Here is a 112,856-nt window from a genome sequence, read left to right on the forward strand (position 1 = left end):
GAGCGGCGATGGAGCGAACGAACCCGGAGCGAAGCGCAGGGCCGGATGGCGGGGCAAGACCTTTTGGTTCCTTTTGGGGCGACTGCCAAAAGGAACCCGCCCAGCAGGGCGGAACCTCTGCCAAAGCCAACCCGAAAACCAGCAGCGGCAAGAATCTCTAACGACATCAGCTGCAACGGGCAGACGCTGGAACATCAGAGGCTGCATTCCCACGCAGAGCGTGGGAACGATCAGGAAAGACAGCAGCGGCACGAAATCGCCAAACAACAGAGCAAGAGCAGAAGCGCCCTCTCCCTAACCCTCTCCCGTAAACGGGAGAGGGAACTAAAGCACCGCGTCCGACTGGGCCTCGGGTGCAGCTGCCTTGAACGCATCGAGGGTCAGACAGCGCCCCTCCATCTCCAACAGGCGCGGAAAAGCCTCCAGAGAACAGGCAAAGCGCCGCGCGTTATACAGCTGCGGAATCACGCAAGCCTCCAGATACCCCGGTCGATTGCCCAGCGACAGGCCGCCGCCAAACACCGCCAGCCCCTGCTCCACTGCCGCCAACCCATTCTCCACCCAATGCCGATACCAGACATTCTTCGCCTCGTCCGACGCGCCCAGTTCGGCGCTGAGGTACTGCAATACGCGCAGATTGTTCAGCGGATGGATATCGCAGGCGATATGCAGCGCCAAGGCACGCACCTGGGCACGCTGAGCGGGGTCGGCCGGCAGCAGCGCCGGCACAGGGAAGACTTCGTCGAGGTATTCGAGGATGGCCAGCGACTGGGCGATACGCACCCCGCCGTTGCCTTCGTCCACCAGCAGCGGCACCAGCTCCTGCGGGTTTAGCGCCTGGTACTCGGCAGCGTGCTGCTGGCCGCCGTCCTTGACCAGGTGCACCGGCACCTGGTGGTAAACCAGGCCCTTGAGGCCCAGGGCGATGCGCACCCGGTAGGCGGCGCTAGAGCGCCAGTAACCATATAGATTCAACATCTCGGACTCCTCTCGAAATGCAACCCTGTGGGAGCGGCTTCAGCCGCGACGCTTTTTTCAGCGCTCGCAAGGTCAATCGCGGCTGAAGCCGCTCCCACAGGTCACCGGGCGTCGTACTTTTCCACCGTCTGGTCGATGGCGCCGAAGATGCTTTGCCCTGCGGCGTCGAACATCTCGATGCGCACCCGGTCACCGAACTTGAGGAACGGCGTTTTCGCCTCGCCCTGTTCGACGATTTCCAGCATGCGTTTCTCGGCCAGACAGCTCGAACCCGCGCTGCGGTCGTAGTTGGACACGGTGCCCGAGCCGATGATGGTACCGGCGCCCAGCGGGCGGGTCTTGGCGGCGTGGGCCACCAGGGTCGGGAAGTTGAAGGTCATGTCCACACCGGCGTTGGGCTGGCCGAACAGCGCGCCGTTGATGTGCGATACCAGCGGCCGGTGCACCTTGCCGTCCTTCCAGGCCTCGCCCAGCTCGTCCGGGGTCACCGCCACCGGCGAGAAGCTCGATGACGGCTTGCTCTGGTAGAAACCAAAGCCCTTGGCCAGTTCGCCGGGGATCAGGTTGCGCAGCGACACGTCGTTGACCAGCAGTAGCAGGCGGATGTGTTCACCGGCCTCGGCGGCCGTAGCGCCCATCGGTACGTCGTCGGTGATCACCGCCAACTCGGCCTCCAGGTCGATGCCCCAGGCCTCGTCGGCCATCTGGATCGGTGCGTGCGGCGGAATGAAGCTGTCCGCCCCGCCCTGGTACATCAGCGGGTCGTGCCAGAAGGATTCCGGCATCTCCGCGCCACGCGCCTTGCGCACCAGCTCGACATGGTTGACGTAGGCGCTGCCGTCGGCCCAGTGGAAGGCACGTGGCAACGGGCTGTGGCAATCGGCCTGGTCGAAGACGAAGGCCTCGTCGATCAGGCCGTCGTTGAGACGCTGGTACACCGACTCCAGCAGCGGGCGCTTGCTGGCCCAATCGTCCAGCGCGGCCTGCAGGGTGGCGGCGATCTGCGGCACCTTCACGGCGCGGGTCAGGTCGCGGGAGACGACGATCAGTTCGCCGTCGCGGCCTTGGTTGAGTGATGCGAGTTTCATGGGTTGTACCTGTTCATTGAGCTGTCCTCCCCTCTACCACTTGGGGGAGAGGGGCCGGGGCGGGCCGCGTAGGCAGAGGGTGTGTTGCCTGCCCCCTCTCCCTGGCCCTCTCCCCGAGGGGAGAGGGAATAGTCCGTGCAGTTCTCAGCCTGGTTTCCCTGGCGCACGCCAGGAGTTCACGTATTCGGGCACGTCCACCGCGGCGGCGGCCTCGGCCACTTCCAGGGCGCGGCGGGTGTCGATCATCACCGCCACTTCCTCGGCGAAGGTGGCCGGGTCTTCCTGGGCCTTTTTCAGCGCCTTGGGGTGCGGGCCGTGGGGGAAGCCACATGGGTGCAGGGTGACCATCCCAGCCTCGATGTTGTCGCGGCTGAAGAAGTTGCCGCGGTGGTAGAACAGCACCTCGTCGTAGTCGTCGTTGTTGTGGAAGAACGGCACCTTGAGCGCGCCGGGGTCGCTCTCGACCGGGCGCGGGGTGAAGGTGCAGACCACGAAGCCATTGGCGACGAAGGTGGTGTGCGCCGACGGCGGCAGGTGGTAGCGGTGGCTCATCAGCGGGCGGATGTCGCGCCAGTTCAGGCGCACCACGGTGTTGTCGCCATGCCAGCCCACCGCATCCAGCGGGTTGAACGGATAGGTGACGGTGCTGATCTGGTTGCGCCGCTTGATGCGGATCTGCCAGGTCTGCTCGTCCTGCTGGGCCTTGAAGGCGGCGTCGATGCGCGGGTGGTCGAGCACCGCCGGGTCGAAGATCGCCTGCGGGCCGAGCAAGCCCTTGTCCGGCAGCTGGTAGGCGCCGTCGCTGTTTTCGATCAGCAGGAAGTGGCTGGGTGCGGTCGGCTCGATGCGCCAAGCGGTGCCACGCGGGATCACCAGATAGTCGCCGTCGCGGTACTCCAGGTGGCCGAAGTCGCAGTAGAAGTGCCCGGCACCGTCATGCACGAACAGCAGCTCATCACCATCGGCGTTGCGCGCCAGATGGCGCATGGCCCCAACGGTCTTCCACACGCGCAGCTTCACGTCGGCGTTATACAGGCACAGCGGCGCCTCCAGCGGGCAGTCGCGCTCGCTGGCGATGCGGTTGAAGTTGAAGGCGTGCGGGCGCAGCGGGCCTTCCCAATCGACCCAGCCGGTCGGTGGGTGCTGGTGGTGCAGGTGGGTCACCGGCCCGAAGAAGCCCTCGCGGCCCATCTCCCGCTCGTAGGTGCCTTCGGGAAAGTCGCAGTGCGCCTGGCGCGAGTGTTCACCCTCGCGCAGGGGGAAGCTGATCCATTGGCGGCTCATCGCATCACTCCTGAGTGATCACGCCACGACGCAACTGGTCTTCCTCGATGGATTCGAACAACGCCTTGAAGTTGCCTTCGCCGAAGCCCTGGTTGCCCTTGCGCTGGATGATCTCGAAGAAGATCGGGCCAATCACGGTATTGGTGAAGATCTGTAGCAGGATGCCGTCATCACCGGGCGCGCCATCGATCAGGATATTCAGCTCGCGCAGCAGGTCGGTCGGTTCGCCATGGCCGGCGACGCGGCTGTCGACCTTCTCGTAGTAGGTGTCCGGGGTGGTCATGAAGTCCACGCCGTTGGCGCGCAGCTGACGCACCGTTTCGTAGATATCGTCGGTGCTCAGGGCGATGTGCTGGATGCCTTCGCCGTGGTACTCGCGGATGAATTCCTCGATCTGCGACTTGTCATCGGCCGACTCGTTGATCGGGATGCGGATCTTGCCGCAGGGCGCGGTCATAGCGCGGGAGAACAGGCCGGTGAGCTTGCCCTCGATGTCGAAGTAGCGGATCTCGCGGAAGCCCGCGATGCGCTCGTAGAAGCCGGACCAGACGTCCATCTGCCCGCGCTTGACGTTGTGGGTCAGGTGGTCGATGCACTGCAGGCCGACGGCGTTGTCGCCCGCCGAGCGGCCCTCGATGTATTCGAAGTCGACGTCGTAGATGCTCTTGTCGCCGTAGCGGTCCACCAGATACAGCAGCGAACCGCCAATACCTTCCACACAAGGGATATTCAACTCGCCGAAGTTGGCGTGGCTGCCGACCAGCTTGGCGCCCTGCTGCTCGACGTAGGCGGCGGCCTGGGCCGCGTTCTTCACCCGGAAGGCCATGGCGCAGGCGCTCGGCCCGTGCTTCTCGCCGAATGCACGCACGTGCCCGGTGGGGCTGCCGTTGAGGACGATATTGATGTCGTTCTGCTGGAACAGCCACACCTCTTTCGAGCGGTGCTTGGCCGTTTCGGTGAAGCCCATGGCGCGGAACAGCTGGCGCAGCTGCTCGATGCCCTCGGGCGTCGGCGCGGTGAATTCGACGAACTCGAAACCGTCGGTTCCGATGGGGTTGTGCTGCTCGATCTTGGCCACGGCGTTCATCCGGCCTCCCTGATTGTTGTTGTGGGCATGCGCCCGCCTGGCTGGCGGTGCGCTTGGACTGCCCTCATCACACCCCCTGGCCGGCGAGCGGACAAGCCGGCGAAACGGGCCTGGCGCATGGCTTGCCCGCGACACCCGGCAAGTTTTCCTTACAGCAGCAGCCAAGGCACGCCGAGAACCGGCCAAGCGTAAGGTTTTCTTGCCAGGGTGGTTCAGTCAGCTGCCAGTCCCGTCGCAAACAGCGGTTCGGGAATCGCCAGCAAACCGGCCAGTGGCTGCGGCTTGCCGAGGTGATAACCCTGGGCGAAGTCCACGCCGATCTCGCCAAGGGCTGCCAGTACCTCGGCCGTTTCGACGAACTCGGCGATGGTGCGCTTGCCCATGACGTGGCCGATCTGGTTGATCATCTCGACCATGGCGCGGTCGATGGGGTCGCCAAGCAGCTCGCGGACGAAACTGCCGTCGATCTTCAGGTAGTCCACCGGCAGGTGCTTGAGGTACATGAACGACGACATGCCGGCGCAGAAGTCGTCCAGCGAGAAGCGGCAGCCCAGGGCCTTTAGCTCGTTGATGAAGTGCGTGGCGTCGGCCAGGTTGGCAATGGCCGCGGTCTCGGTGATCTCGAAGCAGATCGCCTGCGGCGCCAGCGCCTGCCCGGCCAGTTGCTCGCGCAGGAAGGCGAGGAAGTCACGGTCGCCGATGCTGGTACCGGACAGGTTGATCGCGCAGTGCAGCAGCGGCGCGTGCGGGTGCTCGACGTGGAAGCGCGCCAGCGCCTGCAGGGTGTGGCGCACCACCCAGCGGTCGATCTGCGGCATCAGGCCGTAGCGTTCGGCGGCGGGAATGAAGCTGCCGGGCGCGATCAGCGTGCCGTCCTCGTCCTGCAGGCGCAGGAGAATCTCCACATGGCCGCCCTCCTCGCCGCTGCGCAGCGGCACGATGGGCTGGGCGTAGAGACGGAAACGGTTCTCCTCCAGCGCCCGCTGGATGCGCTGCACCCAGCTCATCTCGCCGACCCGCTCGGACAGCTCGGTGTCGCCGGGCTGGTAGGCGTGCACCCGGTTGCGTCCGCGCTCCTTGGCCGAATAGCAGGCCAGGTCGGCGGTGCGCAGCAGGTCCGCCAGGCTGACCTGCCCGGGCGGCACCTGCACCACCCCGATGCTGGCGCTGATCGAGAACAGTCGCTCGCCCCAGGCGAAACGCAGGTCCTGCACGGCCACGCGCAGAGCCTCGGCGACACGCAGGGCGGCGTCGCTCGGGCAGTTCTCCAGAATCACACCGAACTCGTCGCCGCCCAGGCGCGCCAGGGTATCGCCCTCGCGCAGATGCGCCTGCAACGCTTCGCACACCTGGCGCAGCAACTCATCGCCGGCCGCGTGACCGCAGGTGTCGTTGACCAGCTTGAACTGGTCCAGGTCGATGAACATCAGCGCGTGCCGGCCCGGCTGGCGCAGCATGCGCGCCAACAGCTGGGCCAGGCGGTATTCGAACTCGCGGCGATTGGCCAGGCCGGTCAGGGCGTCGTGGCTGGCCTGCCAGGACAGGCTGGCGACGAACTGGCGCTCGCGGGTCATGTCGTGCAGCACCATGACCACGCCACTGACCAGGCCGCGCTCCTGCACCGGCGTGCCGACCAGGTTGACCGCCACCGAGCTACCGTCGGGGCGCACGATCAGCTTGGCGTAGTCACCCGCCGCCCCGCTACCGAGAATCTGCTCCAGCAGCGGCTGCTCAGTGGCGCTCGATTGCTCGTCAACGATGGAAAACAGCCGCTCGAAGGGCTGGCCCTGAGCCTGCTGCAGCGTGCTGCCGGTAAGCTGCTCGGCGGCGGCATTCATATAGGCGATGCGCCCGTCGCTGGTCAGGCTGATCACCGCATCGCCAATCGACGCCAGAATGGCCTGCGCCCGCTGCTTGACCAGTTCCAGCGCCTGATCAGCCGCCTCGCGCTCGGCCAGCAGCTTGCGCGTGCGCCAAAGCGCCAGGCTGATCAGCAGCGTGGCGCTGAGCAGGTTGGTGACGATCAGCACACGTACCACCACGCGCGAGGCCTCGCCGAGTATCTGCGAGAAGGACTCGGCGGCCAGCGTCGCGCCACGATTGATGGTGTCGATGCGCGCACGCCAGGTCGGCACGATGTCCTCGGCATCCGCCCGCCACTGCCGCCCCTGCAGAATCTCGTCGGCGAGCGCCTCCAGTTGCAGCACGTAGTGATCACCCTGCGCCCATTGCTCGATCGCCCGCTCGAGGTAACTGAGCTGGCGGAAGTGGCGATACAGCCAGATCATCGAATCCACGTCGTCCGGGTGGTTCTTGCCACGCAGGATGCCCTGGCGGGCCACGGCCAGGTCCGGCACGGGCTGATCGAGGGCCTGGCGAAAGACATGGTCGCCCAGCGGCACCGCGATGGCCTGCTGGTACTCCGCCAGATGTTCCGGCTCGCCGGTCTGGGCATACAGGTCGAGGTAATGAATGGCGTCCTTCAGGCCCTTGGACCAGAGGCTCTCACCCGCCACATAGGCGCGCACGGCAGAATGCAGATACAGACTGCCGCTGGCCAGCAGCGACTGCAGCAATACAACCAGCACAAAGGGCCAGACCAGCCGAAGCAATTGCGAGCGCGCATGCGTTCCGGTGGCATTGGCTTCCTGGCTCATGAGTGCCTGCTCTTTGGCTGTGCGAGATAACCAAAAGGTATAGATGGCTTTCTGCCAACGGGCAGCAATGAACGCCACTCTGCGGGTGCCTTACAACCCGTGCCAGCGCTTGATGACGTCTTCCGCTGAAGCCACCTTCCGCTCATCTGATACGGTTTTTATCGATAAACCTGAGTCTGTTATGCAAACAGCTCGGAGTGCACAGTGCGCGCAGCCTGATTACTGCCCGAAGAGGCCTACCATGAGCGAGCGCATACCGGCGCAGATCATCGACACCATCGATCCGCGCCAGCCAGTTCGCCTGACCCCGGCGCAGGCCGGCGGCCCGATCCACACCCGCAGCTTTACCGGCCTGTACCGTAACCTGCGCCTGTATGGCGCGGGGCTGCTGATGCTGATCTTCTTCGGCACCGCCTGGCTGGACTGGGACGGCCGCCAGGCGGTGCTGTGGAACCTGGCCGAGCACCGTTACTACATCTTCGGCGCCACTTTCTGGCCGCAGGACTTCATCCTGCTCTCGGCGCTGTTGATCATCTGCGCTTTCGGCCTGTTCACCATCACCGTGTTCGCAGGCCGCGTGTGGTGCGGCTACAGCTGCCCGCAGAGCGTATGGACCTGGCTGTTCATGTGGGTGGAGAAAGTCACCGAGGGCGAGCGCCATCAGCGCATCAAGCTCGACGCCGCGCCCTGGAGCGCGGCCAAGCTGCTGCGCCGCGGCGCCAAGCACGGCCTGTGGCTGGCGCTGAGCCTGCTCACCGCGCTGACCTTCGTCGGCTACTTCACGCCGATCCGCGAACTGGCCCTGGAGCTGCTGCGCGGCGAGCTGGAAGGCGCCGCACTGTTCTGGATCCTGTTCTTCACCGCCGCCACCTACCTCAACGCCGGCTGGCTGCGCGAGAAAGTCTGCGTGTACATGTGCCCCTACGCGCGCTTCCAGGGGGTGATGTTCGACCGCGACACCCTGCTGGTAGCGTACGACGCCACCCGTGGCGAACACCGCGGCCCGCGCAAGAAGGAAGTCGAGCACAAGGCCGCCGGCCTTGGCGACTGCATCGACTGCACCCTGTGCGTGCAGGTCTGTCCCACCGGCATCGACATCCGCGACGGCCTGCAGGTGGAGTGCATCGGCTGCGCCGCCTGCATCGACGCCTGCGACAGCATCATGGACAAGATGGGCTATGCCCGCGGGCTGATCCGCTATGGCTCCGAGCGCGAGATACAGGGCGGCCGCCGCCACCTGCTGCGGCCGCGGTTGGTCGGCTACGCGGCGGCGCTGCTGCTGATGCTCGGCGCCTTTGCCTGGGCGCTGCAGGCCCGCTCGCTGGTGTCGCTCGACGTGGCCAAGGACCGCGGCATGTTCCGCGAGAACGCCGCCGGGCAGATCGAGAACGTCTACCGCCTCAAGGTGATCAACAAGACCCAGCAGCCGCAGCGCTACCACCTGGGCCTGGTGGCCGGCCAGCCGTTCCGTCTGAACGGGCCCGGTGAGCTGCGCCTGGCCGCCGGCGAAATCCTCGAAGTGCCGGTCAGCGTGGTGCTGGAGCGCGAGCCGCTGGGCCGCAGCCCGGCGCCGGTGTCCTTCGAAGTGATCAACCGGCGCGACGACCGCGAGCGCCTGGAGGCCGCCAGCACCTTTATCGCCCCCAGCGGGCGCTGATGGCCGGCCAGCCGCCCCTGCCCTTAGACTGTGGCCCGACATGGACCGCAGTCAGGGGCGAGATGAAACGCTACGAACAGTTGGCCGAACAGATCGCCGAGCTGATCCGCAGCGGCGTGCTCGCCCCCGGCGAGCGCGTACCTTCGGTGCGCCAGGCGCGGCGCAGCTATGGCGTCAGCCCCTCGACCATCTTCCAGGCCTACTACCTGCTGGAGGATCGCGGCCTGATCCAGGCCCGCGCCCGCTCCGGCTACTTCGTTCGCGAGCTGGCGCGCCTGCCGCTGGCCGAACCCGGCAGCAGCGTACCGACCGCCACCAGCACCGCGGTGGATGTCAGCGAACTGGTGTTCTCCGTGCTCGGCTCGCTGAAGGACCCGAGCACCGTGCCCTTCGGCTCGGCCTTCCCCAGCCCAGAGCTGTTCCCCCTGCCGCGCCTGGCGCGCTCGATGAACCAGGCGCTGCGCGACATGCCGGCGCATGCGGTGATCGCCGACATGACCGCCGGCAACCCCGACCTGCGCCGACAGATCGCCCTGCGCTACAGGGTTGCCGGCGTAAGCCTGGCGCAGGAGGAGCTTGTCATTACCAATGGAGCCATGGAGGCGCTGAACCTGTGCCTGCAGACGGTGACCCAGCCGGGCGACCTGGTAGCCATCGAGTCGCCGGCCTTCTATGCCACCCTGCAGGTGCTGGAGCGGCTCAAGCTCAAGGCGGTGGAGATTCCCGTGCACCCACGCGAGGGTATCGACCTCGGCGTGCTGGCCGAGCGCCTGGCCAACCTGCCGATCAAGGCCTGCTGGTTCATGAGCAGCCTGCAGAACCCCATGGGCGCCAGCCTCTCCGAGGCCAAGAAGGCCGACCTCTATGAACTGCTGTACCAGCATCAGGTGCCACTGATCGAGGACGACGTGTACGCCGAGCTGTACTACGGCGCCCACCCGCCGCAGCCGATGAAGAGCTTCGACCGCGACGGCCTGGTGATGCACTGCGGCTCCTTCTCCAAGAGCCTGGCGCCGGGCTACCGGGTCGGCTGGGTGGCCGGCGGGCGCTATGCCGAGCAGATCAGCCGGCTCAAGCTGATGACCACCATCTCGCCCTCGGTGCCGGCCCAGGCGGCCATCGCCGACTACCTGCAGCACGGCGGCTATGACCGCCACCTGCGCAAGCTGCGCATCGCCCTGGAGACCCAGCAGGCCGCCATGCTCGCCTCCGCCGCGCGGCATTTTCCGGCCGAGACGCGAGTCACCCGTCCGGCCGGTGGGTACTTCCTGTGGTTCGAGTTTCCCGAGCGGGTCGACTCGCTGCAGCTGTTCCAGCTCGCGCTGGCCCAAGGCATCAGCCTGGCGCCGGGACCGATCTTCTCCGCCACCCGCGGCTTCCGGCATTGCGCGCGGTTGAACCATGGCCACCCCTGGGATGCCCAAAGCGAGCGGGCGATGGAAGTACTGGGGCGCATCCTCGCTTCGTTCTAGCCGGCACACCCTGTCTATGCTGCGGGTAGGCAATGCGCGGGCGGCGAACAATAATGGCACCGTGCCACACCAGAACAAGGACAGAAGACCATGAACGATGACAGCCAATCCCCTGCCAGCATCGAAGTACTGACCGAACAGGAGCGGATCGAGCAGCTGGAGAAGGCCGGCAAACTCAACCGCCTGCTGATCTTCGGCCTGGCCGGCGCGCTGGTGCTGAACCTCATCGCCTGGGTGCTGGTGGCGATTCTCGGTGGCTCGGACGCCCCCGAAGAGGAGCAGAACGCCCTGGCCAGCCTGGCCAGCGTCGAGGCACTGCAGAAGGAACTCGGTGCGCTGCAATTGCTCATCGCTCCGCTGCAACAGCAGATCAAGGACCAGCAGAAGCTGATCCTCCTGCAGGCTCAGCAGAAGACCGCTCCGCCCAGCGAGGCCCAGGCACCGGAAGCCGCCGCCGTACCGCGCGAGCAGGACCGGGAGAACGTGCGCATGGTGGCGCGCACCCTGATCGGCCAGGAATACAACTATCAGCAGACCCTCAATGCCCTCAAGGACGGCATGCGCGAACTGGCCAACATGACGCCGGGCTCGCGCAGCTGGCTGGACTTCTACACCGAATCACTGGCCAAGCCGATGGCCGACAGCCAGGCACGGGTCAAGGCGCTGGAGAAGTGGGCGGCGGAACAGGGCAAGTAAGACCCACCCACGCAACAGCCGATCAGCATGTAGCCCGGACTTCAGTCCGGGTACACGCCAGCCCCGGACTGAAGTTCGGGCTACGCTCTCGGCAAACAGCCAGGCCTCGAAAAAACGCCGCGATCCCATTGGAATCGCGGCGTTTTCTTAGGTGAACAGCATTACGCCCATGGGGCGGCTGTTTCGTTCAGTGCTGCAGGTGGCCGTAGAGCTTGGCGTACAGCCCGCCTTCGGCGATCAGCTGCTGGTGGTCGCCATCCTCGGCGATGCGCCCACCGTCGAACACCAGCACGCGGTCGGCCTGCTTCACCGCGCTCAGGCGGTGGGCAATGATCAGCGTGGTGCGGCCATTGAGGAAGCGCCCCAGGGCCTCGTGCAGGGCGTATTCGGTGGCGGCATCCAGCGCCGAGGTGGCTTCGTCGAGAATCACCACCTGCGGTTCGGCCAGCACCATGCGGGCAATCGCCAGGCGCTGGCGCTGACCGCCGGACAGACGCACGCCGGAGCGCCCGACCATGCTCTCCAGGCCCAGCGGCAAGGCGCGGATGGTCGGTGCCAGCTGGGCGATCTCCAGCGCCTGCCAGCAGGCTTCGTCGCTGCGCTCGCGACCCATGCACAGGTTGGCGCGCACCGTGTCGTTGAACAGCGCCGGGTGCTGCAGCACCACGGCCACATGTTCGCGCACCGTCTCCAGGCCGATCTCTTCCAGGCTGGCACCGCCGAAGCGGATGCTGCCGGCCTGCGGGCTGTAGAGCCCGAGCAGCAGCTGCACCAGGGTGCTCTTGCCGCCCCCAGAGGCACCGACGATGGCCACCTTCTCGCCGGGCGCGATGTTCAGGTCGAGGTCCTGCAGCACCGGCTCGTCGTTGTAGGCGAAGGTCAGGCCCTGTACTTCGATGCCGACGGTTTCGCGACCCTTGAAGGGATCGACCTGCGCCGGATATTGCGGCTCGTCGGCCCGCGCCAGCAGCTCATTGATTCGCGCCAGTGCACCGCCGGCGGCGTAGTAGGCGTACTGCAAGCTCAGCAGCTGTTCGACCGGACCGATCATGAACCACAGGTAGCTGAACACCGCGAGCATCTGGCCGATGGACAGGTCGGAAAGCAGTACGGTGATCATCGCGGCGGCGCGGAACAGGTCGATGCCGAACTGGAACAGCAGGCCGCTGGTGCGTGCGGCAGCATCGCTCTTCCACTGCGAGGCTACCGCATAGTCGCGCACCTCGCGGGCCTTGAAACCGAGGCGGCCGAGGAAGAAGCCCTGGCGGTTGCCGGCACGCACTTCCTGGATGGCTTCCAGGGTTTCGGTCAGCGCCTGGGTAAAGCGCGAAGTACTGTCGTTCTCCAGCTTTTTCAGGTGCTTGACCTGCTTGCCCAGGCGCACGGTGGCGAAGATCACCAACGGATTGAACAACAGGATCAGCAGCGCCAGTTGCCAGTGCATCCAGATCAGGATGGCGGCGGTGCCGGTCAGGGTCAGCACTGCCACCAGCACCCTTGAGAGGGTTTCGCCGATGAACTTGTCGAGGGTGTCCAGATCGGTGACCAGGTGCGCGCTGACCGTGCCGCCGCCGAGGCTTTCGTACTCGCTGAGGGAAATACGCTTGAGCCGCTCGATCAGGCGCATGCGCAGGCGGTAGATGACGTCCTTGGACAGCCGGGCGAACAGCCGCGCCTGCAGGACGTTGCTGACCAGCGCGCCCAGGCGCAGGGTCAACGTCAGCAGCAGCATCAGGCCGATGTAACCGGCGGCGGTTTCCCAGCCGGCCGGCAGGAAACGGTCCATCACCTTGAGCGCGGCGTCGCCCTGCCCCAGCAGCACTTCGTCCACCAGCAGCGGCAGCAGCAGTGGAATCGGCACGCTGCACAGGGTGGCAACCACCGCAATCAGGTTGGCCAGGATAAGGCCCTTGCGATGCCGCAAGGCCAGGCGGCGGATTTCCGCCCAGCTCAGACGATCAGGCATGTACGCGCTCCAGCCAGCGTCCGAGCAGCGGTTGCAGGGCCTCCAGCGGCTGGTAGCCATTGGTCAGCAGGGCCAGCTGGCCATCGCGCTCGGCCAGCAGGGTCGGGAAACCGCTGATGCCCAAGTCCTGTACCCAGGTGAAGTCAGCAACGGTGGCCTGGTGCATGGCAGCGCTGTCGAACGCCTCGGCGAACTCGATGCGCGCAATGCCGGCCAGCTCGGCCAGCTCCGCCAGCACCTGCGGCCGGGTCACATCACGCGCGCCGACGTAGAACGCCTGCTGGATCAGCTGAGCCAGCGGCCAGACACTCTGCTCGTCGAGCTGGCGCGCGGTGACCAGAGCGCGGCAGGCCGGCGTGGTGTCGTAGGCAAAGCCTTCAGGCAGCGCCTCGGCAAAGTTGAACAGCTGCCCGGTGGCGGCATTCACCGCTTGCCAGTGACCGAGGATGCGGACCCGCGCCGCCGGCTCCAGCGCCGCACGTTCGCTACGCAGGCCACCCGCCACCAGGTGCAGGGCTATCCCCGCCTCTGCTGCCTGCTCGGCCAGCGCCTGCACCACCGGGGCGAAACCCCAGCACCACGAACACATGGGGTCCATCACATAGATCAGACGAGTCGGGCGCAAGCGGGGCTCCTTGGTTGTCATGTCTGGGTACGCCAAGCGCTGGGTGATGCCGCAAGCGGCTAACCCAGCCTACGGCGGTGCATCAGTCGTTTTGCAGCGCCTTGTAGTTGTAGCCAATGGGGTGCGGCAGATTGCGCGCCTGGGCGATCTCGATCTGCTTCTGGCGCTCGCGGGCGGCCTGGCGGGTCTTCTCCGGCAGCGAGTCCCAGCAATGCGGGCAGCTGACGCCAGGGCTGTAGAACTCGGTCTGACGATCTTCCGCAGAGATCGGGTTGCGGCAGGCGTGACACTGGTCGTAGTCGCCCTCGGAGAGGTCGTGGCGCACGGTCACCCGGTTGTCGAAGACGAAGCAGTCGCCCTGCCACTTGGTCTCGTCCTGCGGCACCTCTTCCAGGTACTTGAGGATGCCGCCCTTGAGGTGAAACACCTCCTCGAAGCCGGCGCCGAGCATGTAGCTGGAGGCCTTCTCGCAGCGGATGCCACCTGTGCAGAACATGGCGACCTTCTTGTGCTTGCTCGGGTCGAAGTGAGCCTGGATGTAATCGGGGAACTCGCGGAACGACTTGGTCTTCGGGTCGATGGCGCCCTCGAAGGTACCGATGGCCACTTCGTAGTCGTTGCGGGTGTCGATCAGCAGCACTTCCGGGTCGCTGATCAGGGCGTTCCAGTCCTTGGGCTCGACGTAGGTGCCGACGCGCTGGTTGGGGTCCACGCCCGGCACGCCGAGGGTGACGATTTCCTTCTTCAGCTTGACCTTGGTGCGGTAGAACGGCTGCTCGTCGCAGTAGGATTCCTTGTGGTCGACATCGGCCAGGCGGGCATCGCGCTTGAGCCAGGCGAGCAGGCCGTCGATGCCGGCGCGGGAAGCGGACACGGTACCGTTGATGCCTTCCTCGGCGAGCAACAGGGTGCCTTTCACGCCGTGTTCAAGCATGGTGTTCAGCAGGGGTTCACGCAGCGCCTGGTAGTCCGGCAGGGAGACGAACTTGTACAGGGCCGCGACGACGATCTTGTCGGTCATGCGGACGCTCTCCAGTGGTCGCCCTCGCAAAGGGCGGACCGGGGATGTAAATGAAAGCGCCGGCACGGGGCCGGCGCGGGGGCAATTCTAACCCAGGCGGACAGGATTCTGCAGCCGGGGCGGGATCAGCGGCACACGCCACGCTCCCGTAGTGCTCAGTGATCGTGCTTGCTGCCGCCACGGCAGGTCGGCGAATCCGGAGCGAAACCCTGCTGCGCCCACTCCTCGGGGGTGTAGGTGTGCAGCGCCAGGGCGTGGAACTGGCCCATCAGCTCGCCCAGGGTGGCGTAGACCTTCTGGTGGCGTTTGACCGCGTTCAAGCCGTGAAAGGCCAGGCTGACAATCACCGCCTTGTAATGGGTTTCCTGACCACGACTATGCATGTGACTCTCGTCCACCACGTCCAGATGTTCGGGTTGCAGGGCAGTCAGGGTCTGCAGCAATTTTTCGCGCATCGTCATTTCAGGCATTTCCTCACTGTTTGCCGGGTTTCAATTCGGCACTCATCTGCCCCAGCAGGCGATCCACCTCCGGCGCGGCCGTGCGCAGGCGCTCCTGGGTACGCTGGGCGGAGATCGCCATCAGCTGCGGCATTTGTTGCAACAGCTTGCTGCCCAGCGGCGTTTGATAGAAGGCGATCAACTGCTTGAGCTCAGCTTCAGTAAACGCATCACTGTACAGCGCCACCAGATCGGGGCCGAGCTTGTCCCAACCGACCACACGATCCAGCGCGGCGTTGGCCTGCGCCTGGTAACGCTCCAGTACCGGCTTCTGCTCGGCTTTGCCGCCAGCCTGGGCAAAGCGCTGGGCGAACATCTGCTGCACCTGGCTGTAGGCCGGTACGGCCATGCGGTCGACCCGGGTCAATTCGAGAAAGCGCTCGGCCTCGGCGGCATGGCTGGCCTGTGGCTCGGCCAGCACCGGAGCGCTGAGCAGTAACAGAGCGGAACAGATGAGGCGCAAGCGGATCATGGACACATCCTTTCGGGGGTATTCGGCGGGCGGCCATTCTGCGCGCAGCGCGATTTGCACTCAAGCAAACGCCTGACGAGTGGAGTTAGCAAAAAGCCAGCACTTGCCCTCTACTGACACAACTGTGCATGCTTTGCGCCCCCGAGGCGTCGGCAAGGATTTCGCACACAAGCCGCCGCACACACACGGATGTGTCTGATGAACACTTTTACTCGCCCGCTCACTGCTCATATCGCGCAACCGCTGTGCGATGAGCGTGGCCGCCTGCTGGAAGCTGCCGTGGGCTGGTCAGCACGCCCGCGCGTGCACTGCGCCATACCGGGCCACCAGGGTCGCCGCAAGCGCTGGAACCATTGGTGCATCACCACCCCGGACTGGATGCTCTCGCTGACCTTCGCCAACCTCGACTACCTGGGCTATGGCGCTGCCTATTTTCTTGACCTGCATAGCGGAAAATCGGCCGCCCACACGCAATTACGCCCCTTCGGTGTGGGCTGCAAGCTGCCCGACACCCCCATAGAGAGTCACGCGTTCGACCACCCTCGCCTGCAAATGAAAGCCGACGAGCGTGGCAATGCCGTGCGCCTAACCGTGGTGGCCCCGGACATTGGCGGCCAGCCCCTGCACGTGGCGCTGGATATCCAGCGTCCACCGCATCTGGACTCGGTCAATCTGGTCTGCCCCATGGGTGGCAAGACCTTCCATGCCACCAGCCGCCAGCTCGGTCTGCCCGTCAGCGGCAGCCTGCAACTGGGCCGCCGCCAGTACCTGTGCAGCACGGGGCAAAGCTTCGCCTCCCTCGATTTCGCCCGTGGCGTCTGGCCACTGCACAGCCACTGGACACGTGCAGCCTTCGCCGGGCCAGGTGGTATCGCTGGCAATTTTGGCACCGGCTGGTGCGACTACAGCGGCCTGTCGGAAAACGCCCTGTGGTTTGGTGGCGAACTGCTGCGCCTGGAAGACCGGGTGGAGATCGAACAGAACCCACATGGCCCCCTGGCCCCCTGGCGTCTGTCCAACCCTGGCGGCCAGGTCGAGCTGTGCTTCACTCCCTGCCAATTGCACCAGGCCACCCCCAAACTCGGCCCCTTTCATGCCGATACCCGTCAGTGGTTCGGCCGCTATGACGGCGTGTTGCGAGGTCCGCAAGGCGAGAAAGTGCCAGTCAGCAGCGCTTACGGCTGGCTCGGCGCCACCCACGCCCGCTGGTAGTGCCGCACAGGGAACCCCGCTGCGCACGCGCGGCCTAAACTGCCGGAAACTACCCGGAGAGTTGCCATGAGCCGTACCGAAACCGACAGCATTGGCGCCATCGAAGTCCCCACAGAAGCGTATTGGGGCGCACAGACCCAGCGCTCGCTGATCCATTTCGCCATTGGCGAGCAACGCATGCCCCTGACCGTGGTGCACGCCCTGGCGCTGATCAAGAAGGCTGCGGCACGGGTCAACTCACGCATCGGCGACCTGCCGCCGGACATCGCTCGCCTGATCGAACAGGCCGCCGACGAAATACTCGCAGGACAGCACGACGAGCAGTTCCCCCTGGTGGTCTGGCAGACCGGCAGCGGCACGCAAAGCAACATGAACGTCAACGAAGTGATCGCCGGGCGCGCCAACGAGCTGGCCGGCCAGGGCCGCGGTGGCAAGAGCCCGGTGCACCCCAATGACCATGTCAACCGGGCACAGAGCTCCAACGACAGCTTCCCCACGGCCATGCACATCGCCACGGCACAGGCCGTGCAACAACAGCTGCTACCGGCGATCAGCCAGCTTTCCAGCGCCCTGAGCGAACAGGCCAAGCGTTACATGGGCCTGGTCAAAACCGGACGCACCCACCTGATGGACGCCACTCCCATCACCTTTGGCCAGGAACTGTCGGCCTTTGTCGCCCAGCTGGGCTATGCCGACCAGGCCATCCGTGCCGCCCTGCCGGCCGTCTACGAACTGGCTCAGGGGGGCACCGCCGTCGGCACCGGCCTCAACGCTCCCAAGGGATTCGCCGAAGCCATGGCCGCGGAACTGGCGGCGCAGGCCGGCCTGCCCTTCGTTTCCGCGCCCAACAAGTTCGCTGCCCTGGCCGGCCATGAGCCGCTGACTGCACTGTCCGGCGCGCTGAAGACCCTGGCCGTGGCGCTGATGAAGATCGCCAACGACCTGCGCCTGCTGGGCTCCGGCCCGCGCGCCGGTTTTGCCGAAGTGAAGCTGCCGGCCAACGAGCCAGGCAGCTCGATCATGCCCGGCAAGGTCAACCCGACCCAGTGCGAAGCGCTGTCCATGCTCGCCTGCCAGGTGCTGGGCAACGACGCCACCATCGCCTTCGCCGCCAGCCAGGGCCACCTGCAGCTCAACGTGTTCAAGCCGGTCATCATCCACAACCTGCTGCAGTCGATCCGCCTGCTGGCCGATGGCTGCCGTAACTTTGCCGAACACTGCATCGAAGGCATGCAAGCGGATGAACAGCAGATGGCCGCGCATCTGGAGCGCGGCCTGATGCTGGTAACGGCGCTCAATCCACATATCGGTTACGACAAGGCTGCCAGAATCGCCAAGAAGGCCTACGCCGAGAACCTCAGCCTACGCGAGGCGGCGCTAGAGCTGGGCTACCTGAGCAACGATGAATTCGACGCCTGGGTTCGCCCAGAAAACATGCTGGAGTCCGGACAACATGGTTGAAACGATTAAGAGCGGTGCCACACCTCTGGAAGGCGACGGCAAGCGCATCCTGATGATTCTCGGCACCCCCAAGAGCGACAGCTTCTGCCACGCCATCGCCGAGGCCTATACCCAAGGTGCGCGCGGCAAGGGTCACGTGGTGCGCCAGCTCAGGCTGGCCGACCTGCAGTTCGATCCCATCCTGCGCGAGGGCTTTGGCCAGAACCAGGCACTGGAGGCCGATCTTCTGGAAGCCCAACGCTATATCCACTGGGCCGAGCACCTGGTGTTCGTCTACCCGGTCTGGTGGGGCGGTGTGCCGGCATTGCTCAAAGGCTTTTTCGACCGCACCTTCCTGCCCGGCTTCGCCTTCAAATACCGCAATCGCTCACAGCTGTGGGACAAACTGCTGGTCGGGCGTACCGCCGACCTGCTGGTGACCCTGGATACGCCGCCCTGGTATTTCCGCTGGATCTACGGCGCGCCGGCTCACCGGCAGATGGTGCGCACCACACTTGGCTTTTGCGGGATCAAGACCCGCCGCCTGGTCGAATTCGCCCCGGTGCGCCCCTCCTCCGAGGAGCAACGCCAGAGCTGGCTGCGCCGTGCCGAGAATCTGGGCGTTAAGGCTTAGAGCAGTGCCAGGCGGCGCGCTCTGCGTGCGCGGATGCTGGCCATGATCGAAGGCCCCAGGGCAACGAGCGCGGATCCCAGCACCACCAGCAAGGCGCCGCCATAGCCCAATGCATTGATCTGCTCGGGCAGCACATGCTCAGGCCAGAGGGAAGCCGCCAGGGCCACGGCGGAAAAGGTCACCAAAGGCGTCACCGCCAGGGTCGCACTGACACGCGAAGCTTCCCAATGCGCCAGGGCCTCGGCAAAGGCGCCATATGCGACCAGCGTATTCAAGCAGCAGGCCAGCAACAGCCAGCCCTGCAGCGGCGACAGCTGCAGAGCCTGCAACGGATGCGCCCAGGGCGTGAGGATCAGGGCGCAAGCCAGGTAGATCACCAGCATGATCTGCGGCGAACTCCACTGAGTCAGCAACTGCTTCTGCGCCAGGCCGTAGAACACCCAGACAAAGGCCGCCGCCAGCACGATCAGCACGCCGGTGGTGTAGGTGGTCAGCGAGGTCAGCAGCTCATCCAGGCGCTGATTGAAGAACAAACCGAAGCCCAGCAACAGCACACACATGCCGATGCCCTGGCCCAGGCTGAACGACTCACGAAACACCAGCAGGCTGGCGAGCAGAAAAAGAATGGGAGCCATCTGGATCACCAGCTGCGTGGTGCCAGGGCTAAGCAGATTGAGGCCGATCAGGTAGAGCACGTAGTTGGCCACCAGGCCGCCGATGGCCAGCGCCAGCAAACCCAGGCCACGCCGGCCCAAAGGCGCGAAGCGCGGCAAACGGCGACGGGCACCCAGCCAGACGAACAGGATCGAGCCGGCCACCAGCAGGCGGTACCAGGTGACGGTAATCGGGTCCATCACCTGCAGCACTTCTTTGAGCTTGATCGGCAGGATGCCCCAGAGCAGCGCGGTGGTCAGGGCTAGCAGCAGGCCAAAGAGCCAGCGGCCGGAGGAGATGTGCATGATGGCCTCGAAACAGGCAGGGCGGGCAAAAACGGCATTGTAGGGTTGCGACGGCAGGCCTCACAGCCACAGTTGACCACTCGGACAGGCAGAAACTGTGCTGCCGACACGCCAGCAATCGATCAAAAAACAACCACCCGTCGCCCACTCCCAGTCTGCTCTGGACCGAGCACTACACTCCAACCAAGTACATCCTGCGGCAGGAGGTCTTGCCATGTTTGGTCAACGCACAGTGGATGCCGCGCCCGGCACCCACTATCGGAGCGAGCGGGTCAGCGCAGTTAACGGTCAGTATTTCTTTTCCACACGCGAGGGCACTCTGGAAGGCCCTTACTTCACCCGCGTCGATGCCGAGCGGGAAATCGCCTTCTATATACGTCGCATGAAGCAGGCCAACGACATCATCGAGAGCCGCGCCTTCTAGCACGAGGCCTTCAATCCTCGGCGAAGGCTTTTTCCAGCGCATCATTGATGGTGCGCAGTACCTTCACGCGGGCAAAACGCTTGTCGTTGGCCTCGACCAGCGTCCAGGGCGCGATCGACGTGCTGGTGCGGTTGACCATGTCCCCCACTGCTGCTCGGTAGTCATCCCACTTGTCACGGTTGCGCCAGTCCTCTTCGGTGATCTTGAAACGCTTGAAGGGAATGGCCTCGCGCTCCTTGAAGCGCTTGAACTGCTCATCCTGGTCGATGGCCAGCCAGAACTTCACCAGCACCACGCCAGCACCAACCAGCTGCTCTTCAAAATCGTTGATTTCGCCGTAGGCACGTAGCCAATCGGCGGGCTCGCAGAAGCCCTCCACCCGCTCCACCAAGACCCGCCCGTACCAGGAACGGTCGAACACGGTGAACTTGCCACGCGCGGGAATGTGCCGCCAGAAACGCCACAGGTAGGGCTGATCGCGCTCTTCCTCGGTTGGCGCCGCAACCGGCACGATGCGGTATTGCCGCGGATCCAGCGCCGCGGCCACCCGACGGATCGCTCCGCCCTTGCCAGCCGCGTCATTGCCTTCGAACACGGCCACCAGGGCATGCCGGCGCATGCGCTTGTCACGCATCAGCGTGGCCAGCCGCGCCTGTTCCACGGCCAGCATGTCCTTGTACTCATCCTTTTCCAGCGCCTGGCTGAGGTCGAGGCTGTCCAGCAGGCCACGGTTGTCCAGGCTGGCGATCATCGGCGCCACATGCGGCTGCGGAATACGCCGGGTCTTGGCCTTGAGCGCAGCCTGCAGGCCATCGAGCAGAATGCGCCCGACCATCAGGCTGCGATAGTTCTCGTCACTGCCCTCGACCACATACCAGGGCGCAAAGTCGCGGCTGGTACGGCGCAGCACCCGTTCGCCGTGGCGCACGAACTTGTCGTAAGTCTTCGACTGCAGCCAGTCCAGCGGACTGATGCGCCAGGCATGCTGCGGGTCGTCCTGCAGCGTCTTCAGGCGCACCTTCATCTGCTTCTTGGACAGGTGGAACCAGAATTTGAAGATCAGCGCGCCCTCGTCGCAGAGCATCTGCTCCAGCGCCAGGGCGTTGTCGATGGCCTGATCCAGTACGGCATCCTTGAAATGCCCGTGCACCCTTCCCTGCAGCATCTGGCTGTACCAGTTACCGAAGAAGATGCCGATCCGCCCCTTGGGCGGCAGCTGCCGCCAGTAGCGCCAGGCCGGCGGCCGGGCCAGTTCTTCGTCGGTCTGCACATCGAAGGTGTTGACCTGAATCAGGCGCGGATCCATCCACTCATTGAGCAGCTTGACCGTCTCGCCCTTGCCCGCGCCCTCGATGCCGTTGATCAGGATGATCACCGGAAAGCGCCCCTGCTGCTTCAGCTCGTACTGCGCCTCCAGCAAGCCCTCACGCAACGCCGGCACTTCGCGCGCGTAGGTTTCCTCGTCAATTGCATGCCCCAACTCGGCGGACTCGAACATAGTGGTCTCCCTGTCTCGATCCGCTCAGCCTAGCGGATTGGCGGGTGCTTAGGGTCTGTTGCCGTTTCGTCGCGACCGCGACGAAGCTCGTTTTTGCCCGGAGCTAGGCGCGAGACGCGAAGTTTGGTCGTCCAAATGAGCCGTCGAGTAACGACGTTCCGCGCCAAAACGGGCTCGTCCCTCCGGGCTGCGCGAAAAACCTCGCCATGCGGTGTTGTGGGATTTGCCAAGGGAATGACCATTGCCAGCATCCCACGCCTAGCTTGGCGAGTTTTTCACAGCAGCGCGGCTTGCGCCGAAACGGCAACAGACCCTAGGTATGTCGCTACAATGCGCGCCTGCCTGCAAGGTGCCCCGATGTCCGACTCCCATACCGCCCAGCTCGACTGGGATGAACAAGGCATACCGCTGTCACGCCAGTTCGGCGATGTGTACTTCTCCCGCGAAGACGGACTGGGCGAGACTCGCCACGTTTTTCTCGATGGCAACGACCTCGCACCGCGTTTTGCCGCCCTGCCGGCCGGCGGGCGCCTGATCATCGGCGAAACCGGCTTCGGCACCGGCACCAATTTTCTCTGCGCCTGGCAGCTATTCGAGCAATTGGCGCCTGCCGACGCGCAGCTGCACTTCGTCAGTGTCGAGAAGTACCCCCTGAGCAATCACGACCTGCGCCGTGCCCTGGCGCTGTGGCCGGAACTGGCGCCCTGGAGCGAACCGCTGCTGGAGCAGTACGTGGCCATCCACCCTGGCTTCCAGCGACTGCTGCTGGCCGGCGGCCGGGTGGTGCTGACCCTGTTGATCGGTGACGCCCACGACCTGCTGCCGCAGCTTGATGCCCAGGTCGACGCCTGGTTCCTCGACGGCTTCGCCCCGGCGAAGAATCCGCAGATGTGGACGGCCGACATCTTCGCCCAACTGGCCCGGCTCTCGGCGCCTGGCGCCAGCCTGGCCACCTTCACCAGCATGGGTGATGTACGCCGCGGCCTGATCGCCGCCGGTTTCACCATGCGCAAGCGACCCGGCCACGGCAAGAAATGGGAGTTCCTCTGCGGTCATTACACAGGTGCCGCACCTACGTCTGAAAAGCCCTGGCATGCCCGCCCCCACCAGGCAGACAAGCGCGAGGCGCTGGTGATTGGCGCCGGCCTGGCCGGGTGTGCCACCGCGGCGAGCCTGGCTGCACGTGGTTGGCAGGTGACGTTGATCGAGCGTCATGCCGATATCGCCCAGGAGGCCTCAGGCAACCCGCAAGGCGTGCTCTACCTCAAGCTGTCGGCCCACGGTACTGCGCTGTCGCAACTGGTGCTGGCTGGCTTCGGTCATACCCGCCGCCTGTTGCAGCGTTTGCAGCCAGATGCCTGGTCGGCCTGTGGTGTGCTGCAACTGGCCTTCGATGCCAAAGAACTCGAGCGTCAGAACAAACTGGCCGAGGCGTTTCCGCCCGCCCTGCTGCAGATGCTGGAACAGGACCAGGCCGAGGCGATCGCCGGGATCGAACTGCCGGCCGGCGGGCTGTTCTACCCCGAAGCCGGCTGGGTACATCCGCCGGCCTTGTGCCACCTACTGGCCGAGCATCCGGGGGTGCGCCTGCTGACGCATAGTGAAGCGCTTGAGCTGCGCCGAGTCGCTGACCGTTGGCAGGCATTGGAAGGTGAGCGCCTGCTGGCCGAGGCGCCGGTAGCGGTGCTGGCCGGGGCCGCCGAGGTGCAACGCTTCGCCGCCGAACTGCCACTCAAGCGGATTCGCGGGCAGATCACGCGCCTGCCGCAGACCACAGCCAGCGCCGCGCTGAACTGCGTGGTGTGCGCCGAAGGCTATGTGGCACCGGCACGCCAGGGCGAGCACACCCTGGGCGCCAGCTTCGACTTTCACAGCCAGGACTGCACACCAACCGCTGCCGAACACGCCGGCAATCTCGACTTGCTGCGGGAAATCTCCACGGATCTCAGCGGCCGTCTGCACGCCGACTCGCTCGAGCCAGCCCAACTGCAAGGCCGGGCGGCCTTTCGCTGTACCAGCCCGGACTACCTGCCCATCGTCGGCCCGCTGGCCGACCCCGACGCATTCGCCAGCGCCTACGCCGTGCTCGGCAAGGACGCCCGCCAGGTGCCGGATACCCCCTGCCCCTGGCGGGAGGGCCTGTACGTCAACAGCGGCCACGGCTCACGTGGGCTGATCAGCGCACCACTCAGCGCCGAACTGCTGGCGGCCTGGCTGAATAATGAACCCCTACCCGTCTCGCGCGCGGTAGCCGAGGCCTGCCATCCCAATCGTTTCCTGCTGCGCAAACTGATCCGCGGCCAATGACCGCAGGCTGACACGACGAGTGACGGTTGTCTTTTTTACCATCGAACATATACTCCCCCCTGTATATAAATAGGGAGTATGTCGATGCGCCTGTTCACCCTCCTGCTCTGCTGGGCCCCACTGCTCGCCCAGGCCACCGATCTGGCACAACTGCGCAGCGAGGCCGAAGCCCTCATACCGCCGTTCCAGCAACAGCTGCTGGCCAGCGTGCAGACCGCAGTCACCGCAGGCGGTCCGACCCAGGCCGTCGAAGCCTGCCGCCAGCTGGCGCCCGGCATCGCCCAGCAGCACAGCGTCGCGCCCTGGACAGTGGGGCGTACCGCGCTGCGCCTGCGCAATCCGGATAACCGCCCGGATGCCTGGGAGCAGGCCGTGCTGGAGGACTTCCAGCGCCGCAGCCAGGCCGGCGAGGCTGTCGCCCGCCTGAACCGTGCCGAAGTGGTGGGTGGCGAGTTCCGCTACATGCGCGCCATCGCCACCGGCGAGCCCTGCCTGGCCTGTCACGGCAGTGCGATCAAGCCCGAGCTGGTGCAGCTGCTCGACCGCCATTACCCGCAGGATCAGGCCCGCGGCTTCACCGCCGGCGAACTGCGCGGCGCCTTCACCCTGCGCCGTCCTCTGGAGCCCTGAGATGACCACCCCCAACACCCAGCAACAGGACGCCATGCTCAAGCGCCTGGCCCGTGTCGAGGGCCAGATCCGCGGCATCCAGGCCATGATCCGCCGCGGCGAAGAGTGCGAGGCCATCGCCCAGCAGTTCGCTGCTGCGCGCAAGGCACTGGATAAGGCTTACCAGGAAATGCTCGCGTGCCTGCTCGAGGAAACCGTGCTCGACCCCACGCGTGACGACGCCGAAACACTGGCACGCGTACGTGCCATCTTCACCAAATACACCTGAACCCTATACCCCCAGGGAGTACCCTGAAATGACCGACACCATCTGCCTGATCGACGCCCCGCGCTTCGCCAGCGCCCGCCAGCAGGGGCATGTGCGCTTTCTTATCGACGTGCGCAGCCCGGCCGAATTCCGCGCCCAGCACGTGGCCGGCGCGCGCAATGTGCCGCTAGACCAGATGCAGCCGGCCGAACTGGTCCGGCAACTGCGTCAGGAAGGCCTGCAAAACGGCGACGAGCTGTACCTGATCTGCCAGAGCGGCCAGCGCGCACGACGCGCCGCCGAGCAATTGCAGAGCCTGCTGCCCGGCGTACAGGTGATCGAAGGCGGCACCGAGGCCTGCGTAGGTTGTGGCCTGCCCATCGAGCAGGCGGCCAGCAACGTCATCAGCATCCAGCGCCAGGTACAGATCACCGCCGGCAGCCTGGTGTTGCTCGGCGTGATCCTCGGCACCTGGCTGCATCCCGGCTGGTACGGGCTGGCCGGGTTTGTCGGCGCCGGGCTGACTTTCGCCGGCCTCAGCAACACGTGCGCCATGGCCCTGCTGCTCGCCCGCATGCCCTGGAATCGCTGATGGACCTTCTGCTGCTGGAGGCCCTGGGCATCGGCGCCATACTGGGCCTGCTGCTCGGCCTGACCGGCTCCGGCGGCTCGCTGGTGGCTCTGCCCCTGTTGCTCAGCCTGCACCTGCCACTGCGCGACGCCATCGGTGTCAGCCTGGGCGCCGTGGCGCTGACCGCACTGATCGGTGCCGTACCGCGCGCCCGCCTCGGCCAGGTAGCCTGGCGGCCAGCGCTGCTGCTGGCCGTCGCTGGCCTGCCCGGCAATGCCGTGGGTCAATGGCTAGGTCGACAGATACCCGAGCTGCTGTTGATTCTCGGCTTCTGCGCACTGGTCTTGTGGAGTGCCTGGCGCATGTGGCGCAGCTCATGCCAGGTGCGCAGCGGCAGCGGTCCGCTGCGCAGCATCCCACTCGTACTGATCGGCCTGGCGGTCGGAGTGTTCTCCGGGCTGATGGGGGTCGGCGGCGGCTTCATGGTGGTGCCCGCACTGCTCGCCTTCACCCCCCTGAGCATGCTGGCCGCCAGCGCCACGTCACTGGCGGTGATTGCCCTGGTCTCGGGTGGCGGCTTCGCCCTCTACCTCAGCGGTGCGAATCCATCCCTGGCGCTGCTGGCCGGGCTAACCCTGGGCGGCGCCGGTGGCGTGCTGGGCGGTAATGCCCTGGCCCAACGCCTGGGCGGGCAAACCCTGCAGCGCCTGTTTGCCCTGATGCTGGTGGCAGTCAGTCTGTCTCTGGCCGTGCAGAAAATTTCCGCAGGAGTCTGATCATGCTTTTCCGCCAACTGTTCGATAGCAACAGCTCGACCTACACCTACCTGCTGGCCGATGCCGGCGAGGCTGTGCTGATCGACCCGGTGAAGGAACATCTCGACAATTACCTGCGCCTGCTGCGCGAACTGGAACTGCGCCTGGTGCTGGCTATCGATACCCACACCCATGCCGACCACATCACCGCACTCGGCGGGCTGCGTGACGCAACCGGCTGCCGCAGCGGTTTCGGCGCCCAGAGCGGCAGTGCCTGTGCCAGTTTCACCTTCGCCGAGGGCGAACGCCTGGTGTTCGGCGGTAAGGCACTGATCGCCTGGCACACACCGGGCCATACCGATGATTCGTATTGCTTCCTGCTGCCCGCCACAGCGCAGCAGCCAGGCAAACTGTTCACCGGCGACACCCTGCTGATCCGCGGCAGCGGCCGCACCGATTTCCAGAATGGCAGTGCCCGCGCCCAGTGGGCCAGCCTGCAGCGCCTGCTGGCCCTGCCGGGTGACACCGAGGTCTGGCCTGGCCACGACTATCGCGGCTGGACCCGTTCCAGCATCGCTGAAGAGGCTGCGCACAATCCCCGCCTACAGGTGGCCGATGTCGAGGCCTATGTCGAGTTGATGGGCAATCTCAAGCTGCCCAATCCCAAACTGATGGACGTCGCCGTGCCGGCCAATCGCGGCTGCGGCTTGGGCTAGTCGCTCTCTCCACACATTTCTGCCACGCGCAGCAAGGCGGCGGTCAGGCTGTGCCGCTCCCACTCCGGCAGTGCACCGAAGGCCGTGCGCAAGGCTGGCGGCAGCAAGGGCGGCGCCTCGGCCAGCAGGCTGCGGCCAACTTCGCTGGTCGACAGCCACTGCCGGCGGCGATCCTGATCATCACGCTGACGTTGTAGCAGGCCGCGCTCTTCGAGACGCTCGAGCATGCCGGAGAGCGTCGCCGCGCTCAGGCTGACGCGCCCGCTCAGTGCACTGGCGGTCAAGCGCCCTTCGGCATCGAGCACGCGCAGAATCATCAGTTGCATGGGGGTCAGCCCGCCGAAGCGTCCCAGGCGCTTGGCATGTACCTCACCCGCCTGCTGCAAACGGCGCATGGCACGAAACAGGGCTGGCTCGAAGGCTGACAAATCGCATTCAGTAGGAATTATTTTTTCTGTCACATAGCCATCCTTATCGGAAATAAAACTTTGACATCAAAGCATTATTTTGTTTTGGTGTAAAAGGATTCGTCATCGGACGGACACCTCCCCAACGGCAAAACCGGTAAGGATATATGTGCGGAATCGCTGGAGAAATACGCTTCGACCAACGCCCGGCCGACCTGGCCGCTATCGAGAAAATCACTCATCACCTGGCCCCTCGCGGCCCTGACGCCTGTGGCTTCCACAGCAGCGGGCAGATGGCCTTCGGCCACCGCCGCCTGAAGATCATGGATCTGGAGCCTGCCTCCGGCCAGCCCATGATTGATCACCAGCTGGGCTTGACCCTGGTGTTCAACGGCGCCATCTACAACTACCCCGAGCTGCGCGCCGAACTGCAGGCCCTGGGCTATCAGTTCCACTCAAATGGCGATACCGAGGTGCTGCTCAAGGGCTACCACGCCTGGGGCGAGAACCTGCTGCCGAAACTCAACGGCATGTTCGCCTTCGCCATCTGGGAGCGCGACCGCGAGCGCCTGTTCATGGCCCGTGACCGCCTCGGCATCAAGCCGCTGTACATGAACCAGGATGGCAACCGCCTGCGCTTCGCCTCGACCCTGCCGGCCCTGCTGCAGGGCGGCGGCATCGACACCAGCCTGGACCCCGTGGCGCTCAACCACTACCTGAACTTCCATGCCGTGGTGCCTGCACCGCGCACCCTGCTCAGTGGCGTGGAAAAACTGCCGCCAGCCACCTGGCTGCGCGTCGAGGCCGACGGCCGCCGCGAACAGCATTGCTGGTGGCAACTGCAGTTCGGTCCGCAGCGTGACGAAGTGCCGTACGAGCTGAACGACTGGCGCGACCTGGTGCTCGACGGACTGCGCCAAGCGGTAAGCATCCGCCAGCGCGCCGCCGTGGATGTTGGCGTGCTGCTCTCCGGCGGGGTGGACTCCAGCCTGCTGGTCGGTCTGCTGCGCGAGGCCGGGGTCGACAACCTCTCGACCTTCTCCATCGGCTTCGAGGATGCCGGCGGCGAGCGCGGCGACGAGTTCCACTACTCCGACCTGATCGCCAACCACTATGGCACCCGCCACCATCAGCTGCGCATCGGCGAGCACGAGATCATCGAACGCCTGCCCGAGGCCTTCCGCGCCATGAGCGAGCCGATGGTCAGCCACGACTGCATCGCCTTCTATCTGCTGTCGCGGGAAGTGTCCAAGCACTGCAAGGTGGTGCAGAGCGGCCAGGGCGCGGATGAGCTGTTCGCCGGCTATCACTGGTATCCGCAGGTGGACGGTGCCCAGGATGCCTTCGCCGCCTACCGCAAGGCGTTCTTCGACCGCGACCACGCCGAGCTGCTGGAAACCCTGCAGCGCAAGTGGCAGGGCGAGGACTGGGCCGGCGAGTTCGTCCGCGAGCACTTCGCCATGCCGGGCGCCGCCGCGCCGGTGGACAAGGCTCTGCGTCTGGACAGCACCATCATGCTGGTCGACGACCCGGTCAAGCGGGTCGACAACATGACCATGGCCTGGGGCCTGGAGGCCCGCGTGCCGTTCCTCGACTACCGCCTGGTCGAGCTGTCGGCACGCATCCCGGCCCGCTTCAAGCTGCCCGACGGCGGCAAGCAGGTACTCAAGGAAGCGGCGCGCCAGGTCATCCCCCATGAGGTGATCGACCGTCCCAAAGGCTATTTCCCGGTGCCCGGCCTCAAGCACCTGGAAGGCGCCACCCTGGGCTGGGTACGTGACCTGCTGCTCGACCCCAGCCAGGATCGCGGCTTGTTCGAGCCGGCCATGCTCGACCGCCTGCTCAGCGATCCACGTGGTCAGCTCACTCCCCTGCGTGGCTCCAAGTTGTGGCAGTTGGCCGCGCTCAATCTCTGGCTCAGCGAACACGGACTCTAGGGCTGTCTCAGCCCTGGACCGCAAGACAACGACCAAGGAGCTTCACCATGCGCGCCACTGCCTACAACCAACGCCTGCTGCGCGGCCAACCGCCGTCTTATCAGCGTCTGCAGGCTCACCTGGCCAAGGACGGAACCGAACAGGGCCAGCCGCAGCATATCCACTGCGGCTGGGGCCGCCTGCTGATCGGCCAGACCTACCCGGATGCCGCCGCCCTGGCCGCCGAACTGCTCAACGAGCGCCCCGGTGAGCGCGACATCGCGCTGTACGTGGCCGCGCCGCAACAGGTGCTGGCCCAGGCGCCGCAGCAGCTGTTCCTCGACCCGTCCGATACCCTGCGCCTGTGGTTCACCGACTACCGCCCGGCACACCGAAGCTTCCGCGGCTTCCAGATCCGCCGGGTGCAGAACGAAGCCGACTGGGAGGCGGTCAACCGCCTGTACCTGCAGCGCGGCATGCTGCCGGTCGACGTCGAGCACCTCACTCCGCGCGAGGAAGGCGGCCCCAGCTACTGGCTGGCCGAGGACGAGAGCAGCGGCCAGATCATCGGTACGGTGATGGGCCTCAACCACCTCAAGGCCTTTGCCGACCCGGAAGGCGGCAGCAGCCTGTGGTGCCTGGCCGTGGCACCGGACTGCCAGCGCCCGGGCGTGGGCGAGGCGCTGGTGCGCCACCTGATCGAGCACTGCATGAGCCGCGGCCTGAGCTATCTCGACCTGTCGGTGCTGCACGACAACCTGCAGGCCAAGGCGCTGTACGCCAAGCTGGGCTTTCGCGACCTGCAGACCTTCGCCATCAAGCGCCGCAACGGTATCAACCAGGCACTGTTCCTCGGCCCAGGCCCGGAGGCGGAGCTCAACCCCTACGCGAAAATCATCGTTGACGAGGCCCAGCGCCGCGGCATCGACGTGCAAGTGACCGACGCCGAAGCCGGCCTGTTCACCCTCAGCCAGGGCGGACGGCGCATTCGCTGCCGCGAGTCGCTGTCGGACCTGACCAGCGCCGTCAGCATGACCCTGTGCCAGGACAAGCGCCTGACTCACCGCGCCTTTGCCCGCGCCGGCCTAAGCCAGCCAGCCCAGCGCCTGGCGGGTAATACCGAGAGCAATGCCGCCTTTCTCGCCGAACACGGCAGCGTGGTGGTCAAGCCGGTGGATGGCGAACAGGGCCAGGGCGTTGCGGTCGACCTGCGCGGCCACGAGGAACTGGAAGAAGCCATCGCCCGTGCCCGCCAGTTCGACAGCCGTGTACTGCTGGAAAGCTATCACCCAGGCTTCGACCTGCGCATCGTGGTGATCGGCTATGAAGTGGTTGCCGCGGCCATTCGCCATCCGGCCACCGTGGTCGGCGATGGTGTGCACAGCATCGGCGCGCTGATCGAAACCCAGAGCCGCCGTCGTCAGGCGGCCACGGGCGGCGAGAGCCGCATCCCGCTGGACGCCGAAACCCAGCGCACCCTGCATGATGCCGGCTACGACTACTCCAGCGTGCTGGAGGCCGGGCAGCGCCTGGCCGTGCGCAAGACGGCCAACCTGCACACTGGCGGCACCCTGGAAGATGTCACGGCCATTCTCCACCCAACACTGGCCGATGCCGCGGTGAAAGCGGCACGCGCCCTGGAAATCCCGGTAGTCGGCCTGGACCTGCTGGTGCCGGCAGCCGACCAGCCCGAGTACGTGCTGATCGAGGCCAACGAACGGGTCGGCCTGGCCAACCACGAGCCGCAGCCAACCGCCGAACGCTTCGTCGATCTGCTGTTCCCGCTCAGCCGCCTGCACCCCTGAATACTCCCCCGCTCCCGGCCGGGAGCGGGACTGCATCCTTGAGGAGCTGCCATGTCGCAACTGCCCGAACCCGATCTTGCCTACCTGCGCCAGGTGCTGCTGGAAATGCTGGCCATACCCAGCCCTACCGGTTTTACCGACACCATCGTGCGCTATGTTGCCGAACGCCTGAACGAGCTGGGCATCCCCTATGAACTGACCCGCCGCGGCACCATCCGCGCGACGCTCAAGGGCAAGCGCTACAGCCCGGACCGTGCCGTGTCGGCGCACCTCGACACCATCGGCGCCAGCGTGCGCGGCATCCAGGACAATGGTCGCCTGAGTCTGGCGCCAGTCGGCTGCTGGTCGAGCCGCTTCGCCGAGGGCAGCCGGGTCAGCCTGTTCACCGACAAGGGCGTGCTGCGTGGCAGCGTGCTGCCGCTGCTGGCCTCCGGGCATGCCTTCAATACCGCAGTGGATCAGCTGCCAGTCAGCTGGGACCATATCGAATTGCGCCTCGACGCCGTCACCGAAAGCCGTGCACAGACCATCGAACTGGGCGTCGAGGTCGGTGACTTCATCGCCTTCGACCCGCTGCCGGAGTTCACCGAAAGCGGTTACATCAGCTCGCGCCATCTGGACGACAAGGCTGGCGCGGCCGCCCTGCTCACCGCGCTCAAGGGCGTGGTGGAAAGTGGCCTGGAGCCGGCCATCGACTGCCACCCGCTGTTCACCATCACCGAGGAAGTCGGTTCCGGCGCCGCCGCCGCCCTGCCCTGGGATGTCAGCGAGTTCGTCGGCATCGACATCGCCCCGGCCGCGCCTGGCCAGCAATCCAGCGAGCATGCGGTGAGCGTGGCCATGCAGGACTCCGGCGGGCCCTACGACTACCACCTGTCGCGCCACTTGCTGAAACTGGCCGCCGAGCAGGACATCCCGGTACGTCGCGATCTGTTCCGCTACTACCACAGCGATGCGCAATCGGCGGTGACCGCCGGCCATGACATCCGTACCGCGCTGCTGGCTTTCGGCTGCGACGCCACCCATGGCTACGAGCGCACCCATATCGACAGTCTGGCTGCCTTGAGCCGCCTGCTCGGGGCCTATCTGCTCAGCCCGCCGGTGTTCGCCAGCGACGCGCAACCGGCCAAGGAACAGTCACTGGAGCGCTTCAGCCACCAGATCGAGCACGATACGCAACTGGGCAGCGATACCCAGGTGCCGAGCATCGAGAGCGTACTGGGTACCCGACCACCGGCTGGCGACTGAATCGGCAGGCTGACCGGCAAGCCCCTTGATGGCAACTCGACATCTGCGTAATAGTGCGGGCAATAATTATTAGAAGCCCTGAAGGTCGGCCAATGCCTCGTTTGTTTCTGGCTATGCTGCTGCTCTGCTTGGGCGGGCCGCTGTGGGGAATGTCCCCGGCCCCGCTGGATAGTGATGATATTCGCCTGTCGCTGGCGCCCTATCTGGGTTATTACGAGGATCGCGACGGCAACCTGGAGGTTGCCGACGTGCAGCGTCTGCCCGACAACGCCTTCAGAGCCATCACCAGCGTCAACCTCAACCTGGGCAAGAATGCATCCACCTGGTGGATCAAGGTGCCCCTGCGCAACAGTCGACAACACGCCCTGGGCGGCTACCTGGAAGCCAACTACGCCCTGCTCGACCGCCTCGATATCTATCTGCTGCCCTCTGCAGGCCCGCTGCAACATCAGCAAGGCGGCGATAACTATGCCTTCGACCAGCGCCCGGTCAAGGTGCGCCACCTCTGGTTCCCCCTCGAAGTCCCGCCCGGCGACAGCACATTGCTGTTGAGAGTACAGACCAGCAGCACCGTATTTGTCCCTCTGTTTTTCAGCACCTACGCCGCCAGTGCAGCCGAGCAGGAAACCCTGATGGGCCTCAACGGCGCCTATTACGGCGTGCTGTTCGCCATGTTCGTGTACAACCTGTTCCTGTTCATGGCCCTGCGCGAGCGCGCCTACTTCTGGTACCTGGTGTACATCGTCAACATTGGCCTGCTAGGGCTCAGCATCGACGGTCTGCTGTTCAAGATGCTGCCCGACCAGGTCGCTCTGCAGGCCGTGAGCATCTACATCATCATGTTCCTGCATGGCCTCACCTCCGTGCAGTTCAGTCGCCACTTCCTCAACCTGCCCCAGCACTTCCCCCGCCTGGACCTGGGCATGCGCCTGTTGATGCTGGGCATCCTCGGCAGTCTGCTGTCGGCGCCGCTGATCGGTATGGCGGCGTGGAGCATCATCTCCAGCCTGGCGATACTGGTGGTGTCACTCATCCTCCTGCTGGCCGGCATCTACACCTGGAGCCAGGGCCTGCGCCACGGCTCCTACTACGTGTTGGCCTGGAGTGTTCTTCTGGTCGCCTTCGTCATGATCACCAGTGCCTCTCTGGGTATGGAAGTCTTCGGCGTCTACAGTTCGGCGGTGGTCAAGGTGGGCGTGGCCATCGAGCTGCTGACCCTGTCCCTGGGCCTGGCCGACCGCATCAACCAACTCAAGGAAGAAGGCTTTCACTCGCGCGAAGCGGCCACCCGCGCCGAGATGGAAAACAAGGCCAAAAGCCGCTTCCTGGCCAAGATGAGCCACGAGATCCGCACGCCACTCAATGGTGTACTCGGCATGCTGCAACTGCTGCGCAGTACACCGCTGGACAACCACCAACGGGTCTATCTGGACACCATCAACAGCTCCGGGCACACCCTGATGGCGGTGATCAACGACATCCTTGATTACGCCCGCATCGAGTCCGGCAAGCTGAGCCTGGAAAACATCGAGTTCGACCTGGAGCAACTGCTGTCAGACACCCTGATGCTGTTCACCGCCCAGGCCTTAGACAAGCGCCTGCGCCTCTACATCAGCCTGGAAGGCGGCGTACCACAGCGCATCAGTGGCGACCCGACCCGCCTCAAGCAGGTTCTGATGAACCTGCTGGGCAACGCCGTGAAATTCACCGAGCAGGGCAGCGTCACCCTGACAGTGAGCCGGCGCAGCAACAGCACGGGGCAATACCACCTGGTCTTCGCGGTCACCGACACGGGCATCGGCATCAGCGAAAGCACCCGCGGTCAGCTGTTCAAATCCTTCTCCCAAGGCGACTCCAGCACCACCCGACGCTTTGGCGGCAGCGGCCTGGGGCTGGCCATCTGCAAGGAGCTGGTGGAAATGATGGGCGGTGGCATCGAACTGCAGAGCACCTCGGGTCAGGGCACGCGCTTTGCTTTCGACATTCCGCTACACCCGGTGAACCCTGGGGACGAGGAGTTGGCCACGCTGCTCGCCAACCGTACCGCCCTCCTCTGCTCCATGGACAGCCAGGGCCTGGATTGCCTCGACCCTCTACTCAGACGCTGGGGCATGCGCACTCAGCGCTGCCGCGACCCCGAACGCCTGCGCGCCGATCTGGAAGAGTTCACTTCACCCCCCCTGCTGGTGTTGATGGAGCCCTGGCCAGGTATTGGCAGCCACTGGCTGGACAACCTGAGGCCCTACCTGCAACAAGGCCAGCGCGTGCTTCTGCTTAGCTCGGCAGGCGAACGCCAGGCACATCCGGACCACCATCAGCTCAAACTGCTCGGCCTGCCGCTGCCGCTGTCCCTGGTAGCCCTGCGGGAAACGCTGCTGAAGCTGTATCGCGAGCAGCCCAGCGCAACCCTGTGCCGCCTGGAGCCGGCACCTCAGCGGGCGGGCAAGGTGCCCTGCATCCTGGTGGCCGAGGACAATCGGGTAAACCAGCAAGTGGTACAGGGCCTGCTCAAGAGCCGCGGCTACCAGGTCCGCCTGGTTGGCGACGGCCAGTCGGTGGTCGACGAGTACCGGCGCAACCCGAGCGCCATCCAGCTGATCCTGATGGATTACGAGATGCCCGAACTGGACGGTCTGGAGGCCACCCGGCAGATCCGTCGCCTGGAGTACAACAAGCAGCTGCCGGCGGTGCCGATCATCGCCCTGACCGCACATATCCTCGATGAACACCGACAGCAGAGCCTGCAAGCCGGCATGAACGATTTCCTCGGCAAACCCCTGGATAGCCAGCAGCTGTTCGCCCTGCTCGACCACTACCTGCTCGCCGAAGCCCATGCAACCGATTAGCATGCCCAGCCGCCAACAGGAGCCACCATGCTGATCCCCCACCAGATGCTCGAAGCCGAAACCCTGACCCGCCTGCTGGAAGACTTCGTCACCCGGGAAGGCACCGACAACGGCGACGACACGCCACTGGCCACCCGCGTGGAGCGGGCGCGCCAGGCGCTGGAAAAAGGCCAGGCCGTGATCGTCTTCGACCCGGACAGCCAGCAATGCCAGCTGGCGCTACGCGAGGAAGTGCCGCGGGAGTGGCTGGAGGACTAGTGACTGGTGAAGCGCGGGCCAAACAGAATGATTGAGGCGCCGACCAGGCACAGCGTCGCGCCCAACCAGTCCGACAGCAGCGGTCGGGTACGCTCTATCAGCCCCAGCCAGAGCAGCGAAGCCACGATGTAAACCCCGCCGTAGGCGGCATAGGCGCGCCCGGCATAGGTCGCCTCGATGCGGGTCAGCAGCAGGGCGAATACGGTCAGGCTGAGCAGAGCCGGCGCAATCCACCAGGCACTCTTGCCCAGACGCAGCCACATCCAGAAGGCATAGCAGCCGGCGATCTCGAACAGCGCAGCGAGAAAGAACCACAGGTAGTTGAGCATTACTCTCCCCACTCAGCCACGCAGGCTGCCCTCGCGCTCCCACACGCAACGCACCCGCAGATCGCTTTCCTGCGGGGTGTGAAAACCGCTCTCGGACTCCCAGCGGAAGGTGTGCATGCCGTTCAGCTCGGTTTCCAGGTGCACCACCGCGTTGGCCCAGTACAGGCGCTTGAGCAGTGTCTCGAACGCCTTCACCCACAGGCTCCACTCGTATTCGATGGCCTGGTAGCTGGCGCCGAAGTGGATGACCTGGGTCTGGTACAGGCCCTCGCCCTCACCATTGCAAAAGGAAAACATCTCGCGCCCGAGAAAGGGCCAGGCCTCTCCCTGAGGTAGCTGCGCCAGGACGCGCTGGTTGCTGGCACGGCGCAACAGGCACTGCTCGCGGTCGGCAGACGGCCAGTCGCGGATGCAGCCATAGACGATGGATTCGGACTCCACGCGGGTACTCCAGAAAGTGCAGGCTGCCTTCTAACACAGGGGTAGCCCGCTGCAAAGGAACCAGTCCCTAAGAACCTGTTCACGATCTGCTGCGCGTCGGCTAAACGGCGTTGAAAACAGCCTCGGGCTGCTCATTTACCACTCGTAAACTCCGCGCCCTCGGCCGGTTTTCGCCGCCGTTTATCTCTAGCTCGCGAGATCGTGAACAGGTTCTAAGTCGGCTGTTTCGGCGGGCGCAGCGCCCAGGCCAGCACGCTCATCAGCACGCCCATGCCGGTCAGCGCCATGAAAGGTACCTGGTAGTTACCTGCAAGATCACGCCCCAATCCCGTCAGGATCGGCGCCAGGCAGCCCAGGCTGTAGCCAGCAAACAGCATCATTGCCGTCCAGCGGCTGACCGCCAGCGGCGACTGTACCTCGTACAGCGGCAAGACCAGGGACAAGGCAAACGAACCACTCAGGGCGAAGCCCATCAGCACGGCCCATACCTCGGGCAGCCAGCTGGGGACGAAGGTGATCATGCACAGGCTCAGCGTCAGGCTGAGGCTGCACGCCACCAGCAAGGGTTGGCGGATAGCGAAGCGCTGCGCCAGCCAGGGTAGCAGCCAGGCGCTGGGCAGGCCTACCAGCATGAACAGGCTGAACAGTGCATTGCTGTGCAGCACGCTAAGCCCGGCCTCGTGGTAACGGGCCACCAGCCAGGTGGCCAGGGTGTAGAAAAAGCCAGCCTGGATGGCGAAGAAGCCGGTGACCAGCCAGGCACGCGGCACGCGCCAGGGTAAGCCCTGCTGCTCCCCGGCATTGGCGCTCTCCGGCTGGCTCGGCACCCGCAGCCAGAGCACGAACGCCAGCAGGGCCGGTACGCACCAGGCGGCCAGGCCAAGGCTCCAGTCACCGCCCACGCCGTGGGTTAGCGGCGCGGTCAGCACCGCGCCACTGGCGCCACCAATGGCCATGCTGAAGGAATACCAGCCCACCACCTTGCCCACCCGCTCGCGAAAATGACGTTTGATAAAGCCGGACAACAACGGGCCGGCAATGGCAATACCCGCGCCCAACAGCACGGCACTGCCGATCAACACCACGGAAACATGCCCACCCAGACGGGCCAGCAGGGACAGCGCAATCAGCGCCAGGCAGGCGGCAATGGTCCGCTCCAGGCCGAAGCGCAGCGCCAGGCGCGGCGCCAGCGGTGCGAGCAGCCCCATGCACAGCACCGGCAGGGCAGTGGTCAGGCTGACCAGGCTGCGGCTGAGGGACAGTTCATTGGCGATGCGCTCGATCAGCGGCGCAAAGGAGGTGATGCCAGGGCGCAGATTGATGGCAGCCAGCACCAGCGCCAGCATCAACAGAGCGGGAGAAAAGGGCTTCACGAAGACTCCGCGGTCACAACGGGCAGTCACCCTACCCCTCTCACCACGAACCGCACAAGATTTCAGCCGAAAAATCTAACTCATCGGACAGGTTTCAGAGGCCGCCCACAGCCATCTGGATGGCCGCCCCCTAAAGCCAAGGCAAAAAAATGGGCGACCGAAGTCGCCCAAAATGCCTTGCGTGCACGGGTGTGGAAAAACTCACTTGGCCTTGATGGCGGCCTTCTTGTGTGAGTCTTTCCAGATGAACAGTCCAACGCCGCCGAAGAAAGCGAGCATCAGTACTACGGTGCCGATACCGGCGATGACTACTGTGTCGAGAAACATGGCGGCCTCCTGTATGAGCCTTGTCTTGCATGGCTACAGACTATCGGAGGTGCCGAGGCGGGAATTGATCCGGATCAATATCCGGTGAGGTCGGCGCCGCGACAGGGCGCCGCAGGCAGGTCAGCGCTTTTTCTTGGGTTTGGACTTCTTCTTGCTTTTACCCAGCGGCATGGCCTGCTCGAAGGCCTGACGCATCTCGTCCAGTTTCTTGTCATGCAGGTCGTGGATGCGCTTGCCACGCTCGGCGGCGAAATCGATCAGTTTGTCGTCGCTCATGCTCAGTTCCGGATCAGGCGAAAAGTGAGATTGATGCGCGGCGCCACCGGCGCGCGGGTCTTGGCCACTTGATGCTGCCAATGATGCTGCGTAGCGCCGGCCATGACCAGTAGTGATCCATGCTCCAGCGTCATGGAGTGCTCGATACGGGTCGCGCCCTTGCGGCGCAGATCGAAACGCCGCGCGCCGCCGAGGTTGAGTGAGGCCACCAGCGGATTGCGCCCCAGTTCGACCTCATCATCACTGTGCCAGCCCATCGAGTCCTGGCCGTCGCGGTAATAATTGAGCAACACGCCATTGAGGCGCTGACCGACGGCCTGCTCCACCTGCCGGCGGATCTCGCTCAGCAGTGGCGTCCAGGGCAAGGGGTGATGGGTCAGACCGGAATAGCGATAGCGGGCTTGCGCGTCGCCATACCAGGCCAGCAGACGCGGTACCCGCACATCGCGGCCATGGATATGCAGCAGCGGCTGCTCCCAGGCGATCTCGTCACGCAGCTGATTGAACCAGGCGTCGGCGCAGGCGGCCGACAACCATTGCGCTCGGTAGCTCAGCTCGGCATCCGCCAGGTTCAGCGGTTGATCATCGAAAAGGCTCATGGCAATCGGTGCCGCTCAGACTTCCACATCCACCCACAGTCCCTGGCGCGGTATTTCTTCCAGCAGTTTTTCTGCCTCGGCAGCGCCGCCCTCCAGCTCGGCCAGCTCCTCCGGGGTATAGCCGCGGCGCTGCCGGCGACGCTGCTCTTCGCGCAACAATTCCTCGGCCTCCTGGGGATGGCGCTTATCCAGTCCTACCGCGCTCTCGTTGGCACTCTCGCTGGCCGGTGTCACCGGAGGAATGTCCGGGCGCGGCTTGACCACGTCCTGCTGGGCGGTCACCGGGGCCAAGCTGTGAGGAATAGGCGGTAGCATTGATTTTCTCCCTGATACCCAACTGTCGGCTGGACGGCCTCCTACTTAAGCCGGCACTCGCTACACTTTCGACTCGGGACGCATGCATTGATTCAGTGCAAACGTCGCTCTCGGCGCAGCGTTCCGCTAACATACGCGGCTTTTTTCGCAGCTGGGGCTTTCCATGGCAAGTAGTGGCATTGTGCAGTATCAACCGGGACAACGCTGGATCAGCGACAGCGAGGCGGAACTCGGGCTCGGCACCATCCTCACTTCTGACGGCCGTCTGCTCACTGTGCTCTATCCGGCCACCGGCGAAACCCGCCAGTACTCCCTGCGTAACGCTCCGCTGACCCGCGTACGCTTCGCCCCGGGCGACGAGATCACCCATTTCGAAGGCTGGAAGCTCACCGTGCAGGAAGTCGAGGACATCGACGGTCTGCTGGTGTATCACGGCTTCGATGCCGAGCACCGCCCGGTCAGCCTGCCGGAAACCCAACTGTCCAACTTCATCCAGTTCCGCCTGGCCAGCGACCGCCTGTTCGCCGGACAGATCGACCCGCTGAGCTGGTTCGCCCTGCGCTATCACACCCTGGAGCACCAGAGCCGGCTGCTGCAGTCGAGCCTGTGGGGCCTGGGCGGCGCCCGCGCCCAGCCGATCGCCCACCAACTGCACATCGCCCGCGAAGTGGCCGACCGCATGGCGCCGCGCGTCCTGCTGGCCGACGAAGTGGGCCTGGGCAAGACCATCGAGGCCGGCCTGGTGATCCACCGCCAGCTGCTTTCCGGGCGCGCCAGCCGCGTGCTGATCCTGGTGCCGGAAAACCTGCAGCACCAGTGGCTGGTGGAGATGCGTCGCCGCTTCAACCTGGAAGTGGCGCTGTTCGACGCCGAACGCTTCGCCGAGAGCGATGCCGACAATCCCTTCGAGGACACCCAGCTGGCGCTGGTCGCCCTGGAGTGGCTGAAGGACAGCGAGAAGGCCCAGGACGCCGCCTTCGCCGCCGGCTGGGACCTGCTGGTGGTCGACGAAGCCCACCACCTGGTCTGGCACCCGGAAAAGGCCAGCGATGAATACCGCCTGGTCGAACAGCTGGCCGAGGTCATTCCCGGCGTACTGCTGCTCACCGCTACTCCAGAGCAGCTGGGCCTGGAAAGCCACTTCGCCCGCCTGCGCCTGCTCGACCCGAACCGCTTCCACGACCTGGACGCCTTCCGTGCCGAGAGTGCCAACTACAAGCCAGTGGCCGAAGCCGTGCAGGAGCTGCTGGATCAGGGCCGCCTATCGGAACAGGGCCACGCCACCATCTCGCGCTTCCTGGGTGCCGAAGGCGAAGCCCTGCTCGGCGCCGTGGCAGACGGCGACAGCGAAGCCAGCGCGCGCCTGATTCGCGAACTGCTGGATCGCCATGGCACCGGTCGCGTGCTGCTGCGCAATACCCGCGCCGCCGTGCAAGGCTTCCCCGAGCGCCAGCTGCATCCCTATCCGCTGCCCAATCCGGTGGAATACATGGAGCTGCCGCTGGGCGAGCATGCCGAGCTGTACCCGGAAGTCAGCTACCAGTCGCAGCAGGACGGCGACGAGGAAGACCGCTGGTGGAAGTTCGACCCGCGCGTCGAGTGGCTGATCGATACGCTGAAGATGCTCAAGAAATTCAAGGTGCTGGTGATCTGCGCCCATGCCGAGACCGCACTGGACCTGTCCGACGCCCTGCGCGTGCGCTCCGGCATCCCGGCCACGGTATTCCACGAGGGCATGAGCATCCTCGAACGCGACCGCGCCGCCGCCTACTTCGCCGACGAGGAGTTTGGCGCCCAGGTACTGATCTGCTCCGAGATCGGCTCGGAAGGTCGCAACTTCCAGTTCAGCCATCACCTGGTGCTGTTCGACCTGCCGGCCCACCCGGACCTGCTGGAGCAGCGCATCGGCCGTCTCGACCGGATCGGTCAGAAGCACACCATCCAGCTGCACGTTCCCTATCTGGAGAACAGCCCGCAGGAACACCTGTTCCAATGGTATCACCAGGCGCTGAACGCCTTCCTCAACACCTGCCCCACCGGCAACGCCCTGCAACATCAATACGGCCCACGCCTGCTGGCCCTGCTGGAAAGCAACGGCGACGACGCCTGGCTGCAGCTGCTGGCCGAGGCCAAGGCCGAGCGCGAGCGTCTGGAAGGCGAGCTGCACAGCGGTCGCGACCGCCTGCTGGAGCTCAACTCCGGCGGTGCCGGCGAGGGTGAGCGCCTGGTCGAGGAAATCCATGAGCAGGACGACCAGTTCGCCCTGCCGATCTATATGGAAGAACTGTTCAACGCCTTCGGCATCGACAGCGAGGATCACTCGGAAAACGCCCTGATCCTGCGTCCCAGCGAGAAGATGCTGGATGCCAGCTTCCCCCTGGGCGACGACGAGGCGGTGACCGTCACCTACGACCGCAACCAGGCACTGGCCCGCGAGGACATGCAGTTCCTCACCTGGGAACACCCCATGGTGCAGGGCGGCATGGACCTGGTGCTGGCCGGCTCGATGGGCAACACCTCGGTGGCATTGATCAAGAACAAGGCGCTCAAGCCAGGCACCATACTGCTGGAGCTGCTCTACGTCAGCGAAGTGGTGGCGCCCAAGGCCCTGCAACTGGCGCGCTACCTGCCGCCGGTGGCGCTGCGCTGCCTGCTCGACGGCAACGGCAACGACCTGGCCAGCAAGGTCGCCTTCGACACCCTCAACGACCAGCTGGAAAGCGTGCCGCGCGCCAGCGCCAACAAGTTCGTGCAGGCCCAGCGCGACGTACTGGCCAAGCAAATCGGTGCCGCCGAGGCGAAAATGGCTCCACGTCATACCCAGCGGGTCGAGGACGCGCGCCACCGCTTCACGGCCAGCCTGGATGAGGAACTGGCGCGCATGGTTGCCCTGCAGGCGGTCAACCCGACGGTGCGCGACAGCGAGATCGAGGCCCTGCGCAAGCAGCGCGAGAGCGGCCTGGCCTTCCTCGACAAGGCGGCGCTGCGCCTGGAGGCGATCCGCGTGCTGGTGGCCGGTTAATCCAGCCAGCAGAACGAAAAAGGGCAGCCTCGGCTGCCCTTTTCTATTTCCGCCGACAGTTACTGCGCCGCTTTGGCGCGCATCTTGTCGCTCATCACCGCCATTTCGTCGTAGATCGCCTGCGGGTGCTTGCGCTTGATCTCCCAGGCCATGCGGCCCTGCTCGTGCGGCAGGATCAGGAACTCGCCCTTGGCCACTTCATCGTGGATATAGCCGGCGATGTCGGCGGCAGTGATCGGGCTGTTCTCCAACAGTTTGCCGACCTGCTGCTTGACGTTCGGGTTGGGGCCACGGAACGAATCCAGCAGGTTGGTCTGGAAGAACGACGGGCAAACCACGTGCACGCCGACATTCTCCGACTTCAGCTCGATCAGCAGGCTTTCCGACAACGCCAGCACGCCGGCCTTGGCCACGTTGTAGTTGCTCATCGCCGGGCCCTGCATGATGGCCGCCATGGAAGCGATGTTGATGATCTTGCCCTGGCTGGCACGCAGCAGTGGCAGGAAAGCCTTGCAGCCCTTGATCACGCCCATCAGGTTGATCGACAGCTGCCAGTCCCAGTCTTCCAGGCTGAGGTCGGCGAAGAAGCCACCCGCCGCCACACCGGCGTTGTTGACCAGTACATCGAGACCACCGAAGCGCTCCTCGCAGGCCTGGGCCACGGCCGTCAGCTGGCTGTAGTCACGCACGTCGCAGCGCATGGTGAAACCGTCGCCACCCGCCTCGCGTACCAGCTTTAAGGTTTCCGCCAGACCGGGTTCATTGACGTCACACAGCGCCAGGCGCCAGCCATCGCGGGCCCAGCGCAGGGCGATTTCGCGTCCCAGGCCGGAGCCTGCCCCAGTGATCATCATGCGGTTCTGCATTCTGTTCTGCCTTGTTCGGTGGTGAAGTTGCAACGAGTGTATCCAAGGCAGGTCTCGCTGCAGCCCAGCATCAGGCCGATGAATGTCGTGGCCCAAGCCACTTGTCATGCCGCCGTCATCTGCGCTTCCAGCGCCAGATCAGCCACAGATAGACCGGCACATTGATCAGCAGTACCACGGCACCAAGCCACAGCTGGACCTGCGGCGTGAGTCCGGCCGGATAGATAACGGGAATCAGGTAGTGCTCGACAAAACCACCGGTATAGCCGGCTTGTCCCGCCGCCTCACGCAAACGATTTTCCAGAGGCGTCAGCGGGCAATACAGGTGCAGCAACTCCACCGCAGCGCCCCAGGTGACTGCCGGCACATGCAGCCAGGCCAGGCGCGACCAGCACAACACGGCCAAGGCACCGAACAGGACAAAGAGGATAAAAGCCAGATGCAGCCACACCACTGCATCTGCAGCCAAACGCCAGAACATGTGTTCCACCTACCTTTTATCTACTCGTTACTTCCGGCTTACCGCGAAGACAGAATCTTTTCCGAAAATTTTCAATAAGTTAGCGCCAAGATGCGCAAGCTAAACATTCTTATTTATATTTAATTTTATATATAATTCAATAGCTTACATTTGACGAAGGTCAGTATCGGGCGCAAACTTCCGTGATACCTGCCCCCACCAACTTGAGGTTCATCATGAAAGGCGACAAGAAAGTCATCCAGCACCTGAACAAGATCCTCGGCAATGAATTGGTGGCGATCAACCAGTACTTCCTGCATGCCCGTATGTATGAGGACTGGGGCCTGGAAAAGCTCGGCAAGCATGAATACGACGAATCCATCGACGAGATGAAGCATGCCGACAAACTGATCAAGCGCATCCTCTTCCTCGAAGGTCTGCCCAACCTACAGGACCTGGGCAAGCTGATGATCGGCGAGAACACCAAGGAAATGCTGGCCAGCGACCTCAAGCTGGAACAATCCGCCATCGTTGACCTGAAAGCCGCCATCGCCTACTGCGAAAGCGTTGGCGACTACGGCAGCCGCGAACTGCTGGAAGATATCCTCGAAGCCGAGGAAGAGCATATCGACTGGCTGGAAACCCAGCTCGGCCTGATCGAGAAAGTCAGCCTGGAAAACTACCTGCAATCGCAGATGGACGAATAAAAACAGCCTCTGTGCCCAAAGAGCCCCGCTACTGCGGGGCTCTTGCTTTCACGAGCGACTGGGACTGCCGGCCTGACGTGGCGAGCATGCCCACAACCTGGTCACCATAGCCGCTACCCCGCACAAGCAGCATAAAAAAGGGCAGCCCAGGGCTGCCCAAATCACACGGAGCAATGGACTGTGTCAGTGCGCGACGGCGCCACTGGCACCCAAGCCGGTTTGCGAACGAACAAACTGCGGGAAGAAGCGCGCGCGCTCTTCGCCAGCTTCCTGGGACTTGTCGGTGACCGAGAAGAACCAGATGCCGACAAACGCTACCAGCATGGAGAACAGCGCCGGGTACTCGTACGGATACACCGGCGTGGCGTTGCCGAGAATCTGCACCCACACGGTCGGGCCGAGTACGGTCAGCGCCACGGCAGTCGCCAGGCCCAGCCAGCCGCCGAGCATGGCACCGCGGGTGGTCAGCTTCTTCCAGTACATGCTGAGGAACAGCACCGGGAAGTTGCAGCTGGCGGCGATGGAGAAGGCCAGGCCGACCATGAAGGCGATGTTCTGCTTCTCGAACAGGATGCCCAGACCGATGGCCAGCACGCCGAGCGCCACGGTGGTGATCTTCGATACGCGCAACTCATCCTTCTCGTTGGCCTTGCCCTTCTTGATCACGCTGGCGTACAGATCATGGGACACCGCCGAAGCACCGGCCAGGGTCAGACCGGCAACTACCGCCAGGATGGTGGCAAAGGCCACGGCGGAGATGAAGCCGAGGAACAGGCTGCCGCCCACTGCGTTGGCCAGGTGCACCGCCGCCATGTTGTTGCCACCGATCAGGCCGCCGGCGGCATCACGGAAGTCCGGGTTGGTGCCCACCAGCAGGATCGCGCCGAAACCTATGATGAAGGTCAGGATATAGAAGTAGCCGATGAACCCCGTGGCATAGAACACGCTCTTGCGGGCTTCCTTGGCGTCAGACACGGTGAAGAAACGCATCAGTATATGTGGCAGGCCGGCAGTACCGAACATCAGCGCCAGGCCCAGGGAGATCGCCGAGATCGGGTCTTTTACCAGGCCACCGGGGCTCATGATCGCCTCTCCTTTCGGGTGCACGGCAATGGCCTCGGAGAACAACTGACCGAAGTCGAAGTTGACGTGCTTCATCACCATCAGCGCCATGAAGGAGGCGCCGGAGAGCAGCAAGACCGCCTTGATGATCTGCACCCAGGTAGTCGCCAACATGCCGCCGAACAGTACGTAGCAGACCATCAGTATGCCAACCAGCACGACGGCGACGTGGTAGTTGAGGCCGAACAGCAACTCGATCAGCTTGCCGGCACCGACCATCTGCGCGATCAGGTAGAAGGCCACGACCACCAGCGAGCCGCTGGCCGACAGGGTACGGATCTGCTTCTGTCCGAGACGGTACGAAGCCACGTCGGCGAATGTGTACTTGCCCAGGTTGCGCAGGCGCTCGGCAATCAGGAACAGGATCACCGGCCAGCCGACTAGGAAGCCGATGGAGTAGATCAGCCCGTCATAACCCGAAGCGAACACCAGCGCGGAAATCCCCAGAAAGGACGCCGCCGACATGTAGTCGCCGGCAATCGCCAGGCCGTTCTGGAAACCGGTGATGCTGCCGCCTGCGGTGTAGAAGTCGGAGGTCGACTTGCTGCGCTTGGACGCCCAATAGGTGATGCCCATGGTGAAGGCGACGAAGGCCACGAACATGATGATGGCCGAGAGGTTCAGCGGTTGGCGCTGTACTTCGCCCTCGATGGCACCGGCCGCCCACAGCGTGGGCGTCACGGCCAGCAGGCCGCAGGCGCCGAAAATACGCGAAGTCATGGCTGCACCTCTTCGAGCACGGCCTGGTTGAGGCGATCAAACTCGCCATTGGCGCGCTTGACGTAGATGCCGGTCAGTACGAAGGCCGAAAGAATCAGCCCAACGCCCAGCGGGATACCCCAGGTCATCGAAGAGCCGGCACTCAGCGGCGTACCGAGCAGGTGCGGCTCGAAAGCGATCAGCAGGATAAAGGCCAGGTACAGGCCAAGCATGATGGCGGAGAGTATCCAGGCGAAGCGGTCGCGCTTGGCAACCAATTCCTGGAAGCGCGGATTCTCTTCAATCCGCTTGTAGATGCTGTCATTCATTTGTCGTGGTCCTCATCGGCAGGGTGCCGGTGAGGCCACTCTGAAAGGGCTGGAAGGCCCGAGGCAGACGACCTTAGTCGAATCACAGTGGATTTCACGACCAAAGTAGTAGGCGCTGCCACCTTGAAGCACAGGGGCCGCTGAAGCGTCATCAAGAGCAAAAATAAATCGATTAATTCAAATCAATATTCAATAACTATTGAAGCCATCGGCAAGGCCAATTTCTTCTCCGCTCAAGGCGGGACTAACTTGAGCACCTAAAGATAACCATTCGCATTGTCGAGGTGCATCATGCTCAAGACCTTTACCTTCACCCTCATGCACTTCTGCATCGCTTTCAGCGTGGCCTACGCCCTCACCGGCAGTATCGCCGTGGGCGGCCTGGTCGCGGCGGTCGAACCCCTGTGCAACTCGGTCGGTTTCTACTTTCACGAAAAGATCTGGCAGCGCTTCGAAAAACCGGGCAAGGCCGACAAGATCCCCAAACACGCCTGGTTGCACCACCACGCCTGAGCGGTGCGCCGGCGGGCGCTCTTGGTTAAGATGCGCGGCTTTGCCACCACGTATCCGCAGCCACCATGACCTCCAGCCCGCGCTCGCCCGTCCTGCCCTATTCATTTGCCCTGCTGCTGGCTCTTCTGGCACTCGGCGCCGTCTGGTACAGCGTCGGCAAACCCGAAGAACTGGCCGACGTCGCCAGCGCGACACACAAGCTGCAGTGCGCCTCCTACACCCCGTTCGGCAAGGATCAGTCGCCTTTCGACCAACCGCTGCAGATTCGTCGTGAACAAATAGAAATCGACTTCGTTCAGCTCGCCAAGCGCTTCGAGTGCGTGCGCACCTATTCGCAGATCGGCCTGGAAGAGGTGCCTGAACTGGCACGCAAGCATGGTCTCAAGCTGCTGGCGGGCGCCTGGGTCAGCAGCAACCCGGTGGACACCGAACGGGAAATTGCAGCACTGATTGCCAACGCCAAGGCCAACCCGGACGTGATCGATGCCGTGATCGTCGGCAACGAGGCCCTGCTGCGCAAAGAGGTCACCGGCAGCCAACTGGTCAAGCTGATCGAGCGGGTCAAGGCCGAGGTCACGCAACCGGTGACCTACGCCGATGTCTGGGAGTTCTGGCTGCAATACCCGGAAGTGGCGCCAGCGGTGGACTTCATCACCATCCACCTGCTGCCGTACTGGGAAGACGATCCCACCGGCATCGATGCCGCGCTAAATCAGGTGGCCAACGTGCGTCGCACCTTTGGCAATGCCTACGCCCCCAAGGACATTCTGATCGGCGAAACCGGCTGGCCCAGCGAGGGTCGCCAGCGCGAGACAGCGCTGCCGAGCCGGGTCAATCAGGCACTGTTTATCCGCGGTTTCATCAAACTGGCCGAGGACAACGGCTGGAAGTACAACCTGATCGAGGCCTTCGATCAGCCCTGGAAGCGTGACAGCGAGGGTGCCGTCGGTGGTTATTGGGGCCTGTTCGACGCCGACCGCCAGGATAAGGGCATCCTCACCGGCCCGGTGTCCAACCTGCCGAACTGGCCAAACTGGCTGGGCGCCAGCGCCCTGCTGATGCTCGCCGCCCTGGGCATCGCCGGCCGCCCGGCGTCGAACCGCGCCGCCTGGCTGCTGCCATTGACGGCCGCCCTCGGCGCCGCCTGCATACTGGGCTGGAGTGAACTGGCGCTGATCACCAGCCGCTACTGGGGCGAATGGCTGTGGGCCGTCGCCCTGCTCGGCCTCAACCTGCTGGTACTGGCCCACACCATGTTGGCCCTGTCGGCCCGCGCCGGCTGGCGCGAGCGCGCCTTCGCCTGGCTGGAAGCCCGTGGCGGCTGGTGGCTGGCTGCTGCCGGCTTCGCCGGCGCGGTGCTGATGCTTGGCCTGGTGTTCGACTCACGCTACCGCAGCTTCCCCAGCATGGCCCTGCTGCTACCGGCACTGGTCTACCTGTGTCGTCCGGTACAGGCGCCGCGCCGCGAGCTCGCCCTGCTCACCCTGATCATCGCTGCCGGCATCGCGCCCCAGCTGTACCAGGAAGGCCTGCACAACCTGCAGGCCATCGGCTGGGCGCTGACCAGCACGCTGCTGGCGGCTGCTCTGTGGCGCGGCCTGCGTCACTCGCCTCGCTGAATCGACCTGGTCAGGCCTGCGCCCGCACCAGGCGCAGGCCTGCCAGCACCAGTGCGAAAACCGCCAGGCTGGCGCTGTACAGCACCAGCGCCGGCAGACCCAGCAACAGGGCCAGCACCGCCAGGGCTCGCCCCGAGTAGCCTGGAATGAAGAAGGCGATCACGGCAGCAACCAATGCCGCCCAGGCAATCAGCCGGAAATGGATGAGATACCCCAACCCCGCTCGCGCCTGGCACTCCCAGCGCGCCGCATCCTCCAGGCACAGCCCTACCCAGCGCGTATCCTCCATCAAGGCGAAACGCACACCGTAGCTGGCTGCCAACCAGGACGACAGCAGCACGAACAACAGCACAACGGGTACATGGCGGGACATTCACGGACTCCAGCGTGGAAAGCCGCCCAGCTTAATCGGCCCAGCGACAGGCACAAGATCGCGCGCTAAATTTCGCGCTCAACTGTCAAAGCCCTAACTGCTTTACCTGCACGCTTGCACTTGTCACTCGAGCAGTATTCACTCCCCTTACCCCCATGCCACAGGGAAACGGCCATGCCCCGCTCGCTTCTGCGCCCCTTGCTGTTCAGCAGTCTGCTCTGCTGCGCAGCCCCCGCAATGGCTGTCGACATCGACGCCAGCAGCTACGGTTACCCACTGAGCAACCCGTTCGAAGCCACCATCGCCACTACCCCCCCGGATCTGCGCCCACAGGTGCCCAGCGACGAGGACATCGACCAGGCCGACTACGACATCAAGCTGCGCCCCGAGCGCGAATTCGAGCTGCCTGAAAACTTCTGGCCAGTAACCAAGCTGCGCTATCGCCTGGCTCGCCAGGACGGCAAGGCGCCGCTGATTTTCATCATCGCCGGCACTGGCGCCAGCTTCGCCAGCGGCAAGACCGACGAGCTCAAGCGGCTGTTTTACGGCGCCGGCTACCACGTGATCCAGTTGTCGTCGCCAACCAGTTACGACTTCATGAGTGCCGCCTCGCGTACCGCCACGCCAGGCATTTCCAGCGACGATGCCGAAGACCTGTACCGGGTGATGATGGCCATCAGTGCCCAGCATCCGGACATCGAAGTCAGCGACTACAACCTGACCGGCTATAGCCTCGGCGGCCTGCATGCTGCTTTCGTCAGCAAGCTGGACGAGCAGCAGCGCCATTTCAACTTCAAGCGCGTCCTGCTGCTCAATCCGCCGGTCAACCTGTACACCTCGGTCAACAACCTGGATCGCCTGGTGCAAACCCGAGTGAAAGGCATCGATGACCACACCAACTACTTCGAGCTGGTCCTGGCCAAACTGGCCCGCTACTTCGAAGAGCAGGGCAAGGTCGACCTCAACGAAGCGATGCTCTACGACTTCCAGCGCTCGGGGCAGAAGCTCAGCAACGAAGAACTGGCCATGCTGATCGGCAGCTCCTTCCGCTTTTCGGTATCGGACATGGCCTTCACCGCGGACCTGATCAACCGTCGCGGCCTGATCACCCCGCCGAACTATCCAATCAGCGAAGGCACCAGTCTCACGCCGTTTTTCAAGCGCGCCCTGCAATGCGACTTCGACTGCTACATCGTCGAGCAGTTGGTGCCCCACTGGCGCAAGAAATACAGCGGCGGCAGCCTGTTGCAGCTGATCGACCAGGTCAGCCTGTACGGCCTGGAGGATTACCTGAAAACCAGCCCGAAGATCGCCGTGATGCACAACGCCGACGACCTGATCCTCGGCCCTGGTGATATCGGTTTCCTGCGCCGCACCTTTGGCGAGCGCCTGACCCTGTACCCGCATGGCGGGCACTGCGGCAACCTCAATTACCGCGTCAACAGCGACGCCATGCTGGAGTTCTTCCGTGGCTAGAAAATGGATTCTTTCGCTCGCCCTGTCCCTCGCCGCCGGCCTGGCTCAGGCCGACACCACCGCAGCGGAGAACGACGGTTTCACCCGCCCGCTGGATCAGTTGCAGTTCAACCCGTACCTGGACCAGCGCGAATTCGAACGTTCCACCCTCGACGCGCTGCAGGTCTACGATCCCTGGGAATCGTGGAATCGCCGGGTCTACCACTTCAACTACCGCTTCGATGAATGGGTCTTTCTGCCGGTGGTGCGCGGCTATCGCTACGTCACGCCAGGCTTCGTGCGCAGCGGCGTGAACAACTTTTTCAGCAACCTGGGTGACATCCCCAACCTGCTCAACAGCCTGCTGCAGTTCAAGGGGCAACGTTCGCTGGAAACGACCGGACGCCTGCTGATCAACACCACCATCGGCATCGCCGGCCTGTGGGACCCGGCCACCCGCATGGGCCTGCCCAAGCACAGCGAGGATTTCGGCCAGACCCTGGGCGTGTATGGCGTGCCGGATGGCCCCTACGTGGTACTGCCGTTTCTCGGCCCCTCCAACCTGCGTGACACCGGGGGCAAGGTGTTCGACTTCGCCGCCGAAAGCCAGGTCAATTACCTGAACGTCGCCGAGGTCAGCAGCGATCACCCGGAGATCACCGCCCTACGCGTCGTGGACATCCGCGACAGCACCAACTTCCGCTACGGCCAGACCAACAGTCCGTTCGAGTACGAGAAGGTGCGTTTCGTCTATCGCGAGGCGCGCAAGATCCAGGTCGCCGAGTGATCGATTAAGTCGATTGATTTCGTGGAAAATTTGCAAACATCCATTCAATAAAGCTGGCTAGCATGGGCACATTCCACCTGAGGAGGTGCCCATGACTCAGTTCCGTAAAGTACTCGCCCAGCATATCGGCCAGCCCACTTCGGACGGCGCAGGCGTGCGTCTGACCCGTGTATTCGGCGGCGCTGGTATCGAACGCTTCGATCCGTTTCTGATGCTCGACGAATTCGGCTCGGAGAACCCGGATGACTACATCGCCGGCTTCCCGCCCCATCCTCATCGCGGCTTCGAAACCATCACTTACATGCTCGAAGGGCGTATGCGCCATGAGGATCACCTGGGCAACGTCGGCCTGCTGGAAAGTGGCGGCGTGCAGTGGATGACGGCAGCCCGCGGCATCATTCACAGTGAAATGCCCGAGCAGGAACAAGGCGTGATGCGCGGCTTCCAGCTGTGGCTCAACCTGCCGGCCAAGGACAAGCTCGGCGATGCCGGCTACCGCGACTATGCACCCAGCGAGATTCCGCAACTGACCACGGCCGATGGCGTGGCGGTGAAGGTTATCGCCGGCCGCTTTGACGACGGCGAGATGCAGCACGATGGTGCCGTACAGCGTCCGCATACCATGCCGCAGCTATTCGACCTGCACCTGCCGGCCGGCAGCCGCGTGACACCACGGCTGGCCGAGGGGCAGCGGGTTCTGCTCTACGTGTATGAAGGCGAACTGGCGGTCAATGGCCATGTCGTGAGCCGCAGTCGCCTGGCGCGTCTTTCCGACAGTGGTGCCATCGAACTGAGCAGCGCCGAGGGCGCGCGGGTATTGCTGATCGCCGGCACACCTATGAACGAACCCATCGTGCAGTACGGCCCATTCGTGATGAACAGCCGCGAGGAGATCGAACAGGCCCTGCGCGACCTGCGTGACGACCGCCTGACCGCGTGAGTTTTCAGCGCGTGGACGGAACGAATGCCGCAGCCAGGTCGTCTGGCGCCGGTTCCGCACTGAGAAAACGCAACAGGAACTCTTTCTGCGCCATGGCGTCCTGGAACCCCAGTTCGATCAGCTCGTTGCAATAGCCCGGCTCGAACAGCAGGTAGCTGAGCACGCCGGCACCGCTGGCACGGGTCGCCCCCGGTCCACGCAGGAAAAAGCGCATGGCCTTGGGCAACTCGTGGCGATGGCGGGCGGCGATCTGATCCAGCGGCTGACTGGGGGCGATTACCAGCACCTCCACCGGTTTCAGCCCCAGGCCACGCGGATGCAGGCCGGATGGCACCAGGCGGCTCATATGATTGAGCCGTTCGAGCAGTTCGATATCGCTTTCCAGGCTATCGATAAAGGTGCTGTTGAGCATGTGCCCGCTGATCTGTGCCAGGGTCGGCGGCAGACCGCTACGCGGGCGCACCACTTCCTGATGGACACCCTTGCCCAGCGGATTGCCACTTACCCCTACCACCAGCACCCGGCTGGCGCCCAGGTGCAGCGCTGGGCTGATCGGCGCCGGCTGGCGTACCGCACCATCACCGAAATATTCGCGATTGATTTTCACCGGTGGGAACACCAGCGGGATGGCCGCGCTGGCCTGCAGGTGATTGAGGTCCAGGCGGGTCGGTACGCCCACGCGACGATGGCGAAACCAGGGGTCGATGGTCGCGCGCCCCTGGTAGAACGTCACCGCCTGGCCGCTCTCGTAACCAAAGGCCGTGACCGCCACCGCCCGCAACTGACGCGCCCGCACAGCCGCGGCGATCCCCGAAAAATCCAGCTCACGGGCCAGCAGCTCGCCCAGCGGCGCACTGTCGAGCAGTGCCACCGGTTGCTGCTTGCCAAGGCCCAGCAGGCTGTGACCGAGGAAACGACTGGCCTGGTGCAAGACGCCGGGCCAGTCGCTGCGATACACATCACCACAGTGAAAGCCCTGCCAAACCTGCGTCAGCCGCTGTACCGCAGTGCTGAAATGCAGTGCGCCACAGGCCAGGCCAACGGCATTGATGGCGCCGGCCGAAGTACCGACGATGACCGGAAAAGGATTATCCGCCGTTTCGCCGAGCAGATCGGCGATAGCCGCGAGCACCCCCACCTGATAGGCCGCCCGTGCGCCACCGCCGGAAAGAATCAGCCCGGTGATGGGCCTGGCACGGTCTTCGGCTGGTGTCATGGGCACTGTTCCTTGGCTTTCTGACGAGTATAGAACCGGCTATTTGCGGTACAGCTTGGCCTCGCCCTCAGGCCGCGTCTTGAAACGGCGATGTGCCCAGAGGTACTGCTCGGGACACTGACTGACCGCCTGCTCGATCCACTGATTGATGCGCAGACAATCGGCCTCCTCGCTTTCACCCGGGAAGTCCAGCAGCGGCGGATGGATGACCAGGCGATACCCCGAACCGTCGGCCAGGCGCTCCTGGGTGAAGGGCACCACCCGCGCCTTGCCCAGGCGGGCGAACTTGGTGGTGGCGGTGACAGTCGCCGCGGTGATGCCGAACAGCGGCACGAAGATACTCTGCTTGGGACCGTAATCCTGATCCGGCGCGTACCAGATCGCACGACCGGCGCGCAGCACCTTGAGCATGGCGCGAATGTCCTCGCGCTCAATGGCCGTGGCATCCCGGTTGTGGCGTTCGCGGCCGCGACGCTGAACGAAGTCAAACAGCGGGTTCTTGTGCTCGCGGTACATGCCATCGATGGTCTGCCGCTGACCGAGCAGCGCCGCGCCGATTTCCAGGGTAGTGAAGTGCAGCGCCATGAGGATCACGCCCTGCCCCTCTTGCTGAGCCTGCTGCAGATGCTCCAGCCCCTCAATGTGCGCCAGCTTGGCCAGCCGCTCCTTAGGCCACCACCAGCTCATGGCCATCTCAAAGAAGGCGATGCCAGTGGAGGCGAAGTTCTCCTTCAGCAGCCGCTCTCGCTCGGCCACGGACAACTGTGGAAAACACAGCTCCAGATTGCGTGCGGCGATGCGCCGCCGCGAGCCGGCCACCCGATACATCAGCGCGCCCAGGCCACGGCCCAGCACCAGTAGTGCCCGATACGGCAGCTGCACCACCAGCCACAGCAGCCCGAGGCCCAACCAGAGCGGCCAGAAGCGTGGGTGGAGGAAAGAGCGGCGAAATTGCGGGCGATCCATGGTGATTCCAGGCTGTCGAGGAAGCCCGGCATTCTACAGAACTCCGCCCGGCTTGCGGCGCTGCCCCCATATCGCTATAAGTCGTGCCCATTCATTGCAGTGGGCAGACCATGAGCCAAGCCGACCTCCTCGACCAAGACCCCGTGTTCCAGCTCAAAGGCAGCATGCTCGCCATCACTATCCTGGAACTGGCGCACAACGACCTGGAGCGCCTGGATCGGCAGCTGGCGGATAAAGTCGCCCAGGCCCCCAACTTCTTCCAGAACATTCCCCTGGTACTGGCCCTGGACAAGCTGCCGGAAGGCGAAGGCGAACTCGACCTGGGCAAGCTGATGGAAGTCTGCCGCCAGCACGGCCTGCGCACCCTGGCCATCCGCGCCACCCGTGACGATGACATCGCTGCCGCCGAAGCGCTGGACATTCCCGTGCTGCCGCCTTCGGGCGCGCGCGAGAAACTGATCGAGCCGGCGGAGAGCCGCAAGAAGCCGGAAAAGCCTGCCGAACCCATGGTCAAACCGACCAAGGTGATCACCAGCCCGGTGCGCGGCGGCCAGCAGATCTATGCCCAGGGAGGCGATCTGGTGGTCATGGCGGCGGTCAGCCCCGGCGCGGAACTTCTCGCCGACGGCAATATCCATGTGTACGGCCCGCTGCGCGGACGTGCCCTGGCTGGCGTCAAGGGCGACGCCAAGGCACGAATTTTCTGTCAGCAAATGGGCGCCGAAATGCTGTCAGTGGCGGGTCAGTACAAGACCGCCGAAGACCTGCGCCGCGATCCGCTCTGGGGCCAGTCGGTGCTGGTCAGTCTGTCGGGTGACGTGTTGAACATCACCCGCCTTTAACGGATACTGCGGCCAATTTTCAGGGACCAAAAGGGCATCCGGAAGCCAGTCTTTTCGGCTCGGTAATGCCCTCTTTTCATACACTTGGGGTAAAACACCTTGGCCAAGATCCTCGTAGTCACTTCCGGCAAAGGCGGCGTGGGCAAAACCACCACGAGCGCCGCCATCGGCACCGGCCTGGCCCTGCGCGGCCACAAGACCGTGATCGTCGACTTCGACGTCGGTCTGCGTAACCTCGACCTGATCATGGGCTGCGAACGCCGCGTGGTGTACGACTTCGTCAACGTCATCAATGGCGAAGCGACACTGACCCAGGCCCTGATCAAGGACAAACGCCTGGAAAACCTCTACGTCCTGGCCGCTAGCCAGACCCGCGACAAAGACGCCCTGACCAAGGAAGGCGTCGGCAAGGTCATCGACGAGCTGGCGCAGAACTTCGAATACGTGATCTGCGACTCGCCGGCCGGCATCGAGACCGGTGCTCACCTGGCCATGTACTTCGCCGACGAAGCCATCGTCGTGACCAACCCGGAAGTGTCCTCGGTACGTGACTCCGACCGCATGCTCGGCCTGCTGGCCAGCAAGTCGCGCCGCGCCGAGCAGGGCCTGGAGCCGATCAAGGAGCGCCTGCTGCTGACCCGCTACAACCCGGAGCGCGTCACCAAGGGCGAAATGCTCGGTGTGGAAGACGTCGAGGAGATCCTCGCCATCAACCTGCTGGGCGTCATCCCGGAATCCCAGGCCGTTCTGAAAGCGTCCAACCAGGGCGTGCCGGTCATCCTCGATGACCAGAGCGACGCCGGCCAGGCCTACGGCGATGCCGTCGACCGCCTGCTGGGCAAGGAAGTGCCGCATCGCTTCCTCGACGTACAGAAGAAAGGACTCATGCAACGCCTGTTTGGAGCGCGCTAATGAATATTTTCGACTTCTTTCGCGAACGTAAAAAGGAAACTCCTGCTTCGATCGCGAAAGAGCGTCTGTCGATCATCGTTGCCCACGAGCGCGGCCAGCGCAGTCAGCCGGACTATCTGCCGGCCCTGCAGAAGGAGCTGGTCGAGGTGATCCGCAAGTACGTGAATATCGAGCAGGATCAGGTGCAGGTCGCGCTGGAAAACCAGGGCAGCTGCTCGATTCTGGAACTCAACATCACCCTGCCGGATCGTTGATTCGCCAGGCGTAAGCAACGGCGGCCACGGCCGCCGTTGTCATTTGTGGAATCGCCATGCCGCTTTCGAATGTGCAAATCATCCACCAGGACGCCGCCCTGCTGGTGATCAACAAGCCCACCCTGCTGCTTTCCGTACCCGGCCGCGCCGAAGACAACCGCGACTGCCTGGTGACCCGCCTGCAGGAAAACGGCTACCCGGAAGCGCGCATCGTCCACCGCCTGGACTGGGAAACCAGCGGCATCATCGTCCTCGCCCGCGATGCCGACAGCCATCGCGAGCTGTCGCGCCAGTTCCACGACCGCGAAACCGAAAAAGCCTACACCGCCCTGTGCTGGGGCCAGCCCGAACTGGACAGCGGCAGCATCGACCTGCCCCTGCGCTACGACCCGCCGACCAAACCACGCCATGTGGTCGACCATGAACTGGGCAAGCACGCCCTGACCTTCTGGCGCGTGCTGGAACGTTGCGGCGACTACTGCCGGGTCGAGCTCACGCCGATCACCGGCCGCTCACACCAGTTGCGCGTGCACATGCTGTCCATCGGCCACCCGCTGCTCGGCGACGGCCTGTACGCCCACGAGCAGGCGCTGGCCGCCTGGCCGCGCCTGTGCCTGCACGCCAGCATGCTCAGCCTGACCCACCCGCAAACCGGTGAGCGCCTGCGCTTCGAAAGCCCGGCACCGTTCTGAAGCCAGTCCCGGGCTGAACGACTCCCTGCACTAAACGGTAGGTCGCAGTCTGGTGCGGTACATACCGTGCACGCACCACGGCAATGCACAGCCCACAAAACGAAACCCTGGAGCGAGCCATTTCAGGACTATTGTTGTGCATCATGCACAACACACACTGATCGTCCTGTCAGATCAGCAAGTGCCCTGTGCTTGGCACGCCCCCTGCTATCGCAAGGTCATCCCAGACCAACCGGAGCACCGCCATGAGCCTGACCACTCCCGATAGCGATTACCCCTTGAGCGAGGTGCCCAGCGGCGCGCGCAAGGGCCTGCTGTCCACCTCCATCCTGCTGTTCGGTTTTACCTTCTTCACCGCCACCATGTTCGCCGGCGGCAAGATTGGCATGGCCTTCGACTTCACCACCCTGCTCTGGGCTGCGGTGATCGGCAACCTGCTGCTCGGCCTGTACGCCGCCGTGCTCGGTCTGATCGCCAGCCGCAGCGGTCTGAACTCGGTACTGATGGGGCGTTTCTGCTTCGGCGAAGTGGGCAGCAAGCTGTCCGACATCCTCCTCGGTTTCACCCAGATCGGCTGGTACGCCTGGGGCACGGCGACCATCGCCATCGTCCTGGTCAAGCTGCTCGGCCTGTCTGAGAACCTGACCCTACCCCTGATGGTGCTGTTCGGTTTCGGCTTCTGCATCACCGCCTTCATCGGCTACAAGGGCCTCGACCTGCTGTCGCGCGTGGCGGTGCCGGCCATGCTGGTGCTGCTGGTCATCTCGCTGTGGCTCGCCACCCGCGACGCCGGCGGCCTGGCCGGCCTGCTGGCCGTGCAGCCCAAGGAAAGCATGAGCCTGAGCGTGGCCATCACCCTGGTGTTCGGCACCTTCGTCAGCGGCGCCACCCAGGCCACCAACTGGACACGCTTCGCCAGGAGCGGTCGCGTCGCCGTGCTGTCCAGCCTGTTCGGCTTCTTCATCGGCAACGGTCTGATGATCATTGCCGGTGCCTACGGCGCCATCGTCTACCAGCAACCGGATGTGGTCGAAGTGCTGGTACTGCAGGGTCTGTCGATGGCCGCGGTGGTGATGCTGTTCCTCAACCTGTGGACCACCCAGGACAACACCATCTACAACTTCGCCGCCGCCGGCTGCAACCTGCTGCGCACCGACAAACGCAAGACCGTGACCCTGGCCGGCGCCGCCATCGGCACCCTGCTCGCCCTGGGCGGCATGTACGAGATGCTGATCCCCTTCCTGATCCTGCTCGGCTCGATCATCCCGCCGATTGGCGGCGTGATCATGGCCGACTACTTCTACGGCCATCGCGCACGCTACCCGCGTCTGGCGGACACCTCCCTGCCGGCCTTCAACTGGTGCGGACTGCTCGCCTATGCCGCAGGCGCCCTCTGCGCCTACTTCTCGCCCTGGGTCGCGCCGCTGGTCGGCATCGCCGTGGCCGCGCTGGTCTATATCGTGCTGTTCGAACTACGCAAAGCCGTGGCCGCGCGTTCGCCGGCGCGCGCATGAGCCTCAGCGTGGCCGATGTCCTGGCGTTGCCAGGACTGGAAAGCATGACCCTGCGCGCCGGCGCGCGGGGCCTGCAGAGTGACGTGCGCTGGCCCTACGTGGCCGAGAACGAAGATATCGCCGACTGGGTGATGGGCGGCGAGCTGGTGTTCGTCACCGGCATCAACCACCCGCGCCCTGAAACCAACCTGCTGCTGTTGCTGCGCCAGGCTCACGAGCGCGGCAGCGCCGGCCTGGTGATCCTCACCGGCCCCGAGTTCATCCGCGCCATCCCGGACAGCGTGATCAGCGAAGCCGAGCGTCTGGGCGTACCGCTGATCGAGCAACCCTACGCGCTGAAAATGGTGGTCGTGACCCAGGCCATCGGCACCGCGCTGGTCCAGGCCCAGCAGATAGGCCGCTCGCGCCAGCAGTTGCTGGAGCAATTGCTGGAAGGTGACAGCCAGTCTGTCGAGGTGCTGCGCCAGCGTGCCGAGCGCCTCGGTCTGCGCCTGGACATGCCACGTCAGGTGGCTGTCCTCAGCCTGGAGGGCAGTGAACAGCTGTTTGTCAGCCATGAGGCACCAAGCGCGGAGCAACTGCTGCTGCTGCACCAGCAACAGCTGCAGGAGTGCCTGAATGCCGAGCTGGCCCAATTGGGCGATGCCCTGCCCCTGATCCGCCAGGGCCGCCACTGGATTGCGCTGCTACCGGCCGCCAGTAGCACTGATGAAGCTCGCAACCGCGAACGCATGGCCCGCCTGCTCGGCACCCTGCGCCCCTCCCTGCAACCGCTGCGTCCGTTCCTCGGCTTGGGCGGTGCTGGTTATCTACCGCCTCATTTTGCCCAGGGGCTGGGCGAAGCGCGCCAGGCCCTGGAGGTGGCCCAGCGTTTTCCCGAACGCCTGGGGCTGTGCGCCTTCGCCGAACTGGGCGTACTCGAACTGCTCGGCGCGATTCGTGACCGCAGCCTGCTCGACCGCTTCGTCGAGCGTGTGCTCGGCCCACTGATCGGCGACGATTCTCGGCATACACCGGTGCTGATGCCTACGCTGGAAGCCTGGTTCCAGGAAAACGGCAACCTGGTGCTGGCTGCCCAGCGCCTGCAGGTGCACCGCAATACCCTGAGTTACCGGATGCAGCGCATCGAGGCGCTGACCGGCTGCTCGTTCGATACCCCGCATGACCGCCTGAACATCAGTATCGCCCTGCTGATCCGGCGCCTGTCGGCCCCAGCCTGATAAGGAGAGTTTCCATGATCATTCGCAACGCCCGCCTGCGTGGCCGCGACGGCCTTCACAGCATCCGCCTGGAGGGCGCGCTGATCGCCGCCATAGACGCCCAGCCCACGCTGCAAGCCAGTGCCGCAGGCGAGCTCGACGCCGCCGGCAACCTGGTAATCCCACCCTTTATCGAGCCGCATATTCATCTCGACGCCACCCTGACCGCCGGCGAGCCGGCCTGGAACATGAGCGGCACGCTGTTTGAAGGCATCGAGCGCTGGGGCGAGCGCAAGGCAATGGTGACCCACGAGGACACCAAGACCCGCGCCAAAAAAACCATCGACATGCTGGTCGACCACGGCATCCAGCATGTGCGTACCCATGTCGACGTCACTGACCCGACTCTGGCAGCGCTCAAGGCCATGGTCGAAGTACGCGAGGAAACCCGCCACCTGATCGACATGCAGATCGTCGCCTTTCCCCAGGAAGGCATCGAATCCTTCACCAACGGCCGTGCCCTGATGGAGCAGGCGGTTGAGCTGGGCGCGGACGTGGTCGGCGGCATACCGCACTTCGAGAACACCCGCGACCAGGGCGTGTCGTCGATCAAGTTCCTCATGGACCTGGCCGAACGCACGGGCTGCCTGGTCGACGTGCACTGCGACGAAACCGACGACCCGCAGTCGCGCTTTCTCGAAGTGCTGGCCGAAGAAGCCCGCGTGCGCGGCATGGGCGCGCGCGTCACCGCCAGCCACACCACGGCCATGGGTTCCTACGACAACGCCTACTGCTCCAAGCTGTTCCGCCTGCTGAAGATGAGTGGCATCAACTTCATCTCCTGCCCGACCGAGAGCATCCACCTGCAGGGCCGCTTCGACACCTACCCCAAGCGCCGCGGCCTGACCCGCGTCGCCGAACTGGACCGCGCCGGCCTCAACGTCTGCTTCGCCCAGGACTCGATCGTCGACCCCTGGTACCCACTGGGCAACGGCAACATCATGCGCATCCTCGAAGCCGGCTTGCACATCTGCCACATGCTCGGTTACGAGGACCTGCAACGCTGCCTGGACCTGATCACCGACAACAGCGCACGCACCCTCAACCTGGGCGCGCGTTACGGGCTGGAAGTCGGCCGCCCGGCCAACCTGCTGATCCTGTCGGCGCCGGACGACTACGAGATGGTCCGTAGTCAAGGCCACGCGCTGGTCTCGATCCGCGCTGGCGAGGTGCTGATGCGGCGAACTCCCGCGCAGATCGAGCGAGCCTGATCGCCAACGCGAAGATCGGCCATCTCGGCCCGGCCGGTGGCCCAATAAAAAACCCCGGCTTGTGGCCGGGGTTGTGCACGCTGAACGAGCTGCCTAATCAGGCGACTTGCATGGTGCGATGGGTATCGATGAGGTGCTGCACCACGCCGGGATCGGCCAGCGTGGAGATGTCGCCGAGGGAGTCGTACTCGGCTGTTGCGATCTTGCGCAGGATGCGGCGCATGATCTTGCCCGAACGGGTCTTCGGCAGGCCCGGCGCCCACTGGATCACATCCGGCGTGGCAATCGGGCCGATTTCCTTGCGCACCCAGTTGCGCAGCTCCTGGCGCAGCTGCTCGGAAGCCTCTTCGCCGGCATTCAGGGTCACGTAGACATAGATGCCTTGCCCCTTGAGGTCGTGCGGCACACCGACCACCGCGGCCTCGGCGACTTTCGGGTGGGCGACCATGGCGCTCTCCACCTCGGCGGTGCCCATGCGGTGACCGGAAACGTTGAGCACGTCGTCCACCCGGCCGGTGATCCACCAGTAGCCGTCTTCGTCGCGACGGGCACCGTCACCGGTGAAGTACATGCCCTTGAAGGTCTTGAAGTAGGTGTCGACAAAACGGTCATGATCGCCGTACAGGGTGCGCGCCTGGCCCGGCCAGGAATCGATGATGACCAGGTTGCCCTCGGTGGCGCCTTCCAGAATGTTGCCGAGGTTGTCGACCAGCGCCGGCTGCACGCCGAAGAACGGCCGCGCGGCGGAGCCCGGCTTCATCGGGTGCGCACCCGGCAGCGGGGTCATCAGGCAGGCACCGGTTTCGGTCTGCCACCAGGTATCGACGATCGGGCAACGGCCCTGACCGACGTTCTCGTAGTACCACTGCCAGGCTTCCGGGTTGATCGGCTCACCGACCGAACCGAGCAGGCGCAGGCTGGAGCCATCGGCCCCCTCTACCGCCGCCTTGCCCTCGGCCATCATGGCGCGAATGGCGGTCGGCGCGGTGTAGAGAATATTGACCTTGTGCTTGTCGATGATCTTGGCCACGCGGGTGACGTCCGGGTAGTTCGGCACGCCTTCGAACATGACGGTGGTGGCGCCGTTGCTCAACGGCCCGTAGACCAGATAGGTGTGGCCGGTGACCCAGCCAATATCGGCGGTGCACCAGAAGACTTCGCCGGGGCGATAGTCGAACACCCGTTCGTGGGTCAGCGAGGCGTAGGTCAGGTAGCCGCCGGTGGTGTGCAGCACGCCCTTGGGCTTGCCGGTGGAGCCGGAGGTGTAGAGGATGAACAGCGGCTCTTCGGCGCCCATCTCCTTCGGCGCACAGGTGCTGCCGGCCACCTTCATCAGATCCTCGAACCACACATCGCGGTGCTGGTTCCACTTGATCTCGGAGCCGGTGCGCTTGGCCACTATGACTTTCTGGATGCTGCGCGTGTCCGGGTTGGTCAGCGCGTCGTCGACGTTGGCCTTGAGCGGGATCTTCTTGCCGCCGCGCAGTCCTTCGTCGGCGGTGATCACCACCTTCGACTGGCAGTCGATGATGCGCCCGGCCAGGGCCTCCGGCGAGAAGCCGCCGAACACCACCGAGTGGATGGCACCGATGCGGGTACAGGCGAGCATGGCCACCACCGCTTCCGGGATCATCGGCATGTAGATGGTCACCACGTCGCCGCGGTGTACGTCCTGGCCACGCAGGGCGTTGGCGAACTTGCATACCTGCTCGTGCAGCTCGCGGTAGGTGATTTCCTTGTGCTCGGAAGGATCGTCGCCCTCCCAGATGATCGCCACCTGATCGCCACGGGTTTCCAAATGGCGATCCAGGCAGTTGGCGGACACGTTGAGCGTACCGTCGGCGAACCACTTGATGTCGACATGGTGGTCGTCGAAGGAGGTCTGCTTGACCTTGGTAAAGGGCTTGATCCAGTCCAGACGCTTGCCCTGCTCACGCCAGAAGCCATCCGGGTTGACCACCGACTGCTGATACATGGCCTTGTAGGTGGCCTCGTCGGTCAGGGTATGGGCGGCCGCCTCGGGGCGTACGGGGTAGATGGATGCAGCGGTCATCGGGATACCTCAAGGGCGTTGTTTTTGTATGGCGTCTTTTGTATCCCCCGACCCTTTGTGGGGCCATTCGACCAAGGTCTTACCGGCGTAAGACCTTGGTCGACCCCAGGAAAATCAGGCAAAAAAAAGGCGACCCTCGGGAGGTCGCCGCCAATTTCATTCCGGGGAGGAATGTCAGAAACGCAATCCGGGTATCGCAGGAGCCGGATGCCTATAGTCTGTGCCCGCAGCACTTTGCCAGCCATTCAACCTTGGTCTTAGTCCTTGAAGTAGCGCTCACGCACCTCATCCACTGCAGCCTCGCGCAGCAGGGCGATAAACAGCTGCTCCACATCCGTCAACAGCTGGTTCTCCGGCGTCACCAGGTACACCTCGTTGACCGGCAGCTCGTCGTAGGGCGGCAGCTGGAACAGCAGGTTCTGCGCCACGTAGGGCTTGGCACCCTCCACGGTCAGCGCCCCAAAACCCAGGCCGGCGAGGATCAGCCGACGCACCTCCTCCTCGTTGGGCGACACCGCCACCAGGCGCCCCCAGAACTGCTGCTCGGCGCGCACGTTACTCACCGCACTGAGGCCCTCGCCGGGCTGGTCGCTTTCGAAGGAGATGTAGGCCAGCCCGCGCAGATCGGCGCTGATTAGGTCCTTGCGGCCGAACAACGGATGCGTCGACCCGCAGTAGAAGGCCATCTGCTCGTAGCCGAGCAGGTCGAAGTGCAGCCCGGTCTGGGCGGTCTTCTTGTTGCTGATGCCGATGTGCAGGCGATCCTGCGCCACCGCATCGACGATATGCGCGCTGGGCTCGGAACTGAGGCTGATCAGCACGTTGGGGTACTGCTGGTGAAAGCGCACCAGTGCCGCGTCGAAGGGTCGGCAGCAAACGTGGCTGGCCACCTGGATATGCAACTCACCAAGCACAGCACCGGCCTCACCGGCGTACTGTTCGGCCATCTTCTCCAGAATGCTGCCGGCCGAGGAGATGTATTCGTAGACCCGCAGCCCCTGCTCGGTCAGGGCGAACATGCCCTTGCGCCGCTGGATCAGGCGCATGCCCAGGTGTTCCTCCAGGCGCTTGAGTGCGTTGCTCACGCTCGGCTGGCTGAGCGACAGACGCCGGGCCGCGCCGGTGATGCTGCTTTCCTCGACGATGACCAGGAAGGTGTACAGCAGGTTCCAGTCCAGATTGCGCAGCAGGCGCTCGCGCGGCGACAGCATGATCGGTGATTCCCCCAGACAGACCGTCATGCCGACGGCTCCGGGCAGACCTTAGCATTGCCGCCGCCCCGAAGGGCAGCGCGGGCCTGCCCTCCAGGCGACAGGTCGTTACGCTCAGTCGACATCATGCGCCAGCAGGTCGGCATACTCGGCGCGGCGGCGGATCAGCCGGCTGCCCTGCTGCCGGTCGACCATCACCGCAGCGGCGGCCTGGCGCCCACAGTACTGGTTCATCATCTCCAGCGCGTAGGCACCGACATCGAGCAGCGCAATCACATCGCCCTGCGCCGTGGCGGCCGGCAGCTCGCGCAGGTTGGGCTGGTGCACCAGCACCTGCTCCAGCACCGCGCGATGCTCGGCCAGCGCCGGTTGCTCGGCGATCAGCTCGGCCACCGCGCCCTCGCCTTCGATGTCGTAATAGGTGTCGCTGCTGTCGCACAGCGGCCCGGCCATGCGGAACAACGCGGTGTCGGTGTCATCGGCGCGCGAGGCGTTGAGCATGTGGAAGTACCAGCCGATGTACAGGTCGAACAGCACGCTGTAGCCGGCATCCAGGTAGAACACTGGAGTCTGCCGCGCCTTGTGCGCCTCGATGCGAGTGAGCAGGATCGCCGTGTCGCTGACCATGCTGCGCCCCGGCTCGACGATGATCTGGATGTCCTGGCCCAGCGCCTGGCTGACCGGGCGGATCAGCTGGCGGGCGAGCGTGGCGAAGTCGATGTCGGTGCGGTAGCTTTCGCGGTAGTGCGGCGCCACCGGGGCGAAGTTCTCCTCGGCGCTGCTGTAGTTCTTGGCGAAGCCGCCGCCCAGGTTCACATGCTCCAGCGGGTATGGCAGGCGCGCATTGACCTCACGCACGTAGTCGATGAGGAAGGCCGCCTCGGCCTGGTACACGCCGATGTCGGTGATCTGCGTGCCGATATGCGCGTGCACGCCGACCATCTTCACCGCCTGCGGGTTGGCCAGAATCAGCTCGATGGCCTCGGCCTGCTCACCGGCGGTCATGCCGAACTTCGAGGTTGAGGTGCCGGTCTGCCAGCCCGCCGCTGCGCCGCCACGGATTTCCGGGATGATGCGCAGCGCCACGCGCGCCTGCTGCCGCAGTTCGCCGGCCACCGCGATGATGCGCTGCAGCTCGGACAGCGAGTCGACATTGATCGAGCCGATACCGGCGCCAATCACCTCGCGCAGCTCCTGCACCTGCTTGGCCACGCCGTTGAACACCAGCTCCTCGGGGGCAAATCCGGCGACCCGGGCCTTGTGGAATTCGCCGCCGGAATTGACCTCCAGCGACAACCCGCAGTCCTTGAACACCCTGAGCACGGCCAGGTTGGCGCAGGCCTTGCTGGCAAAGCACACGCGGGTATTGGCGTGCTCGCGGCGGAAGTTGTCGAGGATGTCGGCGGCGTTGCGGCGCAGCCGCGCCTCGGAATACACGTACAGCGGCGAGCCATAACGCTCGACCAGTTCGACGGCATTGACGCCATCGATCAGCAATTGGTTGTCGGCACTGGTCAGGTGTTCTTCGCGTTTCCACGGGTGCAGCGAGACGACTGAAGTCATGGGCAGGAACTCTAGGCAGTAAAAAAGTATCAGTGCTGGGCCGCCAGCAGGCGCCGCAGGTTGGGGGATTGCGGGTTGTCGAACAGCTGCTCGGGCGGCCCCTGCTCCTCGATCCGGCCCTGGTGCAGGTAGACCACGCGCGACGACACCTCGCGGGCGAAGCGCATCTCGTGGGTGACCATGATCATGGTGCGGCCCTCCTCGCCCAGCTCGCGGATCACCTTGAGCACCTCGCCAACCAGCTCGGGGTCGAGCGCCGAGGTCGGCTCGTCGAACAGCATCACCTCCGGGTCCATGGCCAGGGCACGGGCAATGGCCACGCGCTGCTTCTGCCCGCCGGACAGGCACTCGGGGTAGACGTGGCATTTCTCCAGCATGCCGACCCGCGCCAACAGGCTGCGCGCCTTGGCCTCGACCTCCTCGCGCGGCCGGCCGAGCACGGTGCAGGGGCCGAGCATCACGTTCTCCAGCACGCTCATGTGCGGCCACAGGTTGAACGACTGGAAGACCATGCCCAGGTGCGTACGCACCCGCTCGATCTGCCGCTGGCAGCGCCTGGAGCGCTTGCCATGCTTGTCGGCGGTCAGCTCCAGCTCCTCGCCCTGTACGCGCAGGGTGCCGCTGTCGGGAAATTCCAGCAGGTTCATGCAGCGCAGGAAGGTGCTCTTGCCCGAGCCACTGGAGCCGATGATGCTGATCACATCGTGTTTGTGCGCAGTCAGCGAAATGCCCTTGAGCACCTCGATGCCGGCGTAGGACTTGTGCAGGTGTTCCACCTCGAGGGCGGCCTGGGGAATCTGGATGGCAGTCATCGGGCCACTCCTGTGGACAGGCGGTTGAACAGCGAGCGGCGCTTGCCGGGCTGCGCGCTGCGGTTATGCAGGTGGCGGGTCAGGCAGGCCTCCAGGCGCCGCCAGAACAGCACGAACAGCGTGGTCATCAGCAGGTAGAGCACGGCGGCCCAGAAGTACACGGACAGGTCGAAGGTCTGCGAGAAGGCGCGACGGGTCTGGCCCATCACATCGAGCACGGTGATCACGCTGACCACCGCACTGCCCTTGAGCAGCAGGATGATCTCGTTGCCCAGGGCCGGGAACGCGATGCGGTACGCGTTGGGCAGGACGATCTTGCGGTACAGGTCGAAGCGGCGCATGCCCAGGGCCACGCCCGCCTCGATCTGCCCGCTGGGCACCGCACGCAGGCCGCCGCGCAGGATCTCCACCTGGTAGGCCGTGGAGTTGAGGACGAAGGTCAGCAGCGCGCAGTAGTAGGGATCGCGGAAGAACCACCACAGTCCCGCCTCGGTCAGCGGCACGCGGAACTGCCCCGAGCCGTAATAGACCAGGAACAGCTGGGCCAGCAGCGGCGTGCCACGAAAGAACGATACGTACAGGCGCACCGGCCAGCGCCAGGCGATGCTCGGGCTACGCCGCAGCAAAGCCAGCGGCAACGACAGGCAACCGGCCAGCAGCGCGGCGATCAGGGTGAGCTGCAGGGTCAGCCCGGCGCCGGACAACAGCTGCCCGGAAAAGCGTTCGAGAATGTCGATCATGCTGCACGCCCCTCACGTTCGAAGCCGCGGTTGGCACGGCGCTCCAGGCGGGCCAGACCCCACTCGCAGAGCAGGCAGATGGCCCAGTACACCAGGCACACCACCGCGAAAAACAGGAAGGGTTTCTTGGTCACCCCCACCGCCACGTTGGCCATGCGCATCAGGTCGTTGAGCGCGATCACCGACACCAGCGCGGTGTCCTTGATCAGGCTGACCCACAGGTTGCCCAGCCCCGGCAGCGCCAGGCGCAACAGCTGCGGCAACTCGATCAGGCGGAAGATGGTCAGCCGGCGCACGCCGATGGCCTGGGCCGCCTCCAGCTGGCCACGGTCCAGCGCCTGCCAGGCGCCACGCCAGACTTCGCTGGAGTAGCCGGCAAACACCATCGCCAGGGCAATTACGCCAGCCAGGAAAGGGCTCAGCTCGACCGGTAGCGCCTCCGGGTTGTGCCACTTGAGCAGGCGGTTAATCGCCAGCCCGACGCCGTGGTAGATGATGAACAGGGTCAGCAATTCCGGCAGACCGCGGATGGTGGTACTGAAGCCAACCGCCAGGGCCCGGCACAGCCGGCCGCCGAACAGTGCCATGGCCGCGACGGCCAGACCCAGCGCCAGCCCGACCGGCAATGTCGTCGCCGCCAGGGCCAGGGTCACACCCAGGCCGTGCAGCAGTTCATCGCCCCAGCCACCACCGGTGAAGCTCAGGTAGGAGAGCCACTCCATAGAACAGGCCTCTTCTCGCTCACAGGGAAGAAATCAGCGAGCCCCTGGCCTGCAGCAGGCCAGGGACAGCTAGGCGACGGTTTACTTCTGCAAGGTCAGCAGGTTGACCGAGAAGTACTTGTCGTTGATGGCCTTGTAGGTGCCATCGGCAATGATCGCGGCCAGGGCCTCGTTCAGCTCGTCACGTAGCGCCGCGTCTTCCTTGCGCAGGGCGATGCCGACGCCCTCGCCCACGTACTTGGCCTCGCTGATCGGCGCACCGGCGAGCACGCAGCAGGCGCCGTCCTCGGTCTTGGAGGTCCATTCCAGCATCGGGATCATGTCGCCGACCTGGGCGTCGAGGCGGCCGGAAGCCAGGTCGAGGTTGACCGCATCCTGAGTCGGGTACAGGCGCACGTCGGAGTCCGGGAACATCGCCGAGAGGTAGTCACCCTGGGTGGTCGAGCCTTGCGCGCCGATGGTCTTGCCGGCCAGGCCCTGGGGCGAGAAGTCCTTGAGGTCCGAGTCCTTGGGCACCACGAAGGTCATCGCCGACTTCTGGTAGGGCGCGGTGAAGGCGACCTTCTGCTTGCGCTCCTCGGTGATGAACATGGAGGCGATGATCAGGTCGTACTTGTCGGCCAGCAGCGCCGGGATGATGCCGTCCCAGTCCTGCGCGACGAACTGACACTTGGCTTTCATCTGCGCGCACAGGGCATTGCCGATATCGATATCGAAACCGCCCAGCTGGCCGTCTGCGGTGAAGAAGTTGAAGGGTGGATAGGCACCCTCAGTGGCGATGCGCAGGGTCTGGCCTTCGCTGGCCAGCGCGGCGGTGGTTGGCAGAATGGCCGAGGCAGCCAGCAGCAGGGAGCATAGAGTCTTGTTCATGTTGTTTTCCTCTAGGGCAATGGACGGTGAGGTACAGGCCCGGCCTGCTGTTGGCGGGGTGTGCGGCCTGTCTGCGGGCTAGAATCCGTCCGCCTTTCGCATTGTTCAAATGTATCTTTGAAATCTAATACATAGCTTAGAACTATGTGAAAGACATGCCCCAGGCCATCGCAGAGTGCGCCGAAATGCAGCAGTGGCAAGGCGCCGCCAGGTCTGGCAAACACACACAGACGCCCTATGCCGGTGCAGCCGGCTGGGCGTCAGTCAGGCAGAAGTGGACGCAAAAATGATCGGGAATGTCGCCCTCCGCACAAGGTGCGCGGAGAACAAATGGGGCTGATCCGTGAACCGCGCATCCCCCAGCAGACCCTCAGTCCCGCCCCAGCCCGTACTGACGCAGCTTGTTGGCGATGGTGGTGTGCGACACCCCGAGGCGCTTGCCCAGCTGGCGGCTGCTCGGATACTCGGCGTACAGGCGCTCCAGCACCACCTTCTCGAAGCGGCCGAGGATGGCGTCCAGATCGCCTTCGGTGGAGAACTCCCCGAGTGGCTGCGGCGCGCCGTAGTCCGGCAGGCGGATGTGCTCGGCCTTGACCAGCCCGCCGTCGCACAGCGACACAGCCTGGAACAGCACGTTCTCCAGCTGGCGCACGTTGCCCGGCCAGTGGTAGTGGGCCATGCGCTCGAAGGCCTGGGTTGCCAGCTTGGGCAGCGCGCAGCCGATCTGCCGGCTGGCCGAGTCGAGGAAGTGCTCCACCAGCGGGGCCAGGCCATCCAGGCACTCGCGCAGCGGCGGAATGTGCAGGCTGAGCACGTTGAGGCGGTGATACAGGTCCTGGCGGAACTCGCCTTTGCCGCACAGCTCGGACAAGTCGACCTGGGTGGCGCAGATCACTCGCACGTCCAGATACACCTCCTCGTCGCTGCCGACACGGCGGAAGCAACCGTCCTGCAGAAAGCGCAGCAGCTTGGCCTGCAGGCGCGGGCTCATCTCGCCGACGCCATCGAGGAACAACGTCCCGCCGGCGGTCAGTTCCAGCAGGCCGAGCTTGCCCTCCGGGCGCGCACCCTCGAAGGCACCGGGGCCGTAGCCGAACAGCTCGGTCTCGGCCATGGACTCCGGCAGCCCGGCGCAATTCAACGCCATGAAAGGTGACTGCCCACGCGGGCTGGCCAGGTGGCAGGCGCGCGCCAGCAGCTCCTTGCCGGTACCGGTCTCACCCTCGATCAGCAGCGGGGCGTCTAGCGGCGCCATGCGCCGGGCCTCGCGCACCACCGCGGCCATCACTTTCGAGCTCTGGAAGATCGAATCGAAGCCGCGCAGCTCGTGCTTGCGCACGTTGTAGATGCGCTCGCCAACCCGGTCGGCGCGGTGCAGGGTGAGCACGGCGCCGGCCAGCGCCTCGCTCTCGTCGTGCTCGGCCTGCAGCGGGGCGATATCGGCGAGAAACACGTCGCCCTTGACCTTGACCCGCAGGCCGTTGACCCGCGACTTGTTGGCGCGCACCAGCTCGGGCAGGTCGAAGTCCTCGATATAGCGCGACAGCGCCATGCCCGGCACCTCGTCGACGCGCACGCCGAGCAGCTGCGCCGCGCTGCGGTTGGCCGCGACGATGGCGCCGGCCATGTCGATGGACAGCACCGGAAAATCCAAGGCACCGAGCAACGCGTTGAGCTCAAGATGGCGCCGCTCACTGGGCATCAGCCCCACACGCTTGACCCCGAACACCCCGGCAATGGCTTCCAGCTTGGGGCGCAGCGCCTGGAACTGCAGATTGATCAGGTTCGGGCAGTGCAGGTAGATGGCGTTGCCCTGCTCGCCGCCCACTTCACCACGGGCGACGTTGATGCCGTAGTCGACCAGCAATTCGAGAATATCGCGCAGGATGCCAACACGGTTCTGGCAGTGGACTTTGATGCGCACGCGGGATGCCCCTGATTCGTTGTTGTAGTGGGGATGCGGATTTGCATCCGCCATTTTCGTAAAGAATATCTGACGAAAAGCAGAGCAACTATCGAGAAAGCGTCACCCACGACGCCATTCGTAACTCTTTCATTACAGGTCTATGCCGGGCATGCAGGCTACGCTGCTAGAGCCGGCACATCGCTCACTTCGTGCAACCAGGGACGCCGCATGAGCACCTACGTCATCGACCGCCTGATCCATTTCGACAACGAAGCCTTCGTGCTGTACGCCGCCACGGCCCCGGAAGAGCCGCTGCGCATCGGCGCCATCGCCAGCCGCTGCCTGACCCAGCTGCTGGACGCCAGGGGCGAGATCGTCAGCAAGCGCGATCTGATGAACGGAGCCTGGGGCGCCTTCGGCCTGGAGGTCACCGACAACAGCCTGGCCCAGACCATTCGCCAATTGCGTGTGGCACTGGACAAACTGCAACCCGACCATGAGCTGATCGTTACCGTACCGCGTATCGGCTACAAGCTCGGTGAATCGCTGGTCGAGCAGCTCGACCAGCCAGCGCCACCGGCTCCGCTATTGCCACAGACCGAGACAGCCCCCACGCCTATCCCCGCGCCAGCCAACCAGGCTGCATCGCCACCACGATGGCGGCCGCGCGAGCTGCTGCTGGGCCTGGCCGCCCTCGCCTGCTGGATACTGCTGTTCCTGCTACCGGGCCTGCTGCGCCCCACGGCGTTGCCCGAACGCCCCTTCGCCGAACACAGTGTGGAAGACATTGATGGCGTGCGCGTCCATCAGGAAGACATGCCCGCCAGCGCGCTGCAACCAAACAACCAGCAACTGGCCAGCCGCGCCAGAGAGCTTGCCCAGGCGCTGGGCATGAACGGGCGGGACCTGCATCTCTACCGCTTCGCCGACCAGTACCGCAGCCTCGATCTGCTGTGCCAGGGCGCCCTGCTGAAGCCCGACAGCCAATGCCTGGGAGTACAGGCCCATGACTAACCGGCAGCGCCTGCAACTCTGGGTATTTCTCGCCATCAGTGCTCTGAGCCTGGCCGCCGGCCTGCTGGTGGAGCGCGACGATCCGCCGCTCGACCAATTGTGCAGTGCCCGCACGGCGCAGGAGTTGGAAACAGCGGATGGCCGCCAGTGGTTGCTGCACCAGCATGCTCTCGACCTACGCGGCGACGGGCACGGCGATACCAAATCCAGCTCGCGCCTGCTGGAGGCGAGTGCCAGACAGACCCTGGGCTACCTGCATCGCACCACCAGCTTCACCCATCGTCGCGAAGGACAGCGCCTGCTCCTGCACGTACAGCGCAGCGACAAGAGCGAGACCGATAATCTTGAGAGCCAGCAACTGGCCAGCCTCGGCCTGTTTCTGTTTACCGAAGGTGTCGATCTGACCTTCAGCGTGCGCCGCCTGGGGCCGGACCGGATGCTGATCGGCAACGGCCTGGGGGTTGCCCTGCTCTGTGAACAGAACCTGCCGCACAACTGAACCACAGCGGCCTCAGATAGCCACCTCGAACTCGACATCCAGCGCATCGAGGCGAGGCAAGGCCAGCAGCAGGCGGGTGGTGTTGCGCGCATCGTCCACCTGCAGTTCCAGGCTGCCGCCCTGGGCCAGCGCCAACTGCCGGGCCGAGTAGGTCCCCAGACCACTGCCATTCTTCTTGCCCAGGCTGCTGTACTTGTCGAAGAAGTGCGGACGAAAGTCCGGCGGCACGGCCGGCTGGTTCTCCATGAGTACGTTCAGTTGCTCGCCCGCCCGCAGTTGCACGCGCACGCGACTACCCTCGGGGGCGGCCTCGCAGGCGTTCTTCAACAAATTGTTGAGCAGCGAGTAGCACAACCGCCGCTCGCCCAGGGCGCTCAAGGATTCACTGCAGGTCGGGTCAGGCAGGTCCAGCTCGATCACCAGCGCCTTGCTCTGATAAGTCATGCGAGCGGCCTCCACCATGCCGGCGAGCAGTGCTGGCAGTGCCACTGCGCTCGGCTGCAGTTCGAAGCTGCCTGTTTCGATGCGGTGCAGCACCGCCGACAGATCGATCATGCTCAGCACCTGCTGGCTGCTGTCCTCCAGCAATCGCAGCATGTGCTCCTGTCCGGGCAGCAGGTTGCCGCCTTCGAGCAGGCTGCGGGCAAGACCGAGGATGCCGCTGAGCGGCGCCTTGAGGTCATGCCGAACGATCTGCTCGACGTCGTCGCGCAGACGCGCCAGGTCCAGCAAACCGTTGTATTCGGCCTGCACCTGGCAATGCCGTTCGACGTGGCGCAGCAGGTTGCTGACCTGCAGGCGCAGCAGAGCGGGCTCGATCGGCTTGCCAACGAACTCCACCGCGCCCAGTTCCATGGCCTTGCGCCGTGCATCGGGCTCGTCCATCGCGGTGATGAAGATCAATGGAATCCGGCTGGCCTGCGGGTGGCTGCGCAACTGGCTGGCCAGTTCGAAGCCGTCCATGTTGGGCATCATCACATCGAGCAGCAGCAAGTCTGGCGGATCGTCCGAGGTGCAGATCGCCAGGGCCTTGCTGCCGTCCTGCGCCACGCGCACCCGGTAGTCCTCGCGGAACAGGCCGGCAATCAGGCTCAGGTTGTCCGGCATATCGTCCACCACCAGCAGAGTCGGGCGGCGCTGTGCCACCTTGGGCATCACCCTCGCTGCTTCGGACTTGGCCTGGACGGCGAGCTGCGGCTGTGGACGATGGCGCATGGCCCGAGCCAGGTGCTGAGCGAGATCCTGGGGGTTGTAGGGTTTGACCAGGATACTGCTCACCCCGCTGGTGATCAGTTGCTTGACCTGCTCGCGCTCGCATTCGGCGGTAATCATGATGAACGGCAGATGCGCCAGCTTCTGGTTTGCCCGCACCCACAGCAGCAGGTCGAGCCCGGACATCACCGGCATGTTCCAGTCAGAGACAATCACGTCGACCCGGCGCGCTTCGAGGATCTTGCGCGCCTCCAGGCCGTTGTTGGCCAGCAGTATCTGGCGCGCCCCGAGGCGGCTCAGCTGATTGCTGTTGATCCTGCGCATGGAGTCGGCGTCATCGACGACGAGAAACACACTCTGCTCGGTAATCATGTTGCTGCTCTAGGTCAGGCAGTGGCAGACGCGGCCACATGGCGCTGTGCGACAGCCAGCTGCTCGACCTTGACCTGCAGGGTTTCATCGGTATCGGCATAGCGCCGGCTGATGGCCTGGAATTCGTCCTGCAGAGCCAGGAAAGCGACCACCACGTCAGGGTCGAAATGCGAGCCGCTGCCCTCGCGAATGATCGCCACGGCCTTCTCATGGGGCATTTCCGGCTTGTACACGCGGCGACTGATGATCGCGTCGTACACGTCCGCCACCGCCATCAGGCGGGCACACAGGGGGATCGCCTCGCCACGCAGGCCCTGCGGGTAGCCGCTGCCGTCCCACTTCTCGTGGTGACACAGGGCAATGTCCTTGGCGATGCGCAGGAAAGGCACTGGCATGCCCAGCAGTTCCTCGGCGTGTACCAGGGCCTGGTAGCCCAGGCGCGGGTGGTTCTTCATCACCTCGAACTCGTGCGCCTCGAAACGCCCCGGCTTGAGCAGGATATGGTCGGGAATGCCGACCTTGCCGATATCGTGCAGCGGTGCCGACTTGTACAGTAGTTCGATGCTTTTCTCGTCCAGTTGCCCAGCGAAACGCGGCTGTTCGCTGAGCTTTTCCGCCAGCGTGCGGACATAGTGCTGGGTGCGGCGCAGGTGGTTGCCGGTCTCGTTGTCGCGGGTCTCGGCCAGCGAAGCCAGGGCCAAAATGGTGACATCGTGCACCGCCTGCAGCTCACGGGTGCGCTGCGCCACTTCCTCGTCGAGATGAGCATTGCGCAGACGCAGCTGATCGGACGCGATCTTCAGGCGCAGCTGGCTACGCACCCGTGCCAGCAGCACGTTGGGCTCGAAGGGTTTGCTCAGGTAATCGACTGCGCCCAGGTCAAGGCCATGCTGCTGATCCTCGGCCTGGTCCTTGGCCGTCAAAAACAGCACCGGTACGTCGCAGGTCAGCGGGTTAGCCTGCAACTGGCGACACACCTCGTAGCCGTCCATGTCCGGCATCATCACGTCCAGCAACACCAGATCCGGCGGATTGCGCCAGGCCAGTTCCAGCGCCTTGGCGCCGCTGGAGGCCACACGCAGCTGGTAGTGCGGACGCAGCAGCTCGCTCATCAGGTGCAGGTTGGCTGCCACATCGTCGACCACCAGCAGGGTGGCCTTGTGCTCCTTGGGGTTCATCCGGGTTACCTCGCAATCGACTGCAACCATTAGCCCACAGCCACTCTTGAGCTGCTCTGAATAGGGCTGAATCGCGCTGAATTTCTCTGAAAGCCTCAGGCGGCGGGGCTTAGCCGCTCGCCCAGCGCCTCACTCAGGTAGGCCCTGGCATGGTCGAAGTCGAAGCCATCGAGCGCCTGAGCCAGATGCGCGGCATGGCTCGGAAAGGCTGCCCGCAACAGGGGCGCATGCGTGGCGAAACAGAGTTGCGCATCGGCATCGTGATCGGCCAACAACTCGCCCAGCTGGGTGCACACCTGCTGCAGCTGCCGCTCATCGACCTCACTGGCCACCTCCTGCACCTCGGCCGGCAACTGCAGCAGTTGCTCCAGCAGCGGTTCTAGGTGCGCAGCCAGGGCCGCCAGCAGCGGCTCGCATTGCGCTGCCGTGGCAGACCCGCGCAACTGCTGCTCCAGCGCCGCAGCGGCCTGGGCCACAGCCTCCGCCCCCAGGGTGGCGGCCACGCCTTTGCAGCCGTGGGCAAGGTGCCTGGCCAGGGCCAGATCACCTGTTTCCAGTGCCTGCGCCAGGCGCTCCGGCAACGCTGCCTGGCCAACCAGAAACTGCCCCAGCAGTTGCCGATACAGCGCCTCGTTGCCCAGCACCCGCCGCAGCCCGGCCGCCACATCCACCCCCACCAGCTGCAGGGCCTGGGCCGGCCGCACTGCCTGCGGCAGCTCCCGGCGCTGGCCGAGCCAGCGCTGCAGCACGGCCTGAAGGGTCTGCGGCTCGAAGGGCTTGCTGATGAAATCGTTCATCCCGGCGGCCAGGCAGGCCTCGCGGTCCTCGCGCAGGGCATTGGCGGTCATCGCCACCACCGGCAGCTCGGCCAGTTCCGGGCGCCGGCGCAACTCGCGAGTGGCGGCCAGGCCGTCGAGCACCGGCATCTGCATGTCCATCAGCACCAGCGCATAGCGCTGCCGCGTCAGGCACTCCAGGGCCTCGCGACCGTTGCCGGCGATATCCACCTGGCAGCCCATGGCACGCAACAGTTCGGCCGCCACCTGCTGGTTCAGCTCGTTGTCCTCCACCAGCAGCAAGCGCGTGCCCAGGAGAGATTCACCGTCCAAGGCGGTGCTGGCCAGGCGCTCGTCACCCAAAGCCGCCCGCGCCGGCTGCAGCCTGGCACTGAAGCTGAAGGTGCTGCCCTGCCCCGGCACGCTGCGCACTGCCACGTCGCCGCCCATCAGCGTGGCCAGCTGCTTGGCAATGGCCAGACCAAGGCCGGTGCCTCCGTAGCGCCGGGTCGTCGAGGCGTCGGCCTGCTGGAAGCTGGTGAACAACTGAGCGCACTGATCGGCACTCAGACCGATGCCGGTGTCGCTGACCGCGAACTCCAGGCACAGCTCACCCGCCCGGCTAGTCTGCAACCCCACGGCAACTTCGATACGCCCATGTTCGGTGAACTTCAGCGCATTGCTCAGGTAGTTGAGCAATATCTGGCGCAGGCGCAGGGGGTCGCCGTGCAGCTGGTCCGGCACCTGTGGCGCCACCTGCAGACTCAACTCCAGGCCCTTGGCCAGGATCTTCGGCTGCAGCAGGCCGGTGACTTCGCGCAGCAACTGGTCGAGGCTGAAGTCCTGCTGATCCAGCCTGAGCTTGCCGGCCTCGATCTTGGAGAAGTCGAGGATGTCGTCGAGGATGCCCAGCAGATGATGGCTGGAGCTCTGCACCTTGCTCAGGTAATCACGCTGGCGTTCGTCCAACTCCGTGGCCAGCACCAGGTGAGTCATGCCGATGATGGCGTTCATCGGTGTGCGAATTTCGTGGCTCATGTTGGCCAGAAACGCGGCCTTGACGCGTGCCGCCTTCTCGGCAAGCTCGCGCGCCTCGCGCATTTTTTCAGCGGCCGCCAGGCGCGGGGAGATGTCCTTGATAATCCAGATGGAGCCCTGGGTGAGATCTCCGGGGCTGACCGCGCGGGCGCTGACCGAGGCCCAGAACAGGCTGCCGTCCTTGCGTCGTACCTGCACATCACGGCGGAACGTCTGGCCATCATGCAGCTGCTGGCGAATGTCCAGCACCTCCTGCTCGGTCAGCGCCTCAGTGCCCCAGATAAAGGGTGACTGCTGCAGCAATTCGCCCTCGGCATAGCCGAACACCTCATGCAGGCTGGAGTTGGCCTGCACGATATGTTCACCGCGGATAAAGGCGATGCCGTAAGGCGCCGCCATAAGGATCGCCCGCTGCTGCTCGTGAGCCTGCTGCAGGTGGCGCTCATACTCGCGACTCTGGCTGAGGTCGCGGATCACCACGCACAGGGACTGGCGCTCATCGGTACGCCAGGGCAGCGCCGACACGCGGACCTCGACGGGGAACTCGCTGCCATCGAAGCGCCGGGCCATGCACTCGCCGACCTGAATCGTCTCGGGATTGTCGTGCAGCCCCTGAAACAGTCCGTCGAACATCTGGCTCTGCTCGGCCGACACCATCTCCTTGTAATGCTGCAGCAGCAGGTGCCCCTTGGGGTAGCCGAAGATGCGCTCACACTCGATATTGGCCAGGATGATCTGGCCATGTTCGTTGCACACCAGCATGCCGTCTGGCGCGGCTTCGACTATGCCGCGGAACCAGCTCTCGGTGGCCGCCAGCGAGTCCTGCTGACGCTCCAGCTGCTGCGTCTGCCGTTGGGCCTGGGACAGCAGGTTCTGAGTGTACTCGCGCTGCAGCAGCAGCCCCCACCAGGCACAGACCGGCTCGGGCAGGCAGTCCAGCAGCTCCAGCTGGGCCGCGTTTGGACGCTGTTCCAGATGGATATCGATGACGCCCTGCTGTTGACCGTCATGCAGCAGCGGCAGATGGAAGTGGCGGTCGGCGCTGCCGCGCGCCACTTCAGGCTCCTGCTCACTGAAGCTGATACGGATGACCGGCAGCCAGCCGGCCAGACGCTCGCTCAGACACCCCACAAAGGCTTCACGGCTGGCGCTGGACTGCAGCGCCTGGGCCAGTTCACCCAGGCGTTCCTTGGCCCAGCGCTGGTGAATCATCTGCTGATTGACCCGTCGATAGGCCTCCAGCGCCCTCGCCAGCGCACCCAGCTCGTTGCGTGCCTGGCAGCCGCTGATACGTCCGAGCGACTTGCCTGCCTGCAGGCGCTGGGTTTGCGCAGTCAGCACCCGCAGCGGCATGAGCAAGCCACGGCGCACGAACAGCAGCATCGCCAGCAGCACATAGGCTACCGCCAGCCCGAGCATGACTGCCGCCAGCAACTGAGCGGACTCGGCCTTGGCGATGGACGCTTCGACCAGGCGATTCTGGCGGGTGAAGATGCGGCTGCGTATCTCGTCCAGCAGCGCGGTGATCTGCAGCTCGCTGCGCACATAGTCGGTCTGTTCCAGACGCGCGCTGCGTCCATCAGCCAGACGCTCGGCCATGGCCCGCCCCTCGATCTCGATCTGCTCGGCGTTGAGCTTCGCGGCACGCTGCAACAGCCCCTGCTCCGTGGGCAGCAGCGCCTTGGCCTGCAACTGACCCAGCGCCTTGGCGAACAGCTCGCCCTCCCGCAGCTGGCGATACTGCTCACGGTAGGCTTCATCCCCCGAGCCGACGTACAGGCGGGCGAACTGGGTCAGGCGACGTTTGTCGCTGAACAGCTGCGCACTCAGGCTGGTCACCTCGAAGCGCTGCTGCGCCACCGCCTGGCTCTGCCGGTAATGCTGGTCGGCATACCAGACGCTGCCCAGGCACAGCGTGCCGATCAGCAGCATGCCGGCGGCCAGCCATTTACTGAGTGTGTCGAGGCTCATGGGGGGCTTCCCTCTGGTGGGTGGGCCGAGCGTCGGGCTCGGTCATCCGGGTTGAGGGAATTGACGCATGGGCGGCGTTGGCGGCGCTGTGAAAAACCCTGAATAGCCCTGAAAGGCCATGAAATGGCCGCTGCAGTGCGCTTCATGGCAGCCGGATGAGCTGCCCAGAGACGCCGATCTATTCGCGAATACGCACAATCAACCGTAAGCAATACGTTACAGCCTGCGTTTTGAAACCATCGACTGCGCTTCGTTCGCGCAGCATCGTAATCATTTATTTACACACAAGCAGACCGCCACGGACCGACATAGACCTGCAGCCGCCTGTAACCGAGCGCCGTTTGCGGTACTGCTAGAGGCCAACAACAACACTCCGCGCACCCGGCGCAGATGAGGAGGCAGGTCGATGAAAACCACGCAGTACGTGGCCCGGCAAGCGGACGAAAACGGCTTCATCCACTACTCGGACACCGAGCATCAGGTGTGGAACACCCTGATCACCCGGCAGATGAAGGTGCTGGAGGGCCGCGCCTGCCAGGAGTACTTCGACGGTATCGAGCAGCTTGCCCTGCCTGTTGACCGCATCCCCCAGCTCGGCGAGATCAACAAGGTACTCGGCGCCACCACCGGCTGGAGCGTGGCCCAGGTGCCGGCGCTGATTCCCTTCCAGACCTTCTTCGAACTGCTGGCCAGCAAGCGCTTCCCGGTCGCCACCTTTATCCGCACCCCGGAAGAGCTGGACTACCTGCAGGAGCCGGACATCTTCCACGAGATCTTCGGCCACTGCCCGCTGCTGACCAATCCCTGGTTCGCCGAATTCACCCACACCTACGGCCAGCTCGGCCTGGCCGCGAGCAAGGAACAGCGCGTGTACCTGGCGCGGCTGTACTGGATGACCATCGAATTCGGCCTGGTCGACACCCCACAGGGTCGGCGCATCTACGGCGGCGGCATCCTCTCCTCGCCCAAGGAGACGGTCTACTCGCTGTCCAACGAGCCGGAGCACCAGGCTTTCGACCCACTGGAAGCCATGCGCACGCCCTATCGCATCGACATCCTGCAGCCGCTGTACTTCGTGCTGCCGGAGCTCAGGCGCCTGTTCGATCTGGCCCACGAGGACATCATGGGTCTGGTGCAGCAGGCCATGAGCCTCGGCCTGCACGCACCGAAATTCCCGCCGAAAGCGGCGTAGAACTATCCTCCCCTCTCCCATTCATGGGAGAGGGAACACCTTGCACACCACAACCACATCAGGAGCCCGATATGACCAGCCTCGCCCAAGCCCAATGCGAAGCCTGCCGCGCCGATGCGCCCCATGTCTCTGAGGAAGAACTGGCCAGCCTGATCCGCGAAATTCCCGACTGGAATATCGAGGTGCGTGACGGCCACATGGAACTGGAGCGCCAGTACCTGTTCAAGAACTTCCGCCACGCCCTGGCCTTCACCAACGCAGTCGGCGCCATCGCCGAGGAAGTCGGCCACCACCCGGCGCTGCTCACCGAGTGGGGCAAGGTCACCGTGACCTGGTGGAGCCACGAGATGAAGGGCCTGCACCGCAACGACTTCATCATGGCCGCGCGCACCGATGTGCTGGCCAATGCCGCCGAGGGGCGCAAGTGAGCCACTTCAGCGCTATTGCCCAGGTACCGGGCGATCCGATTCTCGGCCTGCTCGACGCCTACCGCGCCGATCCCAATCCGGCCAAGCTGGATCTGGGCGTCGGCGTGTACAAGGACGCCAGCGGCCTGACACCCATCCCCCGTGCAGTGAAGCTGGCCGAGCAGCGCCTGCTGGAAACCGAACAGACCAAGACCTATATCGGTGGCCACGGCGCCGCCGAATTCGGCGAGCGCCTGCTGCAGCTGGTGCTGGGCACGGATTCGGCGCTGCTGCGCGACGGCCTGGCCGGCGCTACCCAGACTCCTGGCGGCACCGGTGCCCTGCGACTGGCCGGCGAGTTTATCGCCAGGAATCTGCCGGGACGCAGCATCTGGTTGAGCGACCCGACCTGGCCGATCCACGAAACCCTGTTCGCCGCCTGCGGCCTGCGTGTCGAGCACTATCCCTATGTCGGTGCCGACAACCGCCTGCACGTGGACGCCATGCTCGAAGCCCTGCAGCGTATTCCGGCCGGTGACGTGGTGCTGCTGCACGCCTGCTGCCACAACCCGACCGGCTTCGACCTCGGCACTGCCGACTGGCAACGCGTGCTGGACGTGGTCAAGGCCCGCGAACTGCTGCCGCTGATCGACTTCGCCTACCAGGGCTTCGGCGACAGCCTGGAGCAAGACGCCTGGGCGGTGCGCCTGTTCGCCAACGAGCTGCCGGAACTGCTGGTCACCAGCTCCTGCTCGAAGAACTTCGGCCTCTATCGCGAGCGCACCGGCGCCCTGATCGTGCGCGCCGACAGCGCCGGCAGACTGGCTGCCGTGCGCAGCCAGCTAGCCCTGCTGGCCCGTGGCTTATGGTCGACGCCGCCGGCCCACGGCGCGGCGGTGGTGGCCGAGATACTCGGCGATGCCGAGCTAAAGGCACTGTGGAGCGCAGAAGTGGAAGGCATGCGCCAGCGCGTGGCCAGCCTGCGCAGCGGCCTGGTCGAAGCCCTGCGCCCGCATGGCCTGGCCGAGCGCTTCGCACACATCGCCGAGCAGCGCGGCATGTTCTCCTACACCGGCCTCAGCGCCGAGCAGGTGGCGCGGCTGCGCACGGAGTTCAGCGTGTATCTGGTCAGTAGCGGGCGCGCCAGCGTGGCGGGCATGAGCGAGGCGCGCCTGGACTACCTGGCCGGTGCCATCGCCAGGGTGTGCCAGGCCTGAACGAAAACGCCGCCCTCGGGCGGCGTTTAGCTGGAAATGTAGCCCGGATGAAATCCGGGAAAACACGAGCCGAATAAACCCCGGATTGCATCCGGGCTAACGGCCTGCAGGCACCTTTCGCGGCTGAAGCCGCTCCCACGAAAGCCCAGGCATTCACTGTGGGAGCGGCTTCAGCCGCGATTACCCGCGAGCGGATAAAAGCATCTGGTCAAGACTCAGCGCTCAATCCAGCTGATCGTCGCGAATCAGCACATAGCTGCTGTCGGCACGATCGTAGACGTAATACATCTCTACTTTCATGCCGCGCATCACCGCCAGGTAGTCACCTGGCTCGGCAATGAAAAAGTCGTTGCTGTCGGCCTTGGCCGGGCTTTCGATACGGGCGTTGAAAAACAGCGCCGGATCGCTGCCGTCGAAGTAGTCGTCACGCTCGACTGCATCCCACTCGGCCGGCGCCTCGAAGGCGCCTTCGAACAGCACATGGCCGTCGCCCAGCTCCAGCTCCTCGGCGTCCGGATCGTTCTCGTCCGGACGGTACAGGGTGCAGTCCAGGGCGTCGGGGTGGTCTTTCAGTTTCATGCCTTGCTCCTTTCGCGCAGGTAGGCCAGCACGGCCTCCTGCTCACCGGCAAACTCGATACGCGAGGCCTTGCTCTCGCGCTGGAAGACGTACATGGGATCGTAGTATTCGCGCAGCAGACCTTCGATCCAACCACGGTGGGTATCCACCACGCCGCTGCGTTCCTGCTCCTCCAGCGCCTGCGCCAGTATCGCGCGCAGGCGCGCGTGGCGTTCACCACCCAGGCGCCGCTGGATATTATCCATACTCTGCAGCATGCGCTGGGCGAACAGGCTGAAACCGCTCTCCTCGCCATGCTCGCCGATAAACTCGGCGGCCAGGTCGATCACGTAGTCCTTGAGGATGCGCTCGACACGGCCTTCGACGCTGTCCTCCAGCCACACCAGCGGGTACTGCTGCATGCCCTGGTGCAGCGGCAACGGCAGCGAACAGGTGCCGATCAGGCGGCTCTCGTCCTCCAGCACGAACTGCTGCTGGCCGCGCGCGCGGCGCTTGAGCAGGTCGATGGCCAGGCGGTTCTCGAAGTCGATCTGCGCCGGCTGGCCGGTGGCGCGCTTGCCAAAGCTGGAGCCTCGGTGGTTGGCGTGGCCTTCCAGGTCGATGCTGTTGTCCAGCGCGGCGATCACCTCGGTCTTGCCGGTGCCGGTCATGCCGCCGACGATGACGAAGTCGCACTCGGCCACCGCGCTGTCCAGCGTCTCGATCAGGAAAGTCCGCATGGCCTTGTAGCCGCCGATCACCCGTGGGTAGTCGATGCCGGCGTCCTTGAGCCACTGCTGGACGATCTGCGAGCGCAGGCCGCCACGGAAGCAGTACAGGTAGCCGTTCGGGTTGGCCCTGGCGAAGGCCGCCCAGGCCTCGACCCGCTCGGCCTTGACCTTGCCCGACACCAGCTGGTGACCCAGTTCGATGGCCGCCTGCTGGCCCTTCTGTTTGTAGCAGGTGCCGACCTTCTGCCGTTCGATGTCGGTCATCAGCGGCAGGCTGATGGCGTTGGGGAAGGCGCCCTTGGTGAATTCCACCGGGGCGCGCATATCCATCATCGGCAGGTCGCCCAGGAAAATCTCGCGGTAGTCGGCGGTGTTGTCGCGCATCACAGCACCTCGACCGCGTAGGTCTGTCGCTCGACCAGCTGACCAATCGGGGCCAGATTCAGCCCCAGCTCGGCGGCCACCGCCAGGAACTCGGCTTCACCTTCGGGGCTGACGGCAATCAGCAGACCCCCGCTGGTCTGCGGGTCGCAGAGCAGGTCGCGCTGCGCCTCGGAAATCGGCGCGATCTTCTCGCCGTAGCTGTCGAAGTTGCGCAGGGTGCCGCCGGGCACACAGCCCTCGGCGAGGTAATAGTCGACACCGGGCAGGCGCGGCACGGCGGCGTAGTCGAGCTGAGCCGTGAGGTTGGCACCGTCGGCCATTTCGACCAGATGGCCGAGCAGACCGAAGCCGGTGACATCGGTCATCGCCCGCACACCGGCCAATTTGCCGAAACGACTGCCGGGCTTGTTCAGGGTGCACATCCAGTCGCGCGCCAGGCCCACGTCCTGCGCGCGCAGCTTGGCCTTCTTCTCGGCGGTGGTGAGGATGCCGATGCCTAGCGGCTTGCTCAGGTACAGCTTGCAGCCGGCGCTGGCGGTGTCGTTGCGCTTCATGTGCGTTTTCTGCACCACGCCGGTCACGGCCAGACCGAAGATCGGCTCCGGCGCGTCGATGGAATGGCCGCCTGCCAGCGGGATGCCGGCGGCGTCGCACACCGCGCGGCCGCCACGAATCACTTCACGCGCCACTTCCGGCGGCAGGACGTTGACCGGCCAGCCGAGGATGGCGATGGCCATCAGCGGGTCGCCACCCATGGCGTAGATGTCGCTGATCGCGTTGGTCGCGGCGATACGGCCGAAATCGTAGGGATCGTCGACGATGGGCATAAAGAAGTCGGTGGTGGAGACCACGCCGCGCTCGTCGTCGAGGGCATAAACCGCCGCGTCGTCTTTAGAAGCATTGCCGACCCAGAGTTTCGGGTCGAGGTTCTGCGCGCCGCTGCCGGCCAGGATCACCTCCAGCACCTTGGGAGAAATCTTGCAGCCGCAGCCGGCGCCGTGGCTGTACTGGGTCAAACGGATCGGCTCGCTCATTGCAGTCTCTTGGCAATTGCACAAAACAGGCGGCGGATTCTAGCAAAGCTACTCTTTATGCTCGCCCCCCGTATAATCGCCCCCTCTCACCTCCATGCGCCGGCCGCCACGCGGGTCGACGCTGAACCTTTTCCGCTATTGAACCGGAGAATCTTCATGCTCAAGCGTACCCTGGCGCTCGCCGCCGGCTTTGCCCTGTCCCTGTCCGCCACCCTGACCCAGGCCGCCGAGGTGCTGAAAGTCAGCGCCATCCCCGACGAGGCCCCCACCGAACTGCTGCGCAAGTTCAAGCCGCTGGGTGCCTACCTGGAGCAGGAACTGGGCATGAAAGTCGAGTTCGTCCCGGTCGCCGACTACCCGGCCGTGGTCGAGGCCCTGGCCACCGACCGCATCGACCTGGCCTGGCTGGGCGGTTTCACCTTCGTTCAGGTACGCCTGAAGACCGGCAATGCCATCCCGCTGGTACAGCGCGAGCAGGACGCCCAGTTCACCAGCAAGTTCATCACCGCCGACGCCAACGTGAAGTCGCTGGCCGACCTGAAAGGTAAGAGCTTCGCCTTCGGCTCGGTGTCCTCCACGTCCGGCAGCCTGATGCCGCGTTACTTCATGCTGCAGGACGGCATCAAGCCGGAAGCCTTCTTCAGCCGCGTCGGCTACTCCGGCGCGCATGACGCCACCGCTGCCTGGGTGCAGGCCGGCAAGGTCGACGGCGGCGTGCTCAACGCCAGCGTGTGGGACAAGCTGGTCGCCGCCGGCAAGGTCGACACCGCCAAGGTCAAGGTCTTCGCCACCACCCCGGCCTACTACGACTACAACTGGACCGTGCGCGGCACCCTCGATCCGGCCCTGACTGCCAAGATCAAGACCGCCTTCCTCGCCCTCGACCCGGCCAACCCGGAACACAAGGCGATCCTCGACCTGCAGGCCGCCTCGCGCTTCATCGAGACCCAACCCGAGAACTACAAGGGCATCGAGGACGCCGCCCGCGCCGCCGACCTGCTGAAATGAGCCTGCGCCTGACCCAGGCGCAGCTGCAGCACGCTAACGGAGTCCACGCCCTGCGCGGCGTGGACCTGGCCATTGCCAGCGGCGAACGGGTCGCCATCATCGGCCCGTCCGGCGCGGGTAAATCCAGCCTGCTCAACCTGCTGGCAAGCGCCCTGCCACCCAGCGCCGGCAGTGTCGAACTGCTCGATGAGCAGCCCTGGCAACTCGGCGCCCGCGCCCGCCAACGCCTGCGCACGCGCATCGGTCTGATCCACCAGGCACCGCCGCTGCCGCCACGGCAACGGGTGGTCACCGCCGTACTGGCAGGCAAACTCGGTCAGTGGGGCCTGGGCAGGAGCCTGCTCAACCTGCTGCACCCCGTCGATATCCCCGGCGCCCGCACCGTGCTCGCCCACCTGGACCTGGCCGACAAGCTGTTCGCCCAGTGCCAGCAGCTTTCCGGCGGCCAGCTGCAGCGGGTCGGCATCGCCCGTGCGCTGTACCAGAACCCCGAGCTGCTGCTGGCCGACGAGCCGGTCTCGGCGATGGACCCGGTGCTGGCCGACCACACCCTCGCCGTACTGTGCCGGCATGCCGAAGCCAACCGGGTCACCCTGGTCGCCAGCCTGCATGCGGTGGATCTGGCCCTGGCGCACTTCCCGCGCATCGTCGGCGTGCGCAACGGGCAGATCGCCTTTGATCGCCCGGCCGGCGAGGTCGACCAGGCCCTGCTCGATGCGCTGTACGCCAACGAGCAGTTGGTCTCGCCACAAGCGCCAACCGTGTCCCTGACGTTGCAGATTCCGCGATGCTGAACACAATGCTGCAGATGTCGCTTGTAGGAGGGGCTGAGCGGCACTACGTCTTGGCCGCGACGTTTTTGCGCTGCCTGGGTCGCGGCCTCGACGGAGTGCCGCCCAACCCCTCCTACTCAGGTAGAACCGAGTCTGGTGGGAGCGGCTTTAGCCGCGATTGGCGCAACGTAAGAGCATCGCGGCTAAAGCGGAGTGCCGCCCAGCCTCTCCCACGACACACCCCGAGGCAGCCGCATGCTGCAGCGTGACCGCCGCGACCCCGCCGCCCTGCCCCGCCTGCTGCTGACCCTGCTGGCCGTGGCCCTGCTGTGGCCGGGCATCCAGCTCAGCGAGCTGGACCTCGGCGTGCTGCTGGCCAGTGACAGCCAGAGCGAGATGGGCCGCTTCGTCGCCGGTTTCTGGCCCCCGGCGCACAACGCCGAGTTCCTCGACCTGCTGCTGCAGGCCACCCTGCAGACCCTGGCCATCGCCACCGCCGGCATGGCCCTGGCGCTGCTGATCGCGGTACCGGCGGCGTTGCTCGCCAGCCGCGCACTGTCGCTGACCGCCGCTTCGCGCGGTGGTCGGCCGAGCGCCCTCGGCCAGGCCCTGCGCTGGCCGGTGCGGGCCTTGCTGATTTTCCTGCGCAGCGTGCCGGAGATCGTCTGGGCCTTGCTGTTCGTGCGTGCCGTCGGCCTCGGTCCCACCGCCGGGGTGCTGGCCATCGCCATCACCTACGCCGGCATGCTCGGCAAGGTCTATGCGGAAATCTTCGAGTCGGTAGACCAGCGCCCCATGCACGCCCTGCTGCAGGGTGGCAGCGGCCGTCTGGCTGCGTTTGTCTACGGCATCCTGCCGAATGCCGCCGCCGAACTGACCTCCTACACCGTGTACCGCTGGGAATGCGCCATTCGTGCTTCGGTGGTGATGGGCTTTGTCGGCGCCGGTGGCCTTGGCCAGCAGATCGACCTGTCGCTGCGCATGTTCGCCGGCGGCGAGGTGGCCAGCATGCTGCTGACCTTCCTGATTCTGGTACTGCTGGCCGACGGCCTGAGCCGCCTGCTGCGCGGGAGGCTGGCATGAACCGGCTACTCAACCTGGCGCTGCTCGCCGCCATTCTCGTCGCGATCATCGCCTCTTTCGCCTACCTGGGCCTGGACCTGGGCGCGCTGTTCGGCCGCGACAGCCTCGGCCATATGGGCGCCTACGCCGCGCGCTTCCTGCAGCCTGACCTGAGCGCCGCACACCTGCAGGCCATCGGCCGCGGCGCCCTGGAAACCCTGGCCATGTCGGCCTTGGGCACCCTGCTGGCAGCCATCTTCGGCCTGCTGCTGGCGCTGCCGGCGGCCGGGCGCTTTGGTTGGCCGCTGCAGGGCCTGGCACGCCTGCTGCTCAATGGTTTGCGGGCGATTCCCGAACTGGTGTGGGCGGCGCTGATGGTGCTGGCCGCCGGCCTCGGCCCGAACGCCGGCACCCTGGCCCTGGCCCTGCACACGGCTGGCGTGCTCGGGCGGCTGTTCGCCGAAGCGCTGGAGAACACGCCGAAGGAGCCCGCCGAAGCCATCCGCCTGCAGGGCGGCAGTCAGGTCGCCGCCTTCTGTTACGGCACCCTGCCCAACCTGTTCCCGCAGCTGCTGGCCTACAGCCTGTACCGCTGGGAGAACAATATCCGCATGGCCAGCGTGCTCGGCTTCGTCGGCGCCGGCGGCCTTGGGCAGATGCTCTACGTTAGCCTCAGTCTGTTCCAGGAGGCCCAGGCCAGCACGGTGATCCTGGCCATGCTGGCCCTGGTGTTCGCGGTCGATGCCTTGAGTGGCTGGACGCGCCAACGCTGGGTGCGCGCCTGAGCGCATCATTCGCCGGCTCTATCGCGCTTATCGGCTGACCGGCCAGGGCTTGCGGGGTTACCATGCCCGTCCGCATGAACTAGCCGATAGCCGAGAAGCCTGATGTCCGCCTGGAGCCCCGAGAGCTGGAGAAGCAAGCCCATCCAGCAGCAACCCGAATACCCCGACGCCGCCCACCTCGCCCGCGTGGAGCAGACCCTGGCCGGCTACCCGCCACTGGTGTTCGCCGGCGAGGCCCGCGAGCTGCGCCGCCAGTTCGCCGAGGTCACCCAGGGCCGCGCCTTCCTGCTGCAGGGCGGCGACTGCGCCGAGAGCTTCGCCGAGTTCAGCGCGGCGAAAATCCGCGACACCTTCAAAGTGATGTTACAGATGGCCATTGTCATGACCTTCGCCGCCGGCTGCCCGGTGGTGAAAGTCGGGCGCATGGCCGGGCAGTTCGCCAAGCCGCGCTCCTCCGGTAGCGAAACCATCGACGGCGTGACCCTACCGGCCTACCGCGGCGATATCGTCAACGGCATCGGCTTCGACGCCGCCAGCCGCGTGCCGGACCCGAATCGTCTGCTGCAGGCCTACAACCAGGCGACCGCCAGCCTCAACCTGCTGCGCGCCTTCGCCCAGGGCGGTTTCGCCGATGTGCACCAGGTGCACCAGTGGAACCTGGACTTCATCGCCAACTCGGCCCTCTCCGAGAAGTACCACCAGCTGGCCAACCGCATCGACGAGACCCTCGCCTTCATGCGCGCAGTCGGTATGGACAGCGCACCGCAGCTGCGCGAAGTCAGCTTCTTCACCGCCCACGAGGCGCTGCTGCTGGGCTACGAGCAAGCCTTCGTGCGCCAGGACAGCCTCACCGGGCGCTGGTACGACTGCTCCGCGCACATGCTGTGGGTCGGCGACCGTACCCGCCAGCTGGACGGCGCCCACGTCGAGTTCATGCGCGGCATCGAGAACCCCATCGGGGTCAAGGTCGGCCCGAGCATGGACCCGGACGAGCTGATTCGCCTGATCGACATCCTCAACCCGGACAACGACCCTGGGCGCCTGAACCTGATCGTGCGCATGGGCGCCGACAAGGTCGAAGCGCACTTCCCGCGCCTGCTGCGCAAGGTGAAGGAGGAAGGCCGCCAGGTGCTGTGGAGCTCCGACCCCATGCACGGCAACACCATCAAGGCCAGCAGCGGCTACAAGACCCGCGACTTCGCGCAGATCCTCTCGGAGGTGAAGCAGTTCTTCCAGGTGCATCGCGCCGAGGGCACGGTGGCCGGCGGCATCCATATCGAGATGACCGGGCAGAACGTTACCGAGTGCATCGGCGGTTCGCGGCCGATCACCGAGGACGGCCTGTCGGACCGCTACCATACCCACTGCGACCCACGGATGAACGCGGACCAGTCGCTGGAGCTGGCCTTCATGATCGCCGAGACGCTGAAACAGGCGCGCGGCTGAAGCGCACACGGGGCCCAATGGCCCCGTAGTCTTATCTCCAGGCAAGGAGCAACGCGTGATTACCTGTTACCTCAAGTACGTTATCGATCCCTACAAGCTCAAGGAATTCGAGCACTACGGCAAACGGTGGATTCCGCTGGTGGAGAAGTTCGGCGGCCAGCATCACGGCTACTTCCTGCCATCGGAGGGCGCCAACAACATCGCCCTGGCCCTGTTCAGCTTCCCCAGCCTGGCCGAGTACGAACGCTACCGGCAACAGTCGATGACAGACGCCGAATGCCAGGCCGCCTTCCGCTATGCCGAAGAGACCCGCTGCATCCTCAGCTACGAACGCTCGTTCTTGCGCCCGGTCTTCGGTTAAGCCTTGCGCAGCCTCAAGGGCTAGCACCCCTCCAGCCTCTGGGTATCAGGGCCAGCACCGCGCGGGTTCCTGTCTAGACTTCCCCGATAAACCACTCGGGGGGATTCACGATGAAATACCTGTATTCGTCATGCCTTGGCCTGAGCCTGTCCCTGGCAACCGGTGTTGTACACGCAGCTGATGAGCCATCGGCCGACGAGCTGGCCAAGCAACTGGCCAACCCCATCGCCTCGCTGATCAGCGTGCCGCTGCAATACAACTACGACGAGAACATCGGCCCGGATGACAAGGGCAGCCGCCACACCACCAACCTCCAGCCAGTCGCGCCCTTCAGCCTCAATGAGGACTGGAACCTGATCTCGCGCACCATCCTGCCGCTGATCGATCAGACCGACATCGCCCCCGGCACCGGCAATCAAACGGGCACCGGCGATGTGGTGCAGAGCCTGTTCTTCTCGCCCAAGGAACCGAGCGAATCCGGCTGGATCTGGGGCGTAGGTCCGGTGTTCCTGCTGCCGACGGCCTCCGATGACCTGTTGGGCAGTGACCAATGGGGCATGGGGCCTACCGCCGTCGCCTTGAAGCAGTCCGGCGCCTGGACCTATGGCGCATTGGTCAACCACATCGAGCACGTCACCACCGACCAAGGCCATGCCGATGTCAGCGCCACCTTCCTGCAGCCCTTTTTGGTCTACGGTCTGCCCGGCGGCATCACCATCGGGCTGAACTCGGAAAGCACCTACGACTGGGAAGGCGAGGAAGCGGCCGTGCCCATCAACCTGCAGATGAACAAGGTCAGCAAGATCGGCAAACAGATGATTCAGTTCGGCGGCGGCGTGCGCTACTGGGCGGAAAGTACCGACGCCGGGCCGGAAGGCTGGGGCGCGCGGCTCAACTTCGTCCTGCTGTTCCCGAAGTGACCGCTGCAGACGCCAAGTGGATCCTCAGCCGGAAAAGGCTGATATAAATCTGCAAAACAACCTTCGCTGGGCTGCACAGAGAATTCACATGTTTATTTATTCGATAAATATCGGCAAACTCTTGTGCGAGAGGTAGAATCGCCCCACCCGCATCAGGAGTTGGCAACATGATCGAAGTCACCGAAGTCTCCATTGCTGAATTGCGCGCCGCGCTGGAATCCGGCCGCACCACGGCAGTTGAACTGGTACAGGCCTACCTCGCCCGTATCGATGCCTACGATGGCCCAGACACGCCCACCCGCCTCAATGCCGTCGTCGTGCGCAACCCCGACGCCCTCGCCGAAGCCCAGGCCTCCGATGCCCGCCGTGCCAGTGGTAAAACGCTCGGCCCACTGGACGGCATCCCCTACACCGCCAAGGACAGCTACCTGGTCAAAGGCCTGACCGCCGCCTCCGGCAGCCCGGCGTTCAAGGATCTGGTCGCCCAACGCGACGCTTTTACCGTTGAGCGCCTGCGCGCCGCCGGCGCCATTTGCCTGGGCAAGACCAACATGCCGCCCATGGCCAACGGCGGCATGCAGCGCGGCGTGTATGGCCGTGCCGAGAGCCCCTACAACGCCGCCTACCTGACCGCACCCTTCGCCTCCGGTTCGTCCAACGGCGCCGGCACCGCGACCGCCGCCAGCTTCGCCGCCTTTGGCCTGGCCGAAGAGACCTGGTCCAGCGGACGCGGCCCGGCCTCGAACAACGGCCTGTGCGCCTACACCCCGTCGCGCGGAGTGATCTCGGTGCGCGGCAACTGGCCGCTAACGCCGACCATGGACGTGGTGGTGCCCTACGCGCGCACCATGGCCGACCTTCTGGAAGTGCTGGAGGCCGTAGTCGCCGACGACCCGGATACTCGCGGCGACCTGTGGCGTCTGCAGCCATGGGTACCGATTCCCAAGGCCTCGGAAGTACGTCCGGCGTCCTATCTGGATCTCGCTGCGCAGGCGGACGCCCTCAAGGGCAAGCGCCTGGGTGTACCACGCATGTTCATCAATAAGGATGAACTGGCCGGCACCAGCGACAACCCTGGTATCGGCGGTCCCACCGGTCAGCGCATCCACACCCGCGCCGCGGTGATCGATCTCTGGGAAGCCGCACGCCAGGCCCTGGAAGCGGCCGGCGCCGAAGTGATCGAAGTGGATTTCCCGCTGGTGTCCAACTGTGAGGGCGACCGCCCCGGCGCACCGACCGTGTTCAACCGCGGCATCGTCACCCCGGAATTCCTACACGACGAGCTATGGGAACTGTCCGGCTGGGCCTTCGACGACTTCCTGCGCGCCAACGGCGATCCCAAGTTGAACCGACTGGCGGACGTCGATGGCCCGCAGATCTTCCCGCACGACCCGGGCACCCTGCCCAACCGCGAGGGCGACCTGGCCGCCGGCATGGACGAATACGTCAACATGGCCAAGCGCGGCATCAAGAGCTGGGAGCAGATCGCTACCCTGCCGGACGGCCTGCGTGGGCTGGAAAAAACCCGCAAGCTCGACCTGGAAGACTGGATGGACGCGCTCAAGCTCGACGCCGTGCTGTTCCCCACCGTCGCCGACGTCGGCCCGGCGGATGCCGATATCAATCCGGCTTCGGCCGACATTGCCTGGAGCAACGGCGTCTGGGTCGCCAACGGCAACCTGGCCATCCGTCACCTGGGCGTGCCCACCGTCACCGTGCCCATGGGCGTGATGGCCGATATAGGCATGCCGGTCGGCCTGACCTTCGCCAGCCGCGCCTACGACGACAACAACCTGCTACGCCTCGCCTCGGCCTATGAAGCGACTGGCAGCAAGCGTCTGGTCCCGCCGCGCACCCCGCCGCTGCCACGCGGCTGAGGTTCGGCACCGACGGGGCTGGCACGGATGTGTCAGCCCCGTCTTGTTTTAGGCACCTGGCAAAGCGGGATATTCAGTCTCGGCTCCCCTGCCGAGGCGCCTGGTGCCTGGGCAGGCCACTGGAAATCAGCGCGGCGGCCAGCACGAAGGCGCTGGAGACCCACAGGCAGGCCTCTAGTCCGTAGACCTGGAACACCCAGCCCGACAGCAGCGTACCGATCAGCCGGCCCAGGGCGTTGGACATGTAATAGAAGCCCACATCCAGCGACACCCCATCTTCCTTGGCGTAACTGACGATCAGATAGCTGTGCAGCGACGAATTCACCGCGAACAGCACGCCGAATAGCATCAGCCCACCGAGTAGCACCACCTGCGCCGACCAGCCGGCCCCCAGCCCCAGGGCAATCAGCGCCGGCAGGCCTGCCAGGGCCAGCGCCCAGGCGCACGCGGCGCGGCCGTCAGGCACATGGCCGCGGCGTTTGCCGGTAATGCGCGGCGCGAAGGACTGCACAATGCCGTAGCCGATGATCCAGGCGGCCAGAAAGCCGCCGACCTGCCAGAAGTCCCAGCCGAACACCGTGCTCAGGTACACCGGCAGCGCCACCACGAACCACACGTCGCGCGCGCCGAACAAAAACAAGCGGGCGGCCGACAGGATGTTGATCGCCCGGCTCTTCGACAGCAGGTCGCGGAACTTCGGCTTCGCCTTGGCTTTGCCCAGGTCCTTCTTCAGCAGCACCAGGCTGCCCAGCCAGATCAGCGCCAGCACGGCGGCCATCGCCAGCACCGCGCCGCTGAAGCCGAGCAGCGCCAGCAGCGCGCCGCCGAGGAAGAAGCCGACGCCCTTGAGCGCATTCTTCGAGCCGGTGAGGATGGCCACCCACTGGTACAGCGTGCCCTGCTGGCTGTCCGGCACCAGGAGCTTGATCGAGCTCTTGGCGCTCATCTTGTTGAGATCCTTGGCGATACCCGACAGCGCCTGGGCGCCCATCACCCAGGGCACGGTCAGCCAGGCGGCAGGCACCGTGAGCATCAGCAGGGCCAGCACCTGCAGGCCCAGGCCAATGTTCATGGTGCGGTTCAGGCCCAGGCGCGCGCCAAGGTAGCCGCCAACCAGGTTGGTGACCACGCCGAAGATCTCGTAGAACAGGAACAGCGCGGCAATCTGCAGCGGCGTGTAGCCCAGGCCGTGGAAATGCAGCACCACCAGCATGCGCAGGGCGCCGTCGGTGAGGGTGAAGGCCCAGTAGTTGCCGGTGACCAGCAGATACTGGCGGACTTGCGCAGGCAGGGCTGACAACGCCTTCATGATCGCCGATTACCCCGCCGCGCCGACCAGCCGCGCCAGCTCCACCGCGCGGTTGGCATAGCCCCACTCGTTGTCGTACCAGGCATAGACCTTCACCTGGGTGCCATTGACCACCAGGGTCGATAGCGCATCGATGATCGAGGAGCGCGGGTCGGTGCGGTAGTCGATGGACACCAGCGGGCGTTCCTCGTAGCCCAGGATGTTCTTCAGCGGGCCTTCGGCGGCCGCCTTGAGCAGCGCGTTGACCTCCTCGGCGCTAGTCGCGCGCTCGACCTCGAACACGCAGTCGGTCAGCGAGGCGTTGGCCAGCGGCACGCGCACGGCGTGGCCGTTCAGTTTGCCGCGCAGCTCGGGGAAGATTTCGGCGATGGCCGTGGCCGAGCCGGTGGTGGTCGGGATCAGGCTCATGCCCGAGGCACGGGCGCGGCGCAGGTCCTTGTGCGGCGTATCGAGGATGCTCTGGGTGTTGGTCAGGTCGTGGATGGTGGTGATCGAGCCGTGGCGGATGCCCAGCGCTTCGTGGATCACCTTGACCACCGGTGCCAGGCAGTTGGTGGTGCAGGAAGCGGCGGTGACGATGCGGTGCTGCGCCGGGTCGAACAGCTGCTGGTTGACGCCCATCACCACGTTCAGCGCGCCCGGCTCCTTGACCGGCGCACAGACCACCACGCGCTTCACGCCCTGCTCCAGGTAGGCCTGCAGCACGGCGACCGTCTTCATCTTGCCGCTGGCTTCGAGCACCAGGTCGCAGCCACTCCAGTCGGTGTCGGCGATGGCCTTGTTGGCGGTCACGCGGATGCGCTTGCCGTCGATCACCACGGCGTCGCCGTCGCTGCCCGCTTCGTGCTGCCAGCGGCCGTGCACCGAGTCGAAATTCAGCAGGTGGGCATGGGTGGCGGCGTCGCCGGCCGGGTCGTTGATCTGCACGAACTCCAGTTCCGGCCAGTTCCAGGCGGCGCGCAGGGCCAGGCGGCCGATGCGGCCGAAACCGTTGATGCCTACTTTGATGCTCATGGTGAGTCCTCGTTAATAGCGAAGCGGATGATGGGAAGCGCTCGGGTGTTCGGCGGCAGGCCTTCAGGCACAGAGGGGCTTGCGCCCCGGCCGATCGCGCATCTGCCAGAGGCGCTGTACGTCCTGACGCAACCATTCGGCGTTGTTGTCCAGGGTTTGCTTGAGTACATCGCCCACCCACTCCGGCAAGTTCGGATGCAGGCGGTAGTAGACCCACTGGCCGTTGCGCCGGTCCTCCAGCAGGCCGCAGCCGCGCAGCAGGGCCAGGTGCCGGGAAATCTTCGGCTGCGCCTCTTGCAGGGCGGAGGTCAGCTCGCAGACACACAGTTCCTGCTCCAGGGTGACCAGCAGGGCGATACGCGCGCGCGTCTCGTCGGCCAGGCATTTGAACAGCTCGGTGGGTGACGTCAGGCCTTCGTTCACCAGCGCCGGGGCTGGCTTGCTCTTGATCAGTACGAACATCTTCAGCCGTTCGTGAATTTCATGCAGGGTCTTGCGGTAAGCATCCGGCCTGGCGCTGGTCGCGGGGTCTTCGAAGCTCCAGGTGATGTATTCGCCCGCGCCGGGCAACGCCAGGCACTCCAAGGCAGACTTGTCGCACAGGGTGATCACGTAATCGAACGGCTCGCCCGTCACCTGCTCGACCGCCTTGCTGAACAGCCCTGCGGTGGAGATGCCCAGCTGCTCCAGCGCCTGCCGGGTGCGCGGGTCCACCTCGGTAGGCGCGGTGCCCGCACTAAAGGCCTCGAAATGCTCCGAATCGAGGTGGCGCAGCAGCGCTTCGGCCATCTGCGAGCGCGACGAATTGGCCACGCACAGGAACAGGACGCGTTTTTTCTGGCTCATGTTGATCTCGGACAAGAGGCTCGGCAGCGAATATAGTATTTTCCGAATATACGGTAAATCGAATATTCTTTACCTTCAGATCCGAAACGAGAGGAGCCACCATGAGCAATGCCTGTGAAGTCGCCACTAAACAGGCCGCGGGAGCCCCCCTGGGTTTCTTTGAGCGCTACCTGACCCTGTGGGTGTTCCTCTGCATCGGTGCCGGCACGCTGCTCGGCCTGCTCGTGCCAGAGGCCGCGCAGGCCGTGGGGGCCATGGAGATTGCGCAGGTGAACATCCCGGTCGGCGTGCTGATCTGGATCATGATCATCCCCATGCTGATGAAGATCGACTTCGCCTCGCTGCATGAAGTGCGCGGGCAGAAAGCCGGCATCGGCGTCACCCTGTTCGTCAACTGGGTGATCAAGCCCTTCTCCATGGCCCTGATCGGCTGGCTGTTCATCAAGATTCTGTTCGCCGACTGGCTGCCGGCCGACCAGCTCGACAGCTACATGGCCGGGCTGATCCTGCTGGGCGCCGCGCCCTGCACGGCAATGGTGTTCGTGTGGAGCAACCTGTGTAACGGCAACGCCAACTTCACCATCAGCCAGGTGGCACTCAATGACCTGGTGATGGTGTTTGCCTTCGCCCCCATTGTCGCCCTGCTGCTCGGCGTGTCGTCGATCCCGGTGCCCTGGGATACCCTGCTGCTGTCGGTGGTGATGTACATCGTCATTCCCCTGGCCATTGCCCAGCTGTTGCGCGCGCACCTGCTAAAACGCGGCAAGCCCGCCTTCGACGCGGCACTGGCGAAGATCGCCCCCTTCTCCATCCTCGCCCTGCTCGGCACCCTGGTGCTGCTGTTCTCCTTCCAGGGCCAGGCTATCGTCGAGCAGCCGCTGGTGATCGGCATGCTGGCCATTCCAATTCTGTTGCAAACCCTGTTTATCGCCGCACTCGGCTACGGGCTGAACCGCGCGCTGAAGGTGCGCCATGACGTGGCCGGCCCCTCGACCATGATCGGTGCGTCCAACTTCTTCGAGCTGGCCGTGGCGGTGGCCATCGTGCTGTATGGCTTCGACTCCGGCGCAGCGCTGGCCACCGTAGTCGGCGTACTGATCGAGGTGCCGGTGATGCTGTGGCTGGTGCGCCTGGTCAACAAGAGCCGCAACTGGTACGAAAAAACGCTCGACTAGACACCTGGCAAGCGCCATGACCTGCGGCCCGAGAGTGAAGGTTCAGTGACCGCTCATCCCCAGGCCACAGGAACGAAGCTCTTACGCCTGGCGCTATACCAGCCCTCACCTAAGCCGCTGCGATCAGGCAATCGACCAGCTCGGCGGCAAAGCCCGACAACAGCTCGCGCTTGCGCACGCACACCTTAAGGTCGCGTCGGGCCCAAGGTTCATCCAGCTCGATGACCGCCAACGGCGTGCGTGAGGTGCTGGTGGCAATGGCACTGTGCGGCACCATGCCGATGCCCACGCCGGCGCTGACCATGCGGCACACGGCCTCGAAACTGCGTACCTGGATACGCACCTCCAGGTGCCGACCGAGCGCCGCGGCAGCATTCATGGTGAAGGTATGGATGGCCGAGCCGGCGTGCAGCATCACGAAGGGATGCGCCAGCACGGCGGCAAAGGGCGCGTTGCCGAGCGCCGCCACAGGGTGCTCCGGCGGGGCGATCAGCACCAGGCGATCAGCCCGGTAGGGAATCAGCTCGACCTCCGCGCCCTCGACCAGATCCGCCACCACGCCGACCTCGACTTCACCGCGGGCCACGGCCATCACCACTTCCGGGCTGGTGTGTTCTTCCAGCGAAATGCTGACCTGCGGGTGTCGCTGCAGGAAGGCCGCGAGGCTGTCCGGCAGAAAGGTATGGGTCGCATGAGTATTCGCCCACAGGCTGACATGGCCGCGCACGCCGTGGGCGAACGGCGCCAGGTCGGCATGCATCTGTTCCAGCTGGGCGAACACCTGGCGGGCATGCCGCAACAGGGCCTCGCCGGCACGGGTCAGGCTGACGCCACGCGGCTCGCGCACCAGCAGCGGCGTGCCCATCGACGCCTCCAGCAGGCGCATGCGATGACTGGCCGAGGATGCCGCCAGGTGCACGCGCTCGGCGCCACGGGTCAGGTTGCGCGCCTCGGCAATGGCCACGAAGAGGCGTAGATCGGTCAGGTCGTAGTGCATAGAGTTCGTCTAATCCGAACGATAGCTTGCGAAAAAACCAATTCTAGACGGACATCAACCACAGGATCATTCGTCTCGATGAAATCTTCTGAGGTCCGCCGCATGCCCTGGAAAACCCTGTCCGCCGAACGCCTGGGCATCCTGCTGGCCGTCCTGGCCGCTTTCGGTTTCTCCTTTAAGGCCATCTTCGTCAAGCTGGCCTATGCCGAAGCAGCGGTGGACCCGGTCACCCTGCTGGCGCTGCGCATGAGCTTCGCCCTGCCCTTCGCCCTGTTCGCCGCACTCTGGCTGTGTCGTAACGCGCCGCCGCTGAGCCGCAAGGACTGGGGACTTCTGCTCGCCCTCGGCCTGCTCGGTTACTACGGCGCCAGCATCCTCGACTTCATCGGTCTGCAATACATTTCCGCCGCACTGGAGCGTCTGATCCTGTTCACCTACCCGACCCTCACCGTGCTGATCGGCGTGATGTTCATGGGCAAGCGCCTGGAGCGGCGCCAGATCGGTGCACTGCTGTTGTCCTACGCGGGCATCGGTCTGGCCTTCGCCCATGACCTGGAGGTGGCTGGCGATAGCAAAACCGTGCTGATCGGCGCCGCCTTCGTCTTCGCCTCCGCGCTGTCGTATGCGCTGTACAGCGCCGGAGCGGAAGTCTCCATCCGCAACCTCGGCACCCTGCGTTTCGCTGCCCTGGCCATCATCGTGTCCACCTTCGCCACGCAGTTGCACTTCGTGCTCAGCCAGCCGTTCTGGGCCCTGCAGCAGCCTGCGGCCGTCTACGGGTACAGCGCGGCGATGGCCCTGTTCTCCACGGTGCTGCCGGTGCTCTGGCAGTCCGCGGCGGTCCACCGCATCGGCGCGGCGCGCACCGTGCTGATCGGTACGCTGGGGCCAATCCTGACCATTTTCTTCGGCTGGCTGCTGCTGGCCGAGCCCCTGTCGCTGGAGCAGATGCTGGGCGCCGGCCTGGTACTGGCGGGCGTAATGCTGGTGTCGCGGCGCACGATTCGCCCCTTGCCGGCCGCAACAATGCCTGCGCGCTAAGCCTTGCCCAGCGGGCCGCCAGCTGCGACCCGCTTCACACTTTGCACCGCTCTTATCAACGACAATGCCGCGCCGGCCAGGATGCCGACGCGGCCTGGCCATTTCCGCCGATCCACCTTCAAGGACGATTTCCATGAAACTGCAGCACTCCCTTTCCGCCCTCGCCCTCGCCACCCTGCTCGCCGGCTGCCAGAACATGAGCCCCGATGCCATGCTCAACACCGGACTGCAGGCCGTGCAGGCCGCCACCCTCGGCGATGCCGAAGTGAAAGCCATGGCCGACGAAGCCTGCGCGCAGATGGACGCCCAGTCGCCCATCGCCCCGGCCGAAAGCCCGTACAGCAAGCGCCTGGAGAAGATCGCCGCCAACCTCGGCAGCCAGGCCGGCGGCACCCCGGTCAACTACAAGGTCTACCTCACCGACGAGGTCAATGCCTGGGCCATGGCCAACGGCTGCGTTCGGGTCTACAGCGGCCTGATGGATCTGATGAACGACAACGAAGTGGAAGGCGTGCTCGGTCACGAGATGGGCCACGTCGCCCTCGGCCACACCAAGAAGGCCATGCAGACCGCCTACGCCACTTCGGTGGCCCGCGGCGCCATCGCCACCTCCGGCAACAGCGCGGCCATGGCGCTGTCCAGCTCGCAACTGGGCGACCTGGGTGAAGCGCTGATCAACGCGCAGTTCTCCCAGTCCCAGGAAAGCGCCGCCGACGACTTCTCCTTCGACCTGCTGAAACAGCGCGGCATACCGCTGGAAGGGCTGGCCAGCGCCTTCGACAAACTGGCTGAACAGGGCGGCGGCGACAGCAGCATGTTCGACTCCCACCCAGGCTCGGCCGACCGCGCCGCGCACATTCGTCAGCGCATCGCCGCCGAGTAACAACGGAGCAACAACCACATGGAGGTAAACATGCAGATCAAAGCCACGCTGATAGCGGCCCTGACCCTTTTGCTAGTGGGCTGCGGCAACGATTACGACAAAGCCATCGGCCTGTACCAGTACGAGAACAAGTTCACCGGCTCAGAGAGAGTTGCCGAAATCAAGAAGGACGGCGACACCTACCTCTTTATCGAGAACGTCCTGAACAACACCGACCCCATGGCGCTGAGCGAGTCGGACGAGGGGCTGTCCTACCGAAACACGCCACTCAAACTCTCCGAAGACGGCAATACCCTGTACTTCGGCCCCATCAATGGCACCAGGATCAGTAGCGACGATCTCAAGGTCAAATTTGCCGCCATCAAGAACGACAAAAAGATCTGCAAGGAGTTGCGAGAGCAGGTGATTGCCAATAAGTCGTTAGAAAAAAATGAATGGAACGCTTATGTAAAAGACGTCAGGGGAAAAATGCCCAAGGGATGCCGCATAAGCGAAGCGAATGAGCGCTGGTTCTAATCCGCCTGCCCCATCGCGGCTGAAGCCGCTCCCACGCTAGGCTTACGGTCGCTACCTCAACAGCGGCCGTAACAGCCCGGCCACCGGCGAACGACAGTTCAACGCCACCTCCACCAGCCCCAGCCACTGCGCCAGCGCCCGCAGTTCCTCAGCCAGGGCGTGCAGCGCCTCCTCGCTCAATACCACCTCCTCCAGATGCACGGCATGCACCGCCAGGCGCCCCTGTGCCCGCTCACTGCGCAGGTCGAGCCGCGCCAGTAGGCGTTCGTGGTGCAGAAAAGGCAGCACGTAGTAGCCGTACACCCGCTTGGCCGGCGGGGTGTAGATCTCCAGGCGGTAGCGGAAGCCGAACAGGCGTTCGGTGCGTTCGCGCGCCCAGATCAGCGAGTCGAAGGGCGACAGCAGCGCACTGGCCTTTACGCGCCGCGGAATACTCGGTTCGCCATGGCAGTAGGCCGCTTGTTTCCAGCCTTCGACAGTAACCCGGCGCAGTTCGCCCGCCTCGACCAGTTCGGCGATGCGCGTTTTGGCAGTGTCGGCATCCAGGCGGTAGTAGTCGCGCAGGTCGCGCTCCGTTGCCACGCCGAGGGAGGCGGCCGATTTCAGCAACAACCGGCGCTGCGCTTCGGCCTCATCGATCTCGGAGTGCTCGAACTGAGCCGGCGGAATCACCCGTTCCGGCAGGTCGTACAGACGCTCGAAACCACGTCGCCCAGCCACTGTCACTTCGCCCGCGGCAAACAGCCATTCCAGCGCATGCTTCTCCGCGCTCCAGTCCCACCAGGGGCCGGCCTTCTCCTGGCGCGTGCTCAGGCTGCCCGCGCCCAGGGCACCCTGCTCGCGTACCGTCTGCAGCACACGCCGGATCACATCCTGTTGCTGGCGACCGAACTCGGCCAGTTGCCGATAGATGCCCTGCCCGTCTGCGGCCCGGCGCATACGCCAGCGCAGCAGCGGATACAGCTCCAGAGGCAACAGCGAAGCCTCGTGGCCCCAGTATTCGAACAGGCGGCGCTGGCGCGGCGCACCCCAGGCCAGGCGGTCGAGCAATTCAGGTTGATAGTGGCCGAGTCGGGAGAAGGCCGGCAGGTAGTGCGAGCGCACCAGGGCGTTGACCGAGTCGATCTGCAGCACGCCAAGCCGCTCGATCTGCACCTGCAACTGGCGCGGGCCAACAACTCCGCGTGACGGGCGAGTGAAGCCCTGGGCTGCCAGGGCCAGGCGGCGGGCTTCGGCTAGGGACAGTGACAGGCTCATGGAAGCTGAGCCTAGCAGGCGGCGCCTCGGGCTGGCGCCGCCTGCTGGATAGTTACTCTGCCCGTGCCGCGTTGGACGCCGGGTCGTTGAAGAAGCCCTTGTTGTCCACGCCGAGCATGAACTTGGCCACGGCCAGGCGCATTTCCGGGCTGAGGTAGTCCTGCTTGGGCATGGCCGGGTAGTCGTCGCGCTTCTTCTGCGGGTTGGCGATGTACTCGGCCAGCCCCTCGGGGTTGTCCATGTACAGCGCCTGGATCACTTCCACCGGCGGGCCGATCATGCGCATGCCGTAGGCGTGGCAGCCGGTGCAGACACCGTAGTAGGCCATCTTGCCTTTGTCGGTCTCACTGAAGGCATGCGGTTCGGCCGGTTCCGGCAGCAGGTAGGTGCGGGTTGCTACGGTGCTGCTGAAACCGCAGGTGCCATAGTCCTTGAGGCCGATGGTCGGGTAGCGCTGGCGGTCGAGGATGCAGCTTTCACGGCTCTCGCCAACGTTGATGATGTCCACCGGCTCCTGGGTGAAGGTCGCCAGCTTCAGCGCCTTGATCTCGTCGATCGGCTCGCTGCCGTTGTTGAACATCAGGTTGTCGAGGATCGCCACCTTGTCCGACTTGGGATCGGATTCCGGGTCCTTGGAGATGTTGGCGAAGCTGTCGTGGTCGGTGATGACGATGCCGACGTTCTTGTTGCCGGTGATGATGTTGTTCTCGATGGTCACCTCGTCGGCGGCCATCACGATGATCCCGGTGCCGGCCGGCACGCCGGCGACGATGGAGCCCGGCGCGGCGAAGTTGGCGTGGTTGTTATCGTTGATGAAGTTGTTGCGAATGATCACATCGACCGTGGTCTTGATCGGCAGGCCGGGGGTGATGAACGCGAGAATACCGCCGGTGTTGTCGTACACCTTGTTGTGCTCGACGATGGCGTGGCGGCTGTTCTCGATCTCAATGCCGGCGACGTTGCCGAACACCTCGTTGGTGGTCACATGGATGTTGTCGCACATGCCCACGTAGATGGCCGCGTCCTCGATGCCGGTGAGCACGTTGTGGCTGACCAGACCATTCTTGCCCAGCTGCGGGAAGATACCGTAGACCCCGGTGTCGACCACATGGTTGTTGCGGATCAGGAAGTTGTTGGCCGCCTGCCCCATGATCCCGTTGCCCTTGTAATGGGTGATGCGCAGGTTCTCCACGGTGACGTTGTTGCCCGAATAGAGCACCGCGTCGTTGAGTTTGCTCTCGCCCTCCATCGTTGGCCACTGGCCGTTCTCGATCACCCCGCTGAGCAGGATGTCGTCCTTGTCAATGTACACGGTTTCCTTGTAGGTGCCGGGAAACACGCGGATCACGTCGCCTGGTGCGGCGCGCTTGACCGCCTCCTGGATCGACTGACCGTCGCGCACCTCGTGCACCTGGCCCTTGCCGCTGGCGCCCACCGACTGTGCCAGCTCGCCCTTGAAGGCCACCTGGCTGGCGTAGCGGTCTGCGCCGCCGACCACCGTGGCACTGTTGTCGCTACCCAGCTGGGTGCCCAGCCAGGTGCCGCCGCCGAGCAGGCCGATGGCGGCGGCGAGGGTCAGCAGTTTCTTGCCCATTATTGTTCTCCTTGTTGTGCAAGTGTGGCGCGCAGCGCCTCGGGTTCACGGCCGAGCGGCGTCAGGCCGGACGGTACCTGTGCGGGAATGGCCGGTGTAAAAGTCTCGTCGGTCAGGGTCTGCATGAAGTCGACCAGGCGATCCAGCTCCTCATCGGTCAGCTTCGGCTCCCAGATGTGCCAGTGCAGGGTCAGCTTGTCCTTCTCCTCAGCCGGCAGCGCGTGGCCACGGCCAAGGGTGTAGAACTCACTGGCTTCGCGCAGGCTGGCGAAGGTGCCGGAATGCATGTAGGGCGCGGTGCGCGCGATATTGCGCAGCGACGGTACCTTGAAGCCGCCGCGCCAGGTGGGGTTGTCGAACACCGCCCCGGCGCCCGGATCGAAGGCCCGGCCCTCAGGCTCCGGCACGCCGATCACCGCCACCTGCTGGTTGGTGAAAAGCGGCGGCGTATGGCATTCGGCGCAGCGCGCGACGAACGAGCGGAACACGTTGAGGCCCTCGATCTCCTTGGCGTTCAGTGCCTCGGCATAACCGTGGGCGTACTGGTCGTAGCGGCTGTTGAGCGATACCAGCGAACTCTCGAAGGCGGCGATGGCGGCGTAGATCTGCTCCAGCCCCACGTCCTTGCCGCCCAGTTGCGGATAGGCCTGGGCAAACAGACGGCGATATTCGCCGCTGGCGTTGATGCGTTCGAGCACCTGCTGCGGCGTGCTGCCCATCTCCTTGGGCGAATACAGCGGGCCGGCCACCTGTTCCTCCAGCGTGCTGGCACGTGCATCCCAGAACAGCTTGTCCATGAACGCCATGTTCCACAGGCTGGGCGCGGCGCGGCCGGCATCTTCGCCATGAATGCCCTGGCTGCGTGCGCGGCCATCGGAGAAACCCAGCTTGGGGTGATGGCAGCTGCCGCACGACAGGCTCTGGTCGCCGGACAGCACGGGATCGAAGAACAGATGGCGGCCGAGGTCGATCTGCTGCGCCGTGAAACCGTCGCGATAGGGCGGCAGCGCGGTCTTCAGGCCGCCAACGCCGCGCTGTTCCAGTGAGCTGTACTGCTGATAGAGGCTACGCAGGTGGCAGGCATCGCCGGCATCCTGCTCGAAACCGGGTGGACAGACCTGGGACAGCTCGATAACAGCCGGTTGCGCCTGGGCGGCCGAGGCCAGCAGGGTCGCGGCCAGAAACAACGCGCGTCCCATTATTGCGCCCCCAGTTGCTCGAGGTGGACGAGGATGTCCTGCAGCTCGGCGTCGTTCACCGTGCCGGCCATCATCTTCATCTGCTTGCCGTAGCGGTCCTGGCCGTCGTAACCGCGCAGGCCCTGGCGGAAATGCTGGACCTGGCGCAGCAGATACTGGTCACCGACTTGGGTCAGACGCGGCGCGCTGAACGCCGGATTACCCTCACCCTTGCCGCCGTGACAGGCTGCACACTTGGCCTGATACAGCTTGCCGCCGTTGCCCGCATCGCCCTGCAGGCTGGCGGCCACGACCGGTTGCGCCAGGCCGCTCAGATAGTCGGCCACGGCCTGCGCATCGGTGTCTGTCAGGGTCTTGGCCAGTGGCGCCATCAACGCCCCGCCAGTGTCGCCAGGCTGCGTTCCGCGCTGACCATCGCGAAAATGCTGCAGCTGGCGCCGCAGATAGTCGGCCGGCTGTCCCGCCAGGGCCGGCGCACCGAGCGCGGCGTTACCTTCGGCGCTGGCGCCGTGGCACGCCACGCACTGGGTCTGGAACAGGGTCTGCCCGGCATCGGGGCTGGCACAATGCGCAATGCCCGGCACGCCAAGGGCCAGGCAGAGAAAAAAGGAGCGGGCTTTCACGGCGGTATCTCGATTTCTTGTTGTTATTCAGGTGCTGCTCTCTATCCCCAGCAGCCCAGAAACTATGGTGCCAAGCCTGCGCGAAAAGAAGTGCCATGAGCGCCATTTCTGCCATCCGATTCAGCCAAATCCGGCGCAGCACAGGCCTGTCGAAAGCTGAAGGCATATGCACTCGGACCCTGCTCGCGCAAATGGGCCAGGCGCTCGGCCGCCTCCCTCACATCCGGGCAATGCCCAGCCGGCACCCACCACAGCACCTGGTGCGCCTGCTCGACCTTGTCGAACCATTCGCGACGGCGCTTGAGCATTTCGGTATGTGCGCCCTTGTACACGTAGTCGCTGAGCGACTGCACATCCTGCCAAACGGACATATTGACCAGCACCTCGTCGCCGAAAGGGCGAATGGCGGTGGCATCGCCCTCCTCGTCCTGCAATCGCCAAACGAAGCCGGGCGCGGCCTCGGCCAGGGCATTGATACGCTCGAGGTTGGCGACGAAGTCGGCCAGCTGCGGCGATTCCAGCGGGGCCTTGAGCTGAGCGATATTGAGCTGGGCCAGGTGATAGTTCGCCATCAAGGTAACTCCGTTTCGATCCTTGGATTTTTCGCCCGCCGACTGAGCCAGGCGTGACTGCTGACCAGCACGATGCCCACTAGCACCAGCGCGGCCCCTGTGACGAAGTTCAGGGTCAGCGGTTCGTCCAGCACCAGCACGCCGAAGGTCACGCCATACAGCGGAGTCATGAACGAGAACACCGCCAGGTTGGAGGCCAGGTAACGGCGCAGCAGCCAGAACCAGATCAGGTAGCTGCCAAAAGCCACCACCACGCCCTGGAACACTACCGAGCCGATCGCCACGGGCGTCCAGCGCACGGGGCCGAGCTGCCCGGTGAACAGCAGATACCCCAAAAGCAGGACAGACGCTGCCGCGAGCTGATAGAACAGGGTCAGCCCGGCCGGCGCCTCGGACAGGCGAGAACCCCGCACCACCACAGTGGTCAGGCCCCACGACAGCCCGGCGAGCAGACCCAGCAGATCCCCCAGCAGCATGCGCCGATCCAGACCCGACCAGTGCGCGCCGGCGCCGAAGGCCAGCACCACGCCGGTGAAGCACAGGCCGATGCCCAGCCACTGGGCGGGCTTGAGCCGTTCACTCGGCAGCAGCACGTGCAACCCCAGTGCCGAGAAAATCGGCGCCGTGTAGAGAAACACCGCCATGTGCGAAGCCGAGGTCAGGCGCAGCCCCTCGGCAATGAAGAAGAACTCCAGGGCGAACAGCACGCCTGCCAGCAGACCGCCACGCCAGGTACAGGACAGCCAAGAGTGCCAGCCACCCTGCCAGAGCAACAGCAGGCCCACCAGCAGCGCGGCGATGGCCGAGCGCAGCAGCACTTGCAGCAGCGGCGCGATATCCGCCGCCGCCAGCTTGATCGCCACCTGCTGGAAACCCCAGATGGCGCACAACACCAGCATCAGCTGGAACAAGAACAGGTCGGCACCTTGGCGAACACCGGTTGACGACATCATCACTCCTCGAAGGGCCCAGGGCCTGTTTGCGTGAACGGATCATCCCAGAACGGCCGCTCGCTTTCCTGCAATACCTCGCCACGGCTCAGGCCGAGATCCTTGAGCGCGGCCTCATCGAGCATGGCCAGTTGCCGGCGTTCACGCGCCAGCTGCCACCAGCGCCGCAGCTGCCACCACAGCCGCCGCGGACGCGGCCAGTGAATACTGTCCAGCGAAATGGAATGTGCGATGGCAAAACCTTTTTGACCTTTCATCATCACGCCCTCCCTATGGGGTTGGCGCCAGTTTCGGTTCACGCTTAAGATCAATCCAACGAATGTTTCTTATGCCACGCATCTTGGAGATTGATGAATGGCCAATTATCCCAGCATCGATACCGAACTGCTGCGCAGCTTCGTCGCCATCGCCGACAACGGTGGCTTCACCCGCGCCGCAGAGGCGGTCAACCGCACCCAGTCGGCGGTGAGCATGCAGATGAAGCGCCTGGAGGACGACGTGGTGCAGCGCGCCCTGTTCGAGCGTGACGGCCGCCAGGTCCGCCTCACGCCCGAAGGCCAGGTACTGCTGGGCTACGCGCGGCGTATCCTCAAGCTGCACGGCGAAGTGCTCAACACCCTGCGCGAGCCGCACATGGTCGGCGCCGTGCGCATCGGCACGCCGGACGACTACGTGATGCGTTTTCTGCCGGACATCCTCTCGCGCTTCGCCCAAGCCTACCCACTGGTGCAGGTGGAAGTGCACTGCGAACCCTCGGGGCAGCTGCTGCAACGCCAGGATCTGGACCTGACCATCGTCACCCGCGAGCCGGGCAAGGAGATCGGCCAGCTGCTGCGCCAGGAGCGCTTCGTCTGGGCCGAGGCTCAGGGCTTCAGCCCGCACGAGCAGAACCCGATGCCGCTGGCCATGTTCAACGCCGACTGCTTCTGCCGCGCCTGGGCCTGCAACGCGCTGGACGCCCGGGAGCGCCCCTATCGCATCGCCTATACCAGCCCCAGCCTGTCGGCGATCTTCGCCGTGGTCGGTGCGGGCCTGGCGGTCACGGCCCAGTTGCAGAGCCTGATCACCCCGGACCTGCGCATCCTCGGCGAGGCCGAAGGCCTGCCCATCCTGCCCACGACCAGCATCGTACTGTTGCGCAATTCGCAGCGCAGCTCACAGGTCATCGACACCCTGGCCGAACACATCGTCGAAGGCTTTCGCCTGTAGCCCGGCCCAGTGGGAGCGGCTTCAGCCGCGATGAACGCCCTGCTACTTGAATGCCAGCAACACCGCGCAGAGCAGCAAAAACCCGCAGAACAACCCACGCAGGACCTTCTCCGGCAGCGCATGGGCCAACTTCACCCCCCAGCTGATGCTGAGCAGGCCACCCACCGCCAGAGGAATGCCCATGGCCCAGTCGACATGATCGTGCAGCGCATAGGTCAGCAGCGTCACGCCGGTACTGGGCAGCGCCAGGGCCAGCGATAACCCCTGAGCCATCAGTTGCCCGGCACCGAAGATATTGGTCAACACCGGCACCGCCAGCACCGCGCCGCCGACACCGAACAGCCCACCCAGCGCTCCCGCCGCACCGCCCACGACACCCAGCCAGGGCCAGGGATAGCGCAACGCCTGAGAAGCCACTGGGGTGCGCATAAACAGGCGAGTCAGGTTGTACAGCGCCAGCACCACGAGAAAGCCGACAAAGGCCAGGCGCATGCGCTCGGCCTGCAGCTCGACGGCGTACAACGACGCCAGCCAGGCACAGACGATGCCTGACCCCGCCAGCAGCAACGCATAGCGGGGTTCGATGCGGTTGCGCTGGTTGTAGCGCCACAGCGCCAGCACCACGTTGGGCACCACCATCACCAGCGCCGTGCCCTGGGCCAGCTGCTGGTCCAGGCCGAACAGTACGCCCAGCGCGGGAATCGCCACCAGGCCACCGCCGATGCCGAACAGGCCACCCACGGTCCCCATCGCCAGGCCCAACAGCAGATTCAACAGCAGATCGATCATGCTCATGCCACCTCCACAGTCTGGACGGCATGCTAGCCAACAGAAGATAGCCAGGAAACGCACAGCCACGCACAATGGCTTTGCTAATTACGCAAAGGCAGACCATGAACCCCGATCAGCTCACCGACCAGTTCGCGCTCTATCTGGATGTGCTGGAAAGCGGCAGCTTCTCTGCAGCAGCGCGCCGCCAGCAGCTCACGCCCTCAGCCGTGTCGCGGCGCATCGACGCACTGGAGCGCGCCCTTGGCTGTGCGTTGTTCGTGCGCAGCACCCATGCGGTCAAAGCCACCCCAGCGGGCCTGGCTTTCGCCGAACGCGCCCGGCGCATCCTGACCGAACTGCATCAGGCCCGCGCCGAAGCAGTGTCACTGAGCAGCGCTCCCGAGGGCCTGATCCGTATCGACGCGCCCTCGCCCTTCGGCCGCCGCCATCTGGCGCCGGCCATTGCCGAATTCCTCACCCGTTATCCCGGCCTGGACGTGCAACTACGTCTGATCGACAGCTTCATCGACCTACAGGGCGAACACCTGGGTGAGGTGGATCTGGTGCTGCGCATCGGCCCGCTGGCTGACACCCGCCTGGTTGCCACGCCTCTGGCGCCCATGGTGCGCGTCCTCTGCGCCAGTCCCGACTACATCAAGCGCCGTGGCCTGCTGCGCGATGCGCGTGAGATTCCCGAACATGACGGCCTGGACTGGGACGCCCTGGCACCGCCACATGCCTGGCGCTTCGAGGTCGACGGCCGCTTGCAACTGCTGCGCCCGGGCCGCCTGCGGATGACCGCCAACAACGCCGAAGCCCTGCTATTCAGTGCCGTGGCCGGCCTAGGCATCGCCCACCTGCCGACCTGGCTGATCAGCGAGCAGCTGCTGCGCGGCGAACTGCTACCGCTGCTCTGCGACGGCGGTCTGCCGCCCGCCGAGCCCAGCGGCATCTATGCCCTGCGCCTGGCCAGCGAGGCCAGCTCACGCACCCGCCTGTTGCTGGAATTCCTCAGGCAACGCTTCGCGCCCGTTCCCCCCTGGGATCTGGCCCTGCAGCGCGGCCTGAAGATGGACTGATCTGTTCCAAAAACGGCTCTGCCAACGAACATAAGGCACGAGCATCGCGGCTAAAGCCGCTCCCATTCAAAGCAAGACCGACAACAAAACGCAGGCAAGAAAAAGCCCGGCACATGGCCGGGCTTTTCGTGCGAGGCGTGGGCCTTAGGCCGGCGCCTGGGTACGGCTCTTGTAGGAACCGTCGCGGGTGTCGATTTCGATCCAGTCGTCGATGTTGCAGAAGTCTGCAACCTTGACTTCGGTACCGTTGCGCAGCTTGGCCGGCTTCATCACCTTGCCGGAAGTGTCGCCACGGGCAGAGTTCTCGGTGTAGGTGATCTGGCGAACGATGGTGGTCGGCAGGTCAACGGAGATCACTTTGCCTTCGAAGAACACGGCTTCGCAGATGTCGGTCATGCCTTCTTCGATGAACGGCAGAACGCTTTCCAGATCTTCGGCGCGCAGCTCGTAGGAGTTGTACTCCGGGTCCATGAAGACGTAGTCCTCACCGCTGATGTAGGACAGGGTCACTTCCTTGCGCTCAAGGATGACCGGCTCCATCTTGTCGTCGGCCTTGTAAACGGTCTCGGTCTTGGAGCCGTTGATCAGGTTCTTCAGCTTCATCTTGACGATGGCGCTGTTACGGCCGGACTTGGTGAATTCGGCTTTCTGAATCAGCCACGGGTGGCCGTCGATCAGAGCCACGCTGTTGGGCTTCATTTCTTGTGCGGTTTTCATACGAGTATCCGGATTTGGATGGAGGTACAGATTTCTAGGCCGCGCATGATAGCCAATTTCGGTAAAACTGCACCAGTGCCGAGGCGAGATCAGGACGAGAGGCTTGTTGCTGGAACCAGCTCTCAGCCCACTCAGTCAGGGCCGGAGACTGCTCCAGCCAGTCCAGCCAAGCCTGCTGCATGTCACCAGCACCATTCCAGGCTCGATACAGGTCACGCGTAGCACTCGCCTGTTCAGGCGTCTGAGCCGCGCAATAGCGATCAAGGAAGGCCTCCAGCTTATCCCAGTGCGCCCCCTCTTCCTGCTGATAGATATGCCACAGCAGCGGCCGGCCGGCCCACTGGGCGCGAACGAAGGAGTCCTCGCCGCGCACCGCGTTGAAATCGCAACTCCACAAGAGCCGGTCATAGTCAGCCTGGCTGAGAAACGGCAGCAGCTGTGCCCGCACACTGCCACGCTGCCAGACACCAGCCTGCTCCTCCCCAAACCAGCGGCGCAGGTCGCCCTCAATACGCCCCTGGGGCACCAGCAACAGCGTCGCCTGCGTATCCGCCGCCAGGGCGTCCAGCCAGCCGGCCAGCGCCGGGTTCTCATAGGCGAACAGGGAAATCAGCCGGGTACCGGCTGCCTGGGTTACACCGATCCTGGCAAGAAACGCTCGTCGCGCCTGAACATCGGCCTGGAACGCTCGACGCCGAGCGAGTAGATCCCCCTCACGCAACAGACCGCCGGTGCCTTCGCTGAATCCGGGGAAGAAGAAGAATTTCTGCAAGCCCCCCGCCTGAGGTGATGGCAGGCCGTGGCAACCGGCTACCCAGTCCTCGGCACTGAGGTACTCCAGATTCAGCCACAGCGGTTTGCGCACCCGCTCGGTCATGGCCTCAACGTAACTGGCCGGCAGCGTGCAGGCAAAGGCTTCGATCACCACATCGGCCACCTCCACCAGCGGAAAGTCCTTGGGCCAGTGACAAATCTCCACGCCATCAATCAGCTGTATAGCCAGCCGAGCATCAGCCTGTGGACAGAGGCGCACAAACGCAGCGGGCTCATCGACCCAAAGGCGTACCTGCAGCTCCTGCTCGGCAACCAGTTGCCGGGCCAGACGCCAGGTCACCCCGATATCGCCGTAGTTATCCACCACGCAGCAGAAAATGTCCCAACGCTCGCTCATTGATACCCCCGGATCACTGGGCGTGCACCTTAGTCGTTAGCATCACGGCTGCCCACCCCGAAGAGATGATCGATAGGTCAGCTTTACTGGCCAAACGCCACGCCACCATTTGTCCGAAACCCCGTAGATAGAAGCATCGAGCGATTACAACGTTTTCCTATATAGCAACTATATTTAGTCGCGGGCTGTTCGCGCCAAAGGAGATTGGCCATGTCTGATTTTTCGCCACGCTCGATGTTTCGGCCGCAGAGCCATACGCTCGCACTCGAACCCCGGATCCTGTTCGACGGCGCCGCCGCGGTTGCTGCCGACCAGCAACAAGATGCCGACCACGGCACCGATTCGGAACACACCCCCGCCACCCAGGTCGAGTCTGCGGCAAGCGTGCCGACCCAGGCAGGCGCCAAGCACCTGCTGGTGATAGACAGCCGGGTGGAGAGCCGCGAGAAGCTGATCAGCCAGCTACCTGAAGGCGTACAGGCGCTGGTCGTCAACCTGAATCAGGACGGCATCGCCGCCATCGAGCAAGCGCTGGAGGCGCTCGGGCAAGTCGACTCGATCCAGATTCTCTCCCATGGCGCGGCCGGCCAGTTCACCCTGGGCAATACCACCATTTCTGCCGACAACGTCGACCAACTCGGCGAACGCCTGCAGCAGTGGAGCAACAACCTCAATGCCGGCGCCGATATCCAGTTGTATGGCTGCCGCGTAGGAGCCGGCAATGCCGGACAAACCCTGGTGGCGCAACTTGCCTACTGGACCGGAGCGGATGTGGCCGCCTCCGACGACAATACCGGCAGCCTCTCTGCCGGAGGCGACTGGGAACTGGAGGTGCGCAGCGGCGATATCGACAAGGGCATCGCCCTGAGCCAGGCGGCCCTGAACGACTACGACGCCCTGCTCGCTACGCCCAACACCAGTCTGCCTGCATCGACGGCAAACGTGCTGCTAGGCGACGCCTTCACCTTTACCGTGAACTTCAAGAATCAGGATATTGGGCAACCCGGCTATGCGCCGTTCATGGACCTGTTCTTCCCAGCCACCGGGCGAGATGGCGAAGGTGCGGAAACCGACGACGGCATCACCTTCGTTTCTGCCAGCTACCTGGGCCAGGCGCTGACAACCCATGCGCTCACCTTCGACGCCAACGGTCAGGCCAGCCACCCACTGGCGGTAGGCAGCGACGGCCAGCCGTTGATCATCAATGCCGCCGACTTCGGCATGCGCGCCGGCGATCAGCTGGTGGTAGTGGAACTGCCCTTTGCCAGTGTCAGTGCCGGCCAGCCCACCATCGGCATCCAAGTCACCGCCACCCTGAGCAGTCTGGCCGATACCAACTTCGACCCCGCGGGCGGCAGTCCAGATCTGACCATTCGCGCTCGCAGCGGCTTTCAATATGGCAACGACTCGCTGAACAACCCCGCAACCGACCCAAGCATTCTGGAAG

Annotated in this window: 107 protein-coding genes (1 of these 107 running past the window's edge); 52 read left to right on the forward strand and 55 right to left on the reverse strand. The window is 64.8% G+C overall.

All coding sequences use genetic code 11. The features are described from left to right. Positions 1–324: 324 nt before the first annotated feature. From maiA to P7A97_RS14595, 5 genes are all read right to left on the reverse strand, one after another. Positions 325–978, reverse strand: a complete 654-nt coding sequence (maiA, locus tag P7A97_RS14575) for a maleylacetoacetate isomerase (RefSeq protein ID WP_277690671.1) — start codon at positions 976–978, stop codon at positions 325–327. Between the two features lie 101 nt (positions 979–1,079). After that, positions 1,080–2,066 carry a fumarylacetoacetate hydrolase family protein gene (locus tag P7A97_RS14580; RefSeq protein WP_277690672.1) on the reverse strand — a complete coding sequence of 329 codons (987 nt, stop codon included), beginning with the start codon at positions 2,064–2,066 and terminating at the stop codon, positions 1,080–1,082. A gap of 144 nt (positions 2,067–2,210) precedes the next feature. Next, entirely contained in the window at positions 2,211–3,350 is a 1,140-nt protein-coding gene (locus P7A97_RS14585) for a homogentisate 1,2-dioxygenase (RefSeq protein WP_277690673.1), read from the reverse strand. 4 nt (positions 3,351–3,354) lie between these two features. Then, positions 3,355–4,437, reverse strand: coding sequence for a 4-hydroxyphenylpyruvate dioxygenase (gene hppD / locus P7A97_RS14590; protein ID WP_277690674.1), 1,083 nt, complete (start codon positions 4,435–4,437; stop codon positions 3,355–3,357). A 212-nt stretch (positions 4,438–4,649) separates the two neighbouring features. Continuing rightward, positions 4,650–7,094 carry an EAL domain-containing protein gene (locus tag P7A97_RS14595; RefSeq protein ID WP_277690675.1) on the reverse strand — a complete coding sequence of 815 codons (2,445 nt, stop codon included), beginning with the start codon at positions 7,092–7,094 and terminating at the stop codon, positions 4,650–4,652. Between the two features lie 241 nt (positions 7,095–7,335). Here P7A97_RS14595 and ccoG point away from each other — a divergent pair, with 241 nt between their 5' ends. From ccoG to P7A97_RS14610, 3 genes are all read left to right on the forward strand, one after another. Beyond that, positions 7,336–8,751, forward strand: a complete 1,416-nt coding sequence (ccoG, locus tag P7A97_RS14600; protein WP_277690676.1) for a cytochrome c oxidase accessory protein CcoG — start codon at positions 7,336–7,338, stop codon at positions 8,749–8,751. A gap of 62 nt (positions 8,752–8,813) precedes the next feature. Continuing rightward, positions 8,814–10,223 (forward strand): GntR family transcriptional regulator MpaR, encoded by a 1,410-nt coding sequence (gene mapR, locus P7A97_RS14605; protein WP_277690677.1) that lies wholly within the window; start codon positions 8,814–8,816, stop codon positions 10,221–10,223. 90 nt (positions 10,224–10,313) lie between these two features. Continuing rightward, positions 10,314–10,919, forward strand: coding sequence for a hypothetical protein (locus P7A97_RS14610; protein ID WP_277690678.1), 606 nt, complete (start codon positions 10,314–10,316; stop codon positions 10,917–10,919). Positions 10,920–11,106: 187 nt separating this feature from the next. Here P7A97_RS14610 and P7A97_RS14615 read toward each other — a convergent pair whose 3' ends face one another. The 5 genes from P7A97_RS14615 to P7A97_RS14635 form a co-directional block, all read right to left on the reverse strand. After that, positions 11,107–12,885, reverse strand: a complete 1,779-nt coding sequence (locus P7A97_RS14615; RefSeq protein WP_277690679.1) for an ABC transporter ATP-binding protein — start codon at positions 12,883–12,885, stop codon at positions 11,107–11,109. After that, positions 12,878–13,483, reverse strand: a complete 606-nt coding sequence (locus tag P7A97_RS14620; protein WP_277690819.1) for a DsbA family protein — start codon at positions 13,481–13,483, stop codon at positions 12,878–12,880. The genes P7A97_RS14615 and P7A97_RS14620 overlap by 8 nt, the downstream gene beginning before the upstream one ends. Before the next feature lie 109 nt (positions 13,484–13,592). After that, complete coding sequence (locus P7A97_RS14625) at positions 13,593–14,531, reverse strand: rhodanese-related sulfurtransferase (protein WP_277690680.1); 939 nt, start codon at positions 14,529–14,531, stop codon at positions 13,593–13,595. A 155-nt stretch (positions 14,532–14,686) separates the two neighbouring features. Further along, on the reverse strand, positions 14,687–14,992 hold the full coding sequence (locus tag P7A97_RS14630; protein ID WP_277690681.1) for a BolA family protein: 306 nt from the start codon (positions 14,990–14,992) through the stop codon (positions 14,687–14,689). 13 nt (positions 14,993–15,005) lie between these two features. Then, positions 15,006–15,503 carry a DUF2059 domain-containing protein gene (locus tag P7A97_RS14635; protein ID WP_277690682.1) on the reverse strand — a complete coding sequence of 166 codons (498 nt, stop codon included), beginning with the start codon at positions 15,501–15,503 and terminating at the stop codon, positions 15,006–15,008. Positions 15,504–15,701: 198 nt separating this feature from the next. On the opposite strand from P7A97_RS14635, the gene P7A97_RS14640 reads away from it, so the two are divergent. The 3 genes from P7A97_RS14640 to P7A97_RS14650 all read left to right on the forward strand — a co-directional run bounded on the left by P7A97_RS14640 (position 15,702) and on the right by P7A97_RS14650 (position 18,789). Further along, a complete protein-coding gene (locus tag P7A97_RS14640; RefSeq protein ID WP_277690683.1) occupies positions 15,702–16,715 on the forward strand; it encodes a DUF2804 domain-containing protein in 1,014 nt (337 codons plus the stop codon). A gap of 66 nt (positions 16,716–16,781) precedes the next feature. After that, positions 16,782–18,176 carry a class II fumarate hydratase gene (locus tag P7A97_RS14645; RefSeq protein ID WP_277690684.1) on the forward strand — a complete coding sequence of 465 codons (1,395 nt, stop codon included), beginning with the start codon at positions 16,782–16,784 and terminating at the stop codon, positions 18,174–18,176. Further along, positions 18,169–18,789 carry an NAD(P)H-dependent oxidoreductase gene (locus P7A97_RS14650; RefSeq protein WP_277690685.1) on the forward strand — a complete coding sequence of 207 codons (621 nt, stop codon included), beginning with the start codon at positions 18,169–18,171 and terminating at the stop codon, positions 18,787–18,789. Before P7A97_RS14645 ends, P7A97_RS14650 begins: the two co-directional genes overlap by 8 nt. Here the strand turns inward: P7A97_RS14650 and P7A97_RS14655 are convergent. Continuing rightward, a complete protein-coding gene (locus tag P7A97_RS14655) occupies positions 18,786–19,748 on the reverse strand; it encodes a DMT family transporter (RefSeq protein ID WP_277690686.1) in 963 nt (320 codons plus the stop codon). The genes P7A97_RS14650 and P7A97_RS14655 overlap by 4 nt on opposite strands. A gap of 214 nt (positions 19,749–19,962) precedes the next feature. On the opposite strand from P7A97_RS14655, the gene P7A97_RS14660 reads away from it, so the two are divergent. Next, positions 19,963–20,172 (forward strand): DUF6316 family protein, encoded by a 210-nt coding sequence (locus P7A97_RS14660; RefSeq protein WP_277690687.1) that lies wholly within the window; start codon positions 19,963–19,965, stop codon positions 20,170–20,172. 10 nt (positions 20,173–20,182) lie between these two features. Here P7A97_RS14660 and pap read toward each other — a convergent pair whose 3' ends face one another. Further along, positions 20,183–21,670 carry a polyphosphate:AMP phosphotransferase gene (pap, locus tag P7A97_RS14665; protein ID WP_277690688.1) on the reverse strand — a complete coding sequence of 496 codons (1,488 nt, stop codon included), beginning with the start codon at positions 21,668–21,670 and terminating at the stop codon, positions 20,183–20,185. A 357-nt stretch (positions 21,671–22,027) separates the two neighbouring features. Here pap and mnmC point away from each other — a divergent pair, with 357 nt between their 5' ends. The 6 genes from mnmC (at position 22,028) to P7A97_RS14695 (ending at position 26,896) form a co-directional block, all read left to right on the forward strand. Next, a complete protein-coding gene (gene mnmC / locus P7A97_RS14670; RefSeq protein WP_277690689.1) occupies positions 22,028–23,977 on the forward strand; it encodes a bifunctional tRNA (5-methylaminomethyl-2-thiouridine)(34)-methyltransferase MnmD/FAD-dependent 5-carboxymethylaminomethyl-2-thiouridine(34) oxidoreductase MnmC in 1,950 nt (649 codons plus the stop codon). 84 nt (positions 23,978–24,061) lie between these two features. Beyond that, positions 24,062–24,607 (forward strand): DUF3365 domain-containing protein, encoded by a 546-nt coding sequence (locus tag P7A97_RS14675; RefSeq protein WP_277690690.1) that lies wholly within the window; start codon positions 24,062–24,064, stop codon positions 24,605–24,607. A gap of 1 nt (position 24,608) precedes the next feature. Continuing rightward, positions 24,609–24,875, forward strand: a complete 267-nt coding sequence (locus tag P7A97_RS14680; RefSeq protein ID WP_277690691.1) for a metal-sensing transcriptional repressor — start codon at positions 24,609–24,611, stop codon at positions 24,873–24,875. Between the two features lie 28 nt (positions 24,876–24,903). Beyond that, a complete protein-coding gene (locus tag P7A97_RS14685; RefSeq protein WP_277690693.1) occupies positions 24,904–25,446 on the forward strand; it encodes a rhodanese-like domain-containing protein in 543 nt (180 codons plus the stop codon). Next, positions 25,446–26,201 (forward strand): sulfite exporter TauE/SafE family protein, encoded by a 756-nt coding sequence (locus P7A97_RS14690; RefSeq protein WP_277690694.1) that lies wholly within the window; start codon positions 25,446–25,448, stop codon positions 26,199–26,201. Before P7A97_RS14685 ends, P7A97_RS14690 begins: the two co-directional genes overlap by 1 nt. A 2-nt stretch (positions 26,202–26,203) precedes the next feature. After that, positions 26,204–26,896, forward strand: a complete 693-nt coding sequence (locus P7A97_RS14695) for an MBL fold metallo-hydrolase (RefSeq protein WP_277690695.1) — start codon at positions 26,204–26,206, stop codon at positions 26,894–26,896. On the opposite strand, the gene P7A97_RS14700 is transcribed toward P7A97_RS14695, so the two are convergent. Continuing rightward, entirely contained in the window at positions 26,893–27,357 is a 465-nt protein-coding gene (locus P7A97_RS14700; protein ID WP_277690696.1) for a MarR family winged helix-turn-helix transcriptional regulator, read from the reverse strand. The two genes, P7A97_RS14695 and P7A97_RS14700, sit on opposite strands and share 4 nt — an antisense overlap. Positions 27,358–27,470: 113 nt before the next feature. On the opposite strand from P7A97_RS14700, the gene P7A97_RS14705 reads away from it, so the two are divergent. From P7A97_RS14705 to P7A97_RS14725, 5 genes are all read left to right on the forward strand, one after another. Beyond that, positions 27,471–29,240: an N-acetylglutaminylglutamine amidotransferase gene (locus tag P7A97_RS14705; protein WP_277690697.1), complete on the forward strand. Its 1,770-nt coding sequence runs from the start codon at positions 27,471–27,473 to the stop codon at positions 29,238–29,240. Positions 29,241–29,287: 47 nt separating this feature from the next. Next, positions 29,288–31,024 (forward strand): N-acetylglutaminylglutamine synthetase, encoded by a 1,737-nt coding sequence (ngg, locus tag P7A97_RS14710; RefSeq protein WP_277690699.1) that lies wholly within the window; start codon positions 29,288–29,290, stop codon positions 31,022–31,024. Positions 31,025–31,075: 51 nt separating this feature from the next. Next, the gene (locus P7A97_RS14715; protein WP_277690701.1) at positions 31,076–32,272 is read left to right on the forward strand and encodes an osmoprotectant NAGGN system M42 family peptidase; all 1,197 of its coding nucleotides are present in this window, start codon (positions 31,076–31,078) and stop codon (positions 32,270–32,272) included. Between the two features lie 92 nt (positions 32,273–32,364). Beyond that, positions 32,365–35,118, forward strand: a complete 2,754-nt coding sequence (locus tag P7A97_RS14720) for a hybrid sensor histidine kinase/response regulator (RefSeq protein WP_277690702.1) — start codon at positions 32,365–32,367, stop codon at positions 35,116–35,118. Between the two features lie 27 nt (positions 35,119–35,145). Further along, the gene (locus tag P7A97_RS14725; RefSeq protein WP_277690703.1) at positions 35,146–35,376 is read left to right on the forward strand and encodes a YheU family protein; all 231 of its coding nucleotides are present in this window, start codon (positions 35,146–35,148) and stop codon (positions 35,374–35,376) included. Here the strand turns inward: P7A97_RS14725 and P7A97_RS14730 are convergent. From P7A97_RS14730 to P7A97_RS14760, 7 genes are all read right to left on the reverse strand, one after another. Then, positions 35,373–35,705, reverse strand: coding sequence for a YnfA family protein (locus P7A97_RS14730; RefSeq protein WP_277690704.1), 333 nt, complete (start codon positions 35,703–35,705; stop codon positions 35,373–35,375). The genes P7A97_RS14725 and P7A97_RS14730 overlap by 4 nt on opposite strands. Before the next feature lie 12 nt (positions 35,706–35,717). Further along, entirely contained in the window at positions 35,718–36,146 is a 429-nt protein-coding gene (locus P7A97_RS14735; RefSeq protein WP_277690706.1) for a hypothetical protein, read from the reverse strand. A gap of 212 nt (positions 36,147–36,358) precedes the next feature. Beyond that, positions 36,359–37,519, reverse strand: a complete 1,161-nt coding sequence (locus P7A97_RS14740) for an MFS transporter (RefSeq protein WP_277690708.1) — start codon at positions 37,517–37,519, stop codon at positions 36,359–36,361. A 201-nt stretch (positions 37,520–37,720) separates the two neighbouring features. Then, positions 37,721–37,846, reverse strand: a complete 126-nt coding sequence (gene ccoM, locus P7A97_RS14745) for a cytochrome c oxidase subunit CcoM (RefSeq protein ID WP_277690710.1) — start codon at positions 37,844–37,846, stop codon at positions 37,721–37,723. A 120-nt stretch (positions 37,847–37,966) separates the two neighbouring features. Continuing rightward, positions 37,967–38,122, reverse strand: coding sequence for a hypothetical protein (locus P7A97_RS14750; RefSeq protein WP_277690712.1), 156 nt, complete (start codon positions 38,120–38,122; stop codon positions 37,967–37,969). A 2-nt stretch (positions 38,123–38,124) separates the two neighbouring features. Then, complete coding sequence (locus P7A97_RS14755; RefSeq protein WP_277690713.1) at positions 38,125–38,721, reverse strand: alpha-ketoglutarate-dependent dioxygenase AlkB; 597 nt, start codon at positions 38,719–38,721, stop codon at positions 38,125–38,127. Between the two features lie 15 nt (positions 38,722–38,736). Further along, positions 38,737–39,036 carry an aspartate-semialdehyde dehydrogenase gene (locus tag P7A97_RS14760; protein ID WP_277690714.1) on the reverse strand — a complete coding sequence of 100 codons (300 nt, stop codon included), beginning with the start codon at positions 39,034–39,036 and terminating at the stop codon, positions 38,737–38,739. Between the two features lie 163 nt (positions 39,037–39,199). On the opposite strand from P7A97_RS14760, the gene rapA reads away from it, so the two are divergent. After that, positions 39,200–42,058 carry an RNA polymerase-associated protein RapA gene (gene rapA / locus P7A97_RS14765; RefSeq protein ID WP_277690715.1) on the forward strand — a complete coding sequence of 953 codons (2,859 nt, stop codon included), beginning with the start codon at positions 39,200–39,202 and terminating at the stop codon, positions 42,056–42,058. 59 nt (positions 42,059–42,117) lie between these two features. Here the strand turns inward: rapA and P7A97_RS14770 are convergent, their stop codons facing one another. Together P7A97_RS14770 and P7A97_RS14775 are read right to left on the reverse strand one after the other, a co-directional pair. Beyond that, on the reverse strand, positions 42,118–42,924 hold the full coding sequence (locus P7A97_RS14770) for an SDR family oxidoreductase (RefSeq protein ID WP_277690716.1): 807 nt from the start codon (positions 42,922–42,924) through the stop codon (positions 42,118–42,120). Positions 42,925–43,039: 115 nt separating this feature from the next. Beyond that, a complete protein-coding gene (locus tag P7A97_RS14775) occupies positions 43,040–43,405 on the reverse strand; it encodes a DUF2784 domain-containing protein (protein ID WP_277690717.1) in 366 nt (121 codons plus the stop codon). 215 nt (positions 43,406–43,620) lie between these two features. Here P7A97_RS14775 and bfr point away from each other — a divergent pair, with 215 nt between their 5' ends. Then, a complete protein-coding gene (gene bfr / locus P7A97_RS14780; protein WP_277690718.1) occupies positions 43,621–44,091 on the forward strand; it encodes a bacterioferritin in 471 nt (156 codons plus the stop codon). Between the two features lie 183 nt (positions 44,092–44,274). Here bfr and P7A97_RS14785 read toward each other — a convergent pair whose 3' ends face one another. Both P7A97_RS14785 and P7A97_RS14790 read right to left on the reverse strand, forming a co-directional pair. Further along, the gene (locus P7A97_RS14785; RefSeq protein ID WP_277690720.1) at positions 44,275–45,933 is read right to left on the reverse strand and encodes a cation acetate symporter; all 1,659 of its coding nucleotides are present in this window, start codon (positions 45,931–45,933) and stop codon (positions 44,275–44,277) included. Beyond that, complete coding sequence (locus tag P7A97_RS14790) at positions 45,930–46,241, reverse strand: DUF485 domain-containing protein (protein ID WP_277690721.1); 312 nt, start codon at positions 46,239–46,241, stop codon at positions 45,930–45,932. The genes P7A97_RS14785 and P7A97_RS14790 overlap by 4 nt, the downstream gene beginning before the upstream one ends. A 291-nt stretch (positions 46,242–46,532) precedes the next feature. Here P7A97_RS14790 and P7A97_RS14795 point away from each other — a divergent pair, with 291 nt between their 5' ends. Then, complete coding sequence (locus tag P7A97_RS14795) at positions 46,533–46,754, forward strand: DUF2061 domain-containing protein (protein ID WP_277690723.1); 222 nt, start codon at positions 46,533–46,535, stop codon at positions 46,752–46,754. A gap of 65 nt (positions 46,755–46,819) precedes the next feature. Continuing rightward, entirely contained in the window at positions 46,820–48,373 is a 1,554-nt protein-coding gene (locus P7A97_RS14800) for a beta (1-6) glucans synthase (protein WP_277690725.1), read from the forward strand. Between the two features lie 10 nt (positions 48,374–48,383). On the opposite strand, the gene P7A97_RS14805 is transcribed toward P7A97_RS14800, so the two are convergent. After that, positions 48,384–48,746, reverse strand: a complete 363-nt coding sequence (locus P7A97_RS14805) for a hypothetical protein (protein WP_277690726.1) — start codon at positions 48,744–48,746, stop codon at positions 48,384–48,386. 237 nt (positions 48,747–48,983) lie between these two features. Between P7A97_RS14805 and P7A97_RS14810 the strand changes: the two genes are divergently transcribed. The 3 genes from P7A97_RS14810 to P7A97_RS14820 all read left to right on the forward strand — a co-directional run bounded on the left by P7A97_RS14810 (position 48,984) and on the right by P7A97_RS14820 (position 51,928). Next, positions 48,984–50,222 (forward strand): serine/threonine protein kinase, encoded by a 1,239-nt coding sequence (locus tag P7A97_RS14810; protein WP_277690820.1) that lies wholly within the window; start codon positions 48,984–48,986, stop codon positions 50,220–50,222. Further along, positions 50,215–50,988 carry a VacJ family lipoprotein gene (locus P7A97_RS14815; protein WP_277690727.1) on the forward strand — a complete coding sequence of 258 codons (774 nt, stop codon included), beginning with the start codon at positions 50,215–50,217 and terminating at the stop codon, positions 50,986–50,988. Before P7A97_RS14810 ends, P7A97_RS14815 begins: the two co-directional genes overlap by 8 nt. A gap of 91 nt (positions 50,989–51,079) precedes the next feature. After that, positions 51,080–51,928 (forward strand): pirin family protein, encoded by an 849-nt coding sequence (locus tag P7A97_RS14820; protein ID WP_277690728.1) that lies wholly within the window; start codon positions 51,080–51,082, stop codon positions 51,926–51,928. A 4-nt stretch (positions 51,929–51,932) separates the two neighbouring features. Here the strand turns inward: P7A97_RS14820 and P7A97_RS14825 are convergent, their stop codons facing one another. Both P7A97_RS14825 and P7A97_RS14830 read right to left on the reverse strand, forming a co-directional pair. Beyond that, on the reverse strand, positions 51,933–53,144 hold the full coding sequence (locus P7A97_RS14825) for a patatin-like phospholipase family protein (protein WP_277690729.1): 1,212 nt from the start codon (positions 53,142–53,144) through the stop codon (positions 51,933–51,935). Between the two features lie 39 nt (positions 53,145–53,183). Then, positions 53,184–54,110 (reverse strand): lipid A biosynthesis lauroyl acyltransferase, encoded by a 927-nt coding sequence (locus P7A97_RS14830; RefSeq protein ID WP_277690732.1) that lies wholly within the window; start codon positions 54,108–54,110, stop codon positions 53,184–53,186. Positions 54,111–54,220: 110 nt separating this feature from the next. Here P7A97_RS14830 and minC point away from each other — a divergent pair, with 110 nt between their 5' ends. The 7 genes from minC to codA all read left to right on the forward strand — a co-directional run bounded on the left by minC (position 54,221) and on the right by codA (position 60,794). Beyond that, positions 54,221–54,952 (forward strand): septum site-determining protein MinC, encoded by a 732-nt coding sequence (gene minC, locus P7A97_RS14835; protein WP_277690733.1) that lies wholly within the window; start codon positions 54,221–54,223, stop codon positions 54,950–54,952. 99 nt (positions 54,953–55,051) lie between these two features. Beyond that, the gene (gene minD, locus P7A97_RS14840) at positions 55,052–55,864 is read left to right on the forward strand and encodes a septum site-determining protein MinD (RefSeq protein WP_277690734.1); all 813 of its coding nucleotides are present in this window, start codon (positions 55,052–55,054) and stop codon (positions 55,862–55,864) included. Continuing rightward, positions 55,864–56,118: a cell division topological specificity factor MinE gene (minE, locus tag P7A97_RS14845; RefSeq protein WP_021701941.1), complete on the forward strand. Its 255-nt coding sequence runs from the start codon at positions 55,864–55,866 to the stop codon at positions 56,116–56,118. The genes minD and minE overlap by 1 nt, the downstream gene beginning before the upstream one ends. Positions 56,119–56,174: 56 nt before the next feature. Then, complete coding sequence (locus P7A97_RS14850) at positions 56,175–56,810, forward strand: RluA family pseudouridine synthase (protein WP_068827966.1); 636 nt, start codon at positions 56,175–56,177, stop codon at positions 56,808–56,810. Positions 56,811–57,055: 245 nt separating this feature from the next. After that, positions 57,056–58,324, forward strand: a complete 1,269-nt coding sequence (gene codB, locus P7A97_RS14855) for a cytosine permease (protein ID WP_277690735.1) — start codon at positions 57,056–57,058, stop codon at positions 58,322–58,324. Further along, positions 58,321–59,544: a PucR family transcriptional regulator gene (locus P7A97_RS14860; RefSeq protein ID WP_277690736.1), complete on the forward strand. Its 1,224-nt coding sequence runs from the start codon at positions 58,321–58,323 to the stop codon at positions 59,542–59,544. Before codB ends, P7A97_RS14860 begins: the two co-directional genes overlap by 4 nt. Before the next feature lie 14 nt (positions 59,545–59,558). After that, a complete protein-coding gene (gene codA, locus P7A97_RS14865; RefSeq protein ID WP_277690737.1) occupies positions 59,559–60,794 on the forward strand; it encodes a cytosine deaminase in 1,236 nt (411 codons plus the stop codon). Positions 60,795–60,891: 97 nt separating this feature from the next. On the opposite strand, the gene acs is transcribed toward codA, so the two are convergent. The 8 genes from acs to P7A97_RS14905 form a co-directional block, all read right to left on the reverse strand. Next, a complete protein-coding gene (gene acs, locus P7A97_RS14870; protein WP_277690738.1) occupies positions 60,892–62,847 on the reverse strand; it encodes an acetate--CoA ligase in 1,956 nt (651 codons plus the stop codon). Between the two features lie 257 nt (positions 62,848–63,104). Further along, positions 63,105–64,088 carry a LysR family transcriptional regulator gene (locus P7A97_RS14875; protein ID WP_277690739.1) on the reverse strand — a complete coding sequence of 328 codons (984 nt, stop codon included), beginning with the start codon at positions 64,086–64,088 and terminating at the stop codon, positions 63,105–63,107. Positions 64,089–64,172: 84 nt separating this feature from the next. Continuing rightward, on the reverse strand, positions 64,173–65,621 hold the full coding sequence (gene lysA, locus P7A97_RS14880) for a diaminopimelate decarboxylase (protein ID WP_277690740.1): 1,449 nt from the start codon (positions 65,619–65,621) through the stop codon (positions 64,173–64,175). A 29-nt stretch (positions 65,622–65,650) separates the two neighbouring features. Further along, on the reverse strand, positions 65,651–66,433 hold the full coding sequence (locus P7A97_RS14885) for an ATP-binding cassette domain-containing protein (protein ID WP_277690742.1): 783 nt from the start codon (positions 66,431–66,433) through the stop codon (positions 65,651–65,653). Continuing rightward, complete coding sequence (locus P7A97_RS14890) at positions 66,430–67,173, reverse strand: ABC transporter permease (RefSeq protein ID WP_277690743.1); 744 nt, start codon at positions 67,171–67,173, stop codon at positions 66,430–66,432. Before P7A97_RS14890 ends, P7A97_RS14885 begins: the two co-directional genes overlap by 4 nt. Beyond that, the gene (locus tag P7A97_RS14895) at positions 67,170–67,895 is read right to left on the reverse strand and encodes an ABC transporter permease subunit (RefSeq protein ID WP_277690745.1); all 726 of its coding nucleotides are present in this window, start codon (positions 67,893–67,895) and stop codon (positions 67,170–67,172) included. Before P7A97_RS14895 ends, P7A97_RS14890 begins: the two co-directional genes overlap by 4 nt. Positions 67,896–67,976: 81 nt before the next feature. Further along, entirely contained in the window at positions 67,977–68,765 is a 789-nt protein-coding gene (locus tag P7A97_RS14900) for an ABC transporter substrate-binding protein (protein ID WP_277690747.1), read from the reverse strand. Between the two features lie 370 nt (positions 68,766–69,135). After that, positions 69,136–70,689, reverse strand: a complete 1,554-nt coding sequence (locus tag P7A97_RS14905) for a sigma-54-dependent transcriptional regulator (protein WP_277690749.1) — start codon at positions 70,687–70,689, stop codon at positions 69,136–69,138. A gap of 210 nt (positions 70,690–70,899) precedes the next feature. Between P7A97_RS14905 and P7A97_RS14910 the strand changes: the two genes are divergently transcribed. Beyond that, positions 70,900–71,685, forward strand: coding sequence for a winged helix-turn-helix domain-containing protein (locus P7A97_RS14910; RefSeq protein ID WP_277690750.1), 786 nt, complete (start codon positions 70,900–70,902; stop codon positions 71,683–71,685). Further along, positions 71,678–72,184 carry a hypothetical protein gene (locus P7A97_RS14915; RefSeq protein WP_277690751.1) on the forward strand — a complete coding sequence of 169 codons (507 nt, stop codon included), beginning with the start codon at positions 71,678–71,680 and terminating at the stop codon, positions 72,182–72,184. The genes P7A97_RS14910 and P7A97_RS14915 overlap by 8 nt, the downstream gene beginning before the upstream one ends. Before the next feature lie 12 nt (positions 72,185–72,196). On the opposite strand, the gene P7A97_RS14920 is transcribed toward P7A97_RS14915, so the two are convergent. From P7A97_RS14920 to P7A97_RS14930, 3 genes are all read right to left on the reverse strand, one after another. After that, a complete protein-coding gene (locus P7A97_RS14920) occupies positions 72,197–73,768 on the reverse strand; it encodes a response regulator (RefSeq protein ID WP_277690752.1) in 1,572 nt (523 codons plus the stop codon). Positions 73,769–73,782: 14 nt separating this feature from the next. Beyond that, on the reverse strand, positions 73,783–74,946 hold the full coding sequence (locus P7A97_RS14925) for a two-component system response regulator (protein WP_277690754.1): 1,164 nt from the start codon (positions 74,944–74,946) through the stop codon (positions 73,783–73,785). Positions 74,947–75,041: 95 nt separating this feature from the next. Further along, positions 75,042–78,731 carry a PAS domain S-box protein gene (locus P7A97_RS14930; RefSeq protein WP_277690755.1) on the reverse strand — a complete coding sequence of 1,230 codons (3,690 nt, stop codon included), beginning with the start codon at positions 78,729–78,731 and terminating at the stop codon, positions 75,042–75,044. A 406-nt stretch (positions 78,732–79,137) separates the two neighbouring features. On the opposite strand from P7A97_RS14930, the gene phhA reads away from it, so the two are divergent. From phhA to P7A97_RS14945, 3 genes are all read left to right on the forward strand, one after another. Then, entirely contained in the window at positions 79,138–79,923 is a 786-nt protein-coding gene (phhA, locus tag P7A97_RS14935) for a phenylalanine 4-monooxygenase (RefSeq protein ID WP_277690756.1), read from the forward strand. A gap of 71 nt (positions 79,924–79,994) precedes the next feature. Beyond that, entirely contained in the window at positions 79,995–80,351 is a 357-nt protein-coding gene (locus P7A97_RS14940; RefSeq protein WP_068828390.1) for a 4a-hydroxytetrahydrobiopterin dehydratase, read from the forward strand. Then, positions 80,348–81,547, forward strand: a complete 1,200-nt coding sequence (locus P7A97_RS14945; protein WP_277690758.1) for an amino acid aminotransferase — start codon at positions 80,348–80,350, stop codon at positions 81,545–81,547. The genes P7A97_RS14940 and P7A97_RS14945 overlap by 4 nt, the downstream gene beginning before the upstream one ends. Before the next feature lie 222 nt (positions 81,548–81,769). Here P7A97_RS14945 and P7A97_RS14950 read toward each other — a convergent pair whose 3' ends face one another. From P7A97_RS14950 to selD, 3 genes are read right to left on the reverse strand one after another with little or no spacing between them, the layout of a single operon-like run. Further along, positions 81,770–82,126, reverse strand: a complete 357-nt coding sequence (locus P7A97_RS14950; protein ID WP_277690759.1) for a hypothetical protein — start codon at positions 82,124–82,126, stop codon at positions 81,770–81,772. Next, positions 82,123–83,220 (reverse strand): tRNA 2-selenouridine(34) synthase MnmH, encoded by a 1,098-nt coding sequence (gene mnmH / locus P7A97_RS14955; protein WP_277690761.1) that lies wholly within the window; start codon positions 83,218–83,220, stop codon positions 82,123–82,125. The genes P7A97_RS14950 and mnmH overlap by 4 nt, the downstream gene beginning before the upstream one ends. Continuing rightward, positions 83,220–84,254 carry a selenide, water dikinase SelD gene (gene selD / locus P7A97_RS14960; RefSeq protein WP_277690763.1) on the reverse strand — a complete coding sequence of 345 codons (1,035 nt, stop codon included), beginning with the start codon at positions 84,252–84,254 and terminating at the stop codon, positions 83,220–83,222. The genes mnmH and selD overlap by 1 nt, the downstream gene beginning before the upstream one ends. A 156-nt stretch (positions 84,255–84,410) precedes the next feature. Here selD and P7A97_RS14965 point away from each other — a divergent pair, with 156 nt between their 5' ends. The 8 genes from P7A97_RS14965 to P7A97_RS15000 all read left to right on the forward strand — a co-directional run bounded on the left by P7A97_RS14965 (position 84,411) and on the right by P7A97_RS15000 (position 92,486). Beyond that, a complete protein-coding gene (locus tag P7A97_RS14965; protein ID WP_277690765.1) occupies positions 84,411–85,262 on the forward strand; it encodes a putative selenate ABC transporter substrate-binding protein in 852 nt (283 codons plus the stop codon). Further along, a complete protein-coding gene (locus P7A97_RS14970) occupies positions 85,259–86,056 on the forward strand; it encodes an ATP-binding cassette domain-containing protein (protein ID WP_277690766.1) in 798 nt (265 codons plus the stop codon). The genes P7A97_RS14965 and P7A97_RS14970 overlap by 4 nt, the downstream gene beginning before the upstream one ends. A 234-nt stretch (positions 86,057–86,290) precedes the next feature. Further along, a complete protein-coding gene (locus P7A97_RS14975; RefSeq protein ID WP_277690767.1) occupies positions 86,291–87,118 on the forward strand; it encodes an ABC transporter permease in 828 nt (275 codons plus the stop codon). Continuing rightward, entirely contained in the window at positions 87,115–87,882 is a 768-nt protein-coding gene (phnE, locus tag P7A97_RS14980) for a phosphonate ABC transporter, permease protein PhnE (protein ID WP_277690768.1), read from the forward strand. The genes P7A97_RS14975 and phnE overlap by 4 nt, the downstream gene beginning before the upstream one ends. Before the next feature lie 99 nt (positions 87,883–87,981). Continuing rightward, the gene (locus P7A97_RS14985) at positions 87,982–89,328 is read left to right on the forward strand and encodes a 3-deoxy-7-phosphoheptulonate synthase class II (protein WP_277690821.1); all 1,347 of its coding nucleotides are present in this window, start codon (positions 87,982–87,984) and stop codon (positions 89,326–89,328) included. A gap of 55 nt (positions 89,329–89,383) precedes the next feature. Next, positions 89,384–89,689 (forward strand): NIPSNAP family protein, encoded by a 306-nt coding sequence (locus P7A97_RS14990; protein ID WP_277690769.1) that lies wholly within the window; start codon positions 89,384–89,386, stop codon positions 89,687–89,689. A 110-nt stretch (positions 89,690–89,799) separates the two neighbouring features. Continuing rightward, positions 89,800–90,609 carry a transporter gene (locus P7A97_RS14995; protein WP_277690770.1) on the forward strand — a complete coding sequence of 270 codons (810 nt, stop codon included), beginning with the start codon at positions 89,800–89,802 and terminating at the stop codon, positions 90,607–90,609. A gap of 167 nt (positions 90,610–90,776) precedes the next feature. Next, complete coding sequence (locus tag P7A97_RS15000) at positions 90,777–92,486, forward strand: amidase (protein ID WP_277690772.1); 1,710 nt, start codon at positions 90,777–90,779, stop codon at positions 92,484–92,486. 73 nt (positions 92,487–92,559) lie between these two features. Here the strand turns inward: P7A97_RS15000 and arsJ are convergent, their stop codons facing one another. The 3 genes from arsJ to P7A97_RS15015 form a co-directional block, all read right to left on the reverse strand. Next, a complete protein-coding gene (arsJ, locus tag P7A97_RS15005; protein ID WP_277690773.1) occupies positions 92,560–93,795 on the reverse strand; it encodes an organoarsenical effux MFS transporter ArsJ in 1,236 nt (411 codons plus the stop codon). A gap of 9 nt (positions 93,796–93,804) precedes the next feature. Further along, positions 93,805–94,809, reverse strand: coding sequence for an ArsJ-associated glyceraldehyde-3-phosphate dehydrogenase (locus P7A97_RS15010; RefSeq protein ID WP_277690774.1), 1,005 nt, complete (start codon positions 94,807–94,809; stop codon positions 93,805–93,807). A 63-nt stretch (positions 94,810–94,872) separates the two neighbouring features. Then, on the reverse strand, positions 94,873–95,655 hold the full coding sequence (locus tag P7A97_RS15015) for a metalloregulator ArsR/SmtB family transcription factor (RefSeq protein ID WP_277690776.1): 783 nt from the start codon (positions 95,653–95,655) through the stop codon (positions 94,873–94,875). Between the two features lie 101 nt (positions 95,656–95,756). Between P7A97_RS15015 and arsB the strand changes: the two genes are divergently transcribed. Further along, positions 95,757–96,830, forward strand: a complete 1,074-nt coding sequence (arsB, locus tag P7A97_RS15020; protein ID WP_277690778.1) for an ACR3 family arsenite efflux transporter — start codon at positions 95,757–95,759, stop codon at positions 96,828–96,830. 109 nt (positions 96,831–96,939) lie between these two features. Here arsB and P7A97_RS15025 read toward each other — a convergent pair whose 3' ends face one another. After that, the gene (locus P7A97_RS15025) at positions 96,940–97,827 is read right to left on the reverse strand and encodes a LysR family transcriptional regulator (protein ID WP_277690780.1); all 888 of its coding nucleotides are present in this window, start codon (positions 97,825–97,827) and stop codon (positions 96,940–96,942) included. Between the two features lie 78 nt (positions 97,828–97,905). Between P7A97_RS15025 and P7A97_RS15030 the strand changes: the two genes are divergently transcribed. The 3 genes from P7A97_RS15030 to P7A97_RS15040 all read left to right on the forward strand — a co-directional run bounded on the left by P7A97_RS15030 (position 97,906) and on the right by P7A97_RS15040 (position 100,267). Next, complete coding sequence (locus tag P7A97_RS15030; protein WP_277690781.1) at positions 97,906–98,868, forward strand: DMT family transporter; 963 nt, start codon at positions 97,906–97,908, stop codon at positions 98,866–98,868. 133 nt (positions 98,869–99,001) lie between these two features. Further along, the gene (locus P7A97_RS15035) at positions 99,002–99,751 is read left to right on the forward strand and encodes a M48 family metallopeptidase (RefSeq protein WP_277690782.1); all 750 of its coding nucleotides are present in this window, start codon (positions 99,002–99,004) and stop codon (positions 99,749–99,751) included. Positions 99,752–99,781: 30 nt separating this feature from the next. Continuing rightward, the gene (locus tag P7A97_RS15040; RefSeq protein WP_277690783.1) at positions 99,782–100,267 is read left to right on the forward strand and encodes a hypothetical protein; all 486 of its coding nucleotides are present in this window, start codon (positions 99,782–99,784) and stop codon (positions 100,265–100,267) included. Positions 100,268–100,318: 51 nt separating this feature from the next. Here P7A97_RS15040 and P7A97_RS15045 read toward each other — a convergent pair whose 3' ends face one another. The 7 genes from P7A97_RS15045 to P7A97_RS15075 all read right to left on the reverse strand — a co-directional run bounded on the left by P7A97_RS15045 (position 100,319) and on the right by P7A97_RS15075 (position 106,719). Further along, entirely contained in the window at positions 100,319–101,524 is a 1,206-nt protein-coding gene (locus P7A97_RS15045; protein WP_277690784.1) for a crosslink repair DNA glycosylase YcaQ family protein, read from the reverse strand. Between the two features lie 52 nt (positions 101,525–101,576). After that, on the reverse strand, positions 101,577–103,118 hold the full coding sequence (locus tag P7A97_RS15050) for a parallel beta-helix domain-containing protein (RefSeq protein ID WP_277690786.1): 1,542 nt from the start codon (positions 103,116–103,118) through the stop codon (positions 101,577–101,579). After that, positions 103,118–104,317: a cytochrome c peroxidase gene (locus tag P7A97_RS15055; protein WP_277690788.1), complete on the reverse strand. Its 1,200-nt coding sequence runs from the start codon at positions 104,315–104,317 to the stop codon at positions 103,118–103,120. The genes P7A97_RS15050 and P7A97_RS15055 overlap by 1 nt, the downstream gene beginning before the upstream one ends. Then, complete coding sequence (locus P7A97_RS15060; RefSeq protein WP_277690789.1) at positions 104,317–104,940, reverse strand: c-type cytochrome; 624 nt, start codon at positions 104,938–104,940, stop codon at positions 104,317–104,319. The genes P7A97_RS15055 and P7A97_RS15060 overlap by 1 nt, the downstream gene beginning before the upstream one ends. Before the next feature lie 62 nt (positions 104,941–105,002). Next, positions 105,003–105,512, reverse strand: coding sequence for a DUF3291 domain-containing protein (locus tag P7A97_RS15065; protein ID WP_277690790.1), 510 nt, complete (start codon positions 105,510–105,512; stop codon positions 105,003–105,005). Beyond that, a complete protein-coding gene (locus tag P7A97_RS15070) occupies positions 105,512–106,462 on the reverse strand; it encodes a DMT family transporter (protein ID WP_277690791.1) in 951 nt (316 codons plus the stop codon). The genes P7A97_RS15065 and P7A97_RS15070 overlap by 1 nt, the downstream gene beginning before the upstream one ends. 2 nt (positions 106,463–106,464) lie before the next feature. Continuing rightward, the gene (locus tag P7A97_RS15075) at positions 106,465–106,719 is read right to left on the reverse strand and encodes a DUF1127 domain-containing protein (RefSeq protein WP_277690822.1); all 255 of its coding nucleotides are present in this window, start codon (positions 106,717–106,719) and stop codon (positions 106,465–106,467) included. 97 nt (positions 106,720–106,816) lie between these two features. Here P7A97_RS15075 and P7A97_RS15080 point away from each other — a divergent pair, with 97 nt between their 5' ends. After that, positions 106,817–107,671, forward strand: a complete 855-nt coding sequence (locus tag P7A97_RS15080) for a LysR family transcriptional regulator (RefSeq protein ID WP_277690792.1) — start codon at positions 106,817–106,819, stop codon at positions 107,669–107,671. Between the two features lie 42 nt (positions 107,672–107,713). Here P7A97_RS15080 and P7A97_RS15085 read toward each other — a convergent pair whose 3' ends face one another. Next, positions 107,714–108,460, reverse strand: a complete 747-nt coding sequence (locus tag P7A97_RS15085; protein ID WP_277690823.1) for a sulfite exporter TauE/SafE family protein — start codon at positions 108,458–108,460, stop codon at positions 107,714–107,716. A 104-nt stretch (positions 108,461–108,564) separates the two neighbouring features. Here P7A97_RS15085 and P7A97_RS15090 point away from each other — a divergent pair, with 104 nt between their 5' ends. After that, complete coding sequence (locus P7A97_RS15090; protein WP_277690793.1) at positions 108,565–109,521, forward strand: LysR family transcriptional regulator; 957 nt, start codon at positions 108,565–108,567, stop codon at positions 109,519–109,521. A gap of 144 nt (positions 109,522–109,665) precedes the next feature. Here P7A97_RS15090 and efp read toward each other — a convergent pair whose 3' ends face one another. After that, on the reverse strand, positions 109,666–110,238 hold the full coding sequence (gene efp / locus P7A97_RS15095) for an elongation factor P (protein ID WP_277690794.1): 573 nt from the start codon (positions 110,236–110,238) through the stop codon (positions 109,666–109,668). Between the two features lie 34 nt (positions 110,239–110,272). Beyond that, entirely contained in the window at positions 110,273–111,409 is a 1,137-nt protein-coding gene (gene earP, locus P7A97_RS15100; RefSeq protein WP_277690795.1) for an elongation factor P maturation arginine rhamnosyltransferase EarP, read from the reverse strand. A gap of 210 nt (positions 111,410–111,619) precedes the next feature. Here earP and P7A97_RS15105 point away from each other — a divergent pair, with 210 nt between their 5' ends. Further along, positions 111,620–112,856 carry the start of a VCBS domain-containing protein gene (locus P7A97_RS15105; RefSeq protein WP_277690797.1) on the forward strand. The gene runs 10,205 nt beyond the window's last position, so 1,237 of the gene's 11,442 nt are visible here — the first part of the coding sequence; its start codon is at positions 111,620–111,622; its stop codon lies off the right edge, out of view.

The organism is Pseudomonas sp. GOM6 (assembly GCF_029537485.1).
In the GTDB taxonomy this organism is placed as follows: domain Bacteria; phylum Pseudomonadota; class Gammaproteobacteria; order Pseudomonadales; family Pseudomonadaceae; genus Aquipseudomonas.

Excerpts from the sequence above, each read along its gene's own strand:
- maiA (WP_277690671.1), bottom strand. The coding sequence starts at position 978 with ATGTTGAATCTATATGGTTACTGGCGCTCTAGCGCCGCCTACCGGGTG.
- P7A97_RS14580 (WP_277690672.1), bottom strand. The coding sequence starts at position 2,066 with ATGAAACTCGCATCACTCAACCAAGGCCGCGACGGCGAACTGATCGTC.
- P7A97_RS14585 (WP_277690673.1), bottom strand. The coding sequence starts at position 3,350 with ATGAGCCGCCAATGGATCAGCTTCCCCCTGCGCGAGGGTGAACACTCG.
- hppD (WP_277690674.1), bottom strand. The coding sequence starts at position 4,437 with ATGAACGCCGTGGCCAAGATCGAGCAGCACAACCCCATCGGAACCGAC.
- P7A97_RS14595 (WP_277690675.1), bottom strand. The coding sequence starts at position 7,094 with ATGAGCCAGGAAGCCAATGCCACCGGAACGCATGCGCGCTCGCAATTG.
- ccoG (WP_277690676.1), top strand. The coding sequence starts at position 7,336 with ATGAGCGAGCGCATACCGGCGCAGATCATCGACACCATCGATCCGCGC.
- mapR (WP_277690677.1), top strand. The coding sequence starts at position 8,814 with ATGAAACGCTACGAACAGTTGGCCGAACAGATCGCCGAGCTGATCCGC.
- P7A97_RS14610 (WP_277690678.1), top strand. The coding sequence starts at position 10,314 with ATGAACGATGACAGCCAATCCCCTGCCAGCATCGAAGTACTGACCGAA.
- P7A97_RS14615 (WP_277690679.1), bottom strand. The coding sequence starts at position 12,885 with ATGCCTGATCGTCTGAGCTGGGCGGAAATCCGCCGCCTGGCCTTGCGG.
- P7A97_RS14620 (WP_277690819.1), bottom strand. The coding sequence starts at position 13,483 with ATGGACCCCATGTGTTCGTGGTGCTGGGGTTTCGCCCCGGTGGTGCAG.
- P7A97_RS14625 (WP_277690680.1), bottom strand. The coding sequence starts at position 14,531 with ATGACCGACAAGATCGTCGTCGCGGCCCTGTACAAGTTCGTCTCCCTG.
- P7A97_RS14630 (WP_277690681.1), bottom strand. The coding sequence starts at position 14,992 with ATGACGATGCGCGAAAAATTGCTGCAGACCCTGACTGCCCTGCAACCC.
- P7A97_RS14635 (WP_277690682.1), bottom strand. The coding sequence starts at position 15,503 with ATGATCCGCTTGCGCCTCATCTGTTCCGCTCTGTTACTGCTCAGCGCT.
- P7A97_RS14640 (WP_277690683.1), top strand. The coding sequence starts at position 15,702 with ATGAACACTTTTACTCGCCCGCTCACTGCTCATATCGCGCAACCGCTG.
- P7A97_RS14645 (WP_277690684.1), top strand. The coding sequence starts at position 16,782 with ATGAGCCGTACCGAAACCGACAGCATTGGCGCCATCGAAGTCCCCACA.
- P7A97_RS14650 (WP_277690685.1), top strand. The coding sequence starts at position 18,169 with ATGGTTGAAACGATTAAGAGCGGTGCCACACCTCTGGAAGGCGACGGC.
- P7A97_RS14655 (WP_277690686.1), bottom strand. The coding sequence starts at position 19,748 with ATGCACATCTCCTCCGGCCGCTGGCTCTTTGGCCTGCTGCTAGCCCTG.
- P7A97_RS14660 (WP_277690687.1), top strand. The coding sequence starts at position 19,963 with ATGTTTGGTCAACGCACAGTGGATGCCGCGCCCGGCACCCACTATCGG.
- pap (WP_277690688.1), bottom strand. The coding sequence starts at position 21,670 with ATGTTCGAGTCCGCCGAGTTGGGGCATGCAATTGACGAGGAAACCTAC.
- mnmC (WP_277690689.1), top strand. The coding sequence starts at position 22,028 with ATGTCCGACTCCCATACCGCCCAGCTCGACTGGGATGAACAAGGCATA.
- P7A97_RS14675 (WP_277690690.1), top strand. The coding sequence starts at position 24,062 with ATGCGCCTGTTCACCCTCCTGCTCTGCTGGGCCCCACTGCTCGCCCAG.
- P7A97_RS14680 (WP_277690691.1), top strand. The coding sequence starts at position 24,609 with ATGACCACCCCCAACACCCAGCAACAGGACGCCATGCTCAAGCGCCTG.
- P7A97_RS14685 (WP_277690693.1), top strand. The coding sequence starts at position 24,904 with ATGACCGACACCATCTGCCTGATCGACGCCCCGCGCTTCGCCAGCGCC.
- P7A97_RS14690 (WP_277690694.1), top strand. The coding sequence starts at position 25,446 with ATGGACCTTCTGCTGCTGGAGGCCCTGGGCATCGGCGCCATACTGGGC.
- P7A97_RS14695 (WP_277690695.1), top strand. The coding sequence starts at position 26,204 with ATGCTTTTCCGCCAACTGTTCGATAGCAACAGCTCGACCTACACCTAC.
- P7A97_RS14705 (WP_277690697.1), top strand. The coding sequence starts at position 27,471 with ATGTGCGGAATCGCTGGAGAAATACGCTTCGACCAACGCCCGGCCGAC.
- ngg (WP_277690699.1), top strand. The coding sequence starts at position 29,288 with ATGCGCGCCACTGCCTACAACCAACGCCTGCTGCGCGGCCAACCGCCG.
- P7A97_RS14715 (WP_277690701.1), top strand. The coding sequence starts at position 31,076 with ATGTCGCAACTGCCCGAACCCGATCTTGCCTACCTGCGCCAGGTGCTG.
- P7A97_RS14720 (WP_277690702.1), top strand. The coding sequence starts at position 32,365 with ATGCCTCGTTTGTTTCTGGCTATGCTGCTGCTCTGCTTGGGCGGGCCG.
- P7A97_RS14725 (WP_277690703.1), top strand. The coding sequence starts at position 35,146 with ATGCTGATCCCCCACCAGATGCTCGAAGCCGAAACCCTGACCCGCCTG.
- P7A97_RS14730 (WP_277690704.1), bottom strand. The coding sequence starts at position 35,705 with ATGCTCAACTACCTGTGGTTCTTTCTCGCTGCGCTGTTCGAGATCGCC.
- ccoM (WP_277690710.1), bottom strand. The coding sequence starts at position 37,846 with ATGTTTCTCGACACAGTAGTCATCGCCGGTATCGGCACCGTAGTACTG.
- P7A97_RS14750 (WP_277690712.1), bottom strand. The coding sequence starts at position 38,122 with ATGAGCGACGACAAACTGATCGATTTCGCCGCCGAGCGTGGCAAGCGC.
- P7A97_RS14755 (WP_277690713.1), bottom strand. The coding sequence starts at position 38,721 with ATGAGCCTTTTCGATGATCAACCGCTGAACCTGGCGGATGCCGAGCTG.
- P7A97_RS14760 (WP_277690714.1), bottom strand. The coding sequence starts at position 39,036 with ATGCTACCGCCTATTCCTCACAGCTTGGCCCCGGTGACCGCCCAGCAG.
- rapA (WP_277690715.1), top strand. The coding sequence starts at position 39,200 with ATGGCAAGTAGTGGCATTGTGCAGTATCAACCGGGACAACGCTGGATC.
- P7A97_RS14770 (WP_277690716.1), bottom strand. The coding sequence starts at position 42,924 with ATGCAGAACCGCATGATGATCACTGGGGCAGGCTCCGGCCTGGGACGC.
- P7A97_RS14775 (WP_277690717.1), bottom strand. The coding sequence starts at position 43,405 with ATGTTCTGGCGTTTGGCTGCAGATGCAGTGGTGTGGCTGCATCTGGCT.
- bfr (WP_277690718.1), top strand. The coding sequence starts at position 43,621 with ATGAAAGGCGACAAGAAAGTCATCCAGCACCTGAACAAGATCCTCGGC.
- P7A97_RS14785 (WP_277690720.1), bottom strand. The coding sequence starts at position 45,933 with ATGACTTCGCGTATTTTCGGCGCCTGCGGCCTGCTGGCCGTGACGCCC.
- P7A97_RS14790 (WP_277690721.1), bottom strand. The coding sequence starts at position 46,241 with ATGAATGACAGCATCTACAAGCGGATTGAAGAGAATCCGCGCTTCCAG.
- P7A97_RS14795 (WP_277690723.1), top strand. The coding sequence starts at position 46,533 with ATGCTCAAGACCTTTACCTTCACCCTCATGCACTTCTGCATCGCTTTC.
- P7A97_RS14800 (WP_277690725.1), top strand. The coding sequence starts at position 46,820 with ATGACCTCCAGCCCGCGCTCGCCCGTCCTGCCCTATTCATTTGCCCTG.
- P7A97_RS14805 (WP_277690726.1), bottom strand. The coding sequence starts at position 48,746 with ATGTCCCGCCATGTACCCGTTGTGCTGTTGTTCGTGCTGCTGTCGTCC.
- P7A97_RS14810 (WP_277690820.1), top strand. The coding sequence starts at position 48,984 with ATGGCTGTCGACATCGACGCCAGCAGCTACGGTTACCCACTGAGCAAC.
- P7A97_RS14820 (WP_277690728.1), top strand. The coding sequence starts at position 51,080 with ATGACTCAGTTCCGTAAAGTACTCGCCCAGCATATCGGCCAGCCCACT.
- P7A97_RS14825 (WP_277690729.1), bottom strand. The coding sequence starts at position 53,144 with ATGACACCAGCCGAAGACCGTGCCAGGCCCATCACCGGGCTGATTCTT.
- P7A97_RS14830 (WP_277690732.1), bottom strand. The coding sequence starts at position 54,110 with ATGGATCGCCCGCAATTTCGCCGCTCTTTCCTCCACCCACGCTTCTGG.
- minC (WP_277690733.1), top strand. The coding sequence starts at position 54,221 with ATGAGCCAAGCCGACCTCCTCGACCAAGACCCCGTGTTCCAGCTCAAA.
- minE (WP_021701941.1), top strand. The coding sequence starts at position 55,864 with ATGAATATTTTCGACTTCTTTCGCGAACGTAAAAAGGAAACTCCTGCT.
- P7A97_RS14850 (WP_068827966.1), top strand. The coding sequence starts at position 56,175 with ATGCCGCTTTCGAATGTGCAAATCATCCACCAGGACGCCGCCCTGCTG.
- codB (WP_277690735.1), top strand. The coding sequence starts at position 57,056 with ATGAGCCTGACCACTCCCGATAGCGATTACCCCTTGAGCGAGGTGCCC.
- P7A97_RS14860 (WP_277690736.1), top strand. The coding sequence starts at position 58,321 with ATGAGCCTCAGCGTGGCCGATGTCCTGGCGTTGCCAGGACTGGAAAGC.
- codA (WP_277690737.1), top strand. The coding sequence starts at position 59,559 with ATGATCATTCGCAACGCCCGCCTGCGTGGCCGCGACGGCCTTCACAGC.
- acs (WP_277690738.1), bottom strand. The coding sequence starts at position 62,847 with ATGACCGCTGCATCCATCTACCCCGTACGCCCCGAGGCGGCCGCCCAT.
- P7A97_RS14875 (WP_277690739.1), bottom strand. The coding sequence starts at position 64,088 with ATGACGGTCTGTCTGGGGGAATCACCGATCATGCTGTCGCCGCGCGAG.
- lysA (WP_277690740.1), bottom strand. The coding sequence starts at position 65,621 with ATGACTTCAGTCGTCTCGCTGCACCCGTGGAAACGCGAAGAACACCTG.
- P7A97_RS14885 (WP_277690742.1), bottom strand. The coding sequence starts at position 66,433 with ATGACTGCCATCCAGATTCCCCAGGCCGCCCTCGAGGTGGAACACCTG.
- P7A97_RS14890 (WP_277690743.1), bottom strand. The coding sequence starts at position 67,173 with ATGATCGACATTCTCGAACGCTTTTCCGGGCAGCTGTTGTCCGGCGCC.
- P7A97_RS14895 (WP_277690745.1), bottom strand. The coding sequence starts at position 67,895 with ATGGAGTGGCTCTCCTACCTGAGCTTCACCGGTGGTGGCTGGGGCGAT.
- P7A97_RS14900 (WP_277690747.1), bottom strand. The coding sequence starts at position 68,765 with ATGAACAAGACTCTATGCTCCCTGCTGCTGGCTGCCTCGGCCATTCTG.
- P7A97_RS14910 (WP_277690750.1), top strand. The coding sequence starts at position 70,900 with ATGAGCACCTACGTCATCGACCGCCTGATCCATTTCGACAACGAAGCC.
- P7A97_RS14915 (WP_277690751.1), top strand. The coding sequence starts at position 71,678 with ATGACTAACCGGCAGCGCCTGCAACTCTGGGTATTTCTCGCCATCAGT.
- P7A97_RS14920 (WP_277690752.1), bottom strand. The coding sequence starts at position 73,768 with ATGATTACCGAGCAGAGTGTGTTTCTCGTCGTCGATGACGCCGACTCC.
- P7A97_RS14925 (WP_277690754.1), bottom strand. The coding sequence starts at position 74,946 with ATGAACCCCAAGGAGCACAAGGCCACCCTGCTGGTGGTCGACGATGTG.
- P7A97_RS14930 (WP_277690755.1), bottom strand. The coding sequence starts at position 78,731 with ATGAGCCTCGACACACTCAGTAAATGGCTGGCCGCCGGCATGCTGCTG.
- phhA (WP_277690756.1), top strand. The coding sequence starts at position 79,138 with ATGAAAACCACGCAGTACGTGGCCCGGCAAGCGGACGAAAACGGCTTC.
- P7A97_RS14940 (WP_068828390.1), top strand. The coding sequence starts at position 79,995 with ATGACCAGCCTCGCCCAAGCCCAATGCGAAGCCTGCCGCGCCGATGCG.
- P7A97_RS14950 (WP_277690759.1), bottom strand. The coding sequence starts at position 82,126 with ATGAAACTGAAAGACCACCCCGACGCCCTGGACTGCACCCTGTACCGT.
- mnmH (WP_277690761.1), bottom strand. The coding sequence starts at position 83,220 with ATGCGCGACAACACCGCCGACTACCGCGAGATTTTCCTGGGCGACCTG.
- selD (WP_277690763.1), bottom strand. The coding sequence starts at position 84,254 with ATGAGCGAGCCGATCCGTTTGACCCAGTACAGCCACGGCGCCGGCTGC.
- P7A97_RS14965 (WP_277690765.1), top strand. The coding sequence starts at position 84,411 with ATGCTCAAGCGTACCCTGGCGCTCGCCGCCGGCTTTGCCCTGTCCCTG.
- P7A97_RS14970 (WP_277690766.1), top strand. The coding sequence starts at position 85,259 with ATGAGCCTGCGCCTGACCCAGGCGCAGCTGCAGCACGCTAACGGAGTC.
- P7A97_RS14975 (WP_277690767.1), top strand. The coding sequence starts at position 86,291 with ATGCTGCAGCGTGACCGCCGCGACCCCGCCGCCCTGCCCCGCCTGCTG.
- phnE (WP_277690768.1), top strand. The coding sequence starts at position 87,115 with ATGAACCGGCTACTCAACCTGGCGCTGCTCGCCGCCATTCTCGTCGCG.
- P7A97_RS14995 (WP_277690770.1), top strand. The coding sequence starts at position 89,800 with ATGAAATACCTGTATTCGTCATGCCTTGGCCTGAGCCTGTCCCTGGCA.
- P7A97_RS15000 (WP_277690772.1), top strand. The coding sequence starts at position 90,777 with ATGATCGAAGTCACCGAAGTCTCCATTGCTGAATTGCGCGCCGCGCTG.
- arsJ (WP_277690773.1), bottom strand. The coding sequence starts at position 93,795 with ATGAAGGCGTTGTCAGCCCTGCCTGCGCAAGTCCGCCAGTATCTGCTG.
- P7A97_RS15010 (WP_277690774.1), bottom strand. The coding sequence starts at position 94,809 with ATGAGCATCAAAGTAGGCATCAACGGTTTCGGCCGCATCGGCCGCCTG.
- P7A97_RS15015 (WP_277690776.1), bottom strand. The coding sequence starts at position 95,655 with ATGAGCCAGAAAAAACGCGTCCTGTTCCTGTGCGTGGCCAATTCGTCG.
- arsB (WP_277690778.1), top strand. The coding sequence starts at position 95,757 with ATGAGCAATGCCTGTGAAGTCGCCACTAAACAGGCCGCGGGAGCCCCC.
- P7A97_RS15025 (WP_277690780.1), bottom strand. The coding sequence starts at position 97,827 with ATGCACTACGACCTGACCGATCTACGCCTCTTCGTGGCCATTGCCGAG.
- P7A97_RS15030 (WP_277690781.1), top strand. The coding sequence starts at position 97,906 with ATGAAATCTTCTGAGGTCCGCCGCATGCCCTGGAAAACCCTGTCCGCC.
- P7A97_RS15035 (WP_277690782.1), top strand. The coding sequence starts at position 99,002 with ATGAAACTGCAGCACTCCCTTTCCGCCCTCGCCCTCGCCACCCTGCTC.
- P7A97_RS15040 (WP_277690783.1), top strand. The coding sequence starts at position 99,782 with ATGCAGATCAAAGCCACGCTGATAGCGGCCCTGACCCTTTTGCTAGTG.
- P7A97_RS15045 (WP_277690784.1), bottom strand. The coding sequence starts at position 101,524 with ATGAGCCTGTCACTGTCCCTAGCCGAAGCCCGCCGCCTGGCCCTGGCA.
- P7A97_RS15050 (WP_277690786.1), bottom strand. The coding sequence starts at position 103,118 with ATGGGCAAGAAACTGCTGACCCTCGCCGCCGCCATCGGCCTGCTCGGC.
- P7A97_RS15055 (WP_277690788.1), bottom strand. The coding sequence starts at position 104,317 with ATGGGACGCGCGTTGTTTCTGGCCGCGACCCTGCTGGCCTCGGCCGCC.
- P7A97_RS15065 (WP_277690790.1), bottom strand. The coding sequence starts at position 105,512 with ATGGCGAACTATCACCTGGCCCAGCTCAATATCGCTCAGCTCAAGGCC.
- P7A97_RS15070 (WP_277690791.1), bottom strand. The coding sequence starts at position 106,462 with ATGTCGTCAACCGGTGTTCGCCAAGGTGCCGACCTGTTCTTGTTCCAG.
- P7A97_RS15075 (WP_277690822.1), bottom strand. The coding sequence starts at position 106,719 with ATGAAAGGTCAAAAAGGTTTTGCCATCGCACATTCCATTTCGCTGGAC.
- P7A97_RS15080 (WP_277690792.1), top strand. The coding sequence starts at position 106,817 with ATGGCCAATTATCCCAGCATCGATACCGAACTGCTGCGCAGCTTCGTC.
- P7A97_RS15085 (WP_277690823.1), bottom strand. The coding sequence starts at position 108,460 with ATGATCGATCTGCTGTTGAATCTGCTGTTGGGCCTGGCGATGGGGACC.
- P7A97_RS15090 (WP_277690793.1), top strand. The coding sequence starts at position 108,565 with ATGAACCCCGATCAGCTCACCGACCAGTTCGCGCTCTATCTGGATGTG.
- efp (WP_277690794.1), bottom strand. The coding sequence starts at position 110,238 with ATGAAAACCGCACAAGAAATGAAGCCCAACAGCGTGGCTCTGATCGAC.
- earP (WP_277690795.1), bottom strand. The coding sequence starts at position 111,409 with ATGAGCGAGCGTTGGGACATTTTCTGCTGCGTGGTGGATAACTACGGC.